The sequence below is a fragment of the Winogradskya consettensis genome (assembly GCF_018332715.1).
Classification (GTDB): Bacteria; Actinomycetota; Actinomycetes; order Mycobacteriales; family Micromonosporaceae; genus Actinoplanes; species Actinoplanes consettensis.
The window spans coordinates 110,061-223,629 of record NZ_BOQP01000006.1 but is presented as its reverse complement, the minus strand read 5'-3'; the positions used below and the strand labels follow the sequence as shown (position 1 = coordinate 223,629).

Genomic DNA, 113,569 nt, shown 5'->3' with positions numbered 1-113,569 from the left:
CACGGCCACTGAGGTCATCTGCTCCTGCGGCGCCACGTTCCAGACCCGCAGCACCGCCAAGGGCGACATCCGTGTCGAGACCTGCAGCGCCTGCCACCCGTTCTACACGGGCAAGCAGCGCGTGCTGGACACCGCGGGTCGCGTCGCCAAGTTCCAGGCGAAGTACGCGAAGGTCAACGCCGGCGGTACCAAGAAGAAGTAACTGCCTCCACGGCGCCCGGACCCGCACTGAGCGGGGCCGGGCGCCGTTGGCATGTTCGGCCCAGGAGTGTTGATAAGGGAGAAGCAGTGAGTAACGACCGGCTGAGTCAGCTCCTGGATGAGTACGCCCAGCTCGAGAAGCAGATGGAAGACCCTTCCATCCACTCCGACCAGGCCCTCGTGCGCCGGGTCGGGCGCCGCTTCGCCGAGCTCGCGCCGATCTCCGCCGCCAACAACGAGCTGGAGGCGGCGCGCGCCGACCTGGCCGCGGCGAAGGAGCTGGCAGCCGAGGATTCCTCGTTCGCCAGTGAGGTCGAGGCCGTCGCCGCGGTGCTGCCCGCGCTGGAGGAGAAGCTCGGCGAGATGCTGATCCCGCGCGATCCGCACGACGCCAAGGACGTGATCGTCGAGATCAAGGCCGGCGAGGGCGGCCAGGAGTCGGCGCTGTTCGCGGGCGACCTGGTGCGGATGTACACCCGTTATGCGGAGCGTCACGGGTGGGTCGTCGAGGTGATCGAGGCTCAGGACTCGGACCTCGGCGGGGTCAAGGACATCTCGTTCGCGGTCAAGACCAAGGGCGTACCCGCCGGTGGTCACGGGGTCTGGTCGCGGTTGAAGTGGGAGGGCGGCGTGCACCGGGTGCAGCGCGTGCCCGTCACGGAGTCGCAGGGCCGCATCCACACGTCGGCCGCCGGGGTGCTGGTGCTGCCCGAGGCGGAGGACGTCGACGTCCAGATCGAGCCCGGTGACCTGCGGGTCGACGTGTTCCGGTCGTCGGGGCCCGGCGGGCAGTCCGTCAACACCACCGACTCGGCCGTGCGGATCACGCACCTGCCGACGGGCACGGTCGTGAGCTGCCAGAACGAGAAGAGCCAGCTGCAGAACCGCGAGTCGGCGATGCGGATCCTGCGGTCCCGGCTGCTGGCGATCGCGCAGGAGCAGGCCGACGCGGCCGCTTCCGACGCGCGCAAGCTGCAGGTCCGGACGGTCGACCGCTCGGAGCGCATCCGGACGTACAACTTCCCGCAGAACCGGATCAGCGACCACCGCATCGGCTACACGGCGTACAACCTCGATCTGGCTCTGGGCGGCGAACTGGATGCCGTGCTCGACGCCCTCGCCGAGGCCGACCGGGCCGCCCGTCTCGCCGGTGGCACCGAAATCGGGCGTAGGCCCTGAAGCACTCTAGAACGCCAGATCGGTGACGGAGAGCTGCGCGTTGTTGGTGGCGCAGACGAGCAGTTTCTCCGCCGCCTGACAGCCGTAGTCCTGGACCTGGGGGATGAGGCCGCGCATGGCCAGCGTGCCGGTCCGCTTGTCCAGCGCGGAGACGGCCGTCGCGCCGGGTGGTTGCGTGGTGCGGGTCAGGGCGTACACCTGGTCGGATCCGTCGGTGTAGCTCCACACGAGCGTCGCGGTGCCCAGGTCGGTCAGGGTCGCGCCGGTCCGGCCGTCGATCACGGAGTGCCGGGAGCCGTCCTGGTCCTCGTCGACCACGAGGCGGTCGTCGTACAGCGGGAAGGCGTAGCCCCCGCCCGGTCGCTGCCAGCGCAGCTGACCGGTCACCGGGTCGTACCCCGAGATGCCGTTGTCGTCGTTGAGGCACATCACCGGGCCGCAGGCGTAGAAACCGCCGAAGGGCCGGCTGTCTAGCCGCCACAGCTCACGCAGGGTCTCGGTGTCGTACGCGACCACCCGCCCCCGATCCCCGTCGACCGTCCGCAGGTAGAGCGTGTGCTCCTCGACGCTCAGCTCGGTGGTCTGCTCCGAGGAGTCTGCGGCGGGCTGCCACGGCAGCCGCTGGGTCGCCACCACGTGCCCGTCCGCGAAGTCGAGCACCTCCACCAGGCCCTCCGCCGTCGCGGTGACGAGCCGGTCGGAGAGCACGCCGTTGGTCGTCACCCAGCTCTGCGCCCCGGAGCCCGTACGCCTCCAGGCCGTGACCCCGTCCCGTAACCCGACCACCCGCAACGAGCTGACGGTGCTGCCCTCGCTGTTCCATTCGCCGAGCAGCACCCGCCCGCCGCCAGACGAGAAGAACTCGCCGCGCAGCCGCCACAGCTCCTGACCGGTGGCGGTGTCGAGGGCGATCGTGTCCCGGGTGTACTCGCGCAGACCTTTGGACCCGTCGCTGTTCTCGTATTCGACCGTGGTGCCGGCGGCGGGCAGCGTGAGCACGCCGTCCGTGACCGACCCGATCCACGTCGCGTCGTCCACGCCCTGCACGGACCACCTGGCGGTGCCGTTACGCAGGTCGTAGGCGGTGAGAGAACGCTGCGCCCCATAACCTTCGCCGGAAGAGAGCACATAGACGTTGCTGCCCTCGGACGCGAACGAGTCGCTGCCGCCCTGCAGCGGGACGCTCCACAGCGTCACGGGCGCGTGGGACTCGGGCGGTTCCGAGCCGGTGACCGCGACGACGCAGAGCACGGCGACCACGGCGGCCAGGATCCGGATGTCACCCGGGCGGACCCGGCGCCGGGCGGGCGCGCGCGGCTCCTCGTCGTCCCCCGTGACGAGCCCCAGCTCGATGACGGCCATGTCAGCCAGCGTAGGCAAGGGTGACCAGGCGTGCGTCCGCCGTTGCGCAGATCAGCAGTTCTGCTCTGCTGTCGCAGCTGTAATCCATCAGCTGGCCGATCAGGCCGAGCAGGGTCGGCCTGCCGGTGTGCTGATCGAGGCGCCACACGGCGGTCTGGGCGAACGGGGTCACGGTGGTGGCCAGGACGTACACGGTCGCGGAGCCGTGGCTCGGCACCATCTTGGCCCGGGGCGTTCGGCTGACGACCGCGCCGCTCTCCGCGCTGAGCACCACCAGCTCGTCCGTGCCGAGCTCGCCGACGCTGGTGCCGACCCGGCCGCCGTCGAGGGGGTAGATGACGTTCGTGCGTGCCTTGTACCAGCGCTGGATGCCGGTGGCCCGGTCCCATCCGCTGACCCCGGTGCCGTCGTAGCCGCAGAGGACCGGGCCGCAGTCGACGATGCCGCCGTTGCCCAGGGCGACGGCGGCCCATTGCGGGCGCATCGTCGCGAGGTCGAACACCGTGACCTTGTTCTGCTGGCGGACGTCGTCGTAGTTCTCGACCACGAGGATGCCGTCCCGGGCGTTGATCCGGGAGATCCCCGTCCAGGGGAGCGCCCCCTGTGCCACGAGCCGGCCGTCGGCGAGGGTACGGACCTCGGCGTGGCCGTCGCCGAGGACGGTGATGATCCTGCCCTTGTCGGTCACGGTCGACACCCAGCCGTACGGTGCGCTCCTGGACCAGGCCTGGACGCCGTCGCGCAGGCCGACCACCCGCAGCGTCCGGACCGTTCTGGCATCGGGTCCCCACTCGCTGAGCAGGACCAGGCCGTCGGCGAAGCCGGTCACCGCCCCGGGCAGGCGCCAGAGCTGCCGCCCGGTCACCGTGTCCACCGCGACCGTCTCGCGCCCGAAGAAGGGCGGCGACGTGGCGCCGAGCGCGATCAGCACGATGTCGCCGGCGGTCTCGCTGATGATCCGGGCCTCGTCCGGCATCGTGACGGTGGAACGGACCGCCCCGGTCCTCAGCGAGTAGGTGATCAGCTGGTTGGGCGGGCCGTGGTGGAGCACGTGGATGGCGTCCTCGGCGGTCTGGAACTGGTCCGGGCCGTCGTTCAGCGGGATGCTCCACAGCGCCGTGAACGGATCGGGTCGTGGCGGCACCGACGCTGTGACGGTGAGGAGGCAGGCCACGGCGAGGAGCCGGCCGAGAACAAGGAATCGACGGGGGCGGGGCGCAGGCCTGCCGTCCCGGACAGTGCCGACAACGCCCAGGTCGATGACCGTCACGCAGGTGTGCGGTTCCCTGCCGCGGCTGCCAGGGCGGCGCTGAGGCTGCGCCGGTCGGGGCCGACCTCGGACCAGCCCGCGGCCAGGCCGATCGGGGTGCCCGGGACGAGGACCTGCCAATTCTCGCCGGCTGCGGCGGCGCTGATCCGGCGGGAGACCTCGGCGGCCTGGGTCGGGCCGGCGCCGGGGAGCACGACCACGAACTCGTCACCGGCGAAGCGGGCAACGAAGTCCCCGCGGCGCATGACCCGGCTGACCACGCCTGCGATGCGCTGCAGCACCAGGTCGCCGCAGTGCCGGCCGTGCCGTGCGTTGACCGCGGTGAAGCCGATGAGGTCGCAGACCCCGATCGCCGCGCGCTCGCCCCGGGCCAGCATCGCCGAGACGTAACGTTCGAGCTGGCGGCGGTTGGGCAGGCCGGTGAGCGGGTCGGTGAGGGTCTCGTCGCCGTAGCGCCCGGCGTCGCGGTGGGTCTCCTGGGCGTCGAGGCGGGCCGCCACACCGTCGAGATAGCCGTCGCGGAGCCGGTCGATGCGCTGGGCGGCGAGCCGGAACGCGTAGCGGTCGGCCGAGTGGGCGGCCTCGTGCTCACCGGCGACGGCGTAACAGATGCTGCGTAACCGGGCGGGCTCGGCGGGGCCGAGGATCTCCGGTGAGACGGGCACGGCGTCGAGCTTGCGCAGTGCCCGGGTGGGCCGGCCGGCGGCGATGTCGAGGCAGACGCCGCCGAGGTGGCGCAGGTCGCGGGAGCGGACGCTGTCGCCGCCGGTGTTGAGCAGGGCGCCCGCGTCGGTCTCGGGCGTCTCGCCGAGGGCGGCCCGGCGGGCCAGGGCGTAGCCGTAGACCGGGCGGCTGCTGGGCCGCAGCCGGTCGGCGGCGCCGGTGGAGATGTAGCGGGACAACTCGACATCGATGTCACGCAGCACCCGCAGGCAGCCGTCGGTGTCGCCCTGGTGGTCCAGCGAGACCGCGTTGCGCAGCCGGATGCCGGGGGCGAAGAACAGCTCGGGGGCCATCCCGGCCCCGGCGCCGACCTGCCGCGCCTGCTCGATCGCGGTCAGGGCGTGGCCGTGGAAGCCCAGGTAGGAGTAGGCCATCGCGAGGTCGTGCCAGCCCCACGCGGTCTCGGTGTCGCCGTCGGGCACGGCCGCGAGCGCACGGGAGGCCTGCACGAGGTGGGTGACGCCGCGATCGAGAGCGCTCTGCAGATGGGCGCCCAGGGCCGCGAAGGCGTGCATCTGGCCGCGCAGGTAGGGGTCGGAGGTCTCGTAGACGGCATTGCTGGCGATCGTCATCGCGGTGGCGAACTCGGCGATGCGGCCGAGGTTGATCAGCGCGCCGAATCGCTGCACCAGCGCATAAGCCCTGGTCATGGGGTCGGTCGTGACCTCGAGGACCTTGTCGAGGATGGCCAGCGCCTCGGCCGAGCGCCCGCCCTGCTGCAGGTCGCCGGCCCGCCGGAGGTCATCGACGCAATCCGGTAGCTGGTCCAACCAGGTCATGAGACCGCCACGGCCATTCAGGCCCCTCCTGCCGACGACGCTCATCGATCGACGACCCGGCCGGTCGTCGCCGCGATGCGACGTCCCATGATTATGCCGTGACACTCGCGCACGAACACCCCTCCGAGGGGACGGACCGGACTCGATTGAGCCCCGCTCTGGCGGCTGCCGCCGGACGTCTGGCCGAGGCAGGGGTCCCGTCGCCACGCGTCGATGCCGAGTTGCTCGCCGCGCACGTGCTCGGGGTGGGTCGTGGACGGCTGGTGCTCATCGACACCGTGCGCGGCGATGAGCTGCTTCGATACAAGGAATTGGTCGAGCTCCGGGCGCAGCGGGTGCCGCTGCAGCACGTGCTCGGCACGGCCGCTTTCCGGCATCTGGAGCTGCAGGTCGGCGATGGCGTCTTCGTGCCGCGTCCCGAGACCGAGTTGCTCGCGGGCTGGGGCATCGAGCACACCGCGGCGGGTGCGACCGTGGTGGATCTGTGCAGCGGGTCGGGCGCGATCGCTCTCTCGGTCGCCGACGAGGCCGAACCCGCGCTGGTCATCGCCGTCGAGCGGTCACCCGAGGCCCTGGTCTATCTCCGGGACAATGCCAGGACTTTTGCCTCGGTACGCGTACAGCCCGGCGACGTCACCGATCCGAACCTGCTCAGCGATCTTCACGGCCGGGTCGACGTGCTGCTCTGCAACCCGCCGTACGTGCCGGACGGAACCCCTGTGCCCCCGGAGGTCGCCGATCACGATCCGGCGATGGCGGTCTTCGGCGGCGCGGACGGCCTCAGCGTGATCCGCCCGGTCATCAAGCTCGCCGCGGCCCTCCTGCGTCCCGGTGGCGTGGTCGGCATCGAGCACGACGACGTACACGGCGACGACGTGCCCGCTCTGCTCCGCGCAGATGGTCGCTTCACCGGGGTATTCGGGCATAACGACCTGACCGATCGCCCAAGATTTGCGACAGCCTCCCGCCTGTGATGCCGGTCGCGGCGACCGTGGCAGACTGCATCGTGTGATGCTCTATGACTGCCGGGCCGTTGCCGAGCGGGACCGTGGCATAGCCGCGGCCGTTGAGGCGGTCAAGAGCGGCGAACTCGTCGTCATGCCCACCGACACGGTCTACGGCGTGGGCGCGGAGGCGTTCACCCCGCACGCGGTCACCGCGCTGCAGACCGCGCGGGGTGTGGACCGCCGGGTGCCGCCGCCGGTGCTGGTCGGTTCCCGGCACACCCTCGACGGACTGGTCTACTCGCTGCCCAAGGCGGCGCGCGAGCTGGCCGACGCGTTCTGGCCGGGCGCGCTGACGATCATCGTCGAGCACTCGCCGAGCCTGCAGTGGGATCTCGGGGAGACCGGCGGCAAGGTCGCGGTGCGGATGCCGCTGCACCCGGTGGCCCTCGAGGTGCTGCGTGAGATCGGCCCGATGGCGGTCACCACCGCCAACAAGGCCGGGCAGCCCGCGCCGGTCACCGCCGAGGAGGCGCGCGACCAGCTGGAGTACGCCGTCCGCATCTATCTCGAGGCCGGGGTCGCCCACGATCCGGCGCCGAGCACGATCGTCGACGTCACCGGCGACGTGCCACGGGTGCTGCGGGAGGGCGCGCTGGCGTTCGAGAAGCTGCGCGACGTCGTTCCGGACATCCAGCCGGCGGGATCCTGATCATGGCTTTCACCGTGCTGCACGTCTGCATGGGCAACATCTGCCGGTCGCCGATGGCCGAGCGGCTGCTGGTGCTCGCCGCCCAGCAGCGCCTCGGCAAGCAGGACCCCGACGCCGACCTCGACGACCTGCTGGTCAGCCGGAGCGCCGGCACGGGTGGCTGGCACGAGGGCGAGGAGATGAACCCGCCCGCTGCGCGCCAGATCCGGCTGCGTGGTGCCAGCACCGAGGGCTTCACCGCCCGCAAGCTCACCGGCGCGCAGCTCGCCGAGGCCGATCTGGTGCTGACGGCGACGGCGGACCAGAGCGACTACGTGCATGCGCTGCTGCCGGGGGCTTCCAGCCGTACGTTTGTCCTCGGTCATTTCGCCCGTCTGCTGCGCGACCTCGATCCCAAGGGCCTGCCGGCCGGAGGCACCGACCCGGAGTCGTTCGCGGCCCGTGCGGCAGCCCTGGTCGAGGCCGCGGACAGCCTGCGCGCCGACGGCGAACCGCTGCCCGCCGACGACCTCGACGACCCGTGGGGCCGCGGCGACCAGACGTTCCAGCGCATCGGCGACGACATCGAGGAGTCGCTGTTCCCGCTGGTCGACGTCCTGCTTCCGGGAGCACCGAGGTCCGCGTGATCGTCGCACCCGACGCCGACGGTATCCGTCGCGCCGCCGAGCTCCTGCGTGCCGGTTCGGTCGTTGCGTTCCCCACCGAGACCGTCTACGGGCTGGGCGCCGATGCTTTCAACCCCGACGCCGTCGCGGAGATCTACCGGCTCAAGAACCGCCCGTCCTGGAACCCGCTGATCGTGCACGTCGCCGATGTCACCGCCGCCCGGGCGCTCGCAAAGACCTGGCCGGACGTCGCGAACGAGCTCGCCGCCCAGTTCTGGCCCGGCCCGCTGACCCTGGTGCTGCGGAGCGCGACGCAGGGCACGATCGCCGTCCGGGTGCCGGCCCACGAGGTCGCCCGCAAGCTGCTCGACGCCTCCGGTCTGGCCCTGGCCGCACCGAGCGCCAACCGTTCCGAGAGCATCTCCCCGACGACCGCCCAGCACGTGCTGCGCAGCCTGCCGGAGGTGCCGCTGGTGCTGGACGGCGGCCCGGCGTCCTGGGGGATCGAGTCGACCGTGCTCGACGTGACGGGGGAGATCCCGCGGCTGCTGCGGCCCGGTGCGCTCGCCCTGCGTGACATCCGCGAGGTGACCGGCTCGGTGGCGCTGCCCGACGAGGTCGTCGACGGCGCCGACCGCTCGTCACCCGGGATGAGCAAGCGGCACTACGCCCCCCGGGCCCGGCTCATCCTCACCGACGACGTCCGGGACGTGCCGGAGGCCGAGGGACCGGTCGGGATCCTCACGTACGAGACCGAGGACGTGCGGAACGCGGAGATCCTCGGCGTGGACCCCCGCGAGTACGCCGCCGACCTCTACGCCGCCCTGCACCGCCTCGACGACCGCGGGGTCGCCACGATCATCGTGAAGAACCCGCCGGAGACCGAGGACTGGATGGCCGTCCGGGACCGCCTGAGCCGGGCGGCTGCTTCATGAGGGCACCCCGGGCGATGTTGCGGGCCATGCCGCTGAAGATGATCCCGTGGAACGGCAGCACGCTCGCCCAGTAGGCGTGCCCGGCGAGGCCGCGGGGCACGAACAGCGCCCGCTGGCGGTAGAGCGAGGTGCCGTCGGGGCGCGGCTCGGCGTACATCTCGAGCCAGGCCTTGCCCGGAACCTTCATCTCGGCCCGCAACCGCAACAGGCGCCCGGGGTTGATCTCCTCCACCCGCCAGAAGTCCAGCGCCTCGCCGACGTAGAGGTGGTCACGGTCGCGCCGGCCACGGCGTAGCCCCACCCCGCCGACCAAACGGTCCAGCCAGCCGCGCACGGCCCAGGCGAGCGGGAACGAATACCAGCCGTTCTCCCCGCCGACGCCCTCGATGACCCGCCACAGGGCCTCGACCGGCGCGTTCACCTCGGTGCACCGCTCGTCCTTGTAGATCGTGCCGCCGGTCCACGCCGGGTCGCTGGGCAGCGGTTCGGCGGCCGCGTCCCGCCCGGACGCGTTCGACCAGCGGGTCTCGACCTCGTCGTCGCGGATCTTGCCCAGCGCGACCCGGATCGACTCGTCGATGCCCAGCAGACCCTCGTCCGGCACGTACTCGGCGATGTCGTGCTCATGGGTGATCGCCTCGTGGATCAGGCTGGCCACCAGCGGCCGCGCAATCGAGTTGGGCACCGGGGTGATGGCGCCGACCCAGTGCGCCGACAGCCACGGGCTGAGCGGGCGCAACGGCACGATGATCCGCCGCCGCAGCCCGGCGCCCCGGGCGTAGCTCTGCATCATCTCGCCATAGGTGAGCACGTCGCGCCCGCCGATGTCGAAGCCCCGGTTGAGGTCCTCGGGCAGCTCCGCGACCGCGATCAGGTAGCGCAGCACGTCGCGGACCGCGATCGGCTGGATCCGGTTACGCACCCAGCGCGGCGTGACCATCACCGGCAGCCGCTCGGTCAGATAGCGCAGCATCTCGAAGGAGGCCGAGCCGGAGCCGATGATCACCGGCGCCCGCAGCACCACGGTCGGCACGCCGCTCTCCAGCAGGATCTTCGCCACCTCGGCCCGCGAGCGCAGGTGTGCCGACGGATGCTCGTCGGCCGGCGGCTCCGGGCCACCGAGATAAACGATCCTTTTGACCTTTTTTTCGTACGCCGCCCGCGCGAAATTCGTGGCCGCCTCCCGATCCAGCCGCTCAAAATCGGGCTGACCGAGCGAATGCACGAGGAAATAAGCGACATCGACGCCCTCAAGCGCCGGAAGCAGTGTCGCGGGGTCGGAAAGGTCGCCCTCGACGATTTCCGCATCGGCTGCCCACGGGACGTCACGCAGCCGGGCGGCGCTGCGGGACAGCGCTCGCACCTCATGACCGGCTGCCATCAATCGGGGCACGAGCCGCCCGCCGATATACCCCGTGGCTCCAGTTACCAGACAACGCATACCACTGTGTGCCCGCAGGCAGCGGCGTTAAGCAATATGCTTTTGCGAGGGAGCGTTGCGCCGACTTAGGGAGTGCGCCATGGGCACGTTCTGGGGCCCCGACTTCAATGCGTTGCGCGACGAGGATCCCGAGATAGCCGAGGTGGTGCTCGGCGAGCTGGAGCGCCAGCGCGGCGGCCTGCAGCTCATCGCCAGCGAGAATTTCACCTCACCGGCCGTGCTGGCGGCGCTCGGATCCACCCTGACCAACAAGTACGCCGAGGGTTACCCGGGTCAGCGCTACTACGGCGGCTGCGCCGAGGTGGACCGCGCCGAGGAGCTGGCGATCGAGCGCGCCAAGGACCTCTTCGGCGCCGAGCACGCCAACGTGCAGCCGCACTCCGGCGCCTCGGCGAACATGGCGGCGTACGCCGCGCTCGTGCAGCCCGGCGACACCGTGCTCGCGATGGATCTGCCGCACGGCGGGCACCTGACCCACGGGAGCAAGGTCAACTTCTCCGGCAAGTGGTTCCACACCGTCGGTTACAAGGTGCGCGCCGACACCGAGCTGATCGACTACGACGAGGTGCGCGATCTGGCCCAGGCACACCGCCCGGCCCTGATCATCTGCGGCGCCACGTCCTATCCACGGCTGATCGACTTCAAGCTCTTCCGGGACATCGCCGACGAGGTGGGCGCCTACCTCATGGTCGACGCCGCGCACTTCATCGGGCTGGTCGCCGGGCGGGCGGTGCCCTCACCCGTACCCCACGCCGACGTGGTGTCCTGCACCACCCACAAGGTGCTGCGCGGGCCGCGGGGAGGCATGATCCTGTGCCGTGACGAGCTTGCCGCGCGAATCGACAAGGCGGTCTTCCCCTTCACCCAGGGAGGCCCGCTGATGCACGCCGTCGCCGCGAAGGCGGTCGCGCTGCGCGAGGCCTCGATGCCCGACTTCCAGGGGTACGCCCACCAGGTCGTCAAGAACGCCCAGGCGCTCGCCGCCGGGCTCGCCTCCGAGGGCATGCGTCCCGTCTCCGGCGGCACCGACACCCACCTGGCCCTGGCCGACCTGCGCGACCTGGGCGTGAGCGGGCGCGAGGCCGAGGCCCGCTGCGACCGCGCCCGGATCACGCTCAACAAGAACGCGATCCCGTTCGACCCGGAGAAGCCGATGACGGCGTCCGGCATCCGGGTCGGCACGCCCTCGGTGACGACGCAGGGAATGCGCGAGGGCGAGATGCGCCAGATCTCGGGGCTCATCGCGAGAGCCGTGCGCGCCGACCCGACCTCTGTCGCGGGCGCCATCACGCTGCGCGAGACTGGTGAGGAGATTTCGTCGCTCGTGAGGCGCTTCCCGGCGTACGCGGAAAAGGTTTCGGTGTGAACAAAGAAGAGACCGAGTTCGAGCCCTTCGATCCGAAAGCGTTCGAGGACGAGGAGGACAAACGGCCGTTGCCGGATCTTCCGCCGTTGCCGGCCGATCCGCGGTGGCGTGTCGAGCATCTGCCGTTCCTGACGGCTTTCTCCTTCGCGCTGATGCTCTGCGCGGCCTCGGTGGGCTTCCTGAACGGCGGCGTGCAGAACGCGTTCGGTGCCGCGGCCGGGGTCATGATCGTGACGGTCAGCTACACGATGTCGACCCTCGTGCTGGCCTGGGCGGACACGGTGCGCCCGGCGCTGATCATGCCGTTGGGAATGCTCACATACGTGGTGAAGTACTCATTACTCGGCATCATCCTCGCATTTGTGGTCTCCTCGGAGTGGCCGGGCCGGTTGGCGCTCGGCTGGGGAGTCGTGGCGGGAGTGCTGGGATGGACGGCCGTGCAGATCTGGTGGGTGGCCCGGATCAGCCGCCCCAAGTGATCTCCGGCACGGCGATTCCCGTGGCCGGCACCCGTTTTATCGGACTTCGTCCACGATCCGGTGACGGGAAGGCGGCATTGCTGTCCGGTTCTGGGCAAGGAGGGGTACCGTGTCACCGAGTTGAGAGACCCCTGACGCCTGGACAACTGCGGTTGTGCGGGGGGTCCCGCTTAGCCTGGTGTTTCCGACTGATATCTTCTAGCCGTCATGGCCGGTCAGAAACCTCCCCCCGAACCCCACGGTGACGACGGTCCACCCCCGCCCGACACGGGCATGGGAATGACTGCCGTCAGCTATCTCTTCGCGGGCATGTTGGTCTGGGGTGGGATCGGCTGGCTGGTCGACCACTATGTCGGCACCAAGGGCATCTTCGCCGGGATCGGCGCCGTCGTCGGCGCGGCCGGTGGTGTCTACCTCATCGTGCGCCGTCTCGGCGCCTGACAGGAAAGGGCTACGGTGATCGGTCCTTCGACGGTCCTCGCAGCGGAGTTCCCGCCCAGCGTCGAGGACTTCTACCTGCCCAGCATCCTGCCCTGGGGAGCGCACGACTCGTACTGGTTCACCAAGATCACGGTGCTGGTCTGGGTGGCCGTCGCCGCCATCATCATCTTCTTCCTGGTGTCCTACCGGAAACCGCAACTGGTGCCGACGAAGAAGCAGTGGATGGCGGAGAGCGCGTACGGCTTCGTGCGTAACAACATCGCCATTGAGATGATCGGCCCGCGAGGCATCAACTTCGCGCCTTATCTCACGACGCTGTTCATGTTCGTCATCGTGATGAACTTCTTCAGCATCGTGCCGTTCATCCAGATTTCACCGAACTCCCACATCGCTTTCCCCGCGATTCTCGCGGTTATCAGCTACGTGATGTTCATCGTGGTCGGCATCCGGCACCACGGCTTCTTCAAGTACCTCAAGACGGCGCTCATCCCGCCGGCGCCGTGGTTCATCCTGCCGCTGCTGATCCCGATCGAGTTCTTCTCGAACTTCCTGGTCCGCCCCTTCTCGCTGGCGGTCCGACTCTTCGCCAACATGTTCGCCGGCCACATGCTCCTGCTGGTGTTCACGCTCGGCGGTTTTGCGATGATCAATGCCAACGCCTGGCTCGCGCCGATCTCGGTCGTCTCGTGGCTCATGACGATCGCGCTGACGTTCCTGGAGTTCCTGGTCATCTGTCTGCAGGCTTACGTCTTCACGGTGCTCACCGCGAGCTACGTCCAGGGCGCGCTCGCCGACGAGCACTGAGTTTTTGCAAGAAATCCGTTTGTCGTCCCGCGTGACATCCACGCGAGATACCAGGAGGAATCGGTAATGCTGGAAATTTTCTCCGCCGTTGAGGGCAGCACCGCCGCCATCGGCTACGGTCTCGCCGCGATCGGCCCCGGCATCGGTGTTGGTCTGGTCTTCTCCGCCTACATCCAGTCGACCGCTCGGCAGCCGGAGTCCTCGCGGCTGACCCTGCCCTACGTCTGGATCGGCTTCGCCGTCATCGAGGCGCTCGCCCTGCTGGGCATCGCGTTCGGCTTCATCTGGCAGGGAAACCTCTAAAGCCCTTCCCTCGCTAGGAGGTGCTCATGATCAACTCCCTTACCTACCTCGCCGAGGCGGCAGAGGAGACCAAGCACAACCCGATCATTCCTGTCTGGCAGGAGATCGTCGTTGGCTCGGCCGCCTTCATCGTGCTCTGCGTAGTGCTGATGAAGTTCGTCTTCCCGCTCATGGAGAAGACGTTCCAGGCTCGTGTCGATGCCATCGAAGGTGGCCTCAAGCGTGCCGAGACCGCTCAGGCCGAGGCCAACGAGCTGCTCGAGCAGTACCGCGCGCAGCTGGCCGAGGCTCGCACCGAGGCCGCGCGCATCCGCGACGAGGCCCGGGCCGACGCGGAGGGCATCCGTCAGGACGTCCTCGCCAAGGCACGTGAAGAGTCCGACCGCATCATCGCGGCCGGCAATGAGCAGCTGTCTGCTCAGCGCGAGAGCATTCTGCGTGAGCTGCGCTCCGAGGTGGGCACGCTCGCGGTGGATCTGGCCAGCAAGATCGTGGGCGAGTCGCTCGCCGACGAGGCGCGCAGCCGGGGCACCGTGGACCGCTTCATCACCGAGCTCGGCGCCGGCACGGGCGGACGCTGATGGCGGCCGTCAACCGCGAGTCGTACGCCGCGGCCGTGGAGAAACTGACCGCGGACTCGGCTTCTGTCACCGCCGCGCAGCTGGCCACCATCGCCGATGAGGTGCTGGCGGTGGCCCGGTTGCTGCGCGGCGAGCCGCGGCTGCGCCGTGCGCTGACCGACCCCTCGCGGTCGGGTGAGGAGCGCGCGGGACTGTTCCGGTCCCTCGTGTCCGGCAAGCTCAGTGTGATCACGGTCGACGCGATCGCACAGCTGGTCTCCGGTCGTTTCTCCTCCCCGCACGAGCTCCTCGACGCCACCGAGCGGCTCGCGGTCGACACGGTGCTCTCCGCCGGCGACCGCGACGGCAAGCTGGCCGACGTGGAGGACGAGCTGTTCCGCTTCGGACAGGTCGTCTCGGGCAACTCCGAGCTCGCGGTCACGCTCAGTGACCCGAGCGCTCCGGCCGATCGCAAGGCTAAGCTGGTGGAGGACCTGCTCAAGAGCAAGGCCCAGCCGGCGACTGTCCAGCTGATCAAGGTGGCGCTCGATGGCTTCGGTGGCCGTGGTTTCGAGTCCTCGCTCACCAAGCTCGTCGAGCTGACCGCCGCGAAGCGTGATCGTGAGATCGCCTACGTGACCGCGGCAAAGCTGCTCGGCGACGCGGAGGAGCAGCGGCTCGCCGCCAAGTTGTCCGACATCTACGGCCGGCAGGTTTCGCTGAAGGTTCTGGTTGATCCGAGCATCATCGGTGGCCTCAGCGTTCGTGTCGGCTCCGACCTCTACGACGGCACGATCCTGCGGCGGCTCAACGCGGCACGGCAGGCGTTCGCTAAATAGTTTTTTCCCCTCGGCGGCGGTGACGCTACCGACCCCTCGGGCGCGGCGACGCCCCGAGCCGACTAGAGAAGGCAGAGGATGGCCGAGCTGACCATCTCCTCGGACGAGATCCGGGGGGCGCTAGAGCGCTACGTCTCGTCCTATTCGCCCGAGGTCTCCCGCGAGGAGGTCGGCATCGTCTCCGATGCGGGCGACGGAATCGCGCACGTCGAGGGTCTTCCCTCGACCCAGGCCAACGAGCTCCTGGAGTTCGAGGACGGCACCCTCGGTGTCGCCCTGAACCTGGACGTCCGAGAGATCGGTGTCGTCGTCCTGGGCGACTTCACCCACATCGAAGAGGGCCAGCAGGTCAAGCGCACCGGGCGCGTCCTCTCCGTCCCGGTCGGTGACGCCTACCTCGGCCGTGTGGTCGACGCCCTGGGCAACCCGATCGACGACCGCGGCGAGATCGCGAGCGAGGGTTTCCGCGAGCTCGAGCTGCAGGCGCCGAACGTCATGCAGCGCCAGCCGGTGAAGCAGCCGCTGCAGACCGGCATCAAGGCGATCGACGCCATGACGCCGATCGGCCGTGGCCAGCGCCAGCTGATCATCGGTGACCGTAAGACGGGCAAGACCACCATCGCCCTCGACACGATCATCAACCAGCGCGCCAACTGGGAGTCCGGTGACCCGGACAAGCAGGTTCGCTGCATCTACGTCGCCATCGGGCAGAAGGCGACCACCATCGCCAGCATCCGGGGGACGCTGGAGGAGCAGGGCGCGCTGCAGTACACGACCATCGTGGCCTCGCCGGCTTCCGACCCGGCCGGCTTCAAGTACATCGCGCCGTACACCGGTTCCTCCATCGGTCAGCACTGGATGTACAACGGCAAGCACGTCCTGATCGTCTTCGATGACCTGACGAAGCAGGCCGAGGCGTACCGGGCCGTGTCGCTGCTGCTGCGCCGCCCGCCGGGCCGTGAGGCGTACCCGGGCGACGTGTTCTACCTGCACAGCCGTCTGCTCGAGCGTTGCGCGAAGCTCTCCGACGAGCTGGGCGCCGGTTCCATGACGGGTCTGCCGATCATCGAGACGAAGGCCAGCGACATCTCGGCCTACATCCCGACGAACGTCATCTCCATCACCGACGGCCAGATCTTCCTCGAGGGTGACCTGTTCGCATCCGGTGTGCGCCCGGCCATCAACGTCGGCACCTCGGTGTCCCGCGTCGGCGGTTCGGCGCAGGTCAAGGGCATGCGGACGGTCTCCGGCCGCCTGCGTCTCGACCTGGCCCAGTACCGCGAGCTGGAGGCCTTCTCGGCCTTCGCCTCCGACCTGGACCGTGCGTCGCGCAACCAGCTGGAGCGCGGTGCCCGCCTGGTCGAGCTGCTCAAGCAGCCGCAGTACAGCCCGCTCTCGGTCACCGAGGAGATCGTGACGATCTGGACCGGCACCACCGGCCAGCTCGACGACATCGCGGTGGCCGACGTCGGCCGCTTCGAGCGCGAGTTCCTCGAGTGGGTCAAGCGCAACCGCAGCGAGACGTTCACCGCCATCGAGAACGACGGCAAGCTGAGCGACGAGCAGCAGGAGACGCTGAAGTCCGGTGTCACCGAGTTCAAGCAGCAGTTCAAGCAGGGCGCTGCCGCCGGTGCTCCGAACGAGGCGCCCGCAGCGGCGCTGGAGTCGGGCCGCGAGACCCGGGAGACCGTGACCCGCGAGGTCCGTAGCTCCTCGGACGAGAGCTGATCCATGGCCGGTCAGGTACAGGCCCTCCGGCGGCGCATCAAGACCGTCCGGTCGACCAAGAAGATCGCCAAGGCCCAGGAGCTCGTCGCCACCAGCCGTATCGCCAAGGCGCAGGAGCGGGTTGCCGCCTCCAAGCCGTACTCGGAGGCGATCACTCAGGTGCTGACCGCGTTGGCTTCCAACGCGTCGGTGGACAACCCGCTGCTGCAGCCGCGTGAGCGGGTGCGGCGCGCGGGTGTCCTGGTCATCACCAGCGACCGCGGCCTGGCCGGCGCCTACAACGCCAACGCCCTCCGGACCGCCGAGCAGCTGATCGCCCGGCTGAAGGCGGACGGCAAGGAAACGGTGCTGTACGTCGTCGGCCGCAAGGGCGCCGGCTACTACAAGTTCCGCAACCGGCCGGTCGAGGCCAGCTGGACGGGCTTCTCCGAGCGTCCGACGTTCGCGGACGCCAAGCGGATCGGTGACTCCCTGCTGGAGGCGTTCGTCGCCGGCGCGGATGACACGGACGAGCACTACGGTCCGGACGGCATCCAGGGCGTGGACGAGCTGCACATCGTCAGCACCCAGTTCAAGTCGCTCATGACCCAGTCCGCCGAGGCGCACTTCCTGGCGCCGATGGAGGTCGAGGAGACGGAGCGCGAGCCGGGGCTCCGGCCGGCGTACGAGTTCGAGCCGGAGGCCGAGGAGCTGCTCGACGCGCTGCTGCCGAAGTACCTCAACACGCGGATCTACGCGGCGTTGCTGGACTCGGCGGCGAGCGAGTCGGCGTCGCGGCGCCGTGCGATGAAGAGCGCGTCGGACAACGCGGACGATCTGCTCAAGCGGTACACGCGCGAGATGAACTCCGCGCGGCAGGCTGCGATCACCCAGGAAATCAGTGAAATCGTCGGCGGCGTCGAGGCGCTGTCCACGTCGGGAAGTGATGTGTGATGACTGCTGTAGCTGAGCCCACCAAGACGGAGACCGGCGTCGGCCGCGTCGTCCGGGTCATCGGCCCGGTCGTCGACGCGGAGTTCCCCCGTGACGCCATGCCCGACATCTACAACGCGCTGCACGTCGACGTGACCCTCTCCGGGGGCACCAAGACGCTGACCCTGGAAGTCGCCCAGCACCTGGGTGACAACGTGATCCGGGGCATCTCGATGCAGCCGACCGACGGCCTCGTGCGAGGTTCCGAGGTCCGCGACACCGGCTCGCCGATCTCGGTGCCCGTCGGTGACGTGACCAAGGGCCACGTGTTCAACGCCCTGGGCGACGTGCTCAACGCCGACCCCGCGACGCTGAACATCACCGAGCGCTGGCCGATCCACCGCAAGGCCCCGGCCTTCGCGGACCTCGAGCCGAAGACCGAGATGCTGGAGACCGGCATCAAGGTGCTCGACCTGCTCGCGCCGTACGTGCGCGGTGGCAAGATCGGCCTGTTCGGCGGCGCGGGCGTGGGCAAGACGGTGCTCATCCAGGAGATGATCATCCGGGTTGCCCGTAACTTCGGTGGTACGTCGGTGTTCGCCGGTGTCGGCGAGCGCACCCGTGAGGGCAACGACCTCATCCTGGAAATGGAAGAGGGCGGCGTTCTCGACAAGACCGCGCTCGTCTTCGGCCAGATGGACGAGCCGCCGGGCACCCGCCTGCGGGTCGCCCTGAGCGCCCTGACCATGGCGGAGTACTTCCGGGACGTCCAGAACCAGGAGGTGCTGCTCTTCATCGACAACATCTTCCGGTTCACCCAGGCCGGTTCCGAGGTCTCCACCCTGCTCGGCCGCATGCCGTCCGCCGTGGGTTACCAGCCCACCCTGGCGGACGAGATGGGCCAGCTGCAGGAGCGGATCACCTCCGTCAAGGGCAAGGCGATCACCTCGCTGCAGGCGATCTACGTGCCCGCCGACGACTACACCGACCCGGCTCCGGCGACCACGTTCGCCCACCTGGACGCGACGACGAACCTCGAGCGGTCGATCTCCGACAAGGGCATCTACCCCGCCGTGGACCCGCTGGCCTCCGGCTCGCGGATTCTGGCGCCCGAGTTCGTTGGTGCCGAGCACTACGCGGTCGCCCGCGAGGTGCAGCGGATCCTGCAGAAGTACAAGGACCTGCAGGACATCATCGCGATCCTCGGTATGGACGAGCTCTCCGAAGAGGACAAGATCACGGTGCAGCGGGCTCGCCGCATCGAGCGCTTCCTCTCGCAGAACACGTACGCCGCCGAGCAGTTCACCGGTGTCGCCGGCTCGACGGTCCCCCTGAAGGAGACCATCGAGGCGTTCAAGAAGATCTGTGAAGGCGAGTACGACTCCTTCCCGGAGCAGGCCTTCTTCATGTGTGGTGGCCTCGAGGACCTCGAGCGCAACGCGCACGAGCTCATGAAGGGCTGACCAGCCAAGTAGGACCCTGAGAACCGCATCGGCTTTGTGCCGGTGCGGTTTTCGGCTTTCCAGACGGATTTATCGGACAAAAGTTACCGTGTCTATCGGACCGTTATGTCCGTTTATTTCCTCGGTATACGTATGGCCGGATGTGAAGAAATCTTCGATTGTTCGGATACTCTTGGCGGTCACTAAGCCTCGCGATCATCTCCATTGAGGTCGCCGATGGTGAAACCGATCGACGACGGTTGGGGAGCTTGTGTCTAAGAGCGACAAGGGGAAATGGCGTTCCCCTCTGTGGGCGCGTCTCTGCGCCATCATCGGCTGCGTGCTGATGGTGACCGGTGGCGGAGCTCTCGTGGCGACCCAGGTCGCGGTCGCGCGTTACGCGGGCGCGGTGGACAGCAAGGACCTCTTCGGTAACGCGGCAGCGGGCGCGACCAAGACGTCCAGCACCATCAAGGGCCCGCTCAACATCCTGCTGGTCGGCATCGACCCGCGCGACGCGAACACCGCACCGCTGTCCGACTCGATCATCGTCGTGCACATCCCCAAGGACCTGAACCAGGCGCAGATCTTCTCCATCCCCCGCGACCTGCGCGTGGAGATCCCGGCCTTCGAGAAGACCGGATTCCAGGGCGGTACCGCGAAAATCAACGCCGCCATGTCGTACGGCAGCAGCGTCGGCAACGGCAAGCACGACGTGGCCCAGGGTTTCGAGCTGCTCGCCAAGACGGTCAGCCAGCTCACCGGTATCAAGAAGTTCGACGCCGGCGCCATCCTGAACTTCAACGGCTTCAAGGACATCGTCGAGGCCATGGACGGCGTCACGATGACGATCGACCAGAACGTGAAGTCCGAGCACCTGCAGCCCAACGGCAAGCCTCGCCCCCGCCGCCCCGAATGCGCCGACAACAGCTGCGACCACCCGTACATCGGGCCGCAGAAGACGTACAAGAAGGGCACATACCACCTGGAGGCCTGGGAGGCGCTCGACTACGTGCGTCAGCGTTACGGCCTGCCCCGCAGCGACTACGACCGCCAGCGGCACCAGCAGCAGTTCATCAAGGCCATGGCGGAGCAGGCGCTCAGCAAGAACGTCGTGACCAACCCGATCAAGCTCGACCAGATCCTGCGCGCGGCCGGCGACGCCCTCATCTTCGACGGCAACGGCCACAACATCATCGACTGGGCCCTCGCCCTGCGCGGCGCCCGGGACATGACCCTGGTGAAACTGCCCGGCAAATCGCTGTTCGAGGGCAAGCAGTACATCGGTGAAGGCCTCGACGAATCGGCCGGCGGCTTCTTCGAATCGGTCGGCGACGACAGCATCTCGACATTTTTGATCGACCACCCCGCGTTCCTGCAAGAACTGTGACAGTGGCGGTCACCACCCGGCAGGGCGGCGTATCACCCGGCCGTTTAGACTTCACCCCAACGGACAGCGGCCTTCTTTCAAGGCCGGCGAGCTTGACAGGAGAGAGCGTGGCCAAGCAGCTGCACGTCCAGGTTGTCGCCGTCGAGGAGCGAATCTGGTCCGGCGAAGCCGAGATGCTCGTCGCCCGGACCACCGAGGGCGAGATCGGCGTCCTGCCGGGTCACTCCCCGCTCCTGGGCCTGCTCAAGGAGCCCTCCCAGGTCCGCGTGAAGCTGGACGGCGGTGAGCAGCTCACCTATGACGTCACGGGTGGCTTCCTCTCCATCGACGCCAACGGCGTGACCGTCCTGGCCGAGAGCGCAACCCCCGCCACCCCCGACGCGCACTGACGCCCAGCGATGCGGATTCTCGAGATCGTCGGAATCTGCGTCGCGGCGCTGCTGCTCGTCCTCTTCGCCGTCCTGCTGCGCGGCCGGATCCTGATGTCCGGCGGCGGCACGATCCGCCTCCAGGTCCGGACCAGCACCATGGTCCCGGGCCGGGGCTGGTCGACCGGCGTGGGCACCTTCGTCGGCGACGAGCTCCGTTTCTACCGCATGTTCAGCTTCGCCTTCCGCCCGAAGCGCGTCCTGAACCGCCGCCTCCTCACGGTGGAGAACCGCCGCCTCCCCGAAGGCCCCGAGCGCCTCAGCATGCCGGGCCACTGGGTGATCCTGCGCCTCAGGCAGACCGCCGAGGAGATCGAGATCGCCATGGCCGAGTCCACGGTCACCGGCTTCCTCTCCTGGCTCGAAGCGGGCCCCCCGGGCCAGCCCGGCAGCGTCGCCCCGCGCCCCCAGATCACCCCGCGCCCCGGCGACAACTGACCGCCCGGTGATCGAGCACGTCTCTGTCATCCCCGCCGCCCCGGCCCGCGTGTTCGCCCTGGAGCTGGACGTCGACGTCCACACGGACTCCCTCGCCGGCAGCAGCGAAACAGCAACCACCAGCACCGGCCGCCGCACCCTCGCCCTCGGCGACGAGGTGACCTTCCGCGCCCGCCACTTCGGCCTCCCCTGGCGAATGACCACCCGCATCACCGCCTACGAGCCCCCCACACCGCTTCGTCGACGAACAGACCCGCGGCCCCTTCCGCTCCCTGCACCACGAGCACCTCTTCGAAGACCTGGGCAACGGCACCACCCGCATGACCGACCGCATGACGGTCACCGCCCCACTGGGCCCCCTCGGCGCGATAGTCACCCGACTGCTGCTGGCCCCATACCTGAGCCGCCTCCTGAAACAACGCGCCGCCCACATCAAACAGCAGGCCGAGTCTCAACCCTGACCGATGCCGTCCGATGGTGCCGGCACAGCGCGGTGGTGGCCAAGTACCGGACCAGCAGCGCGCTGCAGGTCGCCCGGACCAGCGCCAAGGGTCGCTGGACGACCAGGCTGAGCGCCCAGGTCAAGCAGTACGACCGTTACGGGTCGGATCCGGCAACAGGCGTGGTGGTGAGGATCTATCGCGACGGTAAGGTCATCAAGGCCGCCGTCACGAACTCGACCTTGCCCCGGGCGGCGTTTACGTCCGGTCAGAGGTGGCTGCGGAGGGCAGTTTTCAGATCGGCCGGTAGCCCCGGGCCTTCGGCTGCGACCGCCGCCAGTTCGCCGCCGTAGGACGAGGTTGCCAGGCGGGGCATAAGGGCCAGCAGGGTACGTGCGGCCTCGACGGAACCCAGCCGGGCCTGGTACGCCGATTCCGCAGCCTCGAGAGTCACCTCAGCGGGATCGTATTGCCGGCCCTGGCGTGCGTACGAGACAGCGGCCTCGAAGTCACCCATCACGGCGTGCAGGTCGGCCAGGTCCAGATAGAGCGACCACGTCCCCGGCTCCCGGGCCAGCGCCTCGTGAAACGCCGCGACCGCCGCCGGGAAGTCGCCGAGCTTGCGGTGGGCGCCAGCGCGGGCGACAGCGGTGATCATTACCGGGGCGATGGCGTCGGCCCGGTCGCAGAGGGCCAGAGCGTCCGCGGGCCGGCCGCATTCGCGCAGCATGATGGCCATGTTGGTCAGGGCTTCCGGTGCCGCCGGGGGAATGCGGCCGGCGATCGTCCGGACCGCGTGGAACCAGGGCTCGGAGGCCGGGTTGTGGCCGTAGTCGAGAAGGCGCCGGGCGCCCTCGCCGATGGCCTCCGGGGACACCGCGTCAAGGAACTGCGGGGAGGCGAACCACGGAGCCGTCGGCCAGGCTATGCGGGGCACGTAGCCGGTGATCGTGCCCATCAGCATGGCCGCCTCGTCCATGTCCCCCTGCAGGAAACACCAGTACGCCTGGACCGCCGTGAGCGGACCGGCCATGACCACTGCTGGGTGGTCGGCGTGCAGGTCGGCCACAGCCTGGTAGGGCTCGGGAGCGGCGGGGTCCTCGGCTATCGCGCGGGCCAGATATTCGGCAGCGCCGGCAGGGGAGCCGCCGCAATGAGCCAGGACCTGAGCGATGGAGAGATTCGCTGACACGGCGGCCACTCTAGGCGGGTGCGACGAGTTCGGCTTCGTAGCCCCATTCGTCCTCGAGGTAGGCGGCGGGGGCCGAGGGAGCCGGCGAGGTCCGGCACCCACAGCTCGACGTGGTGCAGGCTCACGACGCCTGGCCGCCCGGGATCCACTTGACGTCGCCCTTGGGGCCGTTGGCGGCTCGGGCGAGGATGAACAGGAGGTCGGAGAGGCGGTTGAGGTATTTGGCCGGCAAGGTGGGCGTACGGTCAGGGTCGGTTTCCTGCAGTGACCAGGCGGCCCGCTCGGCGCGACGCGCCACGGTGCGGGCGACGTGCAGCAGGGCCGCGCCGGGGGTGCCGCCGGGCAGGACGAAGGAGTCCAGGGCCGGGAGCTGGTCGTTGTATTCGTCGCACCAGCCTTCGAGGCGCGTCACGTAGGACTCCTTGATGCGCAGCGGGGGGTACGCCGGGTTGTCCGACAGGGGGTTGCACAGGTCGGCGCCCACGTCGAAGAGGTCGTTCTGGATCGCGGTGAGGATGCTGCGGATGTCCGGGGGCAGGTTGCCGAGGGCGAGGGCGATACCGAGGGCGGCGTTGCACTCGTCGACGTCGGCGTACGCGACGATTCTGGGGTCGGTCTTGGCTGCCACCTCGTTGTTGCCCAGGCGGGTGGTGCCGGCGTCGCCGGTGCGGGTGTAAATGCGGGTGAGATGCACGGCCATGCCACCCACCCTACGGAGGCGGACCGCAGGCGCGCCCCATACGATTGCGCGCGTGGATGTGATCAGGGTCAAGGGTGGCGCACGTCTCTCCGGTGATGTCAGCGTCGGTGGCGCCAAGAACTCCGCATTGAAGCTGATGGCGGTCGCGTTGCTCGCCGAAGGGCGCAGCGTTATCGCCAATGTGCCGCGGATCACCGACATCGCGATCATGGGTGAGGTGCTGCGGCGGCTGGGTTGCGAGGTCAGCTTCGCCGATGGTGAGGTCACCATCGACGTTCCGGCCGAGCCCGGTGCCGAGGCCGACTATGACCTGGTGCGGCGGCTGCGGGCGTCGATCTGCGTGCTGGGGCCGCTGCTGGCCCGCCGCGGGTACACCCGGGTGGCGCTGCCGGGCGGTGACATGATCGGTTCGCGTGGGCTGGACATGCACGTGTCGGGGCTGGCGCGGCTGGGTGCGGAGATCTCCAACGAGCACGGGTTCGTCATCGCGTCGGCGCCCGCGGGGCTGCGGGGCAGCAAGATCTGGCTCGACTTCCCGAGCGTGGGCGCGACCGAGAACATCCTGATGGCCGCGGTGCTGGCCAAGGGGATCACCGAGATCGACAACGCGGCCCGCGAGCCGGAGATCGTCGACATCTGCGAGATGCTCATCGACATGGGCGCCAGGATCGAGGGCGCGGGCACGTCGACGCTGACCATCGAGGGTGTCGAGGGGCTCAAGCCGGTGCGGCACACCACGGTCGGGGACCGGATCGTCGGCGGCACCTGGGCGTACGCCTCGGCGATGACCCGCGGCGACGTGACCGTCCACGGCGTGCGTCCCGAATATCTCTCGATCGCCCTGGACAAGCTGGTCTCGGCGGGCGGCGTGGTCGAGCCCGGTGACAACCAGTTCCGGGTGCGCATGGACGACCGGCCCAAGGCCGTCGACATCGTGACGTTGCCCTACCCGGGGTTCGCCACGGACCTGCTGCCGATGGCGCTGGGGCTGGCAGCGGTCAGCAAGGGCACGTCGCTGATCACCGAGAACATCTTCGACGGCCGGTTCATGTTCGTGAACGAGATGGTGCGGCTCGGCGCTGACATCCGTACCGATGGGCATCATGCCGTGACGAACGGCCGGGAGCGGCTCTCCGGCGCTCCCGTGCGGGCGACGGACATCCGCGCGGGTGCCGGTCTGGTCATCGCCGGCCTGTGCGCCGACGGGATCACCGAGGTCGGCGAGGTCCACCACATCGACCGCGGCTATCCGGACTTCGTCTCCGACCTGGCCAACCTCGGCGTGGACGTGGAGCGCGCGGACGTTCCCGAGCCGACGTACGACTTCTAGAGGACCAGTCTCCTGGCTTCCTCGACTTCTTCCGGGAAGACGAGGACCAGGACGCGGCCGTCCGGGCGTACGGCCGATGTGGAGCGGATCCCGGCCGTCGCGAGCACGCCCTTGATCTCGTCGGCCAGGTCGGCGTCGTCGGTGGCCGCAGCCGGGCAGAGCAGGCCGAAGTCGTCGCCGTGGTCGTGGAAGATGGCCAGGCCGTCGTAGAGGTCGCGGAGGGGGTCCTCGCGGGTCTCCTCGTGCCATTGCAGGCCCATCCGCCAGAAGATGGCGCCGAGAAAGCCGACCAGCGAGACGGCTATGAAGGGCCCGAGGAGGTACCAGCCGTCGCTTGGTGGCATGGGCACAGTCTGGCACCGGCGAACCGGCATTTCATGAGAATTGCCCCGATAGAGGGCCTGAGTCGTCGTTAAGCGCGAGCCGTTAGGCTGAGACTGACGACACACTTACGGCGCTGAGGAGTGACACACATGGCGGGTCGGCTCGCGGTCATCGGCTCGGGTCTGATGGGTTCCGGAATCGCCCAGGTGGCGGCGCAGTCGGGATGGCAGGTCACCATGCGCGACCTCGACGAGGCCTCGCTGGCCCGCGGGCTCGCTGCGATCAAGGATTCGCTCGGGCGCTTCGCCGGCAAGGGGAAGATCTCGCAGGAGGACGCCGACGCCGCGATCAGCCGGATCACGACCACCACCGAGCTGGAGGCGGCCGCCGACGCCGACGTGGTGGTCGAGGCGATCTTCGAGAAGATCGAGGCGAAGCACGAGGTCTTCCGGGCGCTCGACAAGATCTGCAAGCCGGGTGCGGTGCTCGGCAGCAACACCTCCGCGATCCCGATCACCGCGATCGCCGCGGTCACCGAGCGCCCCGAGTCGGTGGTCGGCATCCACTTCTTCTCGCCGGTGCCGATGATGAAGCTGGTCGAGCTGGTCCGGGGCTATCAGACCTCGGACGACACCCTGGCGTCCGCGCGTTCGTTCGCCGAGGAGGTCGGCAAGACCTGCGTCGAGGTGAAGCGGGACGTCGCGGGGTTCGTCTCCAACCGGCTCTTCTCCGCGCTGCTGGTCGAGGCGATCCAGCTGGTCGAGTCGGGCGTGGTCAGCGCCGCGGACCTGGACACGGTGATGAAGCTCGGCTTCGGGCACGCGATGGGCCCGCTGGCCACGGTCGACCTGACCGGTCTCGACGTGATGCTGAACGCCGCCGGCAACATCTACCGCGACACCGCCGACGAGAAGTTCTTCCCGCCGGAGCTGCTCCAGCGCATGGTCACGGCCGGCGACCTGGGCCGCAAGACTGGCAAGGGGTTCTATACGTACTAGGACGTCGCGAACGTCAGTGCGAGGACGGTCGCGGCCAGCATCCCGCCCAGCAGGGTCAGCCCGACCCCGCCGAGGTCGAGCCGGGAGTGCAGCCGGTGGTGGACGTAGAGCGCCGCCGCCGGCAGGCCCGCCGAGGGGGCGACCAGGAAGGCCAGCCAGCCCAGCAGCTGGACGGCGGAACCGCCGGGCACGTCCCTTCGGCCGAACGTCACCAGGCCGGCCGCGAGCAGCGCGGTCATCCCCGCGACCAGCGCACCCACCAGCGGCAGCAGCGTGAGTGTCCAGCGCGGCATGCGATGGCGTTCGCGGGGTCGTGCGGTGACCTCGATCCGGTGGGCCGCGCTCGCCAGCAGGGTCCGGGCCGAGCGGCGCTGGGCAGGCGCGGGCCCCTGGGTGAGAGCTGCGCGCGGCAACGCGTCGACCGGTTCCGGTTCCGGCAGGTCGCCCAGGGCCCTTGTGCGGACCCCGGCGCGCAACTGGGCCCAGAGCCGATCCGCCTCACGGTCCACATCAAGCACCTGGGAAGCGGCCGCACCCGCCCAGCGCTCCGCGGCGGCCGCGTCGCTCTCCGCCCGTGCCAGCTCACCGGCTGCCTGCGCGGCGCTGGTCTGGTACGCCTGCTCGGCGTTGTCCAGCTCGGTCGAACGCCGCCGCGCCACGTCGCCGAGTGCGGTCATCATCTGCTGGTAGTCGCGGTCACGTGTGGTCACTGTTCACCTCGTACGGGATGATCACTTCCGGGGTCCGGTGCACCGAGCGGTCGAAGAACAGGGCGCGGCGCCGGCGTGGATGCCATTCCGGGCCGCCTGGCTGCGGGTAGAGCGGGCTCAGGTCGGTGCCCCGCACGTCCAGGGCCACCCAGGCGCCGAGGTGAGCTGCCAGGTCGTCGTGCAGGTGAGCCGTCGAGCGCCACCAGCCCAGGACGTGCATCCGCTGCTCGGGGCCGTCGGCGAGCAGGGCCCGCAGCCGCTCGCGCTGGGCCCGGCCGGCCGTGTCCAGCCCGTACCCGATCAGGTAGTGGGGGACGTTGCCCGGTTCGGGGACCACGCCGAGATCGCTGGTGACGGCCTGGGGGAGTTCGGCCATCAGCCGGGCGGCGGCCTGCTCCGCGTCCGGGTCCAGGCAGAAGATGCTGAACCGCGCCGGGCCCTGCGCGGCTAGGGAGAGTGCCGCGGCGGCGAGCACGTCGCAGGCTTCATCGGTACGCGTACCGAGCACCGCTAGATTGCGCCCCGGCATCCGTCCCAGCCGCAGCCGCGCGGGCCGGGCCGCGACGTCGATCCGCTCGCCCAGCACGGCACCGGGTGAGGAGCCGACGTCGTCCGGCAGCCGCCCGCTCGGCCTGTACACGTCCGGGAGCCGCGGCACGACCTCGCCGTCGAACAGCCGTGGCGCGTCGCAGTTCTCGTCACGAAGCAGCCACAGCTTGCGTTGCAGGCTGCGCCACGCCGTCCGGTCGCTCGCGTCGGGCACCCTGATGACACCGTTGTCGGTCGCCGCGTGGAAGCGAGGGATGACCTCCGCCGCCAGGTTGCCCTCGGCCAGGACGCCCTGGGCCTTCGGCAGTGCGATCCGGAGCGGGAACCCGTCGATGTCCCAGCCGTCCCGCGCCGCGACGATCAGATGGATCCCCTGCGTGTGCCCGCGGCGTGCGAGATCCTTCACCAGCGGCAGCGCCTCGGCGTCCGCCGACAGCGGGACGTCGTCGAGGACTGCGACGATCCGTGGCCAGTGCCCGTGCGGGTCCGCCGCACGCAGTCCGGCCAGCGTCGACGCCTCGTGCCGCTTCGCCGCCTGGGCCCGGGTACGCAGCTCCTCGCCGAGATGCCGCAGCAGCGCCAGGACGAACTCGCGGTCGCCGTCCGCGTTGATGCCGGCGAGCCGTACCTGGGGCAGCCAGCTGGGGTCGCGCGGGCCCGGCGTGACCTGGGCGAACGACGGCCCCAGCAGGTAGAGGGCGAGTTCGCCGGGGCCGTAGCGGGCGGCGAGCGAGCCGATCCACGCGTAGAGCACGTTCGTCTTGCCGGAGCCGGCGGGGCCGCCGATCAACGCGTGCGGCGTGCTGTCGCCGAGCACCACGGGGACCGTCGAGCCGTCTGTACTGTCGCCGAGGGGCGCGGTCAGGGAGTGTGCGGACGACTCGGCCCAGAACGTGCTGGGTTCGAGGTCCGCGAGGCGGGCGGGTGGTGGCCCCGCGAGCAGTCGCTCCGCCGTGGCCCGGCAGAACCCGGCGATGCGGTCGGCCGGGGGCGGGCTGTCGAGGGTGACTTCCAGGTCTCCGGTGGTGTCGCAGGCCGCGATGCCGTCGTGCGCCGAGACGCGCTCCACCGTCGGGTGCGGTGCCAGCTCCAAACCTCTGACCATCAGATGTACGCCGCAGGCCACGCCCGTCCGCACGATCCGTTCGAGTTGCGCCCGCTGGGAATCGCTGAGCTCGGCGGCGCTGCGGGCATCGAGCAGCAGCACGACCGTCCGCCATGGTTCGGGGCGCGGGCCGGGGGTCGCGGCGGTGAGTTCGGCCAGGGAGGCGTACCCGGCGGTCAGTACGCTCTCGTTCACCCGGCAGATGTGCTCGACCAGCTCGTCGAGGGCCGCGCCGAGCCCGCCGGGGCTGATGAGCCGCAGCAGCCCGGCGTTGCCCAGCGGCGCGAACCCGGCGAGGGTGCCGCCGAGGTTCTCCGGGTCGTAGATGCTGACGTGAACGTCGCCGGGCCGGGTCGTGCCCAGCGCCCGCAGCAGCACCCCGGAGAGCACCCCGTCGGCGTCGGGCCGGGCACCGAGGACGTTCAGATGTGCGTGGTCGAGGAACGGGATGAGAGCGGGCAGCCTGGTCCGCTCCTCGCCGAGCTCGTACGCGACGGTCCCGATCCGCAGCATCCCGGGCCGGGCGACCCGGTCGGGCTCGGCCGGGGTCCAGTAGCGCCATGCTGTCCCCGCGGCGCCCGGCGCGGAGAGAGCGGCCAGCTGCGCCACTTTGCGGCTCAGCGCGGTGGCTTCGGTGGTGCTGCGGTGCAGGATGTCCTGCCGGGCAGCCTCCCGGGCCTCGGTGAGCTGGGCGAGGCAGGTCGCATACGCCTCCCGGATCAGCTTCTTGCGCCGCTGGGCCTCGTTGCGGGCCGATTCGGCGGCGGCGAGCACAGCCCGTGCGGTGCCCCGGGCCTCGGCGAGCTCCTGCCGGACCACGGCGACGAGCGCGGTGCGGTGGCTACCCACTCAGTCAACCCCCCGGTGTACGGCACGTTGGGAGATTTTAACCGTTTTAGAGTACTTGCCGACCGTTTGTACCGCGTGTCGCCTCGGGCAACGGCGCCGAGCGGGTGAGCCAGCGCGGGTCCGTGCTCAGCAGTTCCTGCCACAACCGCGCCGAGACCAGCTCGGCGCCCTGAACCTTCCACTGATCGAGGGACTCCCGCCGCACACGCCGGCGGAACCAGTCGATGATCCGCCGCCCGTCCAGATCCATGCCGTCGGTCTGGGGGACGCGCTCGTACGGCCGCACGCCCAGCACACTGCAGTAGTGCAGCGCGTTGTAGAACCGCCACTCCTGCGAGGTCCCCGGAACGCCGGCCGGTTTGAGCCGCTCCACCTGCTCGCTCAGCACCGCCCGCAGCTCGGCCGCCCGGATCAGCGGCTGATCGGTCAGCCCGGGATCCCGTGCCTGCAGCCGCCGGTCCACCGTGGGCAGATCGACGAGCGGATTACGCAGCAGCCGCCCCAGATCGCTGTAGTCCTCCAGTGCGCGCAGCGTCAACCGGCGGAACTCGGGCTCGTCCATCGCGATCATCCGATGCCGCTCCCGCCGCCGGGGCAGCGCGTCAGCGGCCAGCAGCAACGCGGCCCGATCCCGGCGCAGCCGCCCGTTCTGCAGAAACGCGAGCCGGTCCAGCAGCGCCCGCAGCGGCGCAGCGGCCCCCACCGCGCTCAGCACCACCCCCACCAGCACGAACTGCAGCACGATCACCGCGGTCAGCCCCGGCGTCGCGAGCATGGTCACGGCGGCCGGCCCGCCGCACAGCAGCACGGCCACCACCGCGGCGACGAGCGAGCGGCGCAGGTCGGGCAGCAGCCGCTCACCTGCCTCGACGGCGTCCTGCACGGCCACCAGGAAGCCGAGCAGCACCAGGTCGACGCCCATCGTGGCGAGCACCAGCTCCGGGGCGCCGAGATCGATCGGGGCGAGCACGGCTACGAGGCCCACGACGTAGAGCGCTGCCGCGGCGAGCAGGGCGGTGGGCAGGTGCTTCGGGCGTACCCTCTGGCGGTATCTCTGCAGTAGGGCCAGCCCACCGGCGAGCGGAGCCAGCGCGATCAGCTTGCCCACCCCCGGCAGCAGCACCGCCGGCGCCAGGAAGATCACCAGGCTCCCCGCCCAGCCCCGCTCGGCCACCTGCCGCTCCGGCGCCTCCTGCGGCAGCAGCGAGGTCGCCACCCCGGCCCAGAGCAGGGCCGGGACACAGAACAGGAGTTCAGCGACCGAGGACCCCGGCGAGATCATCCAAGCCACAATCCCTGTTGCGTACGCCCAGAGCGCACCCGCCGCCCGCCACAGCACCGCCCGCCCCGGATCCCGCCCGACCAGATAGGCGCCGAGCCACCAGGCCAGGGCGAACGCGGGAACTGCGACGGCGGCCACCGGCTGAGTCAACCAAACAGTTGCTGCGTCTCGACACCCTGAACCGACCGGCGTTCCCTCTTACGCTGCTGACGACGTCTGATCACCCACCAGCCACCGAAGACCAGCAGCACGAGCCCGAGCAGCACCAGAATCGGCAACAGGATCGCCAGCAGCGACAGCAGCACGCTGGTGATGTCCTCAGCGGTGCTGGCGACCGGCGCCCCGAACCCGGCGGTGGTGGCATTCACCACGGGCCGGGAAGCAGCCTTGACACTGTGCACCCCGAACGCGAGCACCACCCCGGCGGCGATCGGCACCCACTGATGCGACCCGAAGAACGACCCCGGATCCGTCACGGTCACGGTCTCGGACGACGACCCCGCCCCGAACGCGAGCCCACCGGCCGTCGGCCGCACGATGGTCTGCACCACATCATTGATGTGATCGACCACAGGCACCTTGTCAGCCACCATCTCCACGGCCAGCAGCACCGCCAGAATGGCGATCACCCACCCGTTCGAGAGCCACTGCCACCCGCCGGGAAGATCAATAGTGTCGGTATAACGAGCCAGCAGACCCATCGTGAGCAGGGGGATGTACGCATTGAGCCCGGCGGATGCCGCCAGGCCGCTACCAGTGAGCACTTCGAGCACACCACCAGCATGGCACCGCCGCGCTCGCCCGGCCCGGCGACGGAGGCTACCCTCGTGCGGTGCGTCTGGTCATCGCGAAATGCTCCGTGGACTACGTCGGCAAACTCTCCGCCCACCTACCGCCGGCCACCCGCCTGCTCATGGTGAAGGCGGACGGGTCCGTGTCGATTCATGCCGACGATCGGGCCTACAAGCCGCTCAACTGGATGAGCCCACCCTGCAAGCTGCAGGAGGCTCCCGGGGTGTGGAAGGTCGTCAACAAAGCCGGTGAGGAGCTGCGGATCACCCTGGAGGAGATCTTCCAGGACACGTCCTATGAGCTCGGGTTCGATCCCGGGCTGGTCAAGGATGGTGTCGAGGCGCATCTCCAGGAGTTGCTCGCCGCCCACCCGGAGACATTCGGCGAGGGGTGGGTGCTGGTCCGGCGCGAATACATGACGGCTATCGGGCCTGTCGATCTGCTGTGCCGGGATGCTTCGGGGGCCGCTGTCGCCGTGGAGATCAAGCGGCGCGGGGAGATCGACGGGGTTGAGCAGCTCACCCGGTATCTCGAGCTGATGAACCGTGATCCGTTGCTGTATCCGGTCACCGGGATCTTCGCCGCCCAGGAGATCAAGCCGCAGGCCCGGGTGCTGGCCACCGACCGGGGGATTCGCTGCGTCGTTGTCGACTACGACAAGCTGCGCGGCATGGACCGCAACGAGCTCACTCTCTTCTGACAGGTCATTCCGGTAATCTCGTGATGGCGCCCTATGAGAGTAAGGCAGGTTGATCATGGCTTATGAGCCGATGACGATGATCGACCTTGCTCACCACCTCTCTCGCGAAGCGGACGTGGATGTTCGCTGGAAGTACGTCTGGGAGTTTTTTGAGGAGTACCGCTGGGAGCCGGCTGACCGGCAGCAGCAGCTCTTCCGAGAGGAACCGCCTGTCATCGGCGACGAGCGATGGGACGTTCTGCTCGCCGCTATAGCCGAGCATCTGGCAGCTGGCCACGACCTGTCTCCCCCGGAATGGACGCGTTCGCGGGTGCTGTCGACCCCCTGGTTCCCCTCATCGTTGCGGACCAAGCGGATGGAAGCTCTGGTCTGGGCGCCGGCAGCTTTCCGCAAGCACGGCGTCTACCTCTCCGCCCAGGACCTGAAAGCGGCATGACCAACGGCGGCCTGCTAGGACGTGCAGAACTCGAGCACGCGTTCACAGTGCTCGGAGAGCGTCTCGCCCGGAGAGGCGTGGTAGCCGACCTCTTCGTCGTTGGCGGCGCTGCCATGGCACTCGCCTATGACGCGAATCGGGTGACCCGCGATGTGGATGCCACCTGCGTTCCGCACGGAGTGGTCCTCGAAGAGGCCCGCAACGTCGCTGAGGAGCCCGACCTTCCGCCGTGGTGGCTGAACGAGCAAGCCAGTGCATATGTGTCGACCCAGAAAGATGTGGGCAGCCGGGAGGTCTTCGACCATCAGGGGATCCGGGTCATGGCGGCCTCTCCTGAGCATGTGTTCGCCATGAAAGCCTTCGCCGCCCGTAGCCGCGACGAGAAAGACCTCAGGACGCTCGCGGCGATAGTCGGCATCGGCACGCTGGACGCCGCACTGAGTTGTGTGGACGCTTCTTCCCCGCGGAGCCCTTGCCGCCAAGGTCACACGCCATGCTCAAGGAATTGTTCGAGCCCGGCGCGTGACCTGAGCCGTCAGTCGGCGAGGGGTTTGGGGACGGGGACGTCGGAGAAGGCGGCGACTGTTTTGTTGGCGTAGGCATTCATGTCGCCGGCTTCCATCGGGCCGTCCCAGTCCTGGGGGAGCGGGACTGTGACCTCGGGCGCCACGCGCTCGACGATTTTGTCCAGGACTTTTTCGGCGTCGCCGACCCAGAGGTGTTTGGCGCCCGGCATCGGGATGACCTCGGCGTGGGGGATGGCGGCGAATCTCTCCGCGGCTTCGGTCGGGCGGAGGTAGTCGTCGAATTCCGGGATCAGGGCTGTGAGCGGCTTTCCGTCCGAGGCCCAGGCCCGCAGATGCGCGGGGCTGGAGAAGCGCAGGGGCGGCGACAGGAGGATCGCGCCCGTCACCGTCGGGTCGAGGCCGTGCATGAGCGTTAGGTCGGTGCCGAAGGACCAGCCCAGGAGCCAGATGTTGGGGAGGTCGGCGAACTCGGCGTATTCGATGGCGGCGGCTACGTCGTATTTTTCGCCGTTGGCGGCGTCGAAGGCGCCTTCGCTGGTGCCTCGGACGCTGGTGGTGCCGCGGGTGTTGAAGCGCAGGACCGCTACGCCGGCCAGGGCGGGGAGGCGCCAGGCGGCCTTGCGAAAGATGTGGCTGTCCATCATGCCGCCGTGGGTGGGCAGCGGGTGGAGGCAGACCAGGGTTGCCACCGGCGGGCGGTCGAGGGGGACCGCGAGCTCGCCGACCAGGGTCAGGCCGTCGGCGGTGTGCAGCGTGATGTCTGTCCGCTTGGCGGGCAGGATGGAGTTCGCGCGGATGGAAGCCACCCGACCATCCTTACCCGCGGGAACCCGCTAGCCGTAGCGGGGGGCGTTTCTCGAGCGTTCCACCGAGGGGGCGCGGCGGTCGCGGGCGCGCCAGCAGCCGGTGTGCCAGTGGCGGCGGTCGGATTCGTCGCCGCGGTCGTCGGCGGGCCAGGCGACGATGTGGGCGACGCCGGGGCGGATCTCCTGCATGCAGCCGGGGCAGCGGTAGGTCTTGGTCGCCGCGCCGCCGAAGATGGAGCGGACCATCCAGTCGCCGTCCTGATACTGCTGGACGCCGCCGATGCCCCGGCGGACATTGTCGTCCTCGGGGTCGGCGGGGGCCGCCGGTCGCTGCGACGACTTGGGGCGGTTGCGACGGGGGCTCACAACAATCAAGCGTACGTGTGATGCGACTCACGCTGAATGCGACTTAGACTCACGTTCATGACCGATACGCGTACGCCCGGAGTGCCCGCGATCGAAGACGGGGCGCTCGTATCGACGAATCCCGCGACCGGTGACGAGGCGGGACGCGTACCCGTGTCCGATGAGAAGGCCGTGATCGCCGCCGTGGATCGCGGCAGGGAGGCCGGGGTCTGGTGGGCCGCGCTGGGTTTTGACGGGCGGCGCACCCGGTTGCTGCAGTGGCGGGCGCTGATGGCTGAGCGGATCGAGGAGCTCGCCGACCTGACCCATGTCGAGACCGGGAAGCCGGTGGCCGACGCCGTCGTCGAGGCGCTGGCGGCGATCGAGCACATCGACTGGGCCGCCCGGAACGCGAAGCGCGTGCTCGGGCCGCGCAAGGTCCGGTCCCGGCTGGTGGTCGCCGAGCATTCCGCTCATCTGGAGTACCAGCCGTACGGTGTGGTCGGGATCATCGGGCCGTGGAACTATCCGATCCTGACGCCGCTGGGTCCCGCTTCGGGTGCCCTGGCCGCGGGCAACGCCGTGGTCCTGAAGCCGAGCGAGTACACGCCTGTGGTCGGGCAGTGGCTGGCTGACACGTTCGCCCAGGTCGTTCCAGAGCACCCGGTCTTCCAGGTGGTTCACGGGCTGGGCGACGTCGGGGCAGCGCTCTGCCGCTCGGGGATCGGAAAACTGGCCTTCACCGGGTCGACCGCGACCGCGAAGAAGGTCATGGCGGCCTGCGCCGAGAACCTGGTACCGGTGATCATCGAGGCCGGCGGCAAGGACGCGATGATCGTGGATGCCGACGCGGACGTGCAGGCCGCGGCCGAGGCCGCCGTCTGGGGCGCGATGACCAACGCCGGGCAGACCTGCATCGGCATCGAGCGGGTGTACGCCGTGGCGCCGGTCTACGACGAGTTCGTGGCCGCCGTTGTCGCCAAGGCAGGCAAGCTGAAGCTGGGCGAGGACATCGGCCCGATGACGATGCCCGGGCAGCTCGACGTGGTCCGGCGGCACATCGACGAGGCCCTGGCCAGTGGCGGCCGGGCGGTGCTCGGCGGCGCGGACGCCGTGCAGGCGCCGAGCGTCGCGCCGACCGTGCTGGTCGACGTGCCCGAGGCGTCGGCGGCGATCCAGGAGGAGACGTTCGGGCCCACGCTGACCATCTCGAGGGTCGTCGACGCGGACGAGGCTCTCGCGAAGGCCAACGCGCTGCCGTACGGCTTGGGCGGAGCCGTCTTCGGGAAGAAGAACGCCGTCCGGATCGCCCGGCGGATGCGGTCCGGCATGGTCTCGGTGAACTCCGCGATGGCCTTCGTCGGCATGGCCACGCTGCCGTTCGGCGGTGTGGGCGACTCCGGGTTCGGACGCATCCACGGCGAGGACGGGCTGCGCGAGTTCGGCGTTGCCAAGTCGATCACCGTGCGGCGCGGGCCCTCGCTGCTGCCGGCGATGACGTTCGAACGCACCCCCGCGCAGGTCCAGCGGATCGTCAAAACACTCAAGCTGCTGTACGCCCGTCGCCCCTGACAGCGCACCTGTTAGCGTCGCACGGTGCAACGTTCCGCGATCTCTGTACGCGGCCTGTCGGTGAGCTACGGCTCCACCCCGGTGCTGGTGGACGTCAACCTGACCGTCGTCGAGGGTGCGGGCGTCTGCATCACCGGCGAGAACGGCATCGGCAAGTCCACGCTCCTGCGCTGCATCTCGAGCCTGCAGAGCCCGGACGCCGGCGAGATCGAGGTGTTCGGCGGCCCGCCCGGCTCCACTCCGGAGTTCTGGCGGGCGGTCGCGACCACGGTCGAGCCCCCCACCTGGTACCCGGGCCTGACCGCCCGCGAGCACGCCGAGCTGGTCTGCCGCGCGCACGGCGTCGACGCCGAGGAGTCCGGCGTCGACGAGGCCCTCGAACGCTTCGGCCTCGCCTCGCACGCCGACGCGATCCCGCCGTCGCTGTCATCGGGCCAGAAGCAGCGGCTCACGCTCGCCCTGATCCTGCTGCGCCCGAGCAAGCTGCTGATCCTCGACGAACCCGAACAGCGCCTCGACCCCGACGGCCGGGCCACGGTCGCCGCGATGATCGCCGAATACCTCGCCGGCGGCGGCAGCGTCCTCATGGCCAGCCACGACGACGCCTTCAGCTCCGCGGCGGGTATGAGCCCGATCAGCATGACCGACCTCCACCCGGTCCAGGCATGACGATCCCGGCGGTCAGCGTCACCGAGGTGCGCGGCTGGGTGCGCACGCGGCAGGCGGCGCACAAGGAGCGGGGCGAGACGCTCGGCAACTTCTACTTCGCGCTGCTCTTCATCGCGATCGTCGGGGGCATGCTGCACCGGCAGCTGGCCGTCGTCTTCTGGCCGTCGGTGCCGAACGCGTCCCAGCTCGCCGGGGTGTCGATCATCGTCGCGCTGATCGGGGGCCTCTACATCGCGCTGCGCCGGCTCGGTCCGCTGGCGCTGAGCCGCCCGGCCTCGTCGTGGCTGCTCATGGCCCCGGTCAGCCGCCGTGTCCTGCTGCTGCCGTCGCTCGGCGCGGCGATGGCGACCGCCGCGATGACCGGCGCGCTCGGTGCCCTGGCGATCATGGGTCACGTCCTCGCGCGCCCGCTGGCGGAGCAGGTGGTGGCGTTGCCGCTGCTGGGGGCGCTGGCCGCGAACGTACTGCTCCTGATCGCGCTCGCCGCGCAGGCGGACCGCTGGTGGTCGGGCCTGTCGGACAACATCGCCTATCTGCTGCTCGCCGCCGGTCTGGCCGGGCTGGTCGTCGACTCGGCCGTGCACGCGCCGCGCGCGCCCGCCGGGTGGCCCCCGGCAGGGTCGGTGCTCCCGGTCGTGGGTGGGCTCGCGCTGGTCGTGATCATCTTCTTCGCCCTTGCCGTACGCACCCTGGGCCGCACTCCCAACGATCGCATCCTGGAAGCCGCCAAAACGGCGGGTACGCTCGCCGACTCGGCATTCGGGGTCGAGCCGTCCTTCGTCACCGACATGCTCGAACGGCGATACTGGGCGCGGCGGAAGCTGCGGTCGATGCGGTTGTGGCGGCGGGTGCCCGTACTCACCGCTCAAGATCTGTTGCTTCTGCGCCGGAGGCCGCGCCGGTTGCTCTGGCTTGCCGGTGGGGCCGCGCTGCCGTCGCTTTTCGGGTCCGCGCCCGGGTGGGTGCTGGCGATCGCGGTGGTCCTCGGCGGCATGTTCGCCGGCGGCGTGACCACGAGCAACGTACGCACCGACACCGGCAACCCGTGGATGCTGCGGATGCTCGGGATCAGCTCCCGCGACTCGGTGCTGCAGCGCTGCTACGTGCCGGTCGCGCTGGCCACCATCTGGTACACAGCGGCGCTGGCACTGCTGCAGATTCTCGGCGAGCTCCCGGCCGGCCCGTGGTGGGCGCTGGGGATCGTGCTGGGACCGGTCGGCGGGGTCGCGGCGGTGCGCAAGGCCCGCACGGGCTTCGTCAACAACTCCATCCTGCCGTTCGACACCCCGATGGGCTCGTTCTCGCCCGGCCCGCTGCTCGCCTCGCTGGCCGGGGTCGACGTGCTGCTCCTCGGCGTACCGACGATCGTGCTGATCGCCCAGGGCAACCCGCTCGACCTGACCGGAGTGATCATCCAGGCGACCCTCTCGGTCCTCGCCGCCCGCGCCTACCTGGCCGGAACCACCGCGAAGGAGCGCGTCGAGCTCAGCGGACCCTGACCGCTACTTGTGCTCCATGCTCGGGTTGACCACCTCGCGGACGATCAGCTGGACGGCGGCCACCATCGGAATGGCGACCAGCGCCCCGATCACGCCGAAGAGCCCCACACCCAGCAGCGCCGCGGTCACCGCCGCCACGTCGCTGACCTTCACCGAGCGCCGCATCACGTTCGGGTAGATCAGATAGTTCTCGATCTGCTGGTAGATGATGAAGAAAACGATGCAGATGATCCCTGTGGTCAACGAGTCAGCCAGCCCGATCAGACTCACGATCACCGCACCCAGCGTCGCCCCGATCTGCGGAATCAGGTCACAGACCGCGATCACCACAGCCAGCGCGAACGGGTACGCCAGCCCGACCACCGTCGCGAACACCCACGTCGAGATGCCCGCCAGCACGGCGATCGACAACGCCCCGACCATGTAGGCGCCGACCTTCGTGAGAATCTCGTCGGTCAGCAGCCGCACCCTGTCCCGGCGCGACGCGGGCACCAGGGCGTACCCGGCATTCTTGATCCGCTCGAAAGACGCCATAAAATAGATCGTCAGCACGATCACGGTCAGAACGTTGAAAATGGTCCCGAAGAGCAGCTTCGCCCCGCCGACAACCCCACCCAGCGCATTGGTGACGGTCCCGGCATTGACCGCGCTCTGCACCTTCTCCAAAATGTCGTAACGCTGCACCAGCTCGCTGACGGTCTCATTACGCTGCAGACTCGCAATGAAATCCGGGACGTTCTCAATAAGCTGCCCAGTCTGCGTGACCAGCGGCGGAATCAACGCCACCACACCACCGCAGAGCAACAGCACCACAGCAAGAGCCATCACGGTAACAGCCAGCCCCCGCGGCAACCCCCACCGCCGCAACCGCATAACCGCCGGATTCAACCCGATCGCCAGGAACAGCGCAATAAAAATCAGAACAAGAATCGACGCGGCATTGCGCAGCCCCACAAATATCCCGTACGCAACAATCACGCCGAGCCCACCCGTAAGCCCGATCAGAAACGGATTCCGCCTATTGAGCGGCGGCCCAGGCGCCCCGAACTGCCCACTCGCCTCAGCCCGCTCCACGGCATCCACCCGCCTCGCCCGCTTCTCCACCTGTCGGGGCACCGACTCACCCTCCGGCACCGACTCACCCGGTTCGGCCCGGACCAGCGCGGTCTCATCGTCTGGCGCGGCCTGGTCTGGCGCGGCCTGGTCTGGCGCGGCCTGGTCTGGCGCGGTCTGGCTGGGCGCGGTCTGACCCTGCACGGTCTGGTCTGGTGTGGTCTGGCTGGGCGCGGTCTGGCCTTGCTCGGTCTGGCCTTGCTCGGTCTGGCTCTGCTCGGTCTGGCTCTGCGCGGTCCGGGTTTGCACGGCCGGCGCCGGCGCGGTCTGTGCTGGCCCGCCGGTCTGTGCTGGGCCTGGCTGGGTGGGGCCGGTCTGAGTCGGCGATGGCACGGGGTCGTCGGCCGGCACCTCGGTGGGGCGGGGGTCGTCGGCCGTCACGGTCTACCTCCACGGGAGAGAAATGGGAGTTCGCCCAAGGCGGCGACGCACTCCCCGGCGGAAATGTATCGACCCGGCGCACTCCTCGCCACCCAGCTGGTCCCCATCCCTCGGTGGGCGTCACCACCAGCCAAGACTTCGTCCGACAGGGGGCAATGTCGAAAAGTTGTGCACAATTAAATTGTGCACAACCTAATCACGTAGCACTAGCCAAGAGTTGGTCTCGGGCGCGAGTCGCCCTCATGCCCGCCGCCTGCCTCGCCGTGCCCGCTCAATTTTGTCCTGCGGCAGGCTCGGGCACCCGGCAGGCTCGGGCACCCGGCAGGCTCGGGCACCCGGCAGGCTCGGGCACCCGGCAGGCTCGGGCACCCGGCAGGCTCGGGCACCCGGCAGGCTCGGGCACCCGGCAGGCTCAATCACTCGGTAGAGCCTTATCGACCTGACAGGACCCGCTAGCCGGGGGAAGCGTTCCCGTGTAAGAAAAGCCGCGGCCCGGGGCGTGATGCCCTGGGCCACGGCGATGATGCTGTGGAGCGACGAATCAGTCGGCGTCGACGCCCACCCGGCTCGGGCCCGGGCGTGCGGTCACCTTGGCGGAGGCGGTGACCTTGGAGGGGTTGGCGTCGGGCTTTTCCGGCTGTTGCGGTGCCACTGAAGCGGTTCCGGTAGCGGTAGCCGGGGCGTTGTCCGTGCTGCTGGCGACCTTGGTGGCGACGGGGGCGATAGCGGCGGCGGGGACGGCAGCGGCCGGGGGTGTGTCGTCGTCGTCATCATCGTCGTCGTCCGGGGAGGCGGCTGCGGCGAGGACGGCGGCTGCGGCGAGCTCGGCGACTCGTTTGGCTTCCTTTTGGACCTGGCGGCGGACTTCGGTGGCTCGGCGTTCGGCGGCTTCGCCGGCGGCCTTGGCGGTTTCGACGTGTTTGAGGGCGGCTTCGAGCTCCAGCTTTACCTCGGCCAGGCGCTTTACGGAGCGCTCGGCTTCCTGTTCGGCTTTGGCGGAGCGTTCGGTGGCCGCGGAGGACTTCTTCTCGGCTTCGGCGACCTTGGCCTGGGCGGCTTCGAGGTCGCGGGCGAGGCCGGCGATCTTGTCCTGGTGGGCGGCGATGTCCTTGCGGATGGCGGTGGCCTGCTCGTCGGAGCGGCGGAGGACTTCCTCGGCGTACTTGTCGGCTTCGCTGCGGAGGTCGGCGCACTGTTTCTCGACGCCGGTGCGCATCTGGCCGAGCTCTTGGACGACCTCTTGGCGGCGCTGGCTGACCTCGCGTTCGACCGCGGCCTTGGCGTCGGTCTTTTCGCGGTCGGCGTCGGCGCGGAGCTTGGCGATCTCCTGCTGGGTCTTGTCGCGCAGGCCCTTGATCTCCTGGTCCGCCTGCAGGCGGGTCGACTTGGCGTAGCCGACCGCCTCGGCGCGGGTCTTCTGGACCTCCTGGGCCGTGCGCTCGGTGAGCTGCTGGGCCTCGGTGCGGGTGCGGGTCAGGGTGGCCTCGGCCTCGGCGCGCATCTGCTCGGCGGACTGGCGGGTGGCGGCGAGGGCCTTGTCGGCGGCGGCGCGGCGGGCGACGTCGGCCTTCTCCTCGTCGGCGCGGCGGGCGGCGAGGGTGATCTCGAAGTCGCGGCCGGCGTCGTGGGCGTGGGCCTCGGACTCGGCGCGGATGCGCTCGGCCTCGGCTAGGCGGGCCTTGATGTCGGCGCTGGCGTCGGTCTTGATCTGCGCGGCGACCTCTTCGGCCTTGGCGAGCAGTTCCTCGACCTTGGGGCCGAGGTGGCGGAAGGAGACGTCGGCGCCGAGGCTCGGTTGCCGGCGGGCCTGGGAGAGCTCCTGCTGCAGCCGGTCGATCTGGCCCATCATGGCCTGGTTCTGCAGCTGGGCGTTGTCCCGCTCGCCGATCAGCGTGGCGATCTCGGTCTCGGCACGGGCTACGTACCGCTCGACCTGTTTCTTCTCGTAACCCCGCAGGGCGGTCTCGAAGCTGGGCTCCGGTGGCGTCTCTCCACCGAGACCGAAGATTTCCCCGCCGTGCGACATGCTTTCCATCCTCACATACGCATCGTCCCGCGACGTGTCGATACACACCGGCCTGGCGGGGACTGTGCGTCTAGTTGCTTATCGTCGTGTGCTCAGGCTACGTGCGAAACGCAATGCGGGCCGTGCCGGAAGTTCTCCGGAACGGCCCGCACACAACGTTTTGCACAGCCGCCCGGTCCTCTAACCGTTACCCACCCGCCGGGGTGGCGCAACCGGAGACTGAGTGGCGAATGACTCAGCTGCCCTTGGCCGCGACCTCGGGAGCCTCGACGTCCGCGTCGTCCTCGCCGGTGCGCTGCGCCGGTGCCTCGGCGGCCGGGGCCGCAGGGGTGGGCTGAGCTGCGGCGGGCTGGGCGGCGGCGGGTGCGGCGGCGGCGACTGCCTGGGCTGCCGCGGCGGGGCCGACGGTGGGCACCAGGCCGGAAAGACCGGAGAGCATCTGGCCGAGCTGGTTGGTGACCTGGTCCTTCTGACGGGTGAGGTCCTCGACCTGGCGCTTGGCGGCCTGGGTGGTGATCTCGGCCTCCTGACGCGCGTCGCCGAGCAGTCGCTGCGACTCGCTGCGGGCCTCGCTGACCGTCTTCTCGGCGAGGGCGCGGGCCTTCTCGACCGTCTCGACGGAGTGCCGCTCGGACTCGAGGCGCCGGTTCTCTGCGCGCTGCTCGATCTCCTTGGCGCGGTCCTCGGCGGCGCGGGCGCGCTCCTCGGCCTCGGACACCATCTTCTGGGTCGCGTTGACCTGGGAGGCGTGCCGCTCGGATTCCTCGCGCTCGGCCTTCTCGCGACGCTCGGCGATCTCCATGGCCAGGGCCTGGAGGTCCTTGTCGCGCTTGTCGCGGGAATCGGTGAGCAGTTTGGTCGCCTCGGCGCGCTTCTCCTCAGCCTCGCGGGCTGCCTTGGCCCGCAGCTGGGTGATCTCCCGCTCGGCGGTTGCCCGCAGCGACGCCACCTCGCGTTCCACGGTTGACTTCAGCTCGGCGACCTCGTGCGCGGTGACCGTGCGCAGCTGCTTGGTCTCGCGGTCGGCGTCGGAGCGCAGCGTGTCGGCCTCGCGACGTGCCTGCACCCTGTTCTCGGCGGCCTCGCGCTCGGCGTGCGTGCGCAGCTGCCCCGCGTCGCGCTCGGCGGTCGCCTTCATCGCGGCGGCCTCGGCGCGAGCCTTGTCCGTGATCTCACGCGCTTCGAGCCGAGCTGCGGAGAGGATGCCCTCGGACTCCCGCTTGGCCTCGCTACGGTGGTCGTTCGCCTGCTCCTCGGCCAAGCGCAGGATCTGCTCCACCCGGGTGCCCAGCCCGGACAGCGTCGGCCGATTGTTCTCCTCGAGGAGCTTGTTGCTGTCGGCCAGCTTCTGCTCGAGGGCGTTCAGACGCTGCTCGGCCTGTCGCAGGCGGCGCTGCGCGTCGTTCATCCGCTGTTCGGCCTCGCCGCGGGCCTGCTCGGACTGGTTCAGCGCGGCTACCAGCCGGCCTAGGTGCGCGTCGACCTGACCGCGGTCATATCCACGCAGGACAACGGTGAAGTCGTGCTGCGAATTCGCGGTTTCGAAGAAGGCGAGATTGGCATCCTGCTGCTGGGGCATTGCGACATACTGGCAGACCCCCCAGGGGGCAACGCAAGAGCGTACTGGCCGGGTATTCCGGCCTGAGATCACCTTCGTCCTGGTCGCCGAGGGCCGATGTCGGCCGTTCGGCCAGCGCTCACGAAGGGCGTCCGCACGCTGTGCCCGCACCGCTACCTGCTGTGCAGGCTGGGCGCCGGAGATCGTCTCACAGGGTTGCCCCGGGCCGCTCCTCGATGGTCCCGATCCTGCCAGTCCGCAGCGGCGGCGTCAGGATGTTTCACCCTTAAGGTGGATGAATCAGGCCGGTTCGACCAACTCCACGAGCACCCCGCCCGCGTCCTTGGGGTGCACGAAGTTGATGCGCGACCCCGCTGTACCCCGGCGAGGGCTTTCATACAGAAGGCGCAAACCCCGGGCCCGCAATGCGTCGCTCGCGGCTTCCACATCCTTCACGGTGTACGCCAATTGCTGGAGCCCCGGCCCGTTGCGATCGAGGAACTTCGCGATCGCCGAGTCGGGTCGTAGTGGCGCGAGTAACTGGATCCGCGCCCCGGTCCCGTCCGGGTCGGCGGCGATCATGGCCTCGCGGACGCCCTGCTCCTCGTTGCGTTCCTCGTGCACGCAGTGCATGCCGAAGGTCTCGGAGTAGAAGGTCAGCGCCTCGTCCAGGTCGGCCACGGCGATCCCGACGTGATCGACGCGCAGGAGTCCGACCTCGGGCAGTTGCATCGGTTTTCCGTCGCGGGAAAGCTCGGGCAAAGAATCCATGTCGGAGAGTGTGACATTGTGGCGGTGGGGACCGCTGGGTGACTTATCAGACATCCAGCTACGCTGACCTTAACCCTCGTTCAGCACCGGATATTGAGCGGAGCCTTCTCGTGACCAGCTCGGTGATTGTCAGCGGCGCCCGTACCCCCATGGGTCGTCTTCTCGGCAACCTCAAGAACGTCTCGGCCACGGCGCTGGGCGGCCACGCCATCGCCGCTGCGCTGCAGCGCGGCGGGGTCGCACCGGAGCAGGTGCAATACGTGATCATGGGGCAGGTGCTGCAGGCGGGCGCCGGCCAGATCACCGCCCGGCAGGCCGCCGTCGCCGCCGGGATCCCGATGAGTACGCCCGCGGTCACCGTCAACAAGGTGTGCCTCTCCGGGCTCGACGCGATCGCGCTGGCCGACCAGCTGATCCGGGCCGGCGAGTTCGACATCGTGGTGGCCGGCGGCATGGAGTCGATGACCAACGCACCGCACCTGATGCTCGGTCAGCGCCAGGGTAAGAAATACGGCGACATCCTCGTCCGCGACCACACCGCTTTCGACGGCCTGATGGATCCGTGGGCGGGCATCTCCATGGGCGAGTCGACCGAGGCCAGCGGCAGGGACCTCGGCATCACCCGCACCGAGCAGGACGCGTTCGCGGCGCTCAGCCATCAGCGGGCCGCCGCCGCCCAGCGCGAGGGCCGGTTCGCGGACGAGATCGTGGCGGTCCCGGCCGGGCTGCGCAACAGTGACAAGGTGATCGACACCGACGAGGGCGTACGCCCCGACGCGACCACCGAATCGCTCGGTGGCCTGCGCCCGGCGTTCGCCAAGGACGGCACCATCACCGCGGGCAGCGCGTCACCGATCTCCGACGGCGCCGCCGCGGTCGTGGTGATGAGCCGCGCGAAGGCCGAGGAGCTGGGGCTGACCTGGCTCGCGGAGATCGGGGCGCACGGCAACGTCGCGGGCCCGGACAACTCGTTGCAGGCGCAGCCCGCCAACGCGATCCGGCACGCGCTCGGCAAGGCCGGTCTCGGCGTCGACGACCTCGACCTGATCGAGATGAACGAGGCCTTCGCGCAGGTGGTCATCCACTCGATGCGCGAGCTCAAGGTGAACGAGGACATCGTCAACGTCAACGGCGGGGCGATCGCGCTGGGCCACCCGATCGGGATGTCCGGCGCCCGCCTGGTGCTCACCCTGGCGATGGAGCTCAAGCGCCGCGGCGGCGGCACCGGCGCTGCAGCCCTCTGCGGGGGTGGCGGGCAGGGTGACGCCCTCATCATCAAAGTGCCGGGCAGTAACGAGTGAAGATGGTCGGCAACGTCCTGACGCTGGTCGCCCGAGCGAGAGAGGGTGACCCGCGTTCGGTCGCACGGCTGATCAGCATGGTGGAGAACGGCGACCCCCGGCTGCGGGAGGTCGCCGCGGCCCTGGCGCCGTTCGCGGGCCGCGCCCAGGTCGTCGGGCTGACCGGTTCGCCCGGGGTGGGCAAGTCCACCACCACGAACGAGCTGGTCCGGGCGTTGCGCCGGGCCGGGCGACGGGTCGGGGTGCTGGCCGTCGACCCGTCGAGCCCGTTCACCGGCGGCGCCATCCTCGGCGACCGGATCCGTATGCAGGAGCACACGACCGACCCGGGCGTGTACATCCGCTCGATGTCGACCCGTGGCATGCTCGGCGGGCTCAGCGTGGCGACCCCGCAGGCGGTCCGGGTGCTGGAGGGTGCCGGCTGCGACGTGGTGCTGGTCGAGACGGTCGGCGTGGGGCAGGCCGAGGTGGAGATCGCCTCGCTCGCCGACACGACCCTGGTGCTGCTCGCGCCGGGGATGGGTGACGCCATCCAGGCGGTCAAGGCCGGGATCCTGGAGATCGCCGACGTCTTCGTGGTCAACAAGGCGGACCGGCCCGGCGCGGACGCCACCTACCGCGACATCCAGGGCATGCTGAGCCTCGGTGAGCGGGAGCCCGGCGACTGGCGCCCGCAGGTCGTGCGCGCGACGGCGGTCAAGGGTGAGGGCATCGACGAGGTGGTGGCGGCGATCGCCAAGCACCGCGAGTGGCTCGAGGGCTCCGGCAGGCTACAAGCCGCGCACGAGAAGCGGGCCGCTGTCGAGGTCGAGGCGATCGCGCTGGCCGCGCTCCGGGCCCGGATGGGTGACCTGGGCGACGGCACTGCGCTGGGCAAGCTCGCTGCGCAGGTCGCCGAGGGTGTGACCGATCCCTACGCGGCGGCCGATGCGCTGTTAGCCGAACTCGGCGAGCGTTTCTGAGATCATCTCGAGGCTCCAGGTCAGCCGTCCGGCGCCCAGGTCGTCGATCACCGACGACAGCCAGGTGATCTCGGCCCGCAACATCGCCACCCGGTACTCGTCCTCGATCAAGAAGATGCGGGGCATTCCCGGCGGCGCCTGCGCCTCGACCTCTGCCAATCGCGCCTGTTGCGCCGCGATTCGGCGTACCAGCAGATCCCGCACTTGATCGGGGTTGAGACTGACGGCGAAGGCGAGCGCCGCCGGGAATTCCGGGAACTCCCGGGCCGGCGTGGGGAGCGCCTCGATCAGCCAGAGGTGCAGCGCCTCGCTGCCCGCTGAGGTGATCTCGTAGGCGGTCCGTTCGGGTCGTCCGGCCTCGCGTGCCGTGCCGCCGGGCCGGGCCAGGCCGTCGCGCACCAGCCGGTCCAATGCCTGGTAGACGCTGTTGCGCTGGGCCACGTTGACCAGCTGGTCCTGCCCGCGCTCCTTGATCATCTGCTGCATCCGGTAGGGGTGCATCGGCGCCTCGGACATCAGCGCCAGCAGCACCATCGCGAGCGGCGCGCGCCGGGATGCAGCGGTGGTCATGGACCCCAGCCTAAGGGGCTTGCCGAGTCTTAGTCATAAGATGCATAGTCATTACATGACTAAGACCGCGATCGTGGCGGGCGGCGGGATCGCCGGGACCGTCGCCGCCCTTGCCCTGCACCGCGCCGGGTTCACCCCGCACATCTACGAGGCCGGCGACGCCGCCGAGGACGGCGCGTTCGTGACCGTCGCCGCCAACGGGCTCAACGCGCTGCGCGACCTCGGCCTCGACCCGGCGGAGCTGCTCGCTGCGGGCTTTCCCACGCCCCGGATGCGGTTGCGAGGAGCGAAAGGCCAATTCCTGGCGGACCTTCCGCTGGGCGACACCACGACGACCATCCGCCGCGCCGATCTCTATCAAGGCCTCCGTGCGTCGGTACGCGCTGCCGACATCCCGATCACCTACGGAAAACGCCTGGTCAGCGCCGTGCCGGACGGCGCCGGGGTGCGAGTCGGATTCAAGGACGGTCTGGAGGTACGCGGGGAGCTGCTCATCGGTGCCGACGGGCTGAACTCGCGTACGAGAAAAGCCCTGGACCCGGCCGCCCCCGCCCCGCGCTACCTCGGTCTGCTCAACGCCGGCGGGTTCACCGACGGCCCGGTCGTGGACCCGCCTGAGCCTGGCGTCATGCAGATGGCGTTCGGCAGGCGTGCGTTCTTCGGCTGGGCGACCGCCCCGGACGGCTCGGTGTGGTGGTTCGCCAACCCGGTCCGCCGCGAACCGGTCGAGCGCGGGGAGTTCACCGCGACGAGCTGGCGGAACTACCTGCTGGACGTGTTCGCCGACGACCCGTTTCCCGCCCGCGAGCTGATCGGAGCCACCAGCGTCGCGCTCGGCCCGTGGAACACCTGGGACGTGCCACGGCTGCCGGTGTGGCACGACGACCGGATCGTGCTCGTCGGCGACGCGGCCCACGCGGTGTCCCCGTCGTCCGGGCAGGGCGCGTCGATGGCGATCGAGGACGCGGTGGTTCTCGGCCGGTGCCTGGGTGCTGAACGGATTCCGGCCGCGCTCTCGGCGTACGAAAGAATTCGCAGGCCGAGGGTCGAGAGAGTGGTCGCCTACGGCAAGCGCAGCGGTAGCACCAAGGCCGCGGGTCCGATCGGCGCGAAGGTCCGGGACGCCCTCACACCGTTGATCATGCGGATGCTCCACCGCAGGGGCAATCCGCAGGCCTGGATCCTGGATCACAGGGTCTGAATCTTCAATCCGCGCACCCGGCGGCCGATGGGCGAGGCGGAAATCGGCGGGAGGGGATCACGTGTTCAGGGATCGGCTGTGGCGTCGTGATCCGTTGCTGGTCGCGCTCATCGTCCTGATCCTGGTCTCGTTCTGCGGGTTCGCGCTGCGCCGGGCGCCCGCCGGCCCTCAGGTGGCGGTGTTCTGGCTGCTCATGGTCGCGGTGCAGGGGTGTTTCGCGGTCTGCTCCTGGCGGGTCGCGGGCTCGATGCCCGGCACCTCCGCGCGGGCCCTCGCCGGGCGGCGGATGTGGCGGTTCTTCGGTGCGGCGGGCGCGGTGCTCGTGCTCGGCAACGTGGTGCAGCTCGGCGTCACCGCCCGCGACGCCACGTCCTACGACGCGGTGGCCGGCGCGGGACCGCAGCTCGTCTCGATCGCGGTCGGGATCGCGCTGATCATCGGGGGCCTGCTCAGCTACCCGCTCGGTGGCATGGGCCGGGCCGAACGGCTGCGGCTGCGCATCGACGTCGGCACCGTGATGGCCGCCGCCACGACGTTCGGGCTGTGGGTCTTCCAGCCGCCGGCAGGCGGGCACGACCTCGCCTGGGCGCTGCAGACCGGCATCGCCGTGCTGGTCCAGCCGGGGCTGTTCCTGGTGGCGATCTTCGCGGTGGTCAAGATCGTGCTGAGCGGGCGCTCGCCGTTCACCCCCGCGGCCGGTGTTCTCTACGGCGCCGCCGCGGTCTTGCAGGGCGGGTTGCAGGCCGTGCCGGCGACGCTCTACCTCGATCAGGGATTCCGGCCATGGCTGTTCGCGGCGAACGTGGCCGGGAGCGGGCTGATCGCGATCGGCGCGCGGGTGCAGGAACGCCAGGTGCGGGCCGGGTCGGGGCGCCACGGCAGGGCGGAGGCGGAGCGCCCGTACAGCCCGCTGCCGTACGCCGCGATGGCCTCGGTCTGGCTCCTGGCCTTCGGGATGCTCGCGATCCACGGCCTGGCCTGGCGTTCCTGGGTGGTGCTGGCCGGGGCGGCGGTGACCACCGCGCTGGTGACCGCGCGTCAGGTGGCCGCCTTCCGGCACATCTCCGAGCTGCTGCGCGAGCGGGACGCGCTGACCTCCCGGCTGACCGACCTCGCGTATCACGACGGGCTGACGAAGCTCGCGAACCGGGGACAGTTCATGCGCCGGCTGCACGAGGCGCTCGCCGCGGGGCCGGTGACCGTCTTCCTGATCGACCTGGACGAGTTCAAGCCCGTCAACGACGCGTACGGGCACGCGAGCGGCGACCAGCTGCTGATCGAGGTGGCGCAGCGGCTGCGGGCCTGCGTTCGCGCCGGTGACCTCGTCGCACGGCTCGGCGGCGACGAGTTCGCCGTGCTGGTGGAGGGGCTCCCCGACGACCGCCGGGCCGGGGTGGCGAACGGGCTGGCGCTGGCGCTGCACGGCACGGTCCGCATCGGCGGCGCCGAGGTGTCACTGAGCGCAAGCGTGGGCATGGCCACCGGTAAGTACGGCACCTCCGACCCGGACAGCCTGTTACATGAGGCCGATATGGCGATGTACGCGGCAAAGGAATCGCGCCGCCAGCTCATATATTGATCTTTACCGTTGTTTCTCCATGGTTGCTCAGCCATTTTGCCTGGTAACGTGGCCGCCCACCGGCCTGGAGGATCATGCGATGCGTTCGAGGATCTCTGTACTGGCCGCCGCGGGTCTGATCGCCCTCGGTGGGCTCACCGCCTGCACGAGCGGCGGGGGCGACAGCACCACCTCGAGCGGCACCAAGATCAGCGGGCCCGGCAAGGTCGGCGTGATCCTGCCCGACACCGAGACCTCCCAGCGCTGGGGCACGGACGACCCGAAGCTGCTCAAGGCCGCGTTCGCCGCGGCCGACGTGCCGGTCGACATCCAGAACGCCGACGGTGACAAGGAGAAGTTCAAGCGCATCGCCGACGAGATGATCTCCGGCGGCGCCAAGGTGCTGATGATCGTCAACCTCGACTCCGCGAGCGGCAAGGCCGTGCTCGACGAGGCCAGGGCGGCCGGGGTCAAGACGGTCGACTACGACCGGCTGACGCTCAACGGCGGCGCCGACTACTACGTCAGCTTCGACAACAAGGCCGTGGGCGAGCTGCAGGGCAAGGGCCTGGTGCAGTGCCTGACCGCGAAGGGTGTCAAGGTCCCCAAGATCGCCGAGCTCAACGGTTCCCCGGACGACAACAACGCCACCCTGTTCAAGGCCGGCTACGACTCGATCCTGCAGCCGCTCTACGACGACGCCGTCTATCTCAAGGGCCCGGACCAGGCCGTCGACGACTGGGACAACGACGAGGCGACCGTGGTCTTCCGGGAGATGTGGAACCAGACCGGCAAGGGCATCAACGGGGTGCTGGCAGCCAACGACGGGCTGGCCAACTCGGTGATCCAGATCCTGCGCCAGAGCGGTAAGAACGGCGAGGTGCCGGTCACCGGACAGGACGCCACGGTCCCCGGGCTGCAGAACGTGCTCGCCGGCGACCAGTGCATGACGGTCTACAAGCCGATCAAGAAGGAAGCCGACGCGGCCGCCGACCTGGCGATCAAGCTGTACAAGGGCGAGCAGGCCACCGCCGCGGGCCGGGTGAAGGACACCGAATCCGGGGCGTACGTGCCCTCGGTGCTGCTCCAGCCGCAGGCGATCTTCAAGAAGGACGTCGGCTCCGTGATCAAGGATGGCTTCGTCGAGAAGAAGGCCGTCTGCGCGGGCCGCTTCGCCGCGTTCTGCGCCCCCAACGGCATCAATTAGGCGCTGCCTCACACGGCATTTCTCCGAAGGTCGGCGTCCTTTCGGCCGACATGTGCGGTGCCAGTTGGTTGCCGTACCCGGGAGTAAATGCATGCGCCGCCGCCTCCGCCCCGTTGCGTGGGTGGCGTTCGCGCTGGTCCAGGCCGGTCTGTACGTTTTCCCCGCGCACGCCGTGCTGATCTACAGCCTCTGCATGATGGTCGCGACCGCGTCCGGCGCCGTGCTGCACGGGCTCTTCGCGCTCAGCCGTCGCGGTCACGCGCGCCGGGTCTGGACGGTCACGTCGATCGGCCTGGCGTGCTGGGCCTTCGCCGAGGTCTCCGTCGGTATCGGTGCGGCCGTCACCGGTCACGCCGGTGGTCGTGGGACCGCTGCCACCGTGCTCAACCTCGCTGCGTTCGGCTTCGCGGTCGCCGGGATGCTCTCCATACCGACCGCGCCCCGCGGTGCCGGCGGCAAACTGCGGATGATCTTCGATGGCGTAGTCGCCGCCTGTGCGCTCATGGGCGCGGTCTGGGTGCTGCTCTTCGGGCCGCTGAGCCGGATCGAGAGTCCCGCCGAGGCGGTCGTCGACCTCAGCTACCCGGTGCTCGCCGCGGGTGTGCTCGCCATCGCGCTGGTGCTGCTCAGCGGGCAGTCCCTGCGCCGGCGCAGCGCGATGACGGTGGTCACCGGCGGTGTGGTCGTGCTGACCGTGACGCTGCTGGTGGAGGTCGTCGCCAACGTCTTCGGCGTCGGCTGGCTGCACCCGGCGGTGCACGGCGGCTTCATCGCGGCCGCCGGGATCCTCGGTATGGCGCCGTTCTCGAGCCTGCCCGAGGGCGAGGAGCGGGTCTGGGCGCCGTCGACGCGGTTCGGCAACCTGGTTCCGTACGCCCCCGTGGTGATCTTCATCGGGGTCGGCGTGACGTTCGTGATCCAGGGGCGCACGTTCGACACCGGGACCGTGCTCGCCGTGGTCGTCCTGGTGGTCGCCGTGTTCGGCCGCCAGTTCGTCGAGCTCCGGCTCAACGCCGCGCTCAGCCGCAGCCTGGTCCGGGAGCGCGAGCGGTTCGCCCACGACGCCGCGCACGACACGCTGACCGGGCTCGCCAACCGCGCCAGGCTCACCGCCGAGCTCGCCAAGGATCCGGTGGCCGCGCTGCTCCTGGTCGACCTCGACGGCTTCAAGGCGGTCAACGACACGTTCGGGCACGCCACCGGTGACAAGCTGCTGATCACCGTGGCGCAGCGGCTGCGGGAGGCGGTCGGTGACGACGCGCTGCCGGCCCGGCTCGGCGGCGACGAGTTCGCGGTGCTGGTCCGGCACGGCGACGTCGACGACGCCCGTGGCATGGCCCGCGCGATCCTGGACCGGCTCGGCGAGCCCGGCATGCCCGCCGTCGTCGGCGCCAGCATCGGCATCGCGACCGCCGCCGCCGCTGAGGACCGCGACCACCTGCTGCACGAGGCCGACATGGCCATGTACGAAGCCAAGAACAACGGCAAGGGCACCTACAAGGTGTACGACCGGGAGCTCGCCGCCCTCGCCGAGCAGCGCCGCCGGTTGCAGGCCGAACTGGCCGTGGCGCTCGCCGAGGGGCAGCTGTTCGTCGCCTACCAGCCGGTGGTCGACCTGGCCAGTGGCGCCTCGCATGCAGCCGAGGCACTCGTGCGCTGGCGGCACCCCACCCGCGGCCCGATCCAGCCCGACGACTTCCTGCCCGCTGCCGAGGACGCCGGGCTGCTCGTGGAGATCGACCGCTGGGTGCTCGACGCGGCGGCGGCTCAGCTCGCCGAGTGGCGTCAGATCGATCCGGCGTACACGATCGCGGTGAACCTGTCGGTGGCGTACCTGGTCTCCGGGCGGGTGGTCGAGGACGTCCGCACGGCGCTGCGCGAGCACGGGCTGCCGGGCAACTCGCTGACCGTCGAGGTGACCGAGTCGTCGCTGATCGCGGATCTGGACGCGGCGGCCACCACGCTGCGTGAGGTGAAGGCGCTGGGCGTACGTATCTCGCTGGACGACTTCGGCGTCGGCTACTCGTCGCTGACCTATCTGCGCAAGCTCCCGGTCGACGTGGTGAAGATCGACCGCTCCTTCGTCCGCGAGCTGGCCTGGGACAACAAGGCCAAGGTGCTGTTCAAGGCGGTGCTGGACCTGGTCCACGCGCTCGGTCTGACCTGCGTCGCGGAGGGCATCGAGGAGCCGCGGCAGCTGGGCCAGCTGCTGGCCATGGGCTGCGCCCGCGGTCAGGGATATCTGTTCTCACCGCCGGTGACCGCCGACCTCGTCCAGATCGGTCCGCATCGACCGAGGGCGCGCATGACGGCCGCCTCGAATACTTAATCATCGTTCAGTGTTGCCCTACGATGGGCGCATGGACGCAGCCGACATTGCCGCCGGACGCGAGCGCTGGCAGAAGCGGTACGACGCCGCACGCAAGCGGGACGCCGACTTCACCACGCTCTCCGGATCGCCCGTCGACCCGGTGTACGGGCCGGCGCCCGGCGACACGGTGGACGACTTCGAGCGGATCGGCTGGCCGGGCGAGTTCCCGTACACCCGGGGTCTCTATCCCACCGGTTACCGCGGGCGGACCTGGACCATCCGGCAGTTCGCGGGGTTCGGTAACGCGCGGCAGACCAACGAGCGCTACAAGATGATCCTGGCCGCGGGTGGCGGCGGGCTCAGCGTCGCGTTCGACATGCCGACGCTGATGGGCCGCGACTCCGACGAGCCCGAGTCGCTCGGCGAGGTCGGCCACTGCGGTGTCGCGATCGACTCGGCCGCCGACATGGACGTGCTCTTCGACGGCATCCCGCTGCAGGACGTCACGACCAGCATGACCATCTCCGGCCCGGCGGTCCCGGTCTTCTGCATGTATCTCGTCGCCGCCGAACGCCAGGGCGCTGACCTCAGCAAACTCGACGGCACGCTGCAGACCGACATCTTCAAGGAATACATCGCGCAGAAGGAGTGGCTCTTCACCCCGGAGCCGCACCTGCGCCTGATCGGCGATCTGATGCAGTGGTGCGCGGCCGAGATCCCGCACTACAAGCCGCTGTCGGTCTCCGGTTACCACATCCGCGAGGCCGGGTCGACCGCCGCGCAGGAGCTCGCTTACACGCTGGCGGACGGTTTCGGCTACGTCGAGCTGGGCCTGTCCCGCGGCCTCGACGTCAACCAGTTCGCCCCCGGGCTGAGCTTCTTCTTCGACGCGCACGTCGACTTCTTCGAGGAGATCGCCAAGTTCCGGGCCGCCCGCCGGCTCTGGGCCCGCCACCTGCGCGACGACTACGGCGCGACCAGCGAAAAGGCCCTCTGGCTCAAGTTCCACACCCAGACCGCTGGGGTTTCGCTCACTGCGCAACAGCCGGTCAACAATGTCGTACGCACAGCGGTCGAAGCGCTCGCCGCAGTGCTCGGTGGCACCAACTCCCTGCACACCAACGCCCTGGACGAGACGCTCGCCCTGCCCACCGACGAGTCCGCCGAGATCGCGCTGCGGACCCAGCAGGTGCTGATGGAGGAGACCGGGGTGACCAACGTGGCCGACCCGCTCGGCGGCTCCTGGTACCTCGAGGCCCTCACCGACCGGATCGAGGCCGAGGCGGAGGAGATCTTCGCCCGGATCCGCGAGCTGGGCGAGGACGGCACGATCACCGCCGGCATCCTGCGGGGCATCGAGGACGGCTGGTTCACCGCCAACATCGCCGAGGCCGCCTTCGCCTATCAGCAGTCGGTCGAGAAGGGCGAGAAGCGGATCGTCGGCGTCAACGTGCACACCGGCACGGTCGCCAAGGATCTCGAGATCCTCCGCGTCTCGCATGAGGTCGAGCTGCAGCAGCGGCGCGAGCTCAGTGGTCGCAAGGACGGCCGTGATTCCGTACGCGTCAAGCACGCTCTTGATCGTCTTATCGAAGCCGCACGCAGCGGCGAGAACATGATCCCCGCGATGCTGGACGCCGCCCGGGCCGAGGCCACGCTGGGCGAGATCTGCGGCGTGCTCAAGGACGAGTGGGGCATCTACCGCGAGCCCGCCCGTTTCTAGGCCATCAGGCCTTTCAGCATGATGTCGAGATAGCGGTCGGCGGCCTCATCCTGGTCGCCGCCGCTGCGGACGGCGTACTGGACCCCGCACGTGAGGCGTCGCACGTCGTCCGGCGTCACGTCCGGGCGCAGGACCCCGGCCTGCCGGGCGCGCTCGATCACCTGCAGCGACACCCTGCCGAGCTCCTTGCTGAGCACCAGGGTCTCGGTGCACTCGAACGTCGGCGCGGCGAGCACCTTCGCGAGGGCGGCGTCGGTGAGCTGGCTGCGCAGGCCGGCGCGGAGCAGGTTGGTCAGCCCCTCGGCGACGTCCGGGTTCTCCGCCGCCTTCTTCGCCTCGTCGACCAGGGCGCGGTAGCTCTCCTCGGCCAGCGACTCCAGCAGCGCCTCCCGGCTGGCGAAGTGCCTGTACATGGTGCCCACCCCGACGCCCGCCTCCTTGGCGATGGCGTTCATCGGCAGCTCCAGGTCGCCCGCCGCGATGCGGTCCCGGGCGGCGGTGAGCATGCGGGTGCGTACCCGGGCGGAATCTGCGCGCAGCGACACCCTCCAAGGATATCTCATCCGCTGTGAACGGATTACTTATCCGATTGCGTGCTACGGTTGCCTTCGTCGTGGCGGATTATCTATCCGCTGATGGATGCGTGGAGGTTGATCATGGCAGTGAGCTGGAACTATGACGAGATGCCGGATCAGGCCGGGCGTACGGTGATGATCACTGGGGCGAGCAGCGGGCTCGGGCTCGTCCTGACGACCGAACTCGCCCGGCGGGGTGCCACGGTGATCATGGCGGTGCGCGACACGGCCAAGGCTGCTGCGGTGCGGCCCTCCGGGGATGTCGAGATCCGCGAGGTCGACGTCGCCGACCTGGACTCGATCCGGCGGTTCAGCGACCGGATGCATCGTGATGGCCGGCACCTCGACGTGCTGATCAACAACGCGGGCATCGGGGCGCAGACCCGGCAACTGACCCCGCAGGGCTACGAGCGGGTCTTCGCCACGAACCACCTCGGCGCGTTCGCCGTCACCGGGCTTCTGCTCGACCTGTTCCGGCCCGATCACGACCCGCGGATCGTCGCGGTCGGCTCCAACCTCTACCGGCGAATCAAGGTCAGGACCGGCTTCGAGGACCTCAGCGCGGCGGACGGGTTCGCGCCCGGGGCGGCGTACGTCAAGTCGAAGGTTGCGAATCTCCTGTTCGGAGCCGAGCTGGAACGTCGGCTGCGCCTGGTGGGGAGCCCGATCCGCAGCTTCCTCGCGCACCCGGGCATGGCCGCCACGCCGATGAACGACACCGCCTCGGGCCTCGTGCAGACAGCCTTCCTCAAGCTCGGCGGCGCGGTCTTCTCCCGGCCGGCCGAGCAGGGCGCGCTCGCCCTCGCGTTCGCGGCCACCAGCCCCGCCGCTCAAACCGGGGTCTTCCTCGGGCCCGCCGCGCGGAAAAAGGACATCCGGGTGCACTTCGACCCGCTTGCCGCCCCTGCGGACGACCCGTTGCTGGCCGCTCGCCTGTGGCAGATCTCCGAGGACGCGACGGGTGTGCACTACCTCCGGTCAGAGGATCTTGGTGGTCGGGTGTGACGCTTGATATCGCCTGCCCGGCGGCGCGGCGAATGGGCCCATCTGCGTGCGAGACTTGGTAACCATGAGCGACCCACGGACCACTCCGTCGATCTTCACCCGCGGCGCGGTCGACCTCGGTGCCCTGCGCCCGGCAACCAGGCCCGCCGGGCCCGCCGATCCCGCCCGCGTGCCCACCGGTGCGGCCCCGGCCGGTCAGCCCGCCGTCCCCGGCGCCATTCCCGGCGCCATTCCCGGCGCTGGGCACGGCCCCGCGGTCATCGACGTGACCGAAGAGAATTTCCAGACGACGGTGCTCGAGCTGTCGATGTCGACCCCGGTCATCCTCGACTTCTGGGCCGAGTGGAGCGAGGCCTGCAAGCAGCTCTCGCCGGTGCTCGAGAAGCTCGCCGTCGAATACGGCGGCAGCTGGGTGCTCGGCAAGGTCGACGTGGACGCCAACCCGCGACTCGCCCAGGCACTGCGCGTCCAGAGCATCCCGACGGTGATCGCGGTCGTGGGCGGCCAGCTCGTCGAGGGCTTCCCCGGCGTGATCCCCGAGCCCGAGATCCGCCGCTACGTCGACGCCGTCCTCAAAGCCGGTGGCATCGAGGTCGCCGCCCCCGAGGACCCGCGGATGGACGCCGCCGACGACGCGCTGATGACCGGCGACCTCGACGAGGCCGAAGCGGCCTACCGCAAGATCCTCGCCGAGTCCCCGCAGGACCACGCCGCGGAGTCCGGCCTCGCCCAGGTCGAGCTCTACCGCCGCGTCACCGGCGTCGACGCGGAAACCGTCATGGCCAAGGCCGCCGACGACCCCGACGACATCGAGAGCCACCAGCTCGCCGCCGACATCGAGGTCCTCAGCGGACAGGCCCCGGAGGCCTACGACCGCCTCGTCGCCCTCGTCAAACGAACCACCGGCGACGAACGCGACGCCGTCCGCAAACGCCTGCTCGGCCTCTTCGCCGTCGCCGGCCCGGACGATCCGGCGGTGGCAACAGCCCGCCGCGCGCTCGCCCGCGCGCTCTTCTAAACCCCTTTTCGCACCTTCGTACGGGGGCTCCATGCGCCGCATAGCCGTGCTCGACGCACCGTCCAACCTAGGTCTGCGCCCACCAACCGCGACCTCGGTGCCCGGCTGCGCAAAAGCGCCTGGAGCCCTGCGCGACCAGGGTCTCCTCCGCCGCCTCAACGCCCGCGACGCCGGCTGCCTCACCCCACCCCGCTACGACCCGGGCGACTGGCGCCCCGGCGACGGCGTGGCACACGCCCGCGAGATCGCCGGCTACTCCCGCCGCCTAGCCGACCGCATCGGCGCCATCCTCGACCAGGGCGAATTCCCCGTCATCCTCGGCGGCGACTGCTCCATCGTCCTGGGCTCAGCCCTCGCGATGCACCGCCTCGGCGAAGCGGTCGGCGGCCACATCGGCCTCATCTTCATCGACGGCCACTCCGACTTCCGCCACCCCGGCAACGCCTCCTACGTCGGAGCAGCCGCCGGCGAGGACCTAGCCCTCGTCACCGGTCGCGGCCAGGTCGACCTCGCCGCCATGGAAGGCCGCCGCCCCTACTACCGCGACATCGACGTGGTCGTCATGGGCATCCGAGCCCAGGACGAATACCGCCTCGACCTCCAGGCCGCCGGAATCGTCACCCGCCCGGTCCCCACCCTGCGAGCCGAAGGCGCCGCCCGAAGCGCCCAATGGGCCCAGGAACAACTGGCCGACTGCGCCGGCTACTGGGTCCACCTCGACGTCGACGTCCTCGACCCGGCCGTCATGCCCGCCGTCGACGCCCCGGAACCCGGCGGCATCGCCTTCCCCGAACTCGAAATCCTCCTCGCCGCCCTGGTCGAATCCCCCCACTGCCTGGGCGTAGAAATCACGGTCTTCGACCCCGACTACGACCCCGACGGCACCTACGCCGAAGAAATCACCTCCGCCCTAGTCTCCGGCCTCCAATCCGCCCACACGATCGACGCCCGCCCCGACCTGATCGCCGCCCGCCGCGACCTCCTCACCCCGGAGACCCCCGGCCGGCTCGGACCCGCGCCACGCCCGGGGCCGACGGCTGGGGGCGGCGCGGGGTCGCTCTCCGAGAGTGCCGGGCTGGTCTCTGAACGCCCGGGGGTGCTTGCTGAAGGACCGGGGTCACTCTCTGAGGGGCGGATTAGGTCGCTCTCTGAGGGATCAGGGTCGCTTGCAGATGGGCCCGGGTCGCTCGTAGATGGGCCGGGGTCGCTCGTAGATGGGCCGGGGTCGCTCTCGGAAGGGCCGGGGTTGTTCTCGGAAGGGCCGGGGTCGCTTGAGGACTTCCGCGACGAGGAACCGGAGCCGGTTCAGGAACGCCGCGCGGACGCAGCAGACGATGACGTCGTCCTGGCCGCAGCAGCCCTGACGGCCGGCGGTCCGTTCGGCACGAAGCAGGATTCAGCCCTGCCCGCCACAACGCTCCTGGCCATCGAAGACAATCCCGAACCCGCCGCGCCCCTCCCCACCGACACCACTCCAGCCGACTTCCCCGACGCCCCCGCATCGAGCGAATACCTCGCCGCCGACCCGGACAGCGCCGACCCGGAAAGCGCCGGCCCGGACAGTGCCGACCCGGATGGGGTCGACTCGTATGTGGTCGATCCGGACGGGGTCGAGTTCTATGGTGCTGACCCGGCCAGGGCCTATTGGCCTGAGCCCAACCAAGACCAGGCCGATCCCGCCAACCTCCATCAGATGGAACCGGCCGAACACGACCGCGACCCCGCGGACCTCGAACACCTGAAGCCCGAAGGAAACGCGCTCGACCACACTGCCCCCGACCGCGAGGAACCGGACAGCGCCGAGCCCGACCACATCAACATCGGTCACACGGGCGCGGACGGCCCCGACCACAACGACATCGATCCGGACCACCCGTCTCTAACCGACGTCTACGCCGACGCATCAGCCGACACCAACCCTGTCCTCGAGCCCGAGCCGGCCACCGAGCCCGAGCCGCCCACCGAGCCCGAGCCGGCCGAGCCCGAGTCGGTGTTCGAGCCCGAGCCGGATTTTGCGGCCGGCACGGCGTTCGAGGCCGGCTCGGCGTTCGAGCTTGAGCCGATCAGCGGGTCCGAACCGGGAGCAACGTCCGAGTCGACGTCCGATCCTGAGTCAGGCTCCGAGCTTGAGCCGGTCGCAGCGTCCGAACTCGAGTCGGGCTCCGAGCTTGAGCCGGTCGCAGAAGCTGAGCCGACGTCCGAGCCGGAGTTGACGTCCGAGCCGGAGTTGACGTCCGAGCCGGAGTTGACGTCCGAGCCGGAGTTGACGTCCGAGCTTGAGCCGACGTCCGAGCTGGAGTTGACGTCTGAGCTTGAGCCGACGTCCGAGGCTGAGTTGACGTCCGAGGCTGGGTCGGGCTTTGAGCTTGAGCCGGTCGCGGAGGCAGAGGTGACGCTCGGGTCCGAGGTCAGGTCCGACTTCGGGATGATGTCGGAGTTCGAGCCGGCGGCCGATGCGGAGTCTCAGACCGATCCCGAAGTAGAGCCCGGTTCTGACTTCGAGTGGGAGTCCGAGACTGTCCACGAGGACAAGACCGAGTTTGCCCACGGGACTGGGGCTGAGCAGGAAAGCGACATCCACGCCGAGCCGGTGCCCGGCCCCGAGGGCGGCGTCGGCTCGCCGAATGATGCCGACCATGAGCTGGCGGCGGAGTTCGGAGCGGAGTTCGAAGCGGACGCCGATGTGGTTTCCGAGCATGCTGCTGAGGCGCCGTTGAGGCCGCTCGGGTCGGCTCCGCTGCTGGATTCTGCGCCTCTTCCGGCGACGATGCCCGGCATGCTGCGACCGAGGGCCGTGGAGGATTTCACCCTGCCGGTTCAGCGTCCGGCCTTCGAGGTCGGGCCCGGCGAACGCGCCGACGTCACCTGACCCCGTCGGGCAGACCTCGGCCGGCCACCGCGGGTGGCCGGCCGAGGTGGGGGCTACTTGTTGAGGGTGGTCAGGAAGCGGTTGACGATGGGGACGGCGGCTTCGGAGCCGAGGCCGCCCTTCTGGACCATGACGGCGAAGGCGATGTCGCCCTGCCAGCCGATGAACCAGGAGTGGGTCTCGTCGGAGCCGTCGGCGAATTCGGCCGTGCCGGTTTTGCCGGAGACGGGGCCGCCGGGGACCTTTTGGAGGGCGTCGCCGGTGCCTTTGGTGACGACCTCTCGCATCATGGTTTTGAGGGGCTGGATCGAGGTGTCGGCCAGTTTGGCGCCGTCCGGGAGGGCGGCGGCGGGGGCGGGGTCCAGGACGAGTTTGGGCTGTTTGAACTGGCCTCGGGCTACTGCCGCGGTGGCGCCGGCCATGGCTAGGGGGCTGACGGCGGTGGCGCCCTGGCCGAAGGTGGCGGCGGCGAGTTCGGTGGGGGTGTCGGCGGGGGAGAGTTTGCCGCTGAAGGCGTCGACGCCGAGGTCCCACTTGGTGCCGATGCCCAGGGCTGTTCCTGCGGCTTGGAGGCCGTCGGCGCCGAGTTTGCCGGAGACGTTGACGAAGGCTGTGTTGCAGGATTTGGCGAAGTCGGTGCGGAAGGGGACCTGGCCGAGCTTCATCTCATGGGAATTCTTGAATTCGCGGCCGCTGACCTTGACCGTGGCGGGGCAGTCGACCTTGCCGTCCAGGGTGACCGCTTTTTTGTCCAGCAGGCCCAGGGTCGAGACCATTTTGAACGTTGAACCCGGGGGGACCTGGCCGGTCAGGGCGGTGTTGACCGCACCGCCGTCGGGGCCGTTGGAGACGGCCAGGATCGTGGAGTCGCTGATCTTGATGGCGACGAGGGCGCTGGCGTTCTTCTCGGCGGCGACCGCGGCGTCGGCGGCTTTCTGGGTGTTGACGTCGAGGGTGGTCTTGATCGATTTTCCGGCTACCGGGTCGGTGCTGAAGATCTGGGTCTCGTCGACGTCGTCGGCGGGGGTCTTGAGGGCGATGACCACGGTCTGGGCGGCGGTGCCGCGCAGCTGGGTGTCGTAGCGTTCCTGCAGGCCGCCGTGGCCGACCATGTCGCCCTGGGTCAGGGTGCCGGGGTTGGCGTCGAGATCCTCGCGGGTGGCGGCGTCGACCGTGCCGAGCAGCGCGCGGGCGAAGGCGCGGGTGGGCGCGAGTTCGCGGTTCTCCTCGCGGAACACCGTGCCGGGCAGGGTGCGTACCTTGGTGCGGACCTTGTCGTAGTCCGGACGTCGCAGCGTGACCACGTCCACGAAGGCCGTCGGGTCGGAGTTCTTGAGCCGGGTGGTCAGGTCTTTTTCGTCGAGGGTGACCCCGATCGCCTTGAACGCCGCGTTGAGGTCCTTCAGCAGCTTCGCCTGGTCGGTCACTTTCTCGGGGCTGATGCCGATCGTGACCACCGGGGTGGGTGTGACCAGTGGTTTGCCCGCGGCGTCGAGGATGTCGCCGCGGTCCGCCGCCTTGGCGCGCACCTTCAGGCTGTCGCCCTCGGTCAGTTTGGTGTGCACGATGGCGGGCTCCCAGACGACCTGCCAGCCGTCCGAGCTCTGCTTCGTGAGGCGCACGGTGCTCTGGTAGGCCCAGGTGGCGCCGCCGGGCAGCGTCCACGCGAGGTTGATCGGCTCGGTGGCGTTCTTGCCCGACTCCGTCGCCTTGCCGGCGGGCTCCAGCTTGGTCAGGCTCGGGGCCAGGTCGCCGGTGAGGGCTTTGAGCTGGGTGGTGACGTCGGTCGCGGCTATCTTGGCCCCGGCGGCTGTGACGAAGCCGACCTTGCTCAGGTCGGACTTGCGCCAGCCCTGCAGGAACGCGTCGACGGTGTCACCGGGCCCGTCCGATCCCGAGCAGGCGACAGTGCCGGTGCCGGCGACCACGAGGCAGGTCAGGACCGCTAGTGCACGGCGGGCGTGGGGGATCGTAGGCATGAAGCACCCTTCCGAGGGTACGAATCAGAAACCGTTCGGAACGGTAACCTCTCGAGGCACGTCCCGTTGACCCGTGCTGGGTGAGATGTAGCGAATTCGTTGCCGGATCTTCGTCTCGGACCCCGGGTCCGCACAGAGTGTCAGACCCACGTTCTAGGCTTAGGCCCGACACGTCGAACCCACAGTGCGGTGGGTGAGGGGAGCGGTCTGTCATGCCTGCAGCCGACGAGGCAGCGAACGAATCCGATCCTGAGCTGGACTTCGGGCCAGGTCCCGGGCTCGCCCTGACGGGGCGGCTCGGAACCTCCGATGACGAGCTCGATGAGCCGCTGCCCAACGCCGAGCGCCTCGTGGCGCAGGCCGTGGGGCTGGCCGGCCAGGATCACACGACGGCCACACTGGTCGATCGTTTCTGGCGGTTCGCGCCCGATGAGGAGCTGGTCGGTTACACGGCCGACGAGATGTTCGAGGCCGCCCGCGGGCATCGTGAGCTGGCCGCCGAGCGGCTGGCCGGCGAGCTCAAGCTCGACATCAGCGCGCCCTGCACCGGCCAGCCACACACGGTGATCTCGATCGTCGCCGACGACATGCCGTTCCTGGTCGACTCGGTGACCGCGCTGCTGACCGCGCACCAGCTCCAGGTGCATCTGCTGGTGCACCCGCTGATCGTGGTGCGCCGGGAGCCGCTCGGCAGGCTGGCGCAGGTCGAGGCCAACGTGGAGCCCGACGACGCGATCGAGGGCGACCTGGTCGAGAGCTGGATCCGGGTCGAGATCGACCCGGTGCGCAGCGAGGACGCGCGCGGGCAGCTGCACAACGAGCTGCGCCGGGTGCTGACCGATGTGCGTGACGCGGTGGACGACTGGCCGCGGATGCGTCAGCGGGCCGTGGTGATCGCCGACGAGCTGGCCGCCGCGCGGGGCTCCGACCGCAAGCTGCCGGTGCCCGACAAGGACGTCACCGACTCCATCGAGCTGCTCAAGTGGCTCGCCCACGACCACTTCACCTTCCTCGGCTACCGCGAGTACGAGCTCAGCGAGGACGGCGACCTGCTCTCCGCGGTTCCGGGCAGCGGGCTCGGCATCCTGCGCGGCGACCAGAGCACCCCACGCAAGCTGTCCTCGATGGCTCCCGAGGCACACAAGCGGGCCCTGGAGAAGCGGCTGCTGGTCATCACCAAGGCCAATTCCCGGGCTACCGTGCACCGCTCGGCCTATCTGGACTACATCAGCGTCAAGGTCTTCAACGACCGGGGCGAGGTCTGCGGCGAGCGGCGCTTCCTGGGTCTGTTCTCCAGCTCGGCCTATCGCACCAGCGTGCGTGAGCTGCCGGTCGTGCGGCGCAAGGTCATGGAGGTGCTCGACCGCTCCGGCCTGTCGCCGCGCGGGCACTCCGGCAAGGATCTGCTGCAGATCCTGGAGACCTATCCGCGTGACGAGCTCTTCCAGATCAAGACAGACGATTTGTACGAAGCAGTGGTCGGCGTGCTGCGGATGGCCGGCCGCCGTCAGTTGCGGCTCTTCCTGCGGCGCGACGGCTACGGCCGCTTCATCTCGTGCCTGATCTACCTGCCGCGCGACCGGTTCACCACCGGCAACCGGCAGGCCATGCAGGAGATCCTGCTGCGCGAGCTGAACGGCATCGGTGTCGACTACACGACCCGGGTGACCGAGCGGATGCTCGCGCGGGTGCACTTCATCGTGCGCACCGACCCGTCGGACCCACCGGGCGGCGTCGACCCGAATTCGCTCGCCGAGATGCTCGCCGACGCCACCCGCATGTGGGACGACGACTTCTCCCTGGTGCTCGACCGCAAGCTCGGCGAGGAGCCGGCCAAGGACCTCTTCGCCCGCTACGCGGTGGCGTTCCCCGACAGCTACAAGGACGGGCACACGCCTTACGAGGCGGTGCAGGACATCTCCAAGCTGGAGCTGCTGGAGGAGTCCGGGCAGCTCGAGATGCATCTCTACCGTAAGCGCCGGCTCAACCGGGACGGATGCGCCGAGCCCGACGACGCCGACGTGCGCTTCAAGGTCTTCCGCTACGGCGAACCCATGATGCTCTCCGCGGTGCTTCCGGTGCTGCACTCGCTCGGCGTCCGGGTGGTCGACGAACGCCCCTATGAGGTACGACGTCAGGACGGCACCGTTTACCTGTACGACTTCGGTCTGCTGCCACCGGCGTCGCACCACGAGCTCTCCGAGGTCCGCCCCCAGGTCGAGAACGCGTTCGCGGCGGCGTGGTCCAACGAGGCCGAGGTCGACGGGTTCAACGAGCTGGTCCTGCGCGCCGGGCTCACGTGGCGCCAGGTGGTCGTGCTCCGGGCGTATGCGAAGTATCAGCGGCAGACCGGGGCGGTGTTCTCGCAGCGGTACGTCGAATCGACTTTTATCGCGTACCCGACGATTGCCAGGCTCTTGATCGAGCTTTTTGAGACCCGGTTCACGCCGGGGCTGGAGATCACGGAGGAGGAGCGCACCCGGCTCGGTGACGATCTGGTGGAACAGATCACCGCACTGCTGGACACGGTGGAGAGCCTCGACCAGGACCGGATCCTCCGGTCGTACCTCACGCTCATGCTGGCGACCCTGCGCACCAGCTTCTTCCAGAAGACCGCGGACGGGCGACCCAAGTCCTACATCGCCTTCAAGCTGGACCCGACCGCCATCCCGGACCTGCCGCAGCCGCGCCCGAAATTCGAGATCTTCGTCTATTCGCCGCGCTTCGAGGGTGTGCACCTTCGCTTCGGTACGGTCGCGCGTGGCGGTCTGCGCTGGTCGGACCGGCGCGAGGACTTCCGGACGGAGGTGCTCGGCCTGGTCAAGGCGCAGATGGTGAAGAATTCCGTGATCGTGCCGGTGGGTGCCAAGGGTGGCTTCGTGCTCAAGCAGAAGCCGGGCGACCGCGACGAGGCCGTCGAGTGCTACAAGCGGTTCATCGGCGCGCTGCTCGACGTCACCGACAACATCCACAGCGGCAAGATCGTCCCGCCGGTGGACGTGGTCCGGCACGACGGCGACGACCCCTACCTGGTGGTCGCGGCCGACAAGGGCACGGCGACGTTCTCCGACATCGCCAACGAGATCTCGGTGAGCAAGGACTTCTGGATGGGCGACGCGTTCGCCTCCGGCGGGTCCGCGGGCTACGACCACAAGAAGATGGGCATCACCGCGCGCGGCGCCTGGGAATCGGTCAAGAAACACTTCCGCGATCTGGGCACCGACACGCAGACCCAGGACTTCTCGGTGGTGGGCGTCGGTGACATGTCCGGCGACGTCTTCGGCAACGGCATGCTGCTCAGCGAGCACATCCGGCTGCTGGCGGCCTTCGACCACCGCCACATCTTCCTGGACCCCGACCCCGACCCCGCCATTTCGTACGCCGAGCGGCGCCGGCTGTTCGACCTGCCGCGCTCGTCGTGGGCCGACTACGACGCGTCGCTGATCAGCGAGGGCGGCGGGATCTATCCGCGGTCGGCCAAGTCGATCCCGGTCAGCCCACAGATCCGCGCGGCGCTCGACCTGGGCAGCGCGACCGCGGTGAGCCCGGCCGACCTGATGCGCGCGATCCTGGCCGCCCCGGTCGACCTGCTGTGGAACGGCGGCATCGGCACCTATGTGAAGGCGGCCTCCGAGACCCACGCCGAGGTCGGCGACAAGGCCAACGACGCGATCCGGGTCAACGGCTCCGAACTGCGGGCCAAGGTGGTCGGCGAGGGTGGCAACCTGGGCCTGACCCAGCGCGGCCGCATCGAGTACGCCCTGGCGGACGGCCGGGTCTTCACCGACTTCATCGACAACTCGGCCGGTGTGGACTGCTCCGACCACGAGGTCAACATCAAGATCCTGCTCGGTGGCGCGGTCACCGACGGCGAGTTGACGCTGCCCCAGCGCGACGAGCTGTTGGCCGCCATGACCGACGAGGTCGGCGCGCTGGTGCTGCGGGACAACTACGAGCAGGCGACGGCGCTCGGCAACGCGCGTCAGCAGGCCCACTCGCTGCTGCCCGTGCACCGCCGGATGCTGATCGCGCTGGAGCAGTCCGGCCAGCTCAACCGCGAGCTGGAAGCCTTGCCCACCGACAAGGAGCTGGCCGCCCGGTACGAGGCGGGGGACGGGCTCACTCCGCCTGAGTTCGCGGTGCTCCTCGCGTACGTGAAGATCTCGCTGGAACGGCAGGTCCTGGCCGACCCGATCGTCGATGAGGAATGGACCCACGGGGTCCTGTCCCGGTATTTCCCGACCCCGCTGCGCGAGCGGTTCGCCGCCCGGATGGCCGGCCACCGCCTGCGCCGCGAGATCATCTCGACCGCCCTGGTCAACGAGGTGGTCAACCGGGGCGGCACCTCCTTCGTCTTCCGCGCGATGGAGGAGAGCGGCGCCTCCGCCGCCGACGTCATCCGCGCCTACGTGGTGGTCCGCGACGTGTACGGCCTGCGCGAGCTCTGGGCCGCCGCCGAGGAGCTCGACAACAAGGTCCCGACGTTCGCCCAGACGCTCGTCTACCTGGAGACCCGGCGCCTGCTCGACCGTGCGGTCCGCTGGCTGGTCAGCAACCGCCGCTCCCCGCTCGACGTCGCCGCCGAGATCGACCACCTGCGCCAGGGCGTCGGCAACCTGCTGCTCCAGCTCTCCCAGGTCGTCATCGGCGCCGAACGCCGTTCCCAGGACGCCCACGTCGACATGCTGATCGGCAACGGCGTCCCCGAGGACCTGGCCCGCGGCGTGGCCCGAGTGGTCTACGGCTTCGGGGTCCTCGACATCCTCGAGACCGCCAAGACGACCGGTTGCCCGCCCACTGAGGTGGCGAACGTCTACTTCGTCCTCTCCGAGCGCTTCAAGATCGACGTCCTGCTGTCCCACATCTCGCGGCTCCCACGCGGCGACCGCTGGCAGACCCTCGCCCGCATGGCCCTGCGCTACGACCTCTACTCAGCCCTCGCCGGCCTGACCGCCGAAGTCCTGCAATCAACCCCGTCGGAGGCCTCCGCCGAGGACCGCGTCTCCGAGTGGGAGCAGACCAACGCCGCCTCGATAGCCCGAGCCGGCAACGCCATGGGCGACATCGACGAATCCCCGGGCGACCTGGCAGCCCTCTCCGTCCTCCTCCGCCAGATCCGCACCCTGGTCAAAACCTCGTCCGCAGCCTGACCGCAGCCCCGGCCCGGGCAACGACTGCCCGGGCCGTTCGCTCTCAACCTGCCACCCCGGCCGTTCGCCGCAGGGTTGGCCGCCGGAGGTCGTTGGCTGCCAACCCTGCCGCCCGAGCGTTCGGTTTCAGGCGGCCGCGCCCGGGCCCTCGTTGGATGGGCCAGGCATCTATGCTTCCGGCCCGTGTCCACGTTCCGCAGGATGTCTGCGCTCACCCTCATAGGCGTCCTTCTCGCCGCTGCCGTCGCCGCTTGCGACAGCGACGCCGCCGAGACCCCGGCCCCGGATCCGTCCATTGCCTACCTGGCCGAAGTGCGTGCCGCGCTCGACAAGACGCGGAGCTCCTACTTCGTCTGGCAGTCCACCGGCAATGTGCCGGGGGAGCTCGCGGGAAAAGACCTAGATGGCGCCACACTCGCCGGTCACGGCTTCTTCGACCCCGGAACCAAGGATTTCTACCGGAGCGTGGCGATGGAAGGCACCGCCGCGGACAGGAAGAAGATCCGGAAAGCCTCAGCGCAGACCGTGATCGGCAACGACTTCTACCTGAGCGAAATGCCGCCCGAGGGGGAACTCGGGCCGGCGTTCCACATCGATCTTGATCGGGTGCCGCGGGGCACCGTGCTCTACACCATCAACCAGGACGACCCGACCGGCATCGATCGTTTCACCGCGGCGGTCGAGCGGGTGACGGACAAGGCCGACCATCAGTACCGGGGATTCTTCAAGGCCGTGCCGGGAGAATTTCTCCCCATCGGCGTACCCGTCGTCGGCGGGCCCGGAATCTTCACGCTGGTCACGGACGAGACCGGCGGGGTCAGCACCATCGATATTGCAGTGCATCCAGCCGGCGGCCGGAGCCTGAAGTTCCACATCCTCTTCTCGTTCCTGGGCCGGAAGTCCCCGATCAATGGCCCGAAGCAGTTCAGCGAGGCCGATGAGAGCCTGCTCCTGAAGGACGGCGCGTGATAACCGGCTGAACGCGGGCGGCGGGGCCGCTGAGCTGGAAAGATCTCGTCGGGTGCGCCCTTGACCGTGGTCGTGTCCACCTGTGCTGCCGCGCTCGTGGCGACCACCAGCGCATTCGTGTTCGACGAACCCGGTGTGCGTTACGCCGCAGAGGCGCTGTCATTGCCGCGATCCCTCCGCCGGCGGTCACCGCTCGAGCGTTCGCTCACCCTGCTGGTTCTGGTTCTGGTGGTTCTTGCGGGGCTCAGCCCGCTCGCGGAAGACCCGGCGTCCTCGCCCGCAGCACTCGGGGTCATCACCGCCGCGGCGCTGGTCTGGGTGTCGGCGGGCAGGGTCGGCGACCGGCCGGTTGCCAGTGCGCTGCTGATCGCCGGCGCGGGCTGGATGCTGCCGTCCACCGTTTATGCCGTGAGCGATTTGGCCGCTACCAGGGATCAGGCAACGTTCCCCGACCTGGGCGGGGTGATCAACGGTTGCGTGGTGTTCGTCAGCCCGGAGTCCGGCTGGTCGACGGTCCTGGCGTTTCTGGAGTTCGGGCCGATGGCGATGATTTTCGCCGCGCCGGCGGTCTTTGCCGGGGCAGTTCTGTGGTTACACCGAGGAGCGGAAGCGGCGTAGGCGCAGGCTGTTGCCGACGACGAAGATGGAGCTGAAGGCCATGGCCGCGCCCGCGATCATCGGGTTGAGCAGGCCGGCGGCGGCCAGCGGCAGGCCCGCGACGTTGTAGGCGAAGGCCCAGAACAAATTGCCGTGAATGATCTGCACCGTACGCCGGGAGAGCCGCACCGCGTCCACAGCAGCCGACAGGTCATCGCGCATCAGGGTGAGGTCGGATGCCTCGATCGCCACGTCGGTGCCGGCGCCCATGGCGATGCCCAGGTCGGACTGGGTGAGGGCGGCGGCGTCGTTCACGCCGTCGCCGACCATGGCGACCACGCGACCTTCGGATTGGAGGCGTTTGACGACGTCGAGCTTGCCCGAGGGGAGGACCTCCGCCACGACCTCGGTCACGCCGATCTCCGCGGCGACCTTGTCGGCCACCGCCTGCGCGTCACCGGTGAGCAGGACCGGGGTCAGGCCGAGCCGGCGGAGGCGGGCGATGGCGGGGGCGCTCGACGGGCGTACCGAATCGGCGAGGCCCAGGCGTCCTCGGGGTGTGCCGTCGACGCGGACCTCGACCCAGGTCAGGGCCGTGTCGCCCGTGCCTCGGGTGATCTCCACGAGTTGGCCCGCCACCGTGCCGCGCACCCCGACGCCCGCCGTGGCCTGGAAGTCGGTGACCGTGGGCAGCGGGCCGTGCTCGCGGGCGGCGTGGGTGATCGCACGGCCGAGCGGGTGCTCCGACGCGGCCTCGACCGCGCCGGCGAGCAGGAGAACGTCGGGGGCCAGATCGGTCTGCTGGACCGTCATCGTGCCCGTGGTGACCGTGCCGGTCTTGTCGAGGACGATCGTGTCGACGCGGCGGACGGATTCGAGGGCCTCGACGCCGCGGATCAGGATGCCGAGCTGGGCTCCTCGGCCCGTGCCGACCAGCAGCGCTGTCGGGGTGGCGAGGCCCAGGGCGCAGGGGCAGGCGATGATCAGCACGGCGACCGCGGCCGTGAGCGCGGACGCCACCCCGTGACCGGCGCCGAGCCAGTAGCCGAGGGTCGCCACGGCCAGGACGAGGACCACCGGGACGAAGACGCCGGAGATGCGGTCGGCGAGGCGCTGGACCGCGGCCTTCCCGGCCTGGGCATCCTCGACCAGGCGCGCCATCTGGGCGAGTTGCGTGTCGGCGCCGACCCGGGTGGCCCGCACGATCAGGCGGCCCCCGGCGTTGACCGTGCCACCGGTCACCGGGTCGCCGACCGTCACCTCGACGGGGACGGACTCGCCGGTGACGAGGCTGCGGTCGACGGCGGACGACCCCTCGGTCACGGTGCCGTCGGTGGCGACCTTCTCGCCGGGGCGTACGAGGAAGAGATCTCCGGTGGTGAGGTTTTCGATCGGTAGCTCGGTGCCGTCTCGGAGCGTGACCGTCTTGGCGCCCAGCTCCAGCAGTGATCGCAGTGCGTCACCGGCGCGGCGCTTGGCTCGGGCCTCGGCGTAACGGCCGGCCAGCAGAAAGCTGGTGACCCCCGCGGCCGCCTCTAGGTAGATCGCGTCACCGTCGGAGCCTGCACGCAGCGTGAAGGGATGGGTCATGCCGGGCATCCCGGCGTCACCGAGGAAGAGTGCCCACAGTGACCAGAGGAAGGCGGCGAGCGTCCCGACGGAGACGAGCGTGTCCATCGTGGCGGCGCCGTGCCGCAGGTTGACCAGCGCGGACCGGTGGAACGGCCATCCGCCGTAGACGACGACCGGGGCGGCGAGGGTGAGCGACAACCACTGCCAGTAGTCGAACTGCCAGGCCGGGACCATCGCCAGGACGATCACCGGCACGCTCAGGGCGACGGAGATCAGCAGCCGGGCCCGCAACGGGTCGCCGGCAGGCTCGGGAGTGGGCACGGCGGCGGGCTCAGCCGCGGTGTAGCCGGTTTTCTCGACCACCGCGATGAGATCGGCGACGGTCAGCTCGGCGGGCACGGTGGCGCGCGCCTTCTCGGTGGCGTAGTTGACGGTGGCCGTCACGCCGTCGAGCCGGTTGAGCTTCTTCTCGATGCGGTTGGCGCAGGCGGCGCAGGTCATGCCGCCGATCTCGAGCTCGATCTGCCGGGTCACGCCCACCACTCTATACCCCTCGGGGGTACCCGGCCCGTATTGTGACCCGTCATGCAGACGCTGCCCCGCGCCCGAGCCGCGACCTCTGTCGTCTTCGCCGTGCACGGCGCGGTCACCGGTACGTTCGCGGCGCGCGTGCCGTGGATCGCTGATCATGTCGGGGTCGGTGCGGGCGGTCTCGGCATCGCGCTGCTGATGCCGGGTGTCGGTGCGCTGCTGGCCATGCCGCTGTCCGGGCGCCTCGCGCACCGCTTCGACCTGCGCAAACTCGCCAGGGTGCTGATCCTGCTCTGGTGCGCGGCGCTGATCCTGCCCGCGCTGCCCACGTCGATCTTCGTGCTGTGCCCGCTGCTCGTGGTCTACGGCGCGGCGGCCGGCGTCGCGGACGTGGCCATGAACGCGCAGGCGGTGCTGGTCGAGGAGCGCTACGGCCGGTCGGTGATGTCGAGCTTCCACGGCTACTGGAGTGTCGGCGGGCTGGCCGGTTCGGCGGTGGCGGCCGCCGCGGCGCGCGCCGGTATCGATGCCCGGATCCACTTCTTGATCACCGCGGCGGTGCTGGCCGTGGTCAGCGTCGTGGCCTGCGCCGGCCTGCTGTCGCACCGCCCCGCACCCGACACCGCGGAGCCGCCCGCGTTCGCCCTGCCGAGCCGGGCCGTGCTGCCGATCGGGCTGGTCGCGCTCTGCGCGGTCTTCGCCGAGGGCGCCGGGCTCGACTGGTCGGCGGTCTACGTCCGTGACGTCGTGGGCGACACCGCCGGCACCGCGGCGCTGACGGTGTCGGTCTTCTCGATCAGCATGGCGCTGGCCCGGTTCGCCGGCGACCGGGTCATCCAGTGGCTCGGGCCGGTGACCACCGTCCGGGTCGCCGGAGTCGGCGCGAGCGTCGGCGCCGTCACGGTGGTCCTCAGCGACCACGTCGCCCCGGTGCTGATCGGCTTCGGGCTGCTCGGCGTGGGGATCGCGGTCGTGGTGCCGCTGGTCTTCGCCACGGCCGGGCGGATCGGCGAGCACCCGGGGCGCAGCCTGGCGGGGGTGGCCGGGATCGCGTACGGGAGCGGGCTCGTCGCCCCCGGCATCATCGGCGGAATCGCCCACCTGACGTCGCTCACCACCTCGTTCGTTCTGGTCGCGGCGCTTACCGTGGTCATGGGACTGTCGGCGCGGGTGCTGCGCCCGGCACCGGTCCCACGGGCCGGATAGGGGACAGCGATGCGGGCGACGGCGATTGACAACTCGGTGGCGGAAGCGGTGGACGAGGGCCTCGGCACCCCGATCCTCGTGCTGCACGGCGGCATGGGCGACCCGTCGGCGTGGGAGCGCGTCACCGCCCGGCTGCGGCACCGCTTCCGGACGATCCGCCTGCACCGGCGCCAGTACCGGCTGGACCTGCCCGCCCCGGTCACGATGGCCGACGAGGTGGAGCACGTCGCGGCCATCGCGTCCGAGGTGGACCGGCCGCTGCTGGTCGGCCACTCCTCGGGCGCGGTGCTCGCCCTGGAGGCGCTGGTCGCGGATCCGTCGCTGTATCGCGGCGCGGTCCTCTACGAGCCACCGATCGTCATCGACGAGCCGCTCGGTGGCGCGAAGCTCGTTCCGGCACGCCGGGCCCTCGACGCGGGCAGTCCCGGCAAGGCGCTGAGCATCTTCCTGCGCGATGTGGTCGGCATGCCGGTGCCGTCGGCGGCGCTCGCCGGCTTCGTCGTGGGACGCAGCGGTTATGCCCCGCGCGTCGCCCGCCAACTCGATGACAACGACCAGATCGATGCACTTGGGGTACGCCTCCCGGCGTACGCGAAGATCGACCTGCCGGTCCTCCTGATCGGCGGTGACAGGTCCCCGGCCCACCTGGCGTCACGATTGGACGCGTTGGAGAAGGCGCTGCCCAGGTCTCGCCGGCTGCTGATGCACGGCCAGGGGCACAGCGCCGAGCTGCGCGCGCCGGGCCGGGTCGCCGTGGCGATCGAGAAGTTCCTCGACGAGGTCTGCGGTGTGTGAGCCGGACGCTGTCTTCCGGCGGTTGCTCCCGAAACCAGCGGAGCGCCCGGCCCACCATCTGTACCGCGGCGAGGCGTCCGGACTGGTCCCGAAGTCCGGAGCTCGCCGGCGGCATCCCCAGATCCACCTGCAAACATGACGCTACGTGATGATCGTCCGACAAGGGAAGCGCAGGGTGCGGGAATTGACCGTTCGGACGGGGCGGCATGTGCGGCGGAACACTCGAAACCTGGCATTAGCGGCTTAATCGGGCGCGGTGATTACTCTGTGTCATTGCAAGCGTGTGTGCGGAGAGTGAAGAGGCAGCGGCGGGTGGCGGCCCGCCGCTGCCTCAGTCCCGGGGGTGGAGCAGGCCGAGCGCCGCTGCCGCGGCCCTGCCGTTGACCTCGCCGGCGCCGTAGGTCGTCAGGAACGCCCGGGCGCTGGTGGGGCGCCAGTCGGACGGCCACCCCATCTCCACCACCGCACCAGTATGGCGCCTGGTGAGCGATTCGATCAGGTACCGGCTCTCCTCGGTGCGGTGCAACCGTCTGCCGATGATCACGATTGGCCGCGATCCGGCCCGGCCGATGAGCTCATCGGGCGAGGTCGAGGCCGCTGCGATCGACAGGGCCGGCACGCCCAGACCCCAGGGGACGCGGCCCTCGACGATGGTCGGGCCGGTGTGCAGTTTGACCACCAGGGCGTTGCCGAAACCCTCGGCCGAACCCTCGACGCGCAGCGCACGCCGAGCGACCTCCCACCCGATGCCCGCAATGGGGGCGTCTGCGGCGGGGGCGCCTGCGGCGGGGGTGAGCGCTGCGGTCCGGGCCGCGGCGTCCTCCAGGCGGGTGCGGGGGAGCCGGCCGTCGGCGACCGCGGTGACGATGTCGGTGACCACGGTGTCGACCAGGGCGGGGGTGACGTGGGCGCCGAGGCAGAGCAGGTCGGCGCCCGCGGCCAGCGCCAGCACCGCCGCCGGGCCGGGGCCGCCTGCAACCTCGGCGGCGCCGCGCATTTCCAGGGCGTCCGTGATGATTGCGCCGCTGAACGCGTACTCATGGCGAAGTAGGTCTTGCAGCACGGCGCGGGAGAAAGTCGCCGGGCCCGCACCGGTCAGAGCCGGGATTCTCAGGTGTGCGGTCATGATCGCGGCTGTTCCGGCGGCGATGGCCGCGGCGAACGGCGGAAGGTCGCGCTCCCGCAGCACCGGGATGGGAACGTCGACCACGGGCAGGCCGAGATGGGAATCCGTGCGGGTCGCGCCGTGGCCGGGGAAGTGCTTGGTGCAGGCCAGGACGCCTGCCGACTGCAGACCCGCGACCGCTGCCGCCGTGTGCCGGGCGACGAGGGCCGGGTCGGAGCCGAAGGAACGCGTACCGATGACGGGATTGTCGTCCGTGGTGTTGACGTCCGCCACGGGGGCGAAATTCAGGGTGATGCCGCACGCCGCCAGCTCAGAACCGATCGACGCGTACGCCATCCGCGTCGACAGAACGTCGTCGACCACCCCGAGCGCGGCGTTCCCCGGGTACGGGCTCCCCGTGCGGTGGGCCAGCCGGGTCACGTCGCCGCCCTCCTCGTCGGTGGCGATGAGCGTGTCCCGGCGTACCGAGCGTAGTCGGGTGGTGAGATCCGCAGTCTGTTTCGGGTTTTCGATGTTGGTCCCGAAGAGCGTGACCCCCGCGAGCCCGTCAGCCAGCAGGGCGAGCAGCCATTCCGGAGCGTTTTTGCCAACAAAAGCCGCAAGAATGGTGCCCAGGGCGAGGCGTTGTAGCCCTGGGTCGATCGGCATGGTTACCTTCCCACCGATACGCTGCGGCGCGTCCGGATACCGTGATAGCAAATCATCCTCAATACCTAGGGGACGTAGTTATGGCCGCCACCCGCTTGCCGGGCACACCCAGGCTGCTGCGCGCGCTCAACGACCGCGCCGCGCTCGAGCTGCTGCTCGCGAAGGGGCCGCTGACCCGCGCCCAGCTCGGTGAGATGACCGGGCTGAGCAAGGTCACCGCCTCCCAGCTGGTCGAGCGGCTGGAGGAGCGTGGTCTCGTCCGCCGGGTCGGCGAGCAGGCCGGTGGGCGTGGACCCAATGCCCAGCTCTACGCCGTGACTCCCGGTAGCGCGTACGTCATCGGCGTCGAGGTCCTGCCCGACCGCGTCGTGGCGGCGTGCGCGGACATCACCGGCGAGATCGTCGGGCGCAGCGAGCAGTCCACCCAGGACATCGAGGACCCGGTCGGCGCCGTGCACAGCGCGGTGCTCGGGGCGGCGGCCGCGGCCGGCACCACGCTCGAGTCGGTACGCCGGGTCGTGCTCGGCACCCCCGGCCTGGTCGACCCGAAGACCAGCGAGGTCTCGTTCGCGTTCGACCTGCCGCGCTGGCACCGGGGACTGCTCGCCGACCTGCGCAAGGACCTCAGCGTCCCGGTCGTCTTCGGCAACGACGTCAACCTGGTGGCCATCGCCGAGCAACACGCCGGTGCGGCCAAGGGCGTCGACGACTTCGTGCTCATCTGGGTCGACCGCGGCGTCGGCCTGGCCAGTGTCATCGACGGGCGGCTGCACCAGGGCAGCACGGGCGCGGCGGGCGAGATCGGCTACCTGCCGGTCGCGGGCACCGAGCCGCCGCACAACGCCTCCCAGCGCGGGGTGAAGGGCGGCTTCCAGACGCTCGTCGCCGCCGACGCGGCCAAGGCGATCGGCAAGAAGTACGGCTTCAAGGGCGCCGAGGCCGCCGACGTGATCCGCGCCGCGCTGGCAGCGGGGGAGAAGGGCGCGCCGGTGCTCGACGAGCTGGCCCGCCGGCTCTCGCTCGGTGTCGCCGCGACCTGCGTCGTGCTCGACCCGCCGCTCGTGGTGCTCGCCGGCGAGGTCAGCCAGGCCGGTGGCGCCGCGCTCGCCGAGCGGGTACAGGCGGAGGTCGCCTCGATCACCCTGGTGGCGCCGAAGGTCGTGGTGAGCGAGGTCGCCGTCGAACCGATCCTCAACGGTGCCCTGCTGTCCGCCCTCGACGCCGTCCGTGACGAAGTCTTCGGATCAACCACGGGGTGAGCCTCGGCACGCCGTCTTATCCCGGGCGGCGTGCGTGGTTGGATGGACGCGTGCTCGACGCAGCGACCCCCACACCCCCCGACGACGACACCGTCATCTCCTTCGACCGGGTGAGTGTCATCCGCGGCGGCAACTATCTGCTGCGGAGTCTCACCTGGCAGGTCGAGCTCGATGAGCGGTGGGTGATCCTGGGCCCGAACGGCGCCGGGAAGACCACTTTGCTCAACCTCTCCTCCGCGCGGCTGCACCCGTCCCAGGGCGTCGCGTGGGTGCTGGGGGAGCGGCTCGGCCGCACCGACGTCAACGAGCTGCGGACCCGGGTCGGCATCACGACCGGTCAGCTCGCCGAGCGGGTGCCGCCGGCCGAGCGGGTCCTCGACGTCGTGGTCACCGCCGCGTGGTCGGTGGTCGGCCGCTGGCGGGAGAGCTACGACCCGCAGGACGAGGCCCGTGCCCGGGCGCTGCTGGAGCAGATGGGCATGGGCGGGCTCACCGACCGCGAGTTCGGCACCCTGAGCGAGGGCGAGAAGAAGCGCACCCAGATCGCCCGCGCGCTGATGACCGACCCCGAGCTGATGCTGCTGGACGAGCCGACCGCCGGGCTCGACCTGGGTGGCCGCGAGGACCTGCTGGCCCGGCTGACCGAGCTGGCCGAGGACCCCGACGCCCCGGCCATGGTGCTGGTCACCCATCACGTCGAGGAGATTCCACCCGGCTTCACCCACGCGCTGCTGCTGCGCGAGGGTACGGTCGTGGCGTCCGGGCTGCTCGGCGAGGTGCTGACCGCGGACAACCTGTCCAAGACGTTCGGCCTGCCGCTGGTCATCCAGCGCCACGGCGACCGCTACACGGCCCGCGCGGCCTGAGGAGCTGACCATGGCCGACTCCCTGCCGCGGATCGTCGTCGCGGGCAGCGCCAACATGGATCTGGTGGGGCTGGCCGAGCGCCTGCCGCTGCCCGGCGAGACGATCCTCGGCGACGACTTCATGATGACGCCCGGCGGTAAGGGCGCCAACCAGGCGATCGCCGCCGCCCGGGCCGGTGGCAGCTGCACGTTCCTCGGCGCGATCGGCTCGGACGCGTTCGGGGTGACCATCAAGGCCCGGTTGAACGCGTCCGGCGTGGACACCGCGCACGTCCGCACCAGCTACGGCTCGTCCGGCGTGGCGGTCATCATGGTCGACCGCGCCGGCGAGAACACCATCATGGTCAGCCCGGGCGCCAACAGCACCTTCGCCGGCCTCAGCGCCGCGGAGGAAGCGGTGATCGCCGAGGGTGACGTGCTGATCTGCCAGCAGGAGATCCCGGTCGAGACGGTGACCGCGGCGGCGAAGGCGGCCCGCGAGGGTGGCACCCGCACGATTCTGAACGCCGCACCCGCCCGGCACCTGCCGCCGGAGCTGCTGTCGGTGATCGACCTGCTCGTGGTCAACGAGGGCGAGGCCACGGCGATCACCCAGACCCGGGAAGCCGACATGGGTGCGCTTCTCGAGCTGGTCCCGCGGGTGGTCCTCACCCTCAGCGGCAAGGGCTCCTGGTACGCCGACCGCGACGGCGCCGACGAACGCATCCCGCCGTTCCAGGTGGACGTCGTCGACACGACCGCCGCCGGCGACGCGTTCACCGGGGCGCTGGCCGTTGCCTGGGGCGAGGGGCGGGACCTGGTCGAGGCGATCCGCTGGGCGAACGCGGCGGGCGCGGCCTGCGTACGCAAAGTCGGTGCCTCCAATGCCCTGCCGTCCCGTGCCGAGATCGACGCGCTGTACGCGAAGGGTGCCGCTGCCTAGGACTGGCGGGCCATGCTGACGAAGCGGAAGACCTCGCCGCGGAGCACCTCGGCGAGGTTGCTCAGCCCGGCGGTGCCCGATTCGTGGCCTCCGTCGACCGCTGCGGCGATGCCGTTGATCAGGTTCGCCATCTCGCGGATGCTGCCGGTCACCGAGTCCAGCACGTTCACCGCGTCGGCGGCGGCGTGCTGCACGGTGTTGACCTGGCCGAGGATCTCCTCGCTGGACGCGCTGGTCTCGTTCGCCAGGGCCTTGACCTCGCCCGCCACGACGCTGAAGCCGAGCCCCGCCTCGCCGGCCCGGGCCGCCTCGATCGTCGCGTTCAGGGCCAGCAGCCGGGTCTGTGCCGCCACCGAGTTGATCAGGTCCACGGCGCGCCGGATCTGGTCGGACGCCGTGGTCAGTGACGTCACCGTGTCCACTCCGCGCTCGGCGTCACCGACCGCTCCCTGGGCGAAGTCGGCGAGCCCGTTCGCCGACGCGCCCATTTCCGTCGCGGCCGTCGCCACCTGCTCGGCGACCGTGAGCACGGCCGATTCCAGCTCGTCGGCGAGCTGCAGCCGGGACTGCGCGGCCGCGGCCATGGCGGCGGCCGACGCGCTCATCTGATCGCCGGACTGGGAGATCTGGACGGCGGCACTGCGGAACGCGCCGCGCATGCCCCGGGTGAGGAACCGGCGGTGGTAGCGGCCCTCGGCGGCGGCCCCGAGCGCGGCGCCGGACTCCCGGACGAACGCGTCGGTGATGTCGAGCAGGCTGTTCAGCGCCGCGCGGGCCGCGTGCGCCTGGTCCGATTCGCCGATCGCGGGCAGCCGGACCTCGAAGTCACCGGCAGCGGCCTTCCCGCAGACCTCGGCGATCATCCGCAACATGTCGTCGTTGCCCGTCGGCGGCGTTTTCACGAGGCGCTTCCGTTGGTCAGCTCCCAGACGAATTCGTCGTAGGTCTGTCCCCGGTTGCTCAGGGTGTCCTGCAGCATCGACCACCCGGCGTCGAGCGCCTCGGGGGTGCTGTTGTGCCGGCGTTCCTCGGCGCTCAGCCTGCGGTAGAGCTCGGCGGCCGCGGTGACAGCGGCCTGCTCGGGGCGGCGCCGGCTCGAGTGGTATCCGACCAGGTGCCCGTTCTGGTCGAACGAGGGCGTCACGTGCGCGAGCACCCAGTAGTGCGCGCCGTCCGATGCGAGATTCACGACGTACGCGAAGAGCTCCTGCCGGCTCTTCAGGGTGTCCCACAGCAGTTTGAACACGGCCCGGGGCATGTCGGGATGCCGGATGAGGCTGTGCGGCCGGCCGATCGCCTCGTCCTCGGTGAGCGCCGAGAGCCGCAGGAAGACATCGTTGGCGTAGGTGAGCAACCCGCGCGGATCCGTCTTCGTCACGATGATCTCGTCATCGCCGAACGTGCGCTCGATTCCGGTCGGGGCAACCTTGGTGGCCTTCATGATGTCCCGATCGTGCCGGATATTTTTACATCTTTTTCACTTTTCCGGCGACTTGCAACCCCCACAGGACCAACGGCACCTGCAGCGGCAGTCGGCCGTAGGCGATCGCACGCTTGGCCGGCGAGGCGTGCCGCCAGTCCACGGCCATCTTGACGTTGGCGGGGAAGACCGCCGCGAAGAGCCCGGCCGCGGCCAGGCCACCCAGGGCGCGCGTCCGCGGCACGGCGATCGCGGCGGCGATGGCCAGCTCGGCGGCGCCGCTGACGTACGTGTAGGTTCGCCGGCTGCCGGGCAATGAGCGCGGCACGATCCGGTCGAAGGGGCGCGGCTTCGCGAAGTGCAGCACCCCGCTGGTGGCGAGCACCCCGGCGAGCGCCAGCGCCTGCACTGAGTCTCTTCTCGTCACGCCTGGTCTCCTTGGGGAAAGGTCACGCCTGGTCTCCTTGCGAAAAGGTCACGCCTGGTCTCCTTGCGAAAAGGTCACGCCTGGTCTCCTTGGGAAACGGTGTCCTGGTCCAGCGCGCGTTGCAGCGCCCGGTAGATCTGGCCGAAGCGCTGCCGGTTGTTCGACCGCAGCAGCAGCACCCGGGTGCCACGCACTTCCGCCCAGATCTCGAGCGGGTGGCTGCCCCGGTCGTGGGAGCGGTCCACGAACTCCAGCAGCACGTCGGCGAGGGGGAGAGCGACCAGCCCGATCAGGATGCCGCCACCGACGAGGGCGATGGTCACGGCGGTCGAGGCCTCGACCAGCACGGCGATCGAGATGCCGATCGCGCCGATCAGCACGGGGACGAGAACGGCGAGCCCGAGCACGCCCCGCCCGGCCACCGCCGACCACTGCCGCCGCCCGCGGGAGTGCCAGACACGCGCGAGCTCGCTGAGCCGGTAATCGCGGCCGTCCATCCGGATCCCGGTCGACGTCACCAGCACGTCCCCGTCCCGGTAGTAGGTGATCATGGCGCCTCCCTCGTTCCGAATGGTAGTTACCCGCGGGCTCGCGCCTTACCCTGTCCGGGGACGTTAACGATCGATCGGGAGGCACCTGGTGGGCGAGTTCGTGGAGCTGGAGATCAACGAGGCGATCGGGACGATCCGGTTGGGCAGGCCCCCGATGAACGCGCTCAACACCCAGATCCAGGAGGAGCTCAGGGAGGCCGCACGGGTCGCGGCCGCGACACCCGAGGTCCGTGCCGTCATCGTGTACGGCGGGGAGAAGGTCTTCGCCGCCGGTGCCGACATCACCGAGTTCACCACCACGACCTTTCAGGACATGACCGTACGCGCGGAGGCGCTGTCGAGTGCCTTCGACGCGGTCGCCCGGATCCCCAAGCCGGTCGTCGCCGCGATCACCGGGTATGCCCTCGGCGGCGGTTGCGAGCTGGCGCTGGCCTGCGACTGGCGGGTCGTCGCGGCGGACGCCAAGCTCGGGCAGCCCGAGATCAAGCTGGGCATCATCCCCGGTGCGGGCGGCACGCAGCGGCTGGCCCGGCTCGTCGGACCCGCCCGGGCCAAGGACCTGATCTTCTCGGGCCGCATGGTCGACGCCGAGGAGGCGCTGCGGATCGGTCTCGCTGACCGGGTCGTTCCGGCAGCCGAGGTGTACGCGGCCGCGGTTGAGCTCGTCCGGCCGTACCTCACGGGTCCGGCACTGGCCCTGCGCGCGGCGAAGCAGGCGATCGACAGTGGCCTGAACATGGATCTCGCCTCGGGGCTCGCGTTGGAGAGTCACCTTTTCGCTGGTCTTTTCGCGACCGAGGACCGGGTCGAGGGCACCACGGCCTTCGTCGAGAAGCGGAAGCCGACATTTACCGGAAAGTGATCATGGTATTACCGAGAGGGGATCTCGCGGATATCGATCTGTTGCCATAAAGTTCCCCTCTGTGACGATGCCTGGGGTGGGCGCGACATCGGCGAGGCGGACGGTGACCGTCGCCGTGATGCTGGTCGTCGGTCAGGCGCTGCTCTGCGGTGTGATCGGGTTTGTCACTTTCGGTGGCAAGCAGGAACACCTCTCGGCAGCGCCGCGCACCGCGGACGCCCCGGTCGTGGTGGACCCACACCCGACCGGTCGCCCCGCCTCGGCGCCGCCCTCCTCCGGCACGGCTTCGCGCAGGCTCTCCCGTTCCCGGCTCCCGCCTGCCCCTCCGCCGGTTGTCACACCTACTTCCCGTCCTTCTTCTTCCCCTCCTGCCCTCACCCCGTTTGTTGCCACCTCTCCTGCCCCCACCTCTCCCGCCGCCACCACCACGCCGCCCGACCTGGCGTTGCTGCCGCCGGAGAAGGACGACGCGCCGGTGGTCCGGGGAATCTGTGAAATCGAGGGCAGCACCGACCGGACCAAGGACGGGCAGGCAGTCCGGTGCACCCGCGGTCACGACGGCCGCCTTCGCTGGCGGCCCGTGCGGTAACGCGCCCTTGCCCTGATCAACTCGTGTGCGCCACCCCTTACACTGGCGCGCATGTCCATCGACCAGGGTCGGCACGCGCTCGGCGTCGACTTCGGCACCTCGAACACGGTCGCCGTGGCGCGCTGGCCCGACGGCCGCGCCCGCCCGATCATTCTCGACGGCTCGCCGCTGCTGCCCTCGGCCGTCTACTCCGAGCCCGACGGCACGCTGCTGGTCGGCCGGGACGCCGTGCACAGTGCCCGCCGTGACCCCGCCCGCTTCGAGCCCAACCCGAAACGGCGCATCGACGACGGTCTGGTGCTGCTCGGCGAGCGTGAGTTCCCGGTTGTCGACCTGATCGCCGCCGTTCTGGTCCGCGTCGTCGAGGAATGGCACCGCGCGGTCGGCCCGGTCCGGCCCGAGACCACCCTCACCTGCCCCGCGACCTGGGGCGCCACCCGGCGGGGCCTGCTCGCCGAAGCGGCCGGGCGGGCGGGACTGGAGCGGGTGCGGCTCGTCGCTGAACCCGTCGCGGCGGCCACCTACTTCGCCGAGGTGCTCGGCCGGGACGTACCCATCGGCTCTGTCGTCGTGGTGCACGACTTCGGGGCCGGGACGTTCGATGCGAGCGTGGTCGCGCGTACGGCCGAGGGCTTCGAGGTCCTCGCGGTCGACGGCCGTGACGACCTCGGCGGGCTGGACATCGACGCCGCGATCGTGGAACACCTCGGCAAACTCTGCGCCGAGCGGGACCCACAGGCCTGGCAGCGGCTCAGCGAGCCGACGACGCTCGAGGAACGCCGGGCCCAGCGCCAGCTCTGGGACGACGTGCGCATCGCGAAGGAACGGCTGTCCCGCAGCCAGTCCGCGGACGTGATGATCCCCCTGCTCAACGTCGAGATGCACGTGACCCGGGACGAGCTGGAAGAGCTCGCGCGCCCGATCCTCGACCAGACCGTGCAGGTCACCCAGGAGCTGCTGCGCTGGGCCGACCTGCCCGACGGCCGCCTCGCCGGCGTCTTCCTGGTCGGCGGCGCCAGCCGGATCCCGCTCGTCGGCACCCTGCTGCACCGCGCCCTGGGCGAGGCGCCGGTCGTCATCGAGCAGCCCGAGCTCGTCGTCGCCGAGGGCAGCATCCTCGCCGACGCGGCCCTGCTGGCCACCGAACCCGCCGCCCCCGGCCCGACCTCGGAGATGCGGCTGCTCTCCCGCGAGGCCCCTGCCACCCGCGGCAAGCGGGTCACGGTCGACGACATGGAGACGGTCCCGCAGTCCCGCCGCGACCTGAACCTCGGCGGGGGCGACTTCACCGGCGGCATGCCACCCGCGGTCGACCCATGGCCGGACGCCGAGCACCACTGGGTGCCCGATCCCGAGGCAACGTCCCCGATCTCTCAGGACATCGCGGTCACCGCCCCGGTCTCGCCGCCGGCCGCCCCGACCCAGAAGGCGGCGCGGCCTTCCTCGCCCGCTCGTCCTGCCACTTCTCCGGCGCGGCCTGCTTCGTCTGCGCGGCCTGCTTCTTCTGCCCGGCCCGCTTCTTCTGCGCGGCCTGGTTCATCTGCGCGGCCTTCTTCGCAGCGGCCGCCGACTGTGGGGTGGCAGGCGCCGCCGGCACCGGCTCGCAAGCGCGGGGGGATGCGGGTCCTCCAGGTGCTGCTCAGCATCCTGGTGCTCGTTGCCGTACCGGTGCTCACGCTGCTCGTGGCGTACAGCCTCACGTCGGGTGTCTCGTTCGGTTCCAGCGTCTCGTATCTCATCGACGATCTCAGTCGCCTGCTGAGCTGAACCCGTGCCCGTTCGGCGGTAGCGTGCTGGGCAGGCACGGGCCGATCGAGGGGAGCACTCGGGTATGGGCGACATGATCGAGGGGCACGGCGGGGAGCTGGCGCTTGCGGCGCTCCGGGCGTACGGGATCCGGGAGCTCTTCACCCTCTCCGGAGGCCATGTCTTCCCGCTCTACGACGCCGCCCACAAAGCCGGTTTCCCGATCTACGACGTGCGCCATGAGCAGTCGGCGGTGTTCGCCGCCGAGGCCGTCGCCAAGCTGCAACGCCGTCCGGGTCTCGCGGTGCTCACGGCCGGCCCCGGCGTCACCAACGGCATCTCGGGCCTGACCAGCGCGTTCTTCAACGCCTCCCCGGTCCTGGTGCTCGGCGGGCGGGCCCCGGCCTTCCGCTGGGGATCCGGCAGCCTCCAGGAGATCGACCACATCCCCCTGGTCTCCTCCATCACCCGGTACGCCGCCACGGTGCCCGACACGGCATCCATCCCGGGCTCCGTGCAGGCCGCACTGACCGCCGCGCTCACCGCGCACCGCGGCCCGGCCTTCCTGGACCTGCCGCTCGAGGTGCTGTTCTCCAGTGCGGACGTGCCCACCCCCGTCGCCGACCCGATCCCGGTCATCACCGCGGACCCGGCCGACGTCGCGAAAGCCGCCGAGCTGCTCGCCTCCGCCGCCCGTCCGGTGATCATCGCGGGCTCCGACGTCTGGGCCGGCGACGCGATCGAAGCCCTGACGGCGGCCGCGGAAGCCTTGCAGATCCCCGTCTTCACCAACGGCATGGGCCGCGGCGCGCTGCCGCCCGGCCACCCGCTCAACTTCGCCAAGGCCCGCCGGGCGGCGTTCAGTGAAGCCGACGTCATCGCGGTCATCGGCACACCCCTCGACTTCCGCCTCAACTTCGGCGAGTTCGACCCCGCCCAGGTCATCCACATCGTCGACGCCCCGTCCCAGCGGGCCACCCATGTCCAGCCGGCGGTGTCCCCGGCCGGCGACCTGCGCGCGACCCTCACCGCGCTCGCCGACCACACCGGCAAACGCGCCGACCACAGCGAATGGACGGCCGGCCTGCGCGCCGCCGAGGACGCGGGCCGCTCCCGGGACGCCGCCGCCATGGCCGCCGAAACGGACCCGATCAAGCCCGCCCGCGTCTACGGCGAGCTCCGCAAGGTCCTCGCGCCGGACGCTGTGACTATCGGCGACGGCGGCGACTTCGTGTCGTACGCGGGCCGCTACCTCGAGCCGTCCCAGCCCGGGACGTGGCTCGACCCGGGGCCCTACGGCTGCCTCGGCACCGGCATGGGCTACGCGATGGGGGCCAGGGTGACCTATCCGGACCGGCAGATCTGCGTGCTGATGGGCGACGGCGCGGCGGGCTTCTCCCTCATGGACGCCGAGTCCCTGGCCCGCCAGAACCTCCCGGTGGTCATCGTGGTCGGCAACAACGGCATCTGGGGCCTGGAAAAACACCCCATGCGAGCCATGTACGGCTACGACGTCGCCGCCGACCTGCAACCGGGCCTGCGCTACGACGCCGTGGTCGAGGCGCTGGGCGGAGCCGGCGAAACGGTCACCAAGTCGAACGACCTCGAGCCGGCCCTGACCCGCGCCTTCAACGCCGGCGTCCCCTACCTGGTCAACGTCATCACCGACCCTGAGGACGCCTACCCCCGTTCGTCCAACCTCGCCTGAGCCTCGTCCGCTGTCCGCCGCGACCGCCGACCGCGGGCCGTTCGCGGTCGGCCGGCAGGCTCAAGCCCGCAGCGCCCGGGTGCAGCGGGTGATGTAGGGCATGCTCAGCGCGTCTCGCCCCTTCAGATCGGGATGCGAGTCCAGCAGCTCCCCGACCTCACCGAGGAGCTGCGTGCGGTCCTGCTCGGGAAGCACGATCACGTAGCTCCGGGATGCCACCATGTCCAGCAGCTCCGCGCGGCTGAGGGTGTGCCGCCACCGGATCTCCGTGCGCTCGACCTGCTCGAACGGGCTCGGCAGGACCGGCTCGGTGTCGATCTCCTGCCGCGTGTGCTGATGCAGAACATTGTCCAGCAGCGCCACCCAGGGCTCCGCATGATCACGCACGTTCCACACCAGACTGAGTGTCCCCCCGGGCCGCAGCACCCGGGCAACCTCGGGAACGGCGAGCGCGGTGTCGACCCAGTGCCACGCCTGAGCCACTACGACGGCGTCGACGCCGTCATCGGGCAGGGGAATGCTCTCCGCGGACCCGGCCCGCACAGCGACCCCCGGCACCGCGGCAGCCAACTGCGCCCGCATCTCCTCCGACGGCTCCACCGCCACGACATCCAGCCCGGCCGCCACCAGCAGCTCGGTGAACTTCCCCGTCCCGGCACCCAGATCGAGCACCCGCCTCGCCCGCCGCGGCACCGCAAACTCCACCGCCGACTGCGGATAGCCAGGCCGCCCCCGCCGATAAGCCTCAGCCGCCGCCCCGAACGAACCCGCATGAGCCTGCCGGGACCACCGTCGAGTAGCCCCCTGCCGCGTCATCCCGCACGCCTTACCGATCTCATCCCAGCTGGCAACCCGCCCCCGCCGCAACTCATTGATGATCGACGTCCGCCGCCCCTCCATCGCCATGATCGACTCCGTCAACCGCCCCAGCCCCACCAACCCACCCGGCGCCGCAACCGCATCGACATGCCCTACCAGATCCACGTTCGCGCCATCACCCATGCGGGCAACGTATGTTGCCCGGTTTGGCCGTGTCAACACTTGCTGCCTGCACGTGAGGAGCAGCAGACGTTGCTCCGCATCGGCGCGAGGCGTTGGTCTCGATTCTGCTGAGCGGCTGCGCCTAACTGGGTGCGGCTTCGGGATCGGCTCGCGGGCCGCACTGGGAGGTGTCCGGTACGGCCGACGCGTGGTGCCCGGTTGCCCAGTGCCCAGTGCCCAGCCCGCGGTGCGTGGTGCCCAGGGCTCAGTGCGCGGCCCGCGGTGCGTGGTGCCCAGGGCTCAGTGCGCGGCCCGCGGTTCCCAGTGCCCGGAGTGCGACGCCCAGTATCCGGCGCTGTGTGCTGTGCGGTCTCCGAACGGGTGTCCGGTGCGCGGTGCGGTCCCGTTGTGTGGTGGCCGGGTCGATCCCGGTTCCGGTTTTGGTTCCGTGCCGGTTCGGTTTTCGGTTCTGGGTGCCTCGTGTTTACCGCTTTGGGCTTTTCGGCACGCAGAGTGATGTGTGCCCAGCCTGCAGAGAGGGCTGCTCACGGGGACCTGCCGATGGGCCGGAGTGGGTCGAGCGATCCCGGTGAGGTCAAGGGGTGGTGGCCGCGCCGTGGCCCGAAGTGGCGAGCCGGCCTGTGGCGTCGTGGCGAGCCAGCTTGTGGCGTGGTGACGAGCCAGCTTGTGGCGTGGTGACGAGCCAGCTTGTGGCGTGGTGACGAGCCAGCTTGTGGCGTGGTGGCGAGCCGGCGTGCGGCGTGCGGTAGGCGCGGGGTAGCCAGTCGCGGCAGGCCCGCAGGTGGTCGGCCGGTTCGTGGTGCTTGGCCCCGACGGGGTGGGGGCGGGGGCTGGGGCTAGGTGTCCTCGGGTTTTTCCAGGTCTCGTTCCCATTGGGCGAGGAGTTCGCGGTCGCGGCGGGATTGCTCGGTGTCGACCTGGCGGAGGAAGTCGGGGTCGTCGTCGGGGGAGGATGGGGCCGGTTTGGGGCGGCGGACTGTTTCTGTGGGGGCGGGGAGGGGGCGGCCCCAGAGGTAGTAGGCGATCGGGCCTAGGAGGGGGATGAGGAGGATTACCAGAACCCATAGGGCGCGCGGCAGGTTGCGGACTCGGTCGGCTGACAAGGAGCCGATGAGGGCGAGTACCAGGAGGACTAGTTGCACCGCCGCCAGGAAGACGAACATCCGGACCATGAGGCAATGATGACGCGCGTCTTGCCGTTCGGCGACGATCAGAGCGTGACAAGCGCCGTGCCGAGGGCGGCGAGGAGCACGGTTATGAGTGCGTAGCTGCTCACCGTGCGTCGGCCGGGGTGGGGTGGCCAGGTGCTGAGGCCCCGGGTGCGGCGGTAGGCCAGGGCTACGAGCAGGGCCCAGGCGGTCATGGTTGTTGCCGCTATGACGATGGTCGCGGGGGCGGCGTCCGGGGCGAAAGCGGGGCGGACGGTCAGCAGCGCCACCGCGGTTGCCGAGAGGCCGGTCCGGCGCCAGGCCAGACGGGTGCGTTCCGCCGAGGCGCCTGGATCGCGCGTGGCCGGGCCGGGGGTGGCCGGGTCAGGGGTGGCCGGGTTGCGGGCGGCGCGATCAGGGAGGGCCGGGTCGGGGGTGGCCGAGTTGGGGGCGGCGCGATCAGGGAGGGCCGGGTCGGGGGTGGCCGAGTTGGGGGTGCTTGGGTCGGGGGCGGGTGCGACGGTCATGTGAGGGCTTTGATGAGGACCGCCAGGACGAGGAGGGCGGCGCCCAGGGCTACGAGGAGGGCGAGGATGGCGGGGAAGCGGGATTTGGGGAGGTCTGTGCCCATGCGCATCGCCTTTTCCGTGCGTGCCCAGTGGTCGACCGCTCGGATCGCGACGACGCCGCCCAGCAGGAGCAGGGTCACGGCGATTATTTCGCGTAGGTGGGCGATCGGTAGTGGGGGCAGGAACTGGGCGCAGGCCAGGCCGCCCGCGACGAGGGCCAGGGCCGTGCGGATCCAGGCCAGGAAGGTGCGTTCGTTGGCCAGTGAGAAGCGATAGTCGGGCTTCTCTCCGGCCATCGGGGTCTTCTGCGGGTTGAACCACTGGTCGAGCACGTGTCGATTATTGACCGTGCAGGTCAAGAAGGCCGAGCGGGACGTGGTGTGACGGGCGCTGCATGCGGTGGGGGAGTATGGATCTGGCCGGGTTCGGGGGCGGTGCGCGAGTGGGTGAGGTGAGTCACTCGCGGTCGCGGGAGACTCATTTAGCTACCCGTGGGTAACATCTGGTAGGAAACGCGAAACCCGGCTGTAGGCGTGCGTCTAACACATAGGCCATATTCAGGAGGGTCGTCGAAGCGCGATGAACATCGTCGTACTGGTCAAGCAGGTGCCCGACTCCGGTGCTGAGCGCACCCTGAGCGCGAGCGACAACACCGTCGAGCGTGGCTCGGCTAACAACGTCATCAACGAGATGGACGAATACGCCATCGAGGAAGCGCTGAAGATCAAAGAGGCGCACGGTGGCGAGGTGACCGTGCTGACGATGGGTCCCGAGCGCGCCACCGAGTCGATCCGTAAGGCTCTGTCGATGGGCCCGGACAAGGCTGTGCACGTGCAGGACGACGCGCTGCACGGGTCCTGTGCCGTGGCCACCTCCAAGGTGCTGGCCACCGCGCTGGGCACGCTGAACGCCGACCTGATCATCTGCGGCGCCGAGTCGACCGACGGCCGGGTGCAGGTCCTGCCGCACATGATCGCTGAGCGGCTGGGCATCGCGGCGCTGACCGGTGCGCGCAAGCTCACCGTGGACGGCGCGCAGCTGACCGCCGAGCGGCAGACCGACGAGGGCTACGAGGTCGTCACCGCGGCCACGCCGGCCGTCGTCAGCGTCTGGGACACGATCAACGAGCCGCGCTACCCCTCCTTCAAGGGGATCATGGCCGCGAAGAAGAAGCCCGTGCAGACCCTGTCGCTCGCCGACCTGGGTGTGGCGGCCGACGAGGTCGGTGCCGCGGGAGCGACGTCCGCCGTGGTCGAGTTCGCCAAGCGGCCGGTGCGCACCGCCGGCACCAAGGTCGTCGACGAGGGCGAGGGCGGCGTGCAGCTCGTCCAGTACCTCGTCACCGAGAAGTTCGTCTGAGCGGGGAGTGGGGACAGCAATGGCTGAAGTACTGGTCGTCGTCGAGGCCTCGCAGGCTGCCGGCGTCAAGAAGGTCACGCTCGAGATGCTGACGATCGCCCGTGGTCTGGGCGAGGTGTCGGCCGTCGTGCTCGGTGGTTCCGGCGCTGCGGCGCAGTTCGCCGAGAAGCTCGGTGAGTACGGCGCTACCAAGATCTACGCGGGTGAGGGCGAGGAGGTCGACGGTTACCTCGTGGCGCCGAAGGCCACCGCCGTCGCCGAGCTGGTCAAGCGGGTCCAGCCCGCTGCCGTGCTCATCGCCTCCAGCCAGGAGGGCAAGGAGATCGCCGGCCGGCTCGCCGTCAAGCTGGACAACGGGCTGCTCACCGACGCGGTCGAGCTGGCCGCCGACGGCACCGCCACCCAGGTCGTCTTCGCGGGTGCCGCGATCGTCAAGTCCAAGGTCACCAAGGGCCTGCCGATCGTCACCATCCGGCCCAACTCGATCACCCCGGAGCCGGCCCCGGCCAGCCCGGCCGTCGAGCAGCTGACGGTCGTGGCGACCGACGCGGACAAGCTGACGAAGGTTGTCGAGCGGGTCGCCGAGCAGAAGGGCTCGCGCCCCGAGCTCACCGAGGCGTCGATTGTCGTCTCCGGTGGTCGTGGCGTCGCCAGCGCCGACAACTTCAAGGTGGTCGAGGAGATCGCCGACCTGCTCGGCGGTGCTGTCGGCGCGTCCCGCGCGGCCGTCGACTCGGGCTACTACCCGCACCAGTTCCAGGTGGGTCAGACCGGTAAGACGGTCTCCCCGCAGCTCTACGTGGCCATCGGCATCTCCGGCGCGATCCAGCACCGCGCGGGCATGCAGACCTCGAAGACGATCGTCGCGGTCAACAAGGACGCGGAGGCCCCGATCTTCGAGCTCGCGGACTACGGCGTGGTCGGTGACCTCAACAAGGTCGTCCCCCAGGCCGCGGAAGAGATCCGCAAGCGCAAGTAGGCACAGTGACGTTGAGCACCACCCGAACGGCCCGGCCCTGTGCCGGGCCGTTCGGCTGCGGGCTGGTGTTCTTCCGGGCCGGGCAATTGATCCTTCGGGGTGAGCCCGGCCATTTACGCAGCTGGCAGGGGGTGTGCGGCCGTTCTGGCGCCGCCAGGCGCCTGGTCGTGCGGCCCCGGTCTCTCGCGGGAGGAGCGGTCCGGACCACGACGGACCCGAGTCAGCACGATTTTGACCTTCGATGTTCCGGCCGCCGGGATGAGTTTGATCTCTGTCGGTCTTCCCGGGAGGCGGACGGGCCGCGTTGGTTGACGCCTCAAGGCATAAGCTCTGAGGCGATGGCTTACCTGGATCACGCGGCGACCACGCCGATGCTTCCCGAGTCGCTCGATGCCTATGTGGCGGCGGCGCGGGAGATCGGCAATCCGTCGTCCCTGCACGCAGCCGGCCGGCATGCCCGCCGGCTGGTCGAGGAGTCCCGCGAGCGGATCGCCGCGGTGCTCGGAGCGCGGCCCTCCGAGGTGATCTTCACCAGCGGCGGCACCGAGAGCGACAATCTGGCGACCAAGGGTGTTTTCTTCGCTCGCAGGGACGCCGACGCCCGGCGTGACCGCGTCGTGGCCTCGGCCGTCGAGCATCACGCCGTGCTCGATTCGGTCGACTGGCTGGCGGCGCACGAGTCCGCCGTCGCCGACTGGCTCCCCGTCGACGCTGCCTGCCGGGTCGACCCCGCGGCGCTCGCGGCGCTGATCGACGAGCACGGCGACGAGCTCACCGTGATCAGCGTGCAGTGGGCCAACAACGAGGTCGGCACCGTGCAGCCGATCGCTGAGCTCGCGGCGCTGGCAGCCCGGGCCGGCATCCCGTTCCACACCGACGCCGTGCAGGCGGTCGGGCAGGTTCCGGTCGACTTCGCCGCCAGCGGCGCGTCCGCCCTCACGGTCACCGGTCACAAGCTGGGCGGCCCGGTCGGGGTCGGTGCCCTGCTGCTGGGCCGGGAGGTGGGCGCCACGCCGCTGCTGCACGGTGGCGGCCAGGAGCGTGACGTGCGCTCCGGCACCCTGGACACCCCGGGTGTGGTGGCCTTCGCGGTGGCGGTCGAGGCCGCGGTCAAGACCCAGCCCGAATATTCGGCGCGGGTCAGCGCCCTCCGTGACGACCTGGTGGCCCGGGTCCGGGCGGCGATCCCCGACGCCATCTACAACGGTGACCCGGTGCACCGGCTGCCCGGCAACGCCCACTTCTCCTTCCCCGGTTGCGAGGGAGACGCGCTGCTGCTGCTCCTCGATGCCCAGGGGATCGCCTGCTCAACGGGCTCGGCGTGCTCGGCGGGCGTGGCTCAGCCGTCGCACGTGCTGGTCGCGATGGGCGCCGACGCCGACCGGGCACGGTCGTCGCTGCGGTTCACGCTCGGGCACACCTCGACCGCGGCCGAGATCGACGCGCTGATGGCGGCGCTGCCCGGTGCGGTCGAGCGGGCCCGTCGCGCCACCGCGTGGAAGACACCCAGGGGATAGGCTTTCATCGTGCGAGTGCTTGCAGCCATGTCCGGTGGGGTCGACTCCGCCGTTGCCGCCGCGCGCGCCCGGGAGGCCGGTCACGATGTGACCGGCGTGCACTTGGCGCTGTCGCGAAACCCTCAGACCTTCCGGACCGGTGCGCGAGGTTGTTGCACCCTGGAAGATTCCCGTGACGCCCGCCGTGCCGCCGATGTGATCGGCATCCCGTTCTACGTGTGGGACATGGCCGAGCAGTTCCACGAGAGCGTCGTCGACGACTTCGTCAGCGAATATGCCGCCGGTCGCACCCCCAACCCGTGCCTGCGCTGCAACGAGAAGATCAAGTTCGAGGCTGTGCTGGACCGCGCGATCGCGCTCGGCTTCGACGCCGTCGTCACCGGTCACCACGCCCGGCTCGGCGCCGACGGGCTGCTGCGGCGCAGCGTCGACATCGCCAAGGACCAGTCCTACGTGCTCGCCGTGCTGACCCGCGAGAAGCTCGACCGGGCCATGTTCCCGCTCGGCGACTCCACGAAGACCCAGGTCCGCGAGGAGGCCGCCGCCCGTGGGCTGGCCGTCGCCGACAAGCCCGACTCGCACGACATCTGCTTCATCGCCGACGGTGACACCAAGGGCTTTCTCGCCGGCCGCCTCGGCGAGTCCCCCGGGGACATCGTGGACGGCCGCACCGGCACCGTCCTCGGGCAGCACGACGGCGCCTACGCCTACACGATCGGTCAGCGCAAGGGCCTCGACCTGCGGGTTCCCGCCCCGGACGGCAAGCCCCGCTACGTGCTGTCGATCACGCCGGTGACCAACACCGTGACGGTCGGCCCGCGCGAGGACCTCGCCGTCGACACGGTGACCGCCGACCGGCCGATCTGGCACGGCTCGCCCACACCGGTCGAGTGCGAGGTGCAGCTGCGCGCGCACGGCGAGGTCGTCGCGGCCGACGTGACCGTGGACAGCGCCGGGCTCACCGCCCGGCTGCGCAGCTCGGCTCGCGGTGTCGCCGCCGGCCAGGCGATCGTGGCCTACCGTCCCGACCCGGCCGGCGACATCGTGCTGGGCTCGGCGACCATCACCGCCGGGTCCCGCGCCGCCGAAACCGTGGCCGCCGAAACCGTGGCCGCGGGTGTCTGACTTCCCCTGGTCACCCGGTTCCGCCACCGGGATCGGTTCGCTGCCCGGCACCGACATCGACGAGGCCCAGCGGCTGATCTTCGGTGAGCTGCCGTCCCTGCCGCACCTCGCTGAGCTCCCGGCCCGTGGGCCAGGAGCCGACATGATCGGGCGCAGCGCCGGGTTCCTGGCGGACCTGCCCGTGCAGGTCTACGCCGGCCGCTGGCAGATCGCGCCCCGCCCCGGCAAGGACCTGCGCCGCACTGCCGACCTGCTCGAACGGGACCTCGACCAGCTCACCGAGCAGGGCGAGAAGTATTCCGGACCGGTCAAGATCCAGTCGGCCGGGCCGTGGACGCTGGCGTCGAGCCTGGAGCTGCCGATCGGCGGTCTCATGCTGCGCGACCCCGGCGCGGTCCGCGACCTCACCGGGTCGCTCGCCGAGGGGCTGCGCCGGCACGTTTCTGACGTGCAGAAGCGGCTGCCCCGCGCACAGGTCCTGCTCCAGCTCGACGAGCCGTCACTGTCCACGGTCATCGCGGGGCACGTGCCGACCGAGAGCGGGTTCAGCGTCTACAAGGCCGTCGACGGGCCCGACGCGGCGACCGGGCTGCGGACGGTGGTCGAGGCGGTGGGTGTGCCGGTGGTGGTGCACAGCTGTGCACCGGGCGTACCCATGCAGGTCATCAGGGATTCCGGAGCCGCAGCCGTCGCGCTCGACCTCTCGCTGCTCAAGGATCTCGACCCGCTGGGTGAGGCCCTGGAAGCCGGGCTCGGGCTCTTCGCCGGTGCCGTGCGGAGCCTGCCCGTCCCGGGGGCCAAGCCGCCCACCTCGGCGCAGATCGCCGAGCGGGTGCGCGCTCTGTGGACCAAACTCAGCTTCCCCGCCGCCCGGTTGAGCGAGCAGGTCGTGATCACTCCGGCGTGCGGTCTCGCCGGGGCATCTCCTGCTTACGTCCGCACGGTGCTCAAGGCCTGCCACGACGCGGCCCGGCGGTTGTCGGAGGTCTAGGTCTGCGTTTTTGTCAGAGGGTGGGACTAACGTGCCATCTGAAGACGAACACGGAGGTCGTGGTGGCGGAGAAGACAGCTGATGAGCTGGTGGTCGGGCAGCCGACGGCCGAGCAGGTGGCGGCGGCCGGGGCCGAGCCGACCTCGCAGGCGAGCACCCGTCATGCCGAGCTGAGCGACGAGCTCCGCGGGCATCAGTATCGCTACTACGTGCTCGACTCGCCGACCATCACGGATGCCGAGTTCGACAAGCTGCTGCGCGAGCTGGAGGCGCTGGAGGAGCAGTTCCCCGCGCTCCGCACGCCGGATTCGCCGACGCAGAACGTCGGCGGCACGTTCTCGACGCTGTTCACGCCGGTCGACCACGCCGAGCGGATGCTGTCGCTCGACAACGTCTTCGACGACGACGAGCTGGCCGCCTGGGCCGAGCGCACCATCCGGGACGCCGGCGGTCCCACCGAGTTCATCTGCGAGCTCAAGGTCGACGGCCTGGCCATCAACCTGACCTATGAGAACGGCCGGCTCGTCCGCGCCGCGACCCGGGGTGACGGGCGCACCGGCGAGGACGTCACCTCCAACGTCCGCACGATCCGCGAGATCCCGGATCGGCTCGACGACGAGGATCCGCCGGAGCTGCTGGAGGTGCGCGGCGAGATCTACTTCCCGGCCTCCGCGTTCGCCGACCTCAACGCGTCGCTGGTCGAGCAGGGCAAGGCGCCGTTCGCCAACCCGCGCAACGCCGCCGCCGGCAGTCTGCGGCAGAAGGATCCGCGGATCACCGCGTCCCGGGGGCTGCGGATGGTCGTGCACGGCATCGGCGCGCGCAAGGGCTTCACCCCCGACTCGCAGTCGCACGCCTACGAGGCGCTGAAGTCGTGGGGGCTGCCGACCAGCACGCGCTGGAAGCTCGTCGAGGACATGGCCGGCGTCCGCGAGTTCATCGCCTACTACGCCGAGCACCGCCACGACGTCGAGCACGAGATCGACGGCGTGGTGATCAAGATCAACGCGGTGGCGATCCAGGGCCGGCTCGGGTCGACCAGCCGGGCGCCGCGCTGGGCGATCGCGTGGAAATACCCGCCCGAGGAGGTCACCACCAAGCTGCTCGACATCGAGGTCAACGTCGGCCGCACGGGCCGGGTGACCCCGTTCGCCGTCCTCGAGCCGGTGCACGTCGCGGGTTCGACGGTGGCCCTGGCGACCCTGCACAACGCCCGCGAGGTCGAGCGCAAGGGCGTGTGGATCGGCGACACCGTCGTGCTGCGCAAGGCCGGTGACGTCATCCCCGAGGTGCTCGGCCCGGTCATCGACCTGCGGCCGGCCGACGCGCGCGCGTTCGTGATGCCCACCGAGTGCCCGTCGTGCGGCACCACGCTCGCTCCCGCCAAGGAGAGCGACATCGACATCCGCTGCCCCAACCAGCGCACCTGCCCCGCGCAGTTGCGCGAGCGGGTCTTCCACCTCGCCGGGCGGGGCGCGTTCGACATCGAGGTGCTCGGTTACAAGGCGTCGCAGGCGCTGCTCGACTCCGGCATCATCACCGACGAGGGTGACCTCTTCGCGATCACCGCCGACGACCTGCTGCGCTCGCCGTTCTTCGTCAACAAGGACGGCAGCCTCGGCAGCAACGCGGCCAAGCTGCTCGACAACCTCGAAGAGGTCAAGGCACGGCCGTTGTGGCGGGTGCTGGTCGCACTCTCGATCCGGCACGTCGGCCCGACCGCGTCCCAGGCGCTGGCCCGCGAGTTCGCCTCGATGGAGGCCATCGAGGCGGCGACCGGTGAGGAGCTGGCAGCGGTGGAGGGCGTCGGCCCGACCATCGCCGACAGCCTGCGGGAGTGGCTGACCGTCGACTGGCACCGCGACATCGTCACCAAGTGGCGCGCGGCAGGCGTGAAGATGGTGGACGAGCGCACCGACGACGGGCCGAAGCCGTTGGCCGGGCTGAGCGTCGTGGTCACCGGCACGCTGACGTCGTATTCGCGCGACGCCGCGACCGAGGCGGTGACCTCGCGCGGCGGCAAGGTGAGCGGCTCGGTCTCCAAGAAGACGGCGTTCGTGGTGGTCGGTGAGAATCCGGGCAGCAAGTACGACAAGGCGTTGCAGCTCAAGGTGCCGGTGCTGGACGACGCGGGGTTCGCGGTGCTGCTCGCCGACGGCCCGGAAGCCGCACGCGAAGTAGCCGAGATAGCCCCGGAACCGGCAGCGGAGGCCGACCCCAACGGGTGATCTTTGGGTGGTTGCCCGTGGTGAGCTATATGGCGATTTGATAACGCCAAACCCGTTTCGATGCATTTTGTCTATGTGGATCTATGGTGAGGAGGATCTTTCGGTCGACGCCATCGTGGAGGTCGCATGGGTGACGCACATTCGCGCTGCTCCATGCCGGGCGACCGGCAGGTTCAGCGGGCCCGGCGTGCCGCTGGCGTCTCGGTCTGTGCCGCCCTCCTCACCGATGCGGGGCTGTGGCTCGTCTTCCCGCGTTCGTTCACGGACCTGCACGCCGAGTTCTGGGTCATGGCAGTGCTGGCGCTGGCCGTCGACGCCCGGCCGTACGTCCTCACCAACCGGCGGGCCAGGTCGGTCGTCCTCCCGTCGATCTGCTTCACCTTCGCGATCGCGCTGTCCTGGGGATTCGTCGCCGCGCTCGCCGTTCAGCTGGCGGGACTCGCCGTCGCAGGGGTGCGGATGCGGCACACCGGCAGGCGGGCGCTCTACCTCGCGGTCCAGCACGGGCTCGCCCTCGGTGCGGCGGCGCTGGTCGCCACACTGATCGACGCCGGGCCCGGCTGGGGCGACGCGCTGCGCACCGTTGCGGCCGCCGCGGCGTGGATCGGCACCCGCTACGGGCTCGATGCCATCGTGGGACACCACCGTCTGCGCCGCGGGCCGGAGTTCATCGCGACCGCGGCGTTGCTGCTGCTCGGACCGGTCGTGCTCGCCGCCGCGCAGCTCGGGCTGACGGTCGTGCCGCTGGTGCTGCTCGCCCTGCACGCCGTGCACCGGATGGTCCGCTCGGCCGGCGAGTTCGAGCGGGCCTCGCGAACCGACGCGCTCACCGGGCTGCCCAACCGGCGGGCACTGCAGGCCACAGCGATGGGTACGGGCGGGGCGCTGCTGCTGCTCGACCTCGACCGGTTCCGGACGGTCAACGACGCGCTCGGGCACGCGCTGGGGGACAGGCTGCTGGTGGAGGTGGGGCGGCGGCTCGCGGAGTGCGTACCGGCGCATGATCTTCTGGTCCGGCTCGGGGGTGACGAATTCGCCGTGCTGGCCACCCGGGTCGACGGGCCGGCCTCGGCCCGGCGGATCGCGGCGCACCTGGCCGACGCCCTCGGCACCCCGTTCGCCCTCGACGGCCTGCCCGTCGACGTCAGCGCGTCCATCGGCATCGCGATGCAGCCCGAACGCGGCGGCGACGGCGCCACCCTGCTGCGCCAGGCCGAGACCGCGATGTACGACGCCAAGCAGCGCGGCGCCCAGGTAGCCGTCTACACCCGCGACGCCGAGCACCCCGCACCCGACCTCGCCCTGCTCGCGGATCTGCGCGCGGCCCTGCAGACCGGCGAGTCCGGCATCGTCCTGTACTACCAGCCGCAGATCGCCATCGCGACCGGCGAGGTCGTCGGCGTCGAGGCACTGCTGCGCTGGCGTCATCCCGACCGCGGCATGGTCGGCCCCGAGGAACTGCTGCGCGTCGCCGAACAGACCCCCGTCATGCGCCGGCTCACCAGCCGGGTGCTGCACGAGGTGGTCGGTCAGGTCGCGGTCTGGCAGGCCGCCGGCCGGCCGCTGCGCGCCTCGGTCAACGTCAGCGTCCGGGACCTGCACGCGCCCGGCATCGTGGGTGAGATCCAGGACCTCCTTCATCGGTACGCCGTCCCGCCCGAACTCCTCCAGCTGGAGATCACCGAGAGCGCGCTGATGGCCGACCCGCACCGCGTCCTCGACACGATCACCCGGCTGGACCGCGCCGGCGTGGCCATCTCGCTGGACGACTTCGGCACGGGGTATTCCTCGCTGCAGCACCTGCGCCGGTTGCCGCTGTCCGAGGTGAAGATCGACCGCTCGTTCGTGCTGGGGATGGCGGGGGAGCGGGGGGACGCGGCGATCGTACGGTCGGTGGTGGACCTGGCAGGCTCGCTCGGCCTGCGCGTCGTCGCCGAAGGGGTCGAGGACGAGCGGACCTGGCGGCTGCTCGCGGCGGACGGGTGCCATGCGGCACAGGGCTGGTTCCACGCCCGCCCGATGCCCGCCGGTGATTTCGACGACTGGCTGCTGCGATACCGCCCGCTGCCCGGCTGCCAAGGCCAAATACACTCGGGTGTGTAAGCATCATCAACCAACCAGGGGGCACGATGGCCGCCATCTCCCGCGAAGAGGTAGCGCATCTCGCGCGCCTGTCGCGGCTCGCCGTGACCGAGGATGAGCTCGACATGTTCGCCGGACAGCTCGACGTGATCCTGCAGTCGGTCGCCCGGATCGGTGATGTGGCGGCCGACGACATCCCGCCCACGTCGCACTCCGTGCCGCTGACCAACGTCTACCGCGACGACGTCGTGACGCCGAGCCTTACGCAGGAAGAAGTGCTGGCAGGCGGCCCCGACGTAGCCGAGGGCCGGTTCCGGGTGCCCCGGATCCTGAGCGAGGAAGAGTGAGTGCCGTGAGTGACGTCACCCGGATGACCGCGGCCCAGATCGCCGGTCTCATCTCCTCCGGCGAGGCCTCCGCCGTCGAGGTCACCACCGCGCACCTCGACCGGATCACCGCCGTCGACGAGCGCGTTCACGCCTTCCTGCACGTCGACCGAGAGGGCGCACTCGCCGCCGCGGCCGACGTCGACACCCGCCGCGGCAAGGGCGAAGAGCTCGGCCCGCTGGCCGGTGTGCCGATCGCGGTCAAGGACGTGGTCACCACCAAGGGCGTGCCCACCACGGCCGCCTCCAAGATCCTCGAGGGCTGGAAGCCGCCCTACGACGCCACCATCGTCTCGCGCCTGCGCGGCGCCGGCATGGTCATGCTCGGCAAGACCAACATGGACGAGTTCGCGATGGGCTCCTCCACCGAATACTCCGCCTACGGCCCCACGAACAACCCGTGGGATCTCGGGCGCATCCCCGGTGGCTCCGGCGGCGGCAGCGCGGCGTCGCTCGCGGCCTACGAGGCACCGCTAGCCATCGGCACCGACACCGGCGGGTCCATCCGCCAGCCCGGCGCGGTCACCGGCACTGTCGGCGCCAAGCCCACCTACGGCGGCACCTCGCGCTACGGGCTCATCGCCTTCTCGTCGTCACTGGACACCCCCGGGCCCTGTGCCCGTACGGTCGAGGACACCGCCCTGCTCCACGCGGTGATCGCCGGCCACGACCCGCGCGACTCCACCTCCATCCCGCAGCCCGTCCCGGACGTGGTCGCCGCCGCCCGCCTGGGCGCCACCGGTGACCTGACCGGCGTCAAGCTCGGCGTGGTCAAGGAATTCGCGGGCGAGGGCGCCGAGCCGGGCGTCATCGCGGCGTTCCACGAGTCGGTCGAAGCCCTCGTCAAGCTGGGTGCCGAGATCGTCGAGATCTCCTGCCCCCACTTCGAGTACGCCCTCCCGGCCTACTACCTCATCGCCCCCAGCGAAGCCTCCTCCAACCTGGCCCGCTTCGACGGCGTCCGCTACGGCCTGCGCGTCGGCGACGACGGCAACCGCTCGCTCGAAGAGGTCATGTCGCTCACCCGCGACGGCGGCTTCGGCCCCGAGGTCAAGCGTCGCATCATCCTCGGCACCTACGCGCTGTCCAGCGGCTACTACGACGCCTACTACGGCCAGGCCCAGAAGGTCCGCACCCTCATCACGCGCGACTTCACCAAGGCCTTCGAACAGGTCGACGTCCTCATCTCCCCGACCACGCCGTTCGTCGCATTCCCGTTCGGATCGCGCACCTCCGACCCGTACCAGATGTACCTCGCCGACCTCTACACCATCCCGACCAACCTCTACGGCGGCCCGGCGATCTCCGTCCCGTGCGGCCTCTCCGAAGGCCTCCCGGTCGGCTTCCAGATCATGGCCCCCACCATGGCCGACGACCGCATGTACAGGGTCGCCGCCGCCCTGGAATCAGCGGTCGGCACGTTCACCCCGCCCGAGCTGTAGGCAGCGGCCGATGCTGACCAGGATCGAGATCGACGGATTCAAGTCGTTCCGGGACTTCCACTTGGATCTCCCGCCGTTCCTGGTCATCATCGGCCGGAACGCCGCCGGCAAGTCCAACCTGTTCGACGCCATCCAGTTCATCGGACAGCTTGCCGGGCAGCCGGTGCTGGAGGCCGCGCAGCAATCGCGTGGGGACATCACCGATCTGTTCCATCGTCATGTCGACGGCACCCCGATGAAGGTCATGACCTTCGCGGTCGAGGTGTTGCTGGACGGCTCGGTCACGGACGCCTTCGGGGACTCGGTCCGCGTCGATCACTCCCGCCTGCGTTATGAAGTCGCCATCGAGATGCGGACGAGCCGCACGGGAGCGTTGCGGCCGTTCGTCGTCCGTGAGTCCGCCTTCAAGATCAAGCGGGCCGACGATCGCTGGATCGAGCGGTTCGACGAGGCCGGTCACAAGGCGCTCGCTCGCTATTCGCAAGGCGCGGAAGCCCTTTTGGAAACGGATGTGGATGGCCAGGGGCGGCCTCGCTTCAGCATCCATGACCGGGAGCGCGAAAGGCATCTGTCGGCTCTCGCCGCGACCGCCACCGTGCTGTCGGCGGTGACCACGGCAGCGGATTCCCCACTCCTTTACGCATTGAAGCGCGAATTGCGGTCATGGCGGCTGCTCTATCTGGACCCGAGTGCGTTGCGCCGTCCGGACTCGTACGACGACCCGGACACCCTCGCAGCCAACGGCGCCCACCTCGCCAACACGCTCCGGCGGATCGCCGACGAGAGCGGCGATGCGGACCGGCCATCCGGTGTCCTCAACGACCTGTCCGCCGACGTCGCCACCATCGTCCCGGGCATCGTCCGGGTGCAGGTGAGCGATGACGATGCCCGGCGGCAGCGCCAAGTAGAGGTCGTGACGCAGGATGAGGCGCCTTACTCGGCCAGGGTTGCTTCTGACGGAACGCTACGGACCATCGCCCTCCTCGCAGCGCTCTACGACCCTGCGGGCGCCGGATTGATTTGCTTCGAGGAGCCGGAGAACGGCATCTTCCCTGGTCGTCTCACCCAGTTCGTGAGTTCTCTCCGGGAGCTGGTCAGGAGAGGAGTCCAAGTACGGGGAGAGGGACGCGGCGAGAAGCTGACGCAGCTCATTGTGAGCAGCCATTCACCGGCCATCCTCCGAGCCCTCGACCCGACCAGCGATGGGCTGCGACGAGACGCCATCTACATGGACGTCGCGACACGGGTCGGCGGCGGGCAGGGACGCAGCCGGATCAGCAAGTACCGGCACCTCACCGGTCCCCCTCCGACGGCAGGCTCCGAGCTCCAGCCGGGAGCTGTGGTCAGTCCCAGCGAAATAGCTGAGTTCGAGGTGTCCGAGGCTCTGGAGCGCTGATGAGGTATCTCACGACGGCTCTCATCTCGGAAGGCACCACCGACGACCGCCTTTTGCCACCTCTGCTCGGCCGGATGTTGCAGGAGATCTGCGCGGACTATCAGGACTCCGTGGAAGTCGCCGACGTGCGGCCCGTACGGGAGAAGAAAGGCCCGCGCAGCCTCGAAGAAGTGCTCGACCTCGTCGACCGGAACCGCGGAAGCTTCCTCGTGGTGTTCTTCCACCACGATCGCGGAGCCCGGCCCGGCAGGACCGAGACTGAATGGCTGGAGCCATTGCGTGCCGCGTGGGGATCCCGCAGCGAGCAACTGGTGACGGTGGTTCCGGTCCGCGAGACAGAAGCATGGCTGCTGGCGGACGGGGATGCGCTCCGGCGCGCGTTCGGGGTGCAGTGGCCCGACTCCCAACTGGGCGTGCCTGCCCAGCCCAAGGACGTAGAGGGTCTGATTGACCCGAAGCAGGTCCTTGACCGGTCGATCGGCAGGTTGAGCCGATCGACCGCAGATCATTACAGCCAACTGGGTGCGATGGTGTCCCTGGAACGGCTCTGTCAGGTGCCGGCATTCGCCCAGCTCTGGCGCGAGACCCAGCAGGCTCTGGAGAAACTCGGATTTCGTTGACCGGCGGCGCTTGACCCTCACACCGTGTCAGGCGGTGAACTCGGAGACATCATGTTCACCATTGGAGAGTTCGCCCGGCACGGGCGGGTGTCGGTCCGGATGCTGCGTCACTATGACGCGACCGGGCTGTTGCGCCCTGCCCACATCGATCCGGCTACCGGTTATCGGCACTACACGGCTGCTCAGCTTGCCCGGTTGAATCGGGTGATCGCGCTCAAGGAGCTCGGGTTCACGCTCCAGCAGGTGCGCGACATCATCGATGACGCGGTGACCACCGAGGAACTGCGGGGGATGCTGCGGCTGCGGCGGGCTGAGCTGGAGACCGTCATGGCTGCTTCGGCGGCGCGGTTGGTGCAGGTCGAGGCGAGGCTCCGAGCCATTGAGGGCGAGGGACGAATGTCGAGCGACGAAGTCATCATCAAGAGCATTCCTGGGGTACGGGTGGCAGAGCTGACCGCGATCGCGGCGAGCTACGAGCCGGAGGACATCAGCCCGGTGATCGGGCCGCTGTTCGACGAGCTGTGCGGGCGTCTCGATCCGGCTGTTTTCGCGGGACCCGCCGTGGCCTACTACGAGGACGCGCCGGACGGCCGGATCATCGTTCACGCCGCTATGCCGGTCAACATGCCGCTGCAGGAGGGCGACCTGCGGGTCGTCGACCTGCCGGCGGTCGAGCGGGCGGCGACCATCGTGCACCGGGGGTCGATGGACGCCGTGGTGCCGACCGAGCAGACGCTGGCCCGGTGGATCGACGAGAGCGGTTTTCAGCCCGCCGGCTACGCCCGTGAGGTCACTCTCGAGTTCCCGCCGAACCGTGACGAGTGGGTCACCGAGCTTCAAGCACCATTGAGCTGAGCAGTGCCAGGGCGTCGGCGGTGGGGGTGTCGGGCTCTGCGTGCAGGAGCAGAGCCTCGAGGCCGTCACTGCCGACGACGGCGAACTTTTCGACCAGTAGGTCCAGGTCGCCGACCTTCGGGTGGCGGACGCGGACGTGGCCGCCGGTGGCGAGGCGTACGTCGTGGCGGGCCCACAGGTGCCGGAATCTGTCGCTCTCGAGGGACATCTCCTCGATCAGCGCTTGCAGCCGCTCGTCGTCGGTGTCCGTGCCGGCCTGGGCGCGCAGGTGGGCGACGGCGGCGACGGTGATCTTCTCCCAGTCGGGGTGGTAGCCGGGTGCGGCCGGGTCGAGGAACAGCGACCGGAGCCGGTTCACGCCGGGGGCGTTGTCCGGTGACAGCTCCTGGGCCAGGGCATTGGCGGCCACGACGTCGTTGTACCTGTTGATCACCATCGCGGGCACGTTGATCGTCCGGAGCAGCAGGGCAAGACCCGCGGGCACCGGGTCGTCACTGCGGGCGGGGCGGCGGCGCGACTTCGGCTGGGCCAGTGCCAGGAGGTACGCCGTACCTTCCGCATCCAGCCGCAGCACCCCGGCGATCGCGTCGATGACCTGGGCTGACGGGCTCCGGTCGCGGCCCTGTTCCAGGCGCAGGTAGTACTCCGCGCTGATCCCGGCGAGCAGCGCCACCTCCTCGCGGCGCAGCCCCGGCACCCGGCGCAGGGTGTTGCCGGGCGGCAGACCCACCTCGGCGGGCGTGACCAGTTCGCGCCGGGCGCGCAGGAAATCCCCGAGGGCGTTGTCCATGGGTGTCCCTCCTACTACCAGGAACAGCGGGGGCTGCCGCGCGGCGGTCGCTGCTCCGACGATCGTAGGCATGACAACTCGTACGTGGTTCATCACCGGCGTCAACAGTGGTTTCGGCCGCGAGCTCGCCGAGCAACTCCTCTCCCGCGGCGACCGGGTCGCCGGGACCGTCCGCCGGCCGGACTCGGTCAAGGACCTGCAGGAAACGTACGCGGAGAGCTTCTGGCTCGGTCACCTCGACGTCACCGATGTGCCGAGGATCCGCGAGGTCGTGGACGCCGCTTTCGCCGATCTGGGCCGGATCGACGTCGTCGTGATCAACGCCGGCTACGGCCTGTTCGGCGCGGCGGAGGAGGTGAGTGACGAGCAGGTCCAGCACCAGATCGCCACGAACCTCGTCGGTGCGATCCAGACGGCCAGGGCTGCGCTTCCCCATCTGCGTACGCAGGGCAGCGGCCGCATCATCCAGATCTCCTCGGTCGCCGGGCTAGCCGCGCACCCGGGTGCCTCGCTCTACCACGCCGGCAAGTGGGGCGTCGAAGGTTTCATGGAAGCCCTGGCCCAGGAGGTCGCCCCGTTCAACATCGGGGTGACGCTGGTCGAGCCGGGTGGGGCGCGCACGGCGTTCGCCAACGGCAGCCTGCAGCTCGGCGAACCGCTCGCGGCCTATGACGGCACCCCGGCCGCGATGGTGCGCGCCTTCCGGAACGGACCGCCCCCGCTCCCCGGCGATCCGGCGAAGATCGCTGCCCGGGTGATCGACAGCGTCGACGAGGAGCCCGCGCCGCTGCGGCTCGTACTGGGAGGCGATTCCTACGCGGCTGTCACCGCGGCGCTGCGCGCCCGCCTCGCCCAGGTCGAGCCGCAGCAGGGCACCGCTGCGGAGACCAGCTCCTGACCGGGATCAGGCCGGGGTGGTCGGCGAGTCCAGCCAGGTGTTGATCAGCTTGCTGTAGTCCTTCCCGGTCTGCTTCTTCACGAAGGCGATGAACGTCGCCCGGTCCTGCTGGGTGTTCTTCTGTTTCTGCACCCAGGCCGTGCCCAGCGCGAAGAACGCCTTGTCGCCGAGTTTCTCGTGCAGCTGCTGGAGCATCGCCGCCGGGCAGATGTAGACGTTGCTCTCGGCGAAGTTCGCCGCCAGCGGGCTCCCGGGCGGCCCGAGCTTCTTGCGCAGCTCCGCGTCGCGGGCCCGGAAGAAGGTCTCCAGCTGGGCGTCGGTGAGGTTGTACACCTTCTGCTCCCAGAGGAACTGTGCGTACGTCGCCCAGCCCTCGTTGAGCCACAGGTCCTTCCACGTGGTCGGGGTCACCGAGTCGCCGAACCACTGGTGGGCGTACTCATGGAGGAGGTCCTCCTCGAAGCCCGACTGAGCGTCCTTGTCCCATTTCCCGTGCTTGCCGCCCATGGTGATCATCTGCTGGGTCTCCATACCCGACGCGGAGTCGACCATCACGATGCCGCCGCTCGGGAACGGGTACGGGCCGAAGCGCTCCTCCAGGAACTTCACGTAGTCCGGGGACTTCTTCAGCGACGCCACCACGTCATCATCGGTGCCGGGGCGATACCAGTAGGTCAGCGGCAGGTCGTGCGGGCCCTTGGCGGTCACTTTCGTGTACTTGCCCACGGCCAGCGTGGTCAGGTAGGTCGCCACCGGGTCCGTGCTGCGGTACTTGAACGTGCTGCCGTCCTGCCCGGCCGGGGTGCCGCCGGCGATCGCGGACCAGCCCTCGGGGACGGTCACCGCGATGTCGTAGAGCGCCTCGTCGGAGGGCTGGTCATTCGCCGGGTACCAGGTGAACGCGCCGAACGGCTCCTGCATCGTCCAGAGGCCGCCGTCCTTGGTGACCGTGAGGCCGAGCGGCTCGGTGTCCGAGCGGTGTGACGGCATCGGGGTCGTCTTCGGCTCGCCGTGATATTTGACGACCATCGTCACGGGCTTGTCGGCGGTGAGCGTCGTGGGGAAGGTCAGTTTCTCGTCCGTCACAGTCGCTGTGACCGGCGCCTCGTCCACGGTGACCGAGTCGAGCTCGTACGGCATGAAGTCGAGCGACAGCTGCTTCGCGTCAGCTGTCGGGCGTACCTGAAGGGTTGCCGTGCCGGTCAGGTTCTTGGTTTTCGGATCCCAGGTCAGGTCGAGGGCGTAGTGCAGGACATCGAGCTTGTCCGTGCCGCGTTTGGGGTAGAGCGGGTCCGCGCTGGGCTCCGAACGCCCCGCTGACCAGGCCGCATAGTCGACGGTGACGGCAGGACTCGCCGAGGCTTCCGCCGAGGCTTCCGCCGAGGCTATGGGCTTTGCGGGCGGGGTGGACGTGCAGCCGGCAACGAGGGCTGCCGTGGCCAGGACGGACAGGAGAGGGACGCGACGCATGCGGTAGACCGTACCGAAATGGTCTTTTCTCGTGGGGGCAGGCGAAACCCGCCGGATTCTTGTCGGTGGGGCCCATTAGGCTTGTGTTCGTCGGATCCCGCAGTCACCTGGAGTCCACCGCATGAGTACGACCGTGCTTCCCACCTACGACGACGCCGTCGCGCGCTACGAGCCGGTGATCGGCCTGGAGACGCACGTCGAGCTCGGCACGAACACCAAGATGTTCTGCGGATGTCCCACCGAGTTCGGCGCGGAGCCCAACACCCAGGTCTGTCCGGTCTGTCTCGGTCTGCCCGGCGCGCTGCCGGTCGCCAACCGGGCCGGCATCGAGGCGACCATCCGCATCGGTCTCGCGCTCAACTGCGACATCGCGTCCTGGTGCCGGATGGCCCGGAAGAACTACTTCTACCCGGACATGCCGAAGAACTTCCAGACCTCGCAGTACGACGAGCCGCTCTGTGTCGACGGCTACGTCGACGTCGAGATCGAGGGCGAGACGTTCCGCATCGAGATCGAGCGGGTCCACCTCGAGGAGGACACCGGCAAGTCCCTGCACGTCGGCGGGGCCACCGGCCGCATCCACGGCGCGACCGAGTCGCTGGTCGACTACAACCGGGCCGGCATCCCGCTCGTCGAGATCGTCACGAAGCCCGTGACCGGTCTCGGCTCGCGCGCCCCCGAGATCGCCCGTGCCTACGTCACCGAGCTGCGTGACATCATCCGCTCGCTCGGCGTCTCCGATGTGCGCATGGAGCAGGGCTCGCTGCGTTGCGACGTCAACACCTCGCTCAACAAGCCCGGCGACGAGTGGGGCACCCGCACCGAGGCCAAGAACGTCAACTCGCTGCGCTCGGTCGAGCGTGCGGTCCGCTCCGAGATCATCCGCCAGGCGGGCGTCCTCGACGGCGGCGGCCGCATCCACCAGGAGACCCGTCACTTCCAGGAGGACACCGGCGACACCCGCCCGGGCCGCTCCAAGGAAACGGCGACCGACTACCGCTACTTCCCCGAGCCCGACCTGGTCCCGATCGCCCCCGACACCGCGTGGGTCGCTGAGCTCAAGGCCGCGCTCCCCGAGCGCCCCAGCAGCAAGCGCGCCCGCCTGCGCGTCGACTGGGGCATCAGTGAGTCCGACATGCAGTCGGTGGCCAACGCCGGCGCGGTCGAGCTGATCGAGGAGACCATCCTCGCCGGCGCCACCGCCGCGGGCGCCCGCAAGTGGTGGATGGGCGAGCTCGCCCGCCGCGCCAACGAGACCGGTGTGGAGCTCTCGCTGGTCGGTGCCACCCCCGCCCAGGTCGCCCAGCTCCAGGCCCTGGTCGACGAGGGCAAGATCAACGACAAACTCGCCCGCCAGGTCCTCGAAGGCGTCGTGGCCGGCGAGGGTGACCCCGCCGTCGTCATGAAGACCCGGGGCCTCGAGGTCGTCTCCGACACCGGCGCCCTGCAGACCGCAGTCGACGAGGCGATCGCCGCCAACCCCGACATCGCCGCCAAGATCCGCGACGGCAAGCTCGCCGCCGCGGGCGCCCTGGTCGGCGCGGTCATGAAGACCACCCGCGGCCAGGCCGACGCCAAGACGGTCCGCGAGCTGATCCTCGCCCGCCTGAGCTGACCCCTCCTCGCAGCACCCCGCACGGTCCCGGCCGTGCGGGGTGCTTCTAGCCTGCGGGCATGGCGATGACACCCGAAGAGTTCTACAACCGTGCGGTTGCTGCCGCGGATGATGAGCAGCGACTTCCCCTGGCGCGCATGACGGGCTGGGACATCAGCCCGTTCGACCCGGATGGCCTGCGCGTGGCCCGGTTGCGTCCGCCGGTGCTGCCCGAGCCGCCCCGCCACGGTGAAGACCCGTCGGACTGCAGCTCGTGCCGGGACCGCGACAAGGGCATCTGGTTCAACGACCGGTGGCGGCTGACCCGGATCGCGAAGGTCGGCGTGCCGCTGGTGCTCATGCTGCACCCCCGCGACCACTACGACCTGGCAGACCTGCCCGACGACCTGGCAGCCGAGCTCGGCGTCCTGAGCACCCACATCGCCCGCCACGTGCAGGCCCTGCCGCACATCTCCCGCGCGCACCTCTACCGCGTCGGTGACGGCGGTGCCCATCTGCACCTCTGGTTCTTCGCCCGCCCCGAAGGGCAGTCCCAGTTGTACGGATCGTGGCTGGTCATCTGGGACGACCTGCTCCCCGAATACCCGGCCGACCTCGCCGACACGGACGCGAACGCCGTCGCCGACGCGCTCGTCACCTCGTTCGGCGGTCGCCGCTAGAACATCCCGTGCGGGTTCAGTGAGGTCTCGGGGACGGGCTGCATGACGTCCCAGTGCTCGACGATCTTGCCGTTGTCGAGCCGGAAGAACTCGACGATCGCCGTCCCGCGCTGGCCGGGCACCCGGATGCCGTGGACATGGGCCACCACGTAGTCCCCGTCGGCGAAGAGGTGCTTGACGTCAGCACGCAGGTCGGGGAAGTCCTCGGCCAGCCCCGCGACGAAGTCCCGGAAACCGTCCACGCCGTCGGCGATCCGCGGGTTGTGCTGCGTGTACGTGGTGCCGAGCAGCTCCGATGCGGCCGTGAAGTCCTTGTTGTTGAGCCCGGCCTCATAGAACGCGAGCACGATCTCCTTGTTGGAGCGCATCGTCTTCTCCTTAGGTGAACTGTTGTAGCGCTACGACCGTAGCGCTACAACCGACGCCATACAATGGACCGACCATGACGAACACTCCGGCGACCCGTGGTCGCAACCAGCGTGGGCGGGGCAACCTGCTGCGGGATGACATCGTCTCGGCCACACTGCGGCTCCTGGACGAGGCGGCCGAGGACGAGACCCTTTCGCTGCGTGCCGTCGCCCGGGAGCTCGGCATCGCCACGACCTCGATCTATCTGCACTTCCCCGACCGGGACGCACTGGTCCTGGCCGCGCTGCGCAGTTGTCACGACGATCTGATGGCGGCCGTCGAGCGGGCCGAGAAGTCGGCAGGCGACCCGGCTGAGGGGTTGCGTGAGCGGACGCTCGTGCTCGCCGGCTGGGCCGAGCGGCATCCGGGTCTCTACAAAGTCCTGCACGAGAGCGCCCTGAACCGGCGAGCGGACATGTCCTTCAAGCTGGTCATGGCGGAGCGCTCGGTCGCCGCTGTGCAGCGCTGCATCGACGCCGGGCTGGTCGCCGCGGATGAGGATGCCGAAGTGATCGCGCTCGACCTGCGGGCGGCGGTGCACGGCGCGGTGTCGCTCCGGCTCAACGAGCCGGGGTCGTCCGGCTCACCCGTTGATCGGCAGATCGATCGGTTCCTCGTCAAGATCGTCGGAATCGGATTCTAGTTGTACGATCGTACTTGTACTTTTGTACTACACGGGATCTGGGGCGTACGTCGTGGCTTATCTGTATCTGGTGGGGGCCATCGCGGCCGAGGTGTTCGGGACCAGCCTCTTGAAGGCGACCGACGGGTTCACGCGGCTGTGGCCCACGGTGGCCTGCCTGGCCGGTTATGTGTTGTCGTTCGTGCTGCTGTCGCAGGCGATCAAGGGCGTGCAGGTCGGGGTGGCGTACGCGATCTGGTCCGGGCTGGGGACTGCGGCGATTGTCACCATCGGTGCGGCCTTTCTGAACGAGCCGATCACCGTTGTCAAGGTCGTGGGAGTGAGCCTGATCGTCGCGGGAGTGGTGACGCTGAACGTCGGTGGGGCGGCACAGCACTGATGGGTGCTCAGCAGAAGCGGGCGCGTGATCCCGGTGCGCGGCGGCGGGCGCTCGCCGAGGCCGCGCTCGAGGTCATCGCCGAGGTGGGCATCGGGCGGACCACGCATCGGGCGGTCGCGCTGCGGGCCGGGTTACCGCTGGGGGCCACGACGTACTACTTTCCGACGCTGGACGATCTCATCGGCGCCGCCCTGCAGCACGCGGCTGAGGAGTTGCGGGTCGAGCTGGACGGCTGGGCTGAACGGCTGGGCGGTGCCGACGATGTGCCGGCCGAGTTGACCGGGCTGGTCCAGGGGTATCTCGGCGATCGGCGCCGGGTGCAGGTCGAGTACGAGCTCTACGTCGCCGCTGCCCGTGATCCCCGGCTGCGGCCGCTCGCCCGGGGGTGGCTGGACGGGATGGGGCGGATGCTCGAGCCGTACGCGGGCGGGGCCGCCGGGGACGTTGTCGCGCTGGTCGACGGGGTGATCCTGCAGGCGATGGTCACGGGATCCGACGTCGACGGCGATCGGCTCACCGCAGCGGTGCGGCGGCTCATCGCCGACGAGGCGTGAGGCATCGGCCAGTCATGCGATGGCGGCCAGGCCGTGGGTAGGAGCGCCGGCTGTCTACCTTGGAGGGCGTGCGGCGGGCCGGGGTGATTGTCGGGCGGGTGGCAGGGTGTTTTGCTCTGCTGCTCGGCCTTGGCGGCCTTGGCGGCCTTGGCGGCGGGTGCCTGGATCCGGCCCGATCTGGCGGCTGCGCTGGGGGCATTGCTCTGGTGTCTGGTGCTGGTGGCGCTCTATGCGGCTGCGGCGGGGGCGCGTTACCGGGTTCGGTTCGGATGGCTGTATGCGGTCTGGGCGCTGAGTGCGCTCCTGATGGGGCAGGTCACCACGGGGGCGTGGGCCGCGGTGCTGAGTGCGCGGGGTGAGGAGGTGGTTGCCACCTCGGCCGTGAAGCATGAGAGCAGGACCGGCGACACCTACACGCTCCGGTCCGGGGGCGAGTTGATCCCGGGGCGGCTCACCAGCTGGCCCGAGCGCAGGAGCGAGGTTGAGGCCGTGGTCGTCGTGCGGGATCCGGCCGGGCTGGTCGATCCGCGGCTACCGGAAGAGCTGGCCCAGGCGCGGGACGCCTTTTGGCCCTTGTTGCTGATCCTGCTCGCTGTGATCGGGGCGTTGAGCGTGCCGGCCTACTGGGTTCCCGGGGATGAAAGATCAGCGGCTGGGAGTGACGCCGTTGACCACTGAGGGGTTGGTGGTCGGGCGGGGATCTTCCGCGCCGACGACGTTGCGCTGGACCGTGACGTTGGATTGGCCGGTGCCGCCGAGCTGGATGTCGTCGTAGGCCTTGAGGGACTGGTTCTCGTCGAAGTAGAGGACCGACATCTGCAGCGGGGTCGGCTCCTCCTTCTCCAGGCCGCGCAGGCCGGCGCCGCCCGTCGAGCCCTCCACCAGCAGCCGGGTCTCGATCGGGGCGGTGGCCGGAGCGGGTGACGCGGCCGGAGACGCGGACGGGTCGGCCGTGGGCGCCCCGAGGACGCTCACCTCGCGTTTGTGGGTGTGACCGGCCAGGACCAGCGGGACCGTTCCGGACAGCGGGGGTGCCATCGCCGGGTCGTGGACCAGGGCCACACCGACGCGGGTCTTGGCGGCCCGGATGGTGTCCGCGAGCTGGTCACCGGCGGCGAGCAGGGGATTCGTAGCCAGGTCGTCGGAGTTGGCCGGCGCCTCGGTTTCGCTCTTGTCGGGAGTGAATTCAGGGTCACCGATGCCCGCGATGGTCAGGCCGTTGATCGTGATGATCGTGTTGTCCAGAACCTTGGCGTTCTTCTGGCGGGCGACCGCTGCCTGGATGGCCGACGAGTCGTGGTTGCCTCGGACATAGATGTACGGGACGCCGACCGTGGCGATGTTGTTCACATAGGTGGTTTCCGCGCTGCTGCCCCAGTCGACGATGTCGCCCGTGTCGATGATCGCGTCGATGTCCCACTGCTTGACCACCGTCTTGATGACGCTCCAGGACGCCGGGTTCAGGTGCAGGTCGGAGATGTGCAGGATGCGGGTGGTGTTGCCGGCCGGCTGTACGGGCAGCGTCGACACCGTGGTGTAGATGCGGCTCACATTGCTGACGAGCTCGGCGAGCTGGTCGGCGTACCTGCCGTAGTTGTCCGCGATCTTGCGGGCGTCACCGACCACGGCGGGCGCGTTGACCAGCAGGCCCTCGTAGCGGGGTTCGCTGATCGAGTCGGGGCGGACGGTGCCGGCCGCCAGGCCGAGGCTGCCGCCCGTGACGACCAGCGCGAGCACGCCGGCGGCGGCGACCTTGCGGATGTTGCGGAAGATCAGCGCGGAGAGGATCAGCGAGCAGACGATCGCCGCACCGAGCGCGCGCAGGCCCAGCTGCATGACGCCCTTGGTCACGTCGTCGACCGCGGACTGACCGGCCGCGCTGATCGCGGTCGGGTCGTCGATAAGCGCCGCGGTGCGTTCCTGGTCGAGCGAGCCGAGGTCCACCTTGAGGTGGATGGGGCCGTCGTGGCTGTCCAGGTGCAGCGAGCCCAGCGGCGGGATGTCGATCTCCGTGCCGCCCTGGATCGACGGGGTGATCGACATGTCGGCGCGGAACGGGCCCACCCCGATCTGGGTGTGGGCGAGCAGCATCACGCCCACGACCACGCCGGTCAGGCCGACCAGCAGGACCGCGGCCCATCGCCCGAGACGTCGGGTCCAGACGTGTCGCCAGACCCGGTTTGCCACTGCATTCGCTCGCGTGATTGTCATATTCATGGTCAACGGCTCACCTGCCCCCGCGTGTAAGTCGGCAAACCAGGCCCTAGCTCCGCCCGGCTCCTCCGCCGGAGAGAACCAGGCGCAGAATCCGGTCGTCCTCGGGATCCGGGGTGGCGCCTTCCTCCTGGTTGGAGGTGGCGACCCAGAGTGAGCCGTCCGGGGCGGCGGCCAGCGCGCGCAACCGGCCGAACTCGCCCTTGAGCAGCGCCTGCGGCTGCCCGATCAGCGTGCCGTTGCCGGTCACGTTGAGCATCCAGAGCTGCTGGCCGTCCCGGCAGGCGGTCGCGATAATGCGTTCCATGACGGCCACGCCGGAGCAGTTGGACTCGGCGTTCGGCCAGCTGACCAGCGGATTGGTGTATTTGGCGTCGGTGCCGGCGCCCTCGACGGCGGCCCAGCCGTAATTCTTGCCCTTGACGATGACGTTGAGCTCGCTGGTCCTGCTCTGGTCGGACTCGCTCGCATAGAGGCGCTTGCCGGAGTCCCAGGCGAGTCCCTGCACGTCACGGTGCCCCGACGACCACACCGGCGATGCCTTCGCCGGGTTGCCCTGAGCCGGGTTGCCCGGAGCCGGCTTGCCGTCCGCGGTGATCCGGAGAATCTTGCCGCCGAGGCTTTTCGGGTCCTGCGCCTGCACACCGTTGGTAGCGTCGCCCGTCGTCACGTAGAGGAACCCGTCCGGCCCGAACGCGAGCTGACCGCCGTTGACGTCCGTCGCGTGCGGGATGCCGGTCAGGATCGGCTGCGGCTTGCCCTTGAGCGTCAGTTTCGCGACCCGGTTGTCCTTCGTCGTCGAGTAGTAGACGAAGACGGTCTTGTCGGTCGCGTACTTCGGGGAGACCGCGATGCCCAGCAGGCCGCCGTCGCCACCCGCGGTGACCTCGGAGAGTCGCTGCACTTCCGTCACTTTGAGGGTGTCGCCGTCGGTCTCCGGCCCCACCTGCAGGATGCGGGCCGTGTCGCGCTCGGTGACCAGCGCCGAGCCGTCGGGCAGGAAGGCCATGCCCCACGGCACCTCGAGACGCTTGGCCAGCACGGTGACCGCCACCTCCTGCT

103 protein-coding genes and 1 pseudogene (2 of these 104 only partly in view) are annotated in these 113,569 nt (G+C 69.9%); 68 read left to right on the top strand and 36 right to left on the bottom strand.

Going from position 1 to position 113,569, the window contains the following annotated elements; all coding sequences use genetic code 11:
• Together rpmE and prfA are read left to right on the top strand one after the other, a co-directional pair.
• Nucleotides 1–202, top strand: partial view of a 50S ribosomal protein L31 gene (gene rpmE / locus Aco04nite_RS06765; RefSeq protein ID WP_212996300.1) — the 3' portion only. The gene continues 26 nt to the left of window position 1, outside the view; 202 of the gene's 228 nt are visible here — the last part of the coding sequence; the start codon falls outside the window, past its left edge; it ends in the stop codon at nt 200–202.
• 86 nt (nt 203–288) lie between these two features.
• Complete coding sequence (gene prfA, locus Aco04nite_RS06760; RefSeq protein WP_212996299.1) at nt 289–1,380, top strand: peptide chain release factor 1; 1,092 nt, start codon at nt 289–291, stop codon at nt 1,378–1,380.
• A gap of 6 nt (nt 1,381–1,386) precedes the next feature.
• On the opposite strand, the gene Aco04nite_RS06755 is transcribed toward prfA, so the two are convergent.
• The 3 genes from Aco04nite_RS06755 to Aco04nite_RS06745 are packed head-to-tail and all read right to left on the bottom strand — an operon-like array spanning nt 1,387 to nt 5,514.
• Nucleotides 1,387–2,742 (bottom strand): outer membrane protein assembly factor BamB family protein, encoded by a 1,356-nt coding sequence (locus Aco04nite_RS06755; RefSeq protein ID WP_212996298.1) that lies wholly within the window; start codon nt 2,740–2,742, stop codon nt 1,387–1,389.
• Nucleotide 2,743: 1 nt separating this feature from the next.
• A complete protein-coding gene (locus tag Aco04nite_RS06750; RefSeq protein ID WP_212996297.1) occupies nt 2,744–4,012 on the bottom strand; it encodes a PQQ-binding-like beta-propeller repeat protein in 1,269 nt (422 codons plus the stop codon).
• Entirely contained in the window at nt 4,009–5,514 is a 1,506-nt protein-coding gene (locus tag Aco04nite_RS06745; RefSeq protein ID WP_212996296.1) for a GGDEF domain-containing protein, read from the bottom strand. The genes Aco04nite_RS06750 and Aco04nite_RS06745 overlap by 4 nt, the downstream gene beginning before the upstream one ends.
• Nucleotides 5,515–5,612: 98 nt before the next feature.
• Between Aco04nite_RS06745 and prmC the strand changes: the two genes are divergently transcribed.
• The 4 genes from prmC to Aco04nite_RS06725 are packed head-to-tail and all read left to right on the top strand — an operon-like array spanning nt 5,613 to nt 8,710.
• Nucleotides 5,613–6,488 carry a peptide chain release factor N(5)-glutamine methyltransferase gene (prmC, locus tag Aco04nite_RS06740; RefSeq protein ID WP_212996295.1) on the top strand — a complete coding sequence of 292 codons (876 nt, stop codon included), beginning with the start codon at nt 5,613–5,615 and terminating at the stop codon, nt 6,486–6,488.
• Nucleotides 6,489–6,525: 37 nt separating this feature from the next.
• On the top strand, nt 6,526–7,170 hold the full coding sequence (locus Aco04nite_RS06735; protein ID WP_239159245.1) for an L-threonylcarbamoyladenylate synthase: 645 nt from the start codon (nt 6,526–6,528) through the stop codon (nt 7,168–7,170).
• The gene (locus tag Aco04nite_RS06730) at nt 7,170–7,796 is read left to right on the top strand and encodes an arsenate reductase/protein-tyrosine-phosphatase family protein (RefSeq protein WP_212996463.1); all 627 of its coding nucleotides are present in this window, start codon (nt 7,170–7,172) and stop codon (nt 7,794–7,796) included. The genes Aco04nite_RS06735 and Aco04nite_RS06730 overlap by 1 nt, the downstream gene beginning before the upstream one ends.
• Nucleotides 7,793–8,710, top strand: coding sequence for an L-threonylcarbamoyladenylate synthase (locus tag Aco04nite_RS06725; RefSeq protein ID WP_212996293.1), 918 nt, complete (start codon nt 7,793–7,795; stop codon nt 8,708–8,710). Before Aco04nite_RS06730 ends, Aco04nite_RS06725 begins: the two co-directional genes overlap by 4 nt.
• On the opposite strand, the gene Aco04nite_RS06720 is transcribed toward Aco04nite_RS06725, so the two are convergent.
• Nucleotides 8,634–10,151 (bottom strand): SDR family oxidoreductase, encoded by a 1,518-nt coding sequence (locus Aco04nite_RS06720; protein WP_212996292.1) that lies wholly within the window; start codon nt 10,149–10,151, stop codon nt 8,634–8,636. The genes Aco04nite_RS06725 and Aco04nite_RS06720 overlap by 77 nt on opposite strands.
• A gap of 79 nt (nt 10,152–10,230) precedes the next feature.
• Between Aco04nite_RS06720 and glyA the strand changes: the two genes are divergently transcribed.
• From glyA to Aco04nite_RS06655, 13 genes are all read left to right on the top strand, one after another.
• Nucleotides 10,231–11,517, top strand: a complete 1,287-nt coding sequence (gene glyA, locus Aco04nite_RS06715; protein ID WP_212996291.1) for a serine hydroxymethyltransferase — start codon at nt 10,231–10,233, stop codon at nt 11,515–11,517.
• Nucleotides 11,514–11,996, top strand: coding sequence for a hypothetical protein (locus Aco04nite_RS06710; RefSeq protein ID WP_212996290.1), 483 nt, complete (start codon nt 11,514–11,516; stop codon nt 11,994–11,996). The genes glyA and Aco04nite_RS06710 overlap by 4 nt, the downstream gene beginning before the upstream one ends.
• Nucleotides 11,997–12,275: 279 nt before the next feature.
• Nucleotides 12,276–12,437 (top strand): AtpZ/AtpI family protein, encoded by a 162-nt coding sequence (locus Aco04nite_RS06705; protein ID WP_239159236.1) that lies wholly within the window; start codon nt 12,276–12,278, stop codon nt 12,435–12,437.
• Between the two features lie 15 nt (nt 12,438–12,452).
• Nucleotides 12,453–13,241 (top strand): F0F1 ATP synthase subunit A, encoded by a 789-nt coding sequence (atpB, locus tag Aco04nite_RS06700; protein ID WP_203839946.1) that lies wholly within the window; start codon nt 12,453–12,455, stop codon nt 13,239–13,241.
• 69 nt (nt 13,242–13,310) lie between these two features.
• Nucleotides 13,311–13,544, top strand: a complete 234-nt coding sequence (locus tag Aco04nite_RS06695) for an ATP synthase F0 subunit C (RefSeq protein ID WP_212996462.1) — start codon at nt 13,311–13,313, stop codon at nt 13,542–13,544.
• 26 nt (nt 13,545–13,570) lie between these two features.
• Nucleotides 13,571–14,125 (top strand): F0F1 ATP synthase subunit B, encoded by a 555-nt coding sequence (locus Aco04nite_RS06690; RefSeq protein ID WP_203839948.1) that lies wholly within the window; start codon nt 13,571–13,573, stop codon nt 14,123–14,125.
• On the top strand, nt 14,122–14,943 hold the full coding sequence (locus tag Aco04nite_RS06685) for a F0F1 ATP synthase subunit delta (protein WP_212996461.1): 822 nt from the start codon (nt 14,122–14,124) through the stop codon (nt 14,941–14,943). Before Aco04nite_RS06690 ends, Aco04nite_RS06685 begins: the two co-directional genes overlap by 4 nt.
• A gap of 78 nt (nt 14,944–15,021) precedes the next feature.
• Nucleotides 15,022–16,671, top strand: coding sequence for a F0F1 ATP synthase subunit alpha (gene atpA, locus Aco04nite_RS06680; RefSeq protein WP_203839949.1), 1,650 nt, complete (start codon nt 15,022–15,024; stop codon nt 16,669–16,671).
• A gap of 3 nt (nt 16,672–16,674) precedes the next feature.
• Nucleotides 16,675–17,604 carry a F0F1 ATP synthase subunit gamma gene (locus Aco04nite_RS06675; protein ID WP_212996288.1) on the top strand — a complete coding sequence of 310 codons (930 nt, stop codon included), beginning with the start codon at nt 16,675–16,677 and terminating at the stop codon, nt 17,602–17,604.
• Nucleotides 17,604–19,046, top strand: coding sequence for a F0F1 ATP synthase subunit beta (gene atpD, locus Aco04nite_RS06670; protein WP_244875785.1), 1,443 nt, complete (start codon nt 17,604–17,606; stop codon nt 19,044–19,046). Before Aco04nite_RS06675 ends, atpD begins: the two co-directional genes overlap by 1 nt.
• A 325-nt stretch (nt 19,047–19,371) precedes the next feature.
• A complete protein-coding gene (locus tag Aco04nite_RS06665; protein WP_212996460.1) occupies nt 19,372–20,415 on the top strand; it encodes an LCP family protein in 1,044 nt (347 codons plus the stop codon).
• A gap of 107 nt (nt 20,416–20,522) precedes the next feature.
• Nucleotides 20,523–20,804, top strand: coding sequence for a F0F1 ATP synthase subunit epsilon (locus Aco04nite_RS06660; protein WP_212996286.1), 282 nt, complete (start codon nt 20,523–20,525; stop codon nt 20,802–20,804).
• A 9-nt stretch (nt 20,805–20,813) separates the two neighbouring features.
• Nucleotides 20,814–21,281, top strand: coding sequence for a DUF2550 domain-containing protein (locus Aco04nite_RS06655; RefSeq protein WP_212996285.1), 468 nt, complete (start codon nt 20,814–20,816; stop codon nt 21,279–21,281).
• A gap of 209 nt (nt 21,282–21,490) precedes the next feature.
• On the opposite strand, the gene Aco04nite_RS06650 is transcribed toward Aco04nite_RS06655, so the two are convergent.
• The 3 genes from Aco04nite_RS06650 to Aco04nite_RS06640 all read right to left on the bottom strand — a co-directional run bounded on the left by Aco04nite_RS06650 (nt 21,491) and on the right by Aco04nite_RS06640 (nt 23,613).
• On the bottom strand, nt 21,491–21,736 hold the full coding sequence (locus Aco04nite_RS06650; RefSeq protein WP_212996284.1) for a hypothetical protein: 246 nt from the start codon (nt 21,734–21,736) through the stop codon (nt 21,491–21,493).
• A gap of 253 nt (nt 21,737–21,989) precedes the next feature.
• Nucleotides 21,990–22,913, bottom strand: coding sequence for a tetratricopeptide repeat protein (locus Aco04nite_RS06645; RefSeq protein WP_212996283.1), 924 nt, complete (start codon nt 22,911–22,913; stop codon nt 21,990–21,992).
• 121 nt (nt 22,914–23,034) lie between these two features.
• On the bottom strand, nt 23,035–23,613 hold the full coding sequence (locus Aco04nite_RS06640; protein WP_212996282.1) for a cob(I)yrinic acid a,c-diamide adenosyltransferase: 579 nt from the start codon (nt 23,611–23,613) through the stop codon (nt 23,035–23,037).
• Here Aco04nite_RS06640 and murA point away from each other — a divergent pair.
• Nucleotides 23,612–24,943 (top strand): UDP-N-acetylglucosamine 1-carboxyvinyltransferase, encoded by a 1,332-nt coding sequence (gene murA, locus Aco04nite_RS06635; protein ID WP_212996281.1) that lies wholly within the window; start codon nt 23,612–23,614, stop codon nt 24,941–24,943. The genes Aco04nite_RS06640 and murA overlap by 2 nt on opposite strands.
• Here murA and Aco04nite_RS06630 read toward each other — a convergent pair.
• Nucleotides 24,940–25,287 (bottom strand): hypothetical protein, encoded by a 348-nt coding sequence (locus tag Aco04nite_RS06630; RefSeq protein WP_212996280.1) that lies wholly within the window; start codon nt 25,285–25,287, stop codon nt 24,940–24,942. The genes murA and Aco04nite_RS06630 overlap by 4 nt on opposite strands.
• 129 nt (nt 25,288–25,416) lie before the next feature.
• On the opposite strand from Aco04nite_RS06630, the gene Aco04nite_RS06625 reads away from it, so the two are divergent.
• Nucleotides 25,417–26,265, top strand: a complete 849-nt coding sequence (locus Aco04nite_RS06625; RefSeq protein WP_212996279.1) for a 3-hydroxyacyl-CoA dehydrogenase family protein — start codon at nt 25,417–25,419, stop codon at nt 26,263–26,265.
• On the opposite strand, the gene Aco04nite_RS06620 is transcribed toward Aco04nite_RS06625, so the two are convergent.
• Genes Aco04nite_RS06620 through Aco04nite_RS06605 form a run of 4 tightly spaced genes read right to left on the bottom strand, consistent with a single transcriptional unit; the run spans nt 26,262 to nt 31,533 of the window.
• On the bottom strand, nt 26,262–26,975 hold the full coding sequence (locus Aco04nite_RS06620; protein ID WP_212996278.1) for a hypothetical protein: 714 nt from the start codon (nt 26,973–26,975) through the stop codon (nt 26,262–26,264). The two genes, Aco04nite_RS06625 and Aco04nite_RS06620, sit on opposite strands and share 4 nt — an antisense overlap.
• Nucleotides 26,962–29,478 (bottom strand): FtsK/SpoIIIE domain-containing protein, encoded by a 2,517-nt coding sequence (locus tag Aco04nite_RS06615; protein ID WP_212996277.1) that lies wholly within the window; start codon nt 29,476–29,478, stop codon nt 26,962–26,964. The genes Aco04nite_RS06620 and Aco04nite_RS06615 overlap by 14 nt, the downstream gene beginning before the upstream one ends.
• Before the next feature lie 46 nt (nt 29,479–29,524).
• The gene (locus Aco04nite_RS06610) at nt 29,525–30,898 is read right to left on the bottom strand and encodes a hypothetical protein (RefSeq protein WP_212996276.1); all 1,374 of its coding nucleotides are present in this window, start codon (nt 30,896–30,898) and stop codon (nt 29,525–29,527) included.
• A gap of 8 nt (nt 30,899–30,906) precedes the next feature.
• The gene (locus Aco04nite_RS06605; RefSeq protein ID WP_203839963.1) at nt 30,907–31,533 is read right to left on the bottom strand and encodes a DUF4126 domain-containing protein; all 627 of its coding nucleotides are present in this window, start codon (nt 31,531–31,533) and stop codon (nt 30,907–30,909) included.
• A gap of 59 nt (nt 31,534–31,592) precedes the next feature.
• On the opposite strand from Aco04nite_RS06605, the gene nucS reads away from it, so the two are divergent.
• From nucS to Aco04nite_RS49985, 3 genes are all read left to right on the top strand, one after another.
• Nucleotides 31,593–32,252 (top strand): endonuclease NucS, encoded by a 660-nt coding sequence (gene nucS / locus Aco04nite_RS06600; RefSeq protein ID WP_203839964.1) that lies wholly within the window; start codon nt 31,593–31,595, stop codon nt 32,250–32,252.
• A 70-nt stretch (nt 32,253–32,322) separates the two neighbouring features.
• A complete protein-coding gene (locus tag Aco04nite_RS06595) occupies nt 32,323–32,688 on the top strand; it encodes a hypothetical protein (protein ID WP_212996275.1) in 366 nt (121 codons plus the stop codon).
• Nucleotides 32,685–33,287 (top strand): DUF6036 family nucleotidyltransferase, encoded by a 603-nt coding sequence (locus tag Aco04nite_RS49985; RefSeq protein ID WP_369076651.1) that lies wholly within the window; start codon nt 32,685–32,687, stop codon nt 33,285–33,287. Before Aco04nite_RS06595 ends, Aco04nite_RS49985 begins: the two co-directional genes overlap by 4 nt.
• Here the strand turns inward: Aco04nite_RS49985 and Aco04nite_RS06585 are convergent.
• Nucleotides 33,224–34,021, bottom strand: coding sequence for an alpha/beta hydrolase (locus tag Aco04nite_RS06585; RefSeq protein WP_212996273.1), 798 nt, complete (start codon nt 34,019–34,021; stop codon nt 33,224–33,226). The two genes, Aco04nite_RS49985 and Aco04nite_RS06585, sit on opposite strands and share 64 nt — an antisense overlap.
• 27 nt (nt 34,022–34,048) lie before the next feature.
• Complete coding sequence (locus Aco04nite_RS06580) at nt 34,049–34,387, bottom strand: Rv1322 family protein (RefSeq protein ID WP_498370756.1); 339 nt, start codon at nt 34,385–34,387, stop codon at nt 34,049–34,051.
• Between the two features lie 57 nt (nt 34,388–34,444).
• On the opposite strand from Aco04nite_RS06580, the gene Aco04nite_RS06575 reads away from it, so the two are divergent.
• Genes Aco04nite_RS06575 through Aco04nite_RS06565 form a run of 3 tightly spaced genes read left to right on the top strand, consistent with a single transcriptional unit; the run spans nt 34,445 to nt 38,106 of the window.
• On the top strand, nt 34,445–35,938 hold the full coding sequence (locus tag Aco04nite_RS06575; protein WP_212996272.1) for an aldehyde dehydrogenase family protein: 1,494 nt from the start codon (nt 34,445–34,447) through the stop codon (nt 35,936–35,938).
• A gap of 24 nt (nt 35,939–35,962) precedes the next feature.
• Nucleotides 35,963–36,607 (top strand): ABC transporter ATP-binding protein, encoded by a 645-nt coding sequence (locus tag Aco04nite_RS06570; protein WP_212996271.1) that lies wholly within the window; start codon nt 35,963–35,965, stop codon nt 36,605–36,607.
• Nucleotides 36,604–38,106 carry a DUF6297 family protein gene (locus Aco04nite_RS06565; RefSeq protein ID WP_212996270.1) on the top strand — a complete coding sequence of 501 codons (1,503 nt, stop codon included), beginning with the start codon at nt 36,604–36,606 and terminating at the stop codon, nt 38,104–38,106. Before Aco04nite_RS06570 ends, Aco04nite_RS06565 begins: the two co-directional genes overlap by 4 nt.
• Before the next feature lie 3 nt (nt 38,107–38,109).
• Here Aco04nite_RS06565 and Aco04nite_RS06560 read toward each other — a convergent pair whose 3' ends face one another.
• From Aco04nite_RS06560 to mce, 4 genes are all read right to left on the bottom strand, one after another.
• Nucleotides 38,110–39,600: an AI-2E family transporter gene (locus Aco04nite_RS06560; RefSeq protein WP_308161624.1), complete on the bottom strand. Its 1,491-nt coding sequence runs from the start codon at nt 39,598–39,600 to the stop codon at nt 38,110–38,112.
• A 541-nt stretch (nt 39,601–40,141) separates the two neighbouring features.
• Nucleotides 40,142–41,635, bottom strand: a complete 1,494-nt coding sequence (locus tag Aco04nite_RS06555) for a Laminin subunit beta-1 (protein ID WP_244875812.1) — start codon at nt 41,633–41,635, stop codon at nt 40,142–40,144.
• 226 nt (nt 41,636–41,861) lie between these two features.
• The gene (locus Aco04nite_RS06550) at nt 41,862–43,205 is read right to left on the bottom strand and encodes a DivIVA domain-containing protein (protein WP_212996269.1); all 1,344 of its coding nucleotides are present in this window, start codon (nt 43,203–43,205) and stop codon (nt 41,862–41,864) included.
• Nucleotides 43,206–43,484: 279 nt separating this feature from the next.
• The gene (gene mce, locus Aco04nite_RS06545; protein WP_244875784.1) at nt 43,485–43,955 is read right to left on the bottom strand and encodes a methylmalonyl-CoA epimerase; all 471 of its coding nucleotides are present in this window, start codon (nt 43,953–43,955) and stop codon (nt 43,485–43,487) included.
• 110 nt (nt 43,956–44,065) lie between these two features.
• Between mce and Aco04nite_RS06540 the strand changes: the two genes are divergently transcribed.
• Both Aco04nite_RS06540 and meaB read left to right on the top strand, forming a co-directional pair.
• Nucleotides 44,066–45,256 carry an acetyl-CoA C-acetyltransferase gene (locus Aco04nite_RS06540; protein WP_212996267.1) on the top strand — a complete coding sequence of 397 codons (1,191 nt, stop codon included), beginning with the start codon at nt 44,066–44,068 and terminating at the stop codon, nt 45,254–45,256.
• Nucleotides 45,257–45,258: 2 nt separating this feature from the next.
• On the top strand, nt 45,259–46,218 hold the full coding sequence (gene meaB / locus Aco04nite_RS06535; protein WP_212996266.1) for a methylmalonyl Co-A mutase-associated GTPase MeaB: 960 nt from the start codon (nt 45,259–45,261) through the stop codon (nt 46,216–46,218).
• Here the strand turns inward: meaB and Aco04nite_RS06530 are convergent.
• Entirely contained in the window at nt 46,192–46,788 is a 597-nt protein-coding gene (locus Aco04nite_RS06530; RefSeq protein ID WP_212996265.1) for a PadR family transcriptional regulator, read from the bottom strand. The genes meaB and Aco04nite_RS06530 overlap by 27 nt on opposite strands.
• 55 nt (nt 46,789–46,843) lie before the next feature.
• On the opposite strand from Aco04nite_RS06530, the gene Aco04nite_RS06525 reads away from it, so the two are divergent.
• The 5 genes from Aco04nite_RS06525 (at nt 46,844) to icmA (ending at nt 54,788) form a co-directional block, all read left to right on the top strand.
• Nucleotides 46,844–47,989, top strand: coding sequence for an FAD-dependent oxidoreductase (locus tag Aco04nite_RS06525; RefSeq protein WP_212996264.1), 1,146 nt, complete (start codon nt 46,844–46,846; stop codon nt 47,987–47,989).
• Nucleotides 47,990–48,050: 61 nt separating this feature from the next.
• Nucleotides 48,051–49,568 (top strand): GGDEF domain-containing protein, encoded by a 1,518-nt coding sequence (locus Aco04nite_RS49520; protein WP_212996263.1) that lies wholly within the window; start codon nt 48,051–48,053, stop codon nt 49,566–49,568.
• Nucleotides 49,569–49,647: 79 nt separating this feature from the next.
• On the top strand, nt 49,648–50,754 hold the full coding sequence (locus tag Aco04nite_RS06515) for a sugar ABC transporter substrate-binding protein (RefSeq protein ID WP_212996262.1): 1,107 nt from the start codon (nt 49,648–49,650) through the stop codon (nt 50,752–50,754).
• Between the two features lie 91 nt (nt 50,755–50,845).
• Nucleotides 50,846–53,083, top strand: coding sequence for a putative bifunctional diguanylate cyclase/phosphodiesterase (locus tag Aco04nite_RS06510; RefSeq protein ID WP_212996261.1), 2,238 nt, complete (start codon nt 50,846–50,848; stop codon nt 53,081–53,083).
• Nucleotides 53,084–53,114: 31 nt separating this feature from the next.
• The gene (icmA, locus tag Aco04nite_RS06505; RefSeq protein ID WP_212996260.1) at nt 53,115–54,788 is read left to right on the top strand and encodes a coenzyme B12-dependent isobutyryl-CoA mutase large subunit; all 1,674 of its coding nucleotides are present in this window, start codon (nt 53,115–53,117) and stop codon (nt 54,786–54,788) included.
• Here icmA and Aco04nite_RS06500 read toward each other — a convergent pair.
• Nucleotides 54,785–55,333 (bottom strand): TetR/AcrR family transcriptional regulator, encoded by a 549-nt coding sequence (locus tag Aco04nite_RS06500; RefSeq protein WP_212996259.1) that lies wholly within the window; start codon nt 55,331–55,333, stop codon nt 54,785–54,787. The genes icmA and Aco04nite_RS06500 overlap by 4 nt on opposite strands.
• A gap of 111 nt (nt 55,334–55,444) precedes the next feature.
• Here Aco04nite_RS06500 and Aco04nite_RS06495 point away from each other — a divergent pair, with 111 nt between their 5' ends.
• The 3 genes and pseudogenes from Aco04nite_RS06495 to Aco04nite_RS06485 all read left to right on the top strand — a co-directional run.
• Nucleotides 55,445–56,368 carry an SDR family NAD(P)-dependent oxidoreductase gene (locus Aco04nite_RS06495; protein ID WP_212996258.1) on the top strand — a complete coding sequence of 308 codons (924 nt, stop codon included), beginning with the start codon at nt 55,445–55,447 and terminating at the stop codon, nt 56,366–56,368.
• Between the two features lie 64 nt (nt 56,369–56,432).
• Nucleotides 56,433–57,386, top strand: a complete 954-nt coding sequence (locus Aco04nite_RS06490) for a tetratricopeptide repeat protein (protein ID WP_212996257.1) — start codon at nt 56,433–56,435, stop codon at nt 57,384–57,386.
• Between the two features lie 31 nt (nt 57,387–57,417).
• Nucleotides 57,418–58,312: pseudogene (locus Aco04nite_RS06485) on the top strand (arginase family protein); the annotation flags it as partial.
• Between the two features lie 1,996 nt (nt 58,313–60,308).
• On the opposite strand, the gene Aco04nite_RS06475 reads toward Aco04nite_RS06485, so the two are convergent.
• Nucleotides 60,309–62,234: a penicillin-binding transpeptidase domain-containing protein gene (locus Aco04nite_RS06475; protein ID WP_212996256.1), complete on the bottom strand. Its 1,926-nt coding sequence runs from the start codon at nt 62,232–62,234 to the stop codon at nt 60,309–60,311.
• A 212-nt stretch (nt 62,235–62,446) separates the two neighbouring features.
• On the opposite strand from Aco04nite_RS06475, the gene Aco04nite_RS06470 reads away from it, so the two are divergent.
• The 3 genes from Aco04nite_RS06470 to Aco04nite_RS06460 all read left to right on the top strand — a co-directional run bounded on the left by Aco04nite_RS06470 (nt 62,447) and on the right by Aco04nite_RS06460 (nt 68,971).
• Entirely contained in the window at nt 62,447–67,384 is a 4,938-nt protein-coding gene (locus Aco04nite_RS06470; RefSeq protein ID WP_212996255.1) for an NAD-glutamate dehydrogenase, read from the top strand.
• 201 nt (nt 67,385–67,585) lie between these two features.
• Complete coding sequence (locus Aco04nite_RS06465) at nt 67,586–68,353, top strand: hypothetical protein (RefSeq protein ID WP_212996254.1); 768 nt, start codon at nt 67,586–67,588, stop codon at nt 68,351–68,353.
• A gap of 60 nt (nt 68,354–68,413) precedes the next feature.
• Complete coding sequence (locus Aco04nite_RS06460) at nt 68,414–68,971, top strand: hypothetical protein (RefSeq protein WP_212996253.1); 558 nt, start codon at nt 68,414–68,416, stop codon at nt 68,969–68,971.
• Here Aco04nite_RS06460 and Aco04nite_RS06455 read toward each other — a convergent pair.
• Nucleotides 68,945–71,056, bottom strand: a complete 2,112-nt coding sequence (locus tag Aco04nite_RS06455; RefSeq protein WP_344646492.1) for a heavy metal translocating P-type ATPase — start codon at nt 71,054–71,056, stop codon at nt 68,945–68,947. The two genes, Aco04nite_RS06460 and Aco04nite_RS06455, sit on opposite strands and share 27 nt — an antisense overlap.
• A 51-nt stretch (nt 71,057–71,107) precedes the next feature.
• On the opposite strand from Aco04nite_RS06455, the gene Aco04nite_RS06450 reads away from it, so the two are divergent.
• Both Aco04nite_RS06450 and Aco04nite_RS06445 read left to right on the top strand, forming a co-directional pair.
• The gene (locus Aco04nite_RS06450) at nt 71,108–72,259 is read left to right on the top strand and encodes an MFS transporter (protein ID WP_212996252.1); all 1,152 of its coding nucleotides are present in this window, start codon (nt 71,108–71,110) and stop codon (nt 72,257–72,259) included.
• A 9-nt stretch (nt 72,260–72,268) separates the two neighbouring features.
• The gene (locus Aco04nite_RS06445; protein WP_212996251.1) at nt 72,269–73,054 is read left to right on the top strand and encodes an alpha/beta fold hydrolase; all 786 of its coding nucleotides are present in this window, start codon (nt 72,269–72,271) and stop codon (nt 73,052–73,054) included.
• A gap of 331 nt (nt 73,055–73,385) precedes the next feature.
• Here Aco04nite_RS06445 and Aco04nite_RS06440 read toward each other — a convergent pair whose 3' ends face one another.
• Nucleotides 73,386–74,828 carry a glycoside hydrolase family 3 N-terminal domain-containing protein gene (locus Aco04nite_RS06440; protein WP_212996250.1) on the bottom strand — a complete coding sequence of 481 codons (1,443 nt, stop codon included), beginning with the start codon at nt 74,826–74,828 and terminating at the stop codon, nt 73,386–73,388.
• A gap of 80 nt (nt 74,829–74,908) precedes the next feature.
• Between Aco04nite_RS06440 and Aco04nite_RS06435 the strand changes: the two genes are divergently transcribed.
• The 3 genes from Aco04nite_RS06435 to Aco04nite_RS06425 are packed head-to-tail and all read left to right on the top strand — an operon-like array spanning nt 74,909 to nt 77,875.
• Nucleotides 74,909–76,087 carry an ROK family transcriptional regulator gene (locus tag Aco04nite_RS06435; RefSeq protein WP_212996249.1) on the top strand — a complete coding sequence of 393 codons (1,179 nt, stop codon included), beginning with the start codon at nt 74,909–74,911 and terminating at the stop codon, nt 76,085–76,087.
• Nucleotides 76,084–76,953: an ABC transporter ATP-binding protein gene (locus Aco04nite_RS06430; RefSeq protein WP_438874897.1), complete on the top strand. Its 870-nt coding sequence runs from the start codon at nt 76,084–76,086 to the stop codon at nt 76,951–76,953. Before Aco04nite_RS06435 ends, Aco04nite_RS06430 begins: the two co-directional genes overlap by 4 nt.
• A 10-nt stretch (nt 76,954–76,963) precedes the next feature.
• On the top strand, nt 76,964–77,875 hold the full coding sequence (locus Aco04nite_RS06425) for a ribokinase (RefSeq protein ID WP_438874896.1): 912 nt from the start codon (nt 76,964–76,966) through the stop codon (nt 77,873–77,875).
• Here the strand turns inward: Aco04nite_RS06425 and Aco04nite_RS06420 are convergent.
• The 4 genes from Aco04nite_RS06420 to Aco04nite_RS06405 form a co-directional block, all read right to left on the bottom strand.
• Nucleotides 77,872–78,777, bottom strand: a complete 906-nt coding sequence (locus Aco04nite_RS06420) for a methyl-accepting chemotaxis protein (protein ID WP_244875783.1) — start codon at nt 78,775–78,777, stop codon at nt 77,872–77,874. The genes Aco04nite_RS06425 and Aco04nite_RS06420 overlap by 4 nt on opposite strands.
• Complete coding sequence (locus tag Aco04nite_RS06415) at nt 78,774–79,316, bottom strand: PAS domain-containing protein (protein ID WP_212996247.1); 543 nt, start codon at nt 79,314–79,316, stop codon at nt 78,774–78,776. The genes Aco04nite_RS06420 and Aco04nite_RS06415 overlap by 4 nt, the downstream gene beginning before the upstream one ends.
• A gap of 25 nt (nt 79,317–79,341) precedes the next feature.
• On the bottom strand, nt 79,342–79,722 hold the full coding sequence (locus Aco04nite_RS06410; protein ID WP_244875782.1) for a DoxX family protein: 381 nt from the start codon (nt 79,720–79,722) through the stop codon (nt 79,342–79,344).
• A gap of 74 nt (nt 79,723–79,796) precedes the next feature.
• The gene (locus Aco04nite_RS06405; protein WP_212996246.1) at nt 79,797–80,273 is read right to left on the bottom strand and encodes a DUF6232 family protein; all 477 of its coding nucleotides are present in this window, start codon (nt 80,271–80,273) and stop codon (nt 79,797–79,799) included.
• An 88-nt stretch (nt 80,274–80,361) separates the two neighbouring features.
• On the opposite strand from Aco04nite_RS06405, the gene Aco04nite_RS06400 reads away from it, so the two are divergent.
• The 4 genes from Aco04nite_RS06400 (at nt 80,362) to Aco04nite_RS06385 (ending at nt 85,178) form a co-directional block, all read left to right on the top strand.
• Nucleotides 80,362–81,135, top strand: coding sequence for an enoyl-CoA hydratase/isomerase family protein (locus Aco04nite_RS06400; RefSeq protein WP_212996245.1), 774 nt, complete (start codon nt 80,362–80,364; stop codon nt 81,133–81,135).
• Between the two features lie 61 nt (nt 81,136–81,196).
• Nucleotides 81,197–81,724 carry a hypothetical protein gene (locus Aco04nite_RS06395; RefSeq protein ID WP_212996244.1) on the top strand — a complete coding sequence of 176 codons (528 nt, stop codon included), beginning with the start codon at nt 81,197–81,199 and terminating at the stop codon, nt 81,722–81,724.
• Nucleotides 81,725–81,775: 51 nt separating this feature from the next.
• Nucleotides 81,776–83,491 carry an Hsp70 family protein gene (locus Aco04nite_RS06390; protein WP_212996243.1) on the top strand — a complete coding sequence of 572 codons (1,716 nt, stop codon included), beginning with the start codon at nt 81,776–81,778 and terminating at the stop codon, nt 83,489–83,491.
• Between the two features lie 64 nt (nt 83,492–83,555).
• The gene (locus Aco04nite_RS06385) at nt 83,556–85,178 is read left to right on the top strand and encodes an acetolactate synthase (protein ID WP_212996242.1); all 1,623 of its coding nucleotides are present in this window, start codon (nt 83,556–83,558) and stop codon (nt 85,176–85,178) included.
• Between the two features lie 60 nt (nt 85,179–85,238).
• On the opposite strand, the gene Aco04nite_RS06380 is transcribed toward Aco04nite_RS06385, so the two are convergent.
• The 4 genes from Aco04nite_RS06380 to Aco04nite_RS06365 all read right to left on the bottom strand — a co-directional run bounded on the left by Aco04nite_RS06380 (nt 85,239) and on the right by Aco04nite_RS06365 (nt 88,193).
• Nucleotides 85,239–86,180, bottom strand: a complete 942-nt coding sequence (locus tag Aco04nite_RS06380; protein WP_244875781.1) for a class I SAM-dependent methyltransferase — start codon at nt 86,178–86,180, stop codon at nt 85,239–85,241.
• Between the two features lie 836 nt (nt 86,181–87,016).
• Nucleotides 87,017–87,352 (bottom strand): PLDc N-terminal domain-containing protein, encoded by a 336-nt coding sequence (locus Aco04nite_RS06375; protein ID WP_203838467.1) that lies wholly within the window; start codon nt 87,350–87,352, stop codon nt 87,017–87,019.
• Between the two features lie 38 nt (nt 87,353–87,390).
• Entirely contained in the window at nt 87,391–87,855 is a 465-nt protein-coding gene (locus tag Aco04nite_RS06370; RefSeq protein WP_212996241.1) for a DUF202 domain-containing protein, read from the bottom strand.
• Nucleotides 87,852–88,193 carry a YidH family protein gene (locus Aco04nite_RS06365; RefSeq protein ID WP_212996450.1) on the bottom strand — a complete coding sequence of 114 codons (342 nt, stop codon included), beginning with the start codon at nt 88,191–88,193 and terminating at the stop codon, nt 87,852–87,854. Before Aco04nite_RS06365 ends, Aco04nite_RS06370 begins: the two co-directional genes overlap by 4 nt.
• 283 nt (nt 88,194–88,476) lie before the next feature.
• On the opposite strand from Aco04nite_RS06365, the gene Aco04nite_RS06360 reads away from it, so the two are divergent.
• The 12 genes from Aco04nite_RS06360 (at nt 88,477) to Aco04nite_RS06305 (ending at nt 102,877) form a co-directional block, all read left to right on the top strand.
• Complete coding sequence (locus Aco04nite_RS06360; protein ID WP_212996240.1) at nt 88,477–89,256, top strand: electron transfer flavoprotein subunit beta/FixA family protein; 780 nt, start codon at nt 88,477–88,479, stop codon at nt 89,254–89,256.
• 19 nt (nt 89,257–89,275) lie between these two features.
• Nucleotides 89,276–90,235, top strand: a complete 960-nt coding sequence (locus Aco04nite_RS06355; RefSeq protein WP_212996239.1) for an electron transfer flavoprotein subunit alpha/FixB family protein — start codon at nt 89,276–89,278, stop codon at nt 90,233–90,235.
• A gap of 338 nt (nt 90,236–90,573) precedes the next feature.
• On the top strand, nt 90,574–91,752 hold the full coding sequence (locus Aco04nite_RS06350; RefSeq protein ID WP_212996238.1) for a cysteine desulfurase family protein: 1,179 nt from the start codon (nt 90,574–90,576) through the stop codon (nt 91,750–91,752).
• Nucleotides 91,753–91,761: 9 nt separating this feature from the next.
• Complete coding sequence (mnmA, locus tag Aco04nite_RS06345) at nt 91,762–92,877, top strand: tRNA 2-thiouridine(34) synthase MnmA (RefSeq protein WP_212996237.1); 1,116 nt, start codon at nt 91,762–91,764, stop codon at nt 92,875–92,877.
• Nucleotides 92,870–93,868 carry a uroporphyrinogen decarboxylase/cobalamine-independent methonine synthase family protein gene (locus tag Aco04nite_RS06340; protein ID WP_212996236.1) on the top strand — a complete coding sequence of 333 codons (999 nt, stop codon included), beginning with the start codon at nt 92,870–92,872 and terminating at the stop codon, nt 93,866–93,868. The genes mnmA and Aco04nite_RS06340 overlap by 8 nt, the downstream gene beginning before the upstream one ends.
• A 62-nt stretch (nt 93,869–93,930) precedes the next feature.
• Nucleotides 93,931–96,096, top strand: coding sequence for an NAD-dependent DNA ligase LigA (ligA, locus tag Aco04nite_RS06335; RefSeq protein ID WP_212996235.1), 2,166 nt, complete (start codon nt 93,931–93,933; stop codon nt 96,094–96,096).
• Between the two features lie 126 nt (nt 96,097–96,222).
• Nucleotides 96,223–98,199 carry a putative bifunctional diguanylate cyclase/phosphodiesterase gene (locus Aco04nite_RS06330; protein ID WP_212996234.1) on the top strand — a complete coding sequence of 659 codons (1,977 nt, stop codon included), beginning with the start codon at nt 96,223–96,225 and terminating at the stop codon, nt 98,197–98,199.
• A gap of 26 nt (nt 98,200–98,225) precedes the next feature.
• Nucleotides 98,226–98,525 carry an Asp-tRNA(Asn)/Glu-tRNA(Gln) amidotransferase subunit GatC gene (gatC, locus tag Aco04nite_RS06325; RefSeq protein ID WP_212996233.1) on the top strand — a complete coding sequence of 100 codons (300 nt, stop codon included), beginning with the start codon at nt 98,226–98,228 and terminating at the stop codon, nt 98,523–98,525.
• 23 nt (nt 98,526–98,548) lie between these two features.
• Nucleotides 98,549–100,006, top strand: a complete 1,458-nt coding sequence (gatA, locus tag Aco04nite_RS06320; RefSeq protein ID WP_438874903.1) for an Asp-tRNA(Asn)/Glu-tRNA(Gln) amidotransferase subunit GatA — start codon at nt 98,549–98,551, stop codon at nt 100,004–100,006.
• A 10-nt stretch (nt 100,007–100,016) separates the two neighbouring features.
• Complete coding sequence (locus Aco04nite_RS06315) at nt 100,017–101,402, top strand: AAA family ATPase (RefSeq protein WP_212996231.1); 1,386 nt, start codon at nt 100,017–100,019, stop codon at nt 101,400–101,402.
• Nucleotides 101,402–102,022: a DUF4276 family protein gene (locus Aco04nite_RS06310; protein WP_212996230.1), complete on the top strand. Its 621-nt coding sequence runs from the start codon at nt 101,402–101,404 to the stop codon at nt 102,020–102,022. The genes Aco04nite_RS06315 and Aco04nite_RS06310 overlap by 1 nt, the downstream gene beginning before the upstream one ends.
• Before the next feature lie 51 nt (nt 102,023–102,073).
• Nucleotides 102,074–102,877, top strand: a complete 804-nt coding sequence (locus Aco04nite_RS06305) for a MerR family transcriptional regulator (protein WP_212996229.1) — start codon at nt 102,074–102,076, stop codon at nt 102,875–102,877.
• Here Aco04nite_RS06305 and Aco04nite_RS06300 read toward each other — a convergent pair.
• Nucleotides 102,849–103,739, bottom strand: coding sequence for a helix-turn-helix domain-containing protein (locus Aco04nite_RS06300; RefSeq protein ID WP_244875780.1), 891 nt, complete (start codon nt 103,737–103,739; stop codon nt 102,849–102,851). The genes Aco04nite_RS06305 and Aco04nite_RS06300 overlap by 29 nt on opposite strands.
• Here Aco04nite_RS06300 and Aco04nite_RS06295 point away from each other — a divergent pair.
• A complete protein-coding gene (locus Aco04nite_RS06295) occupies nt 103,738–104,565 on the top strand; it encodes an SDR family oxidoreductase (protein WP_212996228.1) in 828 nt (275 codons plus the stop codon). The two genes, Aco04nite_RS06300 and Aco04nite_RS06295, sit on opposite strands and share 2 nt — an antisense overlap.
• Before the next feature lie 6 nt (nt 104,566–104,571).
• On the opposite strand, the gene Aco04nite_RS06290 is transcribed toward Aco04nite_RS06295, so the two are convergent.
• The gene (locus Aco04nite_RS06290; protein WP_212996227.1) at nt 104,572–106,035 is read right to left on the bottom strand and encodes a M1 family metallopeptidase; all 1,464 of its coding nucleotides are present in this window, start codon (nt 106,033–106,035) and stop codon (nt 104,572–104,574) included.
• 121 nt (nt 106,036–106,156) lie between these two features.
• Between Aco04nite_RS06290 and gatB the strand changes: the two genes are divergently transcribed.
• Together gatB and Aco04nite_RS06280 are read left to right on the top strand one after the other, a co-directional pair.
• Complete coding sequence (gatB, locus tag Aco04nite_RS06285) at nt 106,157–107,650, top strand: Asp-tRNA(Asn)/Glu-tRNA(Gln) amidotransferase subunit GatB (RefSeq protein ID WP_212996226.1); 1,494 nt, start codon at nt 106,157–106,159, stop codon at nt 107,648–107,650.
• A gap of 59 nt (nt 107,651–107,709) precedes the next feature.
• Nucleotides 107,710–108,309: an HIT family protein gene (locus Aco04nite_RS06280; protein WP_212996225.1), complete on the top strand. Its 600-nt coding sequence runs from the start codon at nt 107,710–107,712 to the stop codon at nt 108,307–108,309.
• On the opposite strand, the gene Aco04nite_RS06275 is transcribed toward Aco04nite_RS06280, so the two are convergent.
• Nucleotides 108,306–108,677, bottom strand: a complete 372-nt coding sequence (locus tag Aco04nite_RS06275) for a nuclear transport factor 2 family protein (RefSeq protein WP_212996224.1) — start codon at nt 108,675–108,677, stop codon at nt 108,306–108,308. The genes Aco04nite_RS06280 and Aco04nite_RS06275 overlap by 4 nt on opposite strands.
• Nucleotides 108,678–108,751: 74 nt before the next feature.
• On the opposite strand from Aco04nite_RS06275, the gene Aco04nite_RS06270 reads away from it, so the two are divergent.
• From Aco04nite_RS06270 to Aco04nite_RS06255, 4 genes are all read left to right on the top strand, one after another.
• Complete coding sequence (locus tag Aco04nite_RS06270) at nt 108,752–109,360, top strand: TetR/AcrR family transcriptional regulator (protein ID WP_212996223.1); 609 nt, start codon at nt 108,752–108,754, stop codon at nt 109,358–109,360.
• Nucleotides 109,361–109,412: 52 nt separating this feature from the next.
• A complete protein-coding gene (locus Aco04nite_RS06265; protein ID WP_203838487.1) occupies nt 109,413–109,739 on the top strand; it encodes a DMT family transporter in 327 nt (108 codons plus the stop codon).
• Nucleotides 109,739–110,293: a TetR/AcrR family transcriptional regulator gene (locus Aco04nite_RS06260; RefSeq protein ID WP_212996222.1), complete on the top strand. Its 555-nt coding sequence runs from the start codon at nt 109,739–109,741 to the stop codon at nt 110,291–110,293. The genes Aco04nite_RS06265 and Aco04nite_RS06260 overlap by 1 nt, the downstream gene beginning before the upstream one ends.
• A 129-nt stretch (nt 110,294–110,422) precedes the next feature.
• Nucleotides 110,423–110,971 (top strand): hypothetical protein, encoded by a 549-nt coding sequence (locus Aco04nite_RS06255; protein WP_212996221.1) that lies wholly within the window; start codon nt 110,423–110,425, stop codon nt 110,969–110,971.
• Here Aco04nite_RS06255 and Aco04nite_RS06250 read toward each other — a convergent pair.
• Entirely contained in the window at nt 110,939–112,504 is a 1,566-nt protein-coding gene (locus tag Aco04nite_RS06250) for a metallophosphoesterase family protein (protein ID WP_244875779.1), read from the bottom strand. The two genes, Aco04nite_RS06255 and Aco04nite_RS06250, sit on opposite strands and share 33 nt — an antisense overlap.
• 52 nt (nt 112,505–112,556) lie before the next feature.
• A protein-coding gene (locus Aco04nite_RS06245; protein WP_212996219.1) for a PQQ-dependent sugar dehydrogenase crosses the window boundary here: on the bottom strand, nt 112,557–113,569 show its 3' portion. The gene runs 262 nt beyond the window's last position; 1,013 of the gene's 1,275 nt are visible here — the last part of the coding sequence; the start codon falls outside the window, past its right edge; the stop codon is at nt 112,557–112,559.

Bases quoted from the DNA above. Each gene is read 5' to 3' on its own strand.
- Aco04nite_RS06755 (WP_212996298.1), bottom strand. From the start codon at position 2,742: ATGGCCGTCATCGAGCTGGGGCTCGTCACGGGGGACGACGAGGAGCCG.
- Aco04nite_RS06745 (WP_212996296.1), bottom strand. From the start codon at position 5,514: ATGACCTGGTTGGACCAGCTACCGGATTGCGTCGATGACCTCCGGCGG.
- Aco04nite_RS06735 (WP_239159245.1), top strand. From the start codon at position 6,526: ATGCTCTATGACTGCCGGGCCGTTGCCGAGCGGGACCGTGGCATAGCC.
- Aco04nite_RS06720 (WP_212996292.1), bottom strand. From the start codon at position 10,151: ATGCGTTGTCTGGTAACTGGAGCCACGGGGTATATCGGCGGGCGGCTC.
- glyA (WP_212996291.1), top strand. From the start codon at position 10,231: ATGGGCACGTTCTGGGGCCCCGACTTCAATGCGTTGCGCGACGAGGAT.
- Aco04nite_RS06705 (WP_239159236.1), top strand. From the start codon at position 12,276: ATGACTGCCGTCAGCTATCTCTTCGCGGGCATGTTGGTCTGGGGTGGG.
- Aco04nite_RS06690 (WP_203839948.1), top strand. From the start codon at position 13,571: ATGATCAACTCCCTTACCTACCTCGCCGAGGCGGCAGAGGAGACCAAG.
- atpA (WP_203839949.1), top strand. From the start codon at position 15,022: ATGGCCGAGCTGACCATCTCCTCGGACGAGATCCGGGGGGCGCTAGAG.
- Aco04nite_RS06675 (WP_212996288.1), top strand. From the start codon at position 16,675: ATGGCCGGTCAGGTACAGGCCCTCCGGCGGCGCATCAAGACCGTCCGG.
- atpD (WP_244875785.1), top strand. From the start codon at position 17,604: ATGACTGCTGTAGCTGAGCCCACCAAGACGGAGACCGGCGTCGGCCGC.
- Aco04nite_RS06665 (WP_212996460.1), top strand. From the start codon at position 19,372: ATGGTGACCGGTGGCGGAGCTCTCGTGGCGACCCAGGTCGCGGTCGCG.
- Aco04nite_RS06655 (WP_212996285.1), top strand. From the start codon at position 20,814: ATGCGGATTCTCGAGATCGTCGGAATCTGCGTCGCGGCGCTGCTGCTC.
- murA (WP_212996281.1), top strand. From the start codon at position 23,612: ATGCCACCCACCCTACGGAGGCGGACCGCAGGCGCGCCCCATACGATT.
- Aco04nite_RS06640 (WP_212996282.1), bottom strand. From the start codon at position 23,613: ATGGCCGTGCATCTCACCCGCATTTACACCCGCACCGGCGACGCCGGC.
- Aco04nite_RS06630 (WP_212996280.1), bottom strand. From the start codon at position 25,287: ATGCCACCAAGCGACGGCTGGTACCTCCTCGGGCCCTTCATAGCCGTC.
- Aco04nite_RS06625 (WP_212996279.1), top strand. From the start codon at position 25,417: ATGGCGGGTCGGCTCGCGGTCATCGGCTCGGGTCTGATGGGTTCCGGA.
- Aco04nite_RS06595 (WP_212996275.1), top strand. From the start codon at position 32,323: ATGACGATGATCGACCTTGCTCACCACCTCTCTCGCGAAGCGGACGTG.
- Aco04nite_RS49985 (WP_369076651.1), top strand. From the start codon at position 32,685: ATGACCAACGGCGGCCTGCTAGGACGTGCAGAACTCGAGCACGCGTTC.
- Aco04nite_RS06575 (WP_212996272.1), top strand. From the start codon at position 34,445: ATGACCGATACGCGTACGCCCGGAGTGCCCGCGATCGAAGACGGGGCG.
- Aco04nite_RS06565 (WP_212996270.1), top strand. From the start codon at position 36,604: ATGACGATCCCGGCGGTCAGCGTCACCGAGGTGCGCGGCTGGGTGCGC.
- Aco04nite_RS06555 (WP_244875812.1), bottom strand. From the start codon at position 41,635: ATGGAAAGCATGTCGCACGGCGGGGAAATCTTCGGTCTCGGTGGAGAG.
- Aco04nite_RS06550 (WP_212996269.1), bottom strand. From the start codon at position 43,205: ATGCCCCAGCAGCAGGATGCCAATCTCGCCTTCTTCGAAACCGCGAAT.
- mce (WP_244875784.1), bottom strand. From the start codon at position 43,955: ATGGATTCTTTGCCCGAGCTTTCCCGCGACGGAAAACCGATGCAACTG.
- meaB (WP_212996266.1), top strand. From the start codon at position 45,259: ATGGTCGGCAACGTCCTGACGCTGGTCGCCCGAGCGAGAGAGGGTGAC.
- Aco04nite_RS06530 (WP_212996265.1), bottom strand. From the start codon at position 46,788: ATGACCACCGCTGCATCCCGGCGCGCGCCGCTCGCGATGGTGCTGCTG.
- Aco04nite_RS06525 (WP_212996264.1), top strand. From the start codon at position 46,844: ATGACTAAGACCGCGATCGTGGCGGGCGGCGGGATCGCCGGGACCGTC.
- Aco04nite_RS06515 (WP_212996262.1), top strand. From the start codon at position 49,648: ATGCGTTCGAGGATCTCTGTACTGGCCGCCGCGGGTCTGATCGCCCTC.
- Aco04nite_RS06510 (WP_212996261.1), top strand. From the start codon at position 50,846: ATGCGCCGCCGCCTCCGCCCCGTTGCGTGGGTGGCGTTCGCGCTGGTC.
- icmA (WP_212996260.1), top strand. From the start codon at position 53,115: ATGGACGCAGCCGACATTGCCGCCGGACGCGAGCGCTGGCAGAAGCGG.
- Aco04nite_RS06495 (WP_212996258.1), top strand. From the start codon at position 55,445: ATGGCAGTGAGCTGGAACTATGACGAGATGCCGGATCAGGCCGGGCGT.
- Aco04nite_RS06490 (WP_212996257.1), top strand. From the start codon at position 56,433: ATGAGCGACCCACGGACCACTCCGTCGATCTTCACCCGCGGCGCGGTC.
- Aco04nite_RS06475 (WP_212996256.1), bottom strand. From the start codon at position 62,234: ATGCCTACGATCCCCCACGCCCGCCGTGCACTAGCGGTCCTGACCTGC.
- Aco04nite_RS06470 (WP_212996255.1), top strand. From the start codon at position 62,447: ATGCCTGCAGCCGACGAGGCAGCGAACGAATCCGATCCTGAGCTGGAC.
- Aco04nite_RS06465 (WP_212996254.1), top strand. From the start codon at position 67,586: ATGTCTGCGCTCACCCTCATAGGCGTCCTTCTCGCCGCTGCCGTCGCC.
- Aco04nite_RS06450 (WP_212996252.1), top strand. From the start codon at position 71,108: ATGCAGACGCTGCCCCGCGCCCGAGCCGCGACCTCTGTCGTCTTCGCC.
- Aco04nite_RS06445 (WP_212996251.1), top strand. From the start codon at position 72,269: ATGCGGGCGACGGCGATTGACAACTCGGTGGCGGAAGCGGTGGACGAG.
- Aco04nite_RS06440 (WP_212996250.1), bottom strand. From the start codon at position 74,828: ATGCCGATCGACCCAGGGCTACAACGCCTCGCCCTGGGCACCATTCTT.
- Aco04nite_RS06435 (WP_212996249.1), top strand. From the start codon at position 74,909: ATGGCCGCCACCCGCTTGCCGGGCACACCCAGGCTGCTGCGCGCGCTC.
- Aco04nite_RS06425 (WP_438874896.1), top strand. From the start codon at position 76,964: ATGGCCGACTCCCTGCCGCGGATCGTCGTCGCGGGCAGCGCCAACATG.
- Aco04nite_RS06415 (WP_212996247.1), bottom strand. From the start codon at position 79,316: ATGAAGGCCACCAAGGTTGCCCCGACCGGAATCGAGCGCACGTTCGGC.
- Aco04nite_RS06405 (WP_212996246.1), bottom strand. From the start codon at position 80,273: ATGATCACCTACTACCGGGACGGGGACGTGCTGGTGACGTCGACCGGG.
- Aco04nite_RS06390 (WP_212996243.1), top strand. From the start codon at position 81,776: ATGTCCATCGACCAGGGTCGGCACGCGCTCGGCGTCGACTTCGGCACC.
- Aco04nite_RS06385 (WP_212996242.1), top strand. From the start codon at position 83,556: ATGGGCGACATGATCGAGGGGCACGGCGGGGAGCTGGCGCTTGCGGCG.
- Aco04nite_RS06380 (WP_244875781.1), bottom strand. From the start codon at position 86,180: ATGGGTGATGGCGCGAACGTGGATCTGGTAGGGCATGTCGATGCGGTT.
- Aco04nite_RS06375 (WP_203838467.1), bottom strand. From the start codon at position 87,352: ATGGTCCGGATGTTCGTCTTCCTGGCGGCGGTGCAACTAGTCCTCCTG.
- Aco04nite_RS06370 (WP_212996241.1), bottom strand. From the start codon at position 87,855: ATGACCGTCGCACCCGCCCCCGACCCAAGCACCCCCAACTCGGCCACC.
- Aco04nite_RS06365 (WP_212996450.1), bottom strand. From the start codon at position 88,193: ATGGCCGGAGAGAAGCCCGACTATCGCTTCTCACTGGCCAACGAACGC.
- Aco04nite_RS06360 (WP_212996240.1), top strand. From the start codon at position 88,477: ATGAACATCGTCGTACTGGTCAAGCAGGTGCCCGACTCCGGTGCTGAG.
- Aco04nite_RS06355 (WP_212996239.1), top strand. From the start codon at position 89,276: ATGGCTGAAGTACTGGTCGTCGTCGAGGCCTCGCAGGCTGCCGGCGTC.
- Aco04nite_RS06350 (WP_212996238.1), top strand. From the start codon at position 90,574: ATGGCTTACCTGGATCACGCGGCGACCACGCCGATGCTTCCCGAGTCG.
- Aco04nite_RS06330 (WP_212996234.1), top strand. From the start codon at position 96,223: ATGGGTGACGCACATTCGCGCTGCTCCATGCCGGGCGACCGGCAGGTT.
- gatC (WP_212996233.1), top strand. From the start codon at position 98,226: ATGGCCGCCATCTCCCGCGAAGAGGTAGCGCATCTCGCGCGCCTGTCG.
- gatA (WP_438874903.1), top strand. From the start codon at position 98,549: ATGACCGCGGCCCAGATCGCCGGTCTCATCTCCTCCGGCGAGGCCTCC.
- Aco04nite_RS06315 (WP_212996231.1), top strand. From the start codon at position 100,017: ATGCTGACCAGGATCGAGATCGACGGATTCAAGTCGTTCCGGGACTTC.
- Aco04nite_RS06310 (WP_212996230.1), top strand. From the start codon at position 101,402: ATGAGGTATCTCACGACGGCTCTCATCTCGGAAGGCACCACCGACGAC.
- Aco04nite_RS06305 (WP_212996229.1), top strand. From the start codon at position 102,074: ATGTTCACCATTGGAGAGTTCGCCCGGCACGGGCGGGTGTCGGTCCGG.
- Aco04nite_RS06295 (WP_212996228.1), top strand. From the start codon at position 103,738: ATGACAACTCGTACGTGGTTCATCACCGGCGTCAACAGTGGTTTCGGC.
- Aco04nite_RS06300 (WP_244875780.1), bottom strand. From the start codon at position 103,739: ATGCCTACGATCGTCGGAGCAGCGACCGCCGCGCGGCAGCCCCCGCTG.
- Aco04nite_RS06290 (WP_212996227.1), bottom strand. From the start codon at position 106,035: ATGCGTCGCGTCCCTCTCCTGTCCGTCCTGGCCACGGCAGCCCTCGTT.
- gatB (WP_212996226.1), top strand. From the start codon at position 106,157: ATGAGTACGACCGTGCTTCCCACCTACGACGACGCCGTCGCGCGCTAC.
- Aco04nite_RS06280 (WP_212996225.1), top strand. From the start codon at position 107,710: ATGGCGATGACACCCGAAGAGTTCTACAACCGTGCGGTTGCTGCCGCG.
- Aco04nite_RS06275 (WP_212996224.1), bottom strand. From the start codon at position 108,677: ATGCGCTCCAACAAGGAGATCGTGCTCGCGTTCTATGAGGCCGGGCTC.
- Aco04nite_RS06270 (WP_212996223.1), top strand. From the start codon at position 108,752: ATGACGAACACTCCGGCGACCCGTGGTCGCAACCAGCGTGGGCGGGGC.
- Aco04nite_RS06260 (WP_212996222.1), top strand. From the start codon at position 109,739: ATGGGTGCTCAGCAGAAGCGGGCGCGTGATCCCGGTGCGCGGCGGCGG.
- Aco04nite_RS06250 (WP_244875779.1), bottom strand. From the start codon at position 112,504: ATGACAATCACGCGAGCGAATGCAGTGGCAAACCGGGTCTGGCGACAC.